The organism is Gordonia sp. DT218 (assembly GCF_049847105.1).
In the GTDB taxonomy this organism is placed as follows: domain Bacteria; phylum Actinomycetota; class Actinomycetes; order Mycobacteriales; family Mycobacteriaceae; genus Gordonia.
Genome location: NZ_JBNCNS010000006.1, coordinates 1 through 115,343, shown reverse-complemented (window position 1 = coordinate 115,343; position 115,343 = coordinate 1). Strand labels below are relative to the sequence as shown.

Annotated in this window: 102 protein-coding genes, 1 tRNA gene and 1 riboswitch (1 of these 104 running past the window's edge); of the genes, 43 read left to right on the top strand and 60 right to left on the bottom strand. The window is 67.3% G+C overall.

Annotated features, from left to right (window positions below):
* On the top strand, window positions 1-329 hold the 3' portion of the coding sequence (gene upp, locus ACPXCG_RS21075) for a uracil phosphoribosyltransferase (RefSeq protein WP_425794133.1). 301 nt of this gene lie to the left of the window's left edge; 329 of the gene's 630 nt are visible here — the last part of the coding sequence; its start codon lies beyond the left edge, outside the window; the stop codon is at window positions 327-329.
* A gap of 64 nt (window positions 330-393) precedes the next feature.
* On the opposite strand, the gene ACPXCG_RS21070 is transcribed toward upp, so the two are convergent.
* From ACPXCG_RS21070 to ACPXCG_RS21050, 5 genes are all read right to left on the bottom strand, one after another.
* Window positions 394-1,149 carry a CPBP family intramembrane glutamic endopeptidase gene (locus ACPXCG_RS21070; RefSeq protein ID WP_425794279.1) on the bottom strand — a complete coding sequence of 252 codons (756 nt, stop codon included), beginning with the start codon at window positions 1,147-1,149 and terminating at the stop codon, window positions 394-396.
* A gap of 248 nt (window positions 1,150-1,397) precedes the next feature.
* Window positions 1,398-2,018, bottom strand: coding sequence for a TetR family transcriptional regulator (locus ACPXCG_RS21065; RefSeq protein ID WP_425794132.1), 621 nt, complete (start codon window positions 2,016-2,018; stop codon window positions 1,398-1,400).
* Complete coding sequence (locus ACPXCG_RS21060; RefSeq protein ID WP_425794131.1) at window positions 2,015-2,881, bottom strand: ABC transporter ATP-binding protein; 867 nt, start codon at window positions 2,879-2,881, stop codon at window positions 2,015-2,017. Before ACPXCG_RS21060 ends, ACPXCG_RS21065 begins: the two co-directional genes overlap by 4 nt.
* A complete protein-coding gene (locus ACPXCG_RS21055; protein WP_425794130.1) occupies window positions 2,878-3,702 on the bottom strand; it encodes an ABC transporter ATP-binding protein in 825 nt (274 codons plus the stop codon). Before ACPXCG_RS21055 ends, ACPXCG_RS21060 begins: the two co-directional genes overlap by 4 nt.
* Complete coding sequence (locus tag ACPXCG_RS21050; RefSeq protein WP_425794129.1) at window positions 3,699-4,751, bottom strand: ABC transporter permease; 1,053 nt, start codon at window positions 4,749-4,751, stop codon at window positions 3,699-3,701. The genes ACPXCG_RS21055 and ACPXCG_RS21050 overlap by 4 nt, the downstream gene beginning before the upstream one ends.
* A 99-nt stretch (window positions 4,752-4,850) precedes the next feature.
* Here ACPXCG_RS21050 and ACPXCG_RS21045 point away from each other — a divergent pair, with 99 nt between their 5' ends.
* Window positions 4,851-5,816: an arsenic resistance protein gene (locus tag ACPXCG_RS21045; RefSeq protein ID WP_425794128.1), complete on the top strand. Its 966-nt coding sequence runs from the start codon at window positions 4,851-4,853 to the stop codon at window positions 5,814-5,816.
* Between the two features lie 8 nt (window positions 5,817-5,824).
* Here the strand turns inward: ACPXCG_RS21045 and ACPXCG_RS21040 are convergent, their stop codons facing one another.
* Window positions 5,825-6,559: a glucose 1-dehydrogenase gene (locus ACPXCG_RS21040; protein ID WP_425794127.1), complete on the bottom strand. Its 735-nt coding sequence runs from the start codon at window positions 6,557-6,559 to the stop codon at window positions 5,825-5,827.
* 127 nt (window positions 6,560-6,686) lie between these two features.
* Between ACPXCG_RS21040 and ACPXCG_RS21035 the strand changes: the two genes are divergently transcribed.
* Window positions 6,687-7,763: a diacylglycerol kinase gene (locus tag ACPXCG_RS21035; protein WP_425794126.1), complete on the top strand. Its 1,077-nt coding sequence runs from the start codon at window positions 6,687-6,689 to the stop codon at window positions 7,761-7,763.
* 30 nt (window positions 7,764-7,793) lie between these two features.
* On the opposite strand, the gene ACPXCG_RS21030 is transcribed toward ACPXCG_RS21035, so the two are convergent.
* Genes ACPXCG_RS21030 through ACPXCG_RS21020 form a run of 3 tightly spaced genes read right to left on the bottom strand, consistent with a single transcriptional unit; the run spans window position 7,794 to window position 11,775 of the window.
* Window positions 7,794-9,194, bottom strand: a complete 1,401-nt coding sequence (locus tag ACPXCG_RS21030) for a xylulokinase (protein WP_425794125.1) — start codon at window positions 9,192-9,194, stop codon at window positions 7,794-7,796.
* A complete protein-coding gene (locus tag ACPXCG_RS21025) occupies window positions 9,191-10,675 on the bottom strand; it encodes a mannitol dehydrogenase family protein (protein WP_425794124.1) in 1,485 nt (494 codons plus the stop codon). Before ACPXCG_RS21025 ends, ACPXCG_RS21030 begins: the two co-directional genes overlap by 4 nt.
* Window positions 10,672-11,775, bottom strand: coding sequence for an NAD(P)-dependent alcohol dehydrogenase (locus ACPXCG_RS21020; protein WP_425794123.1), 1,104 nt, complete (start codon window positions 11,773-11,775; stop codon window positions 10,672-10,674). The genes ACPXCG_RS21025 and ACPXCG_RS21020 overlap by 4 nt, the downstream gene beginning before the upstream one ends.
* A 77-nt stretch (window positions 11,776-11,852) precedes the next feature.
* On the opposite strand from ACPXCG_RS21020, the gene ACPXCG_RS21015 reads away from it, so the two are divergent.
* From ACPXCG_RS21015 to ACPXCG_RS20990, 6 genes are all read left to right on the top strand, one after another.
* Window positions 11,853-12,842, top strand: a complete 990-nt coding sequence (locus tag ACPXCG_RS21015) for a sugar-binding transcriptional regulator (protein WP_425794122.1) — start codon at window positions 11,853-11,855, stop codon at window positions 12,840-12,842.
* 89 nt (window positions 12,843-12,931) lie between these two features.
* Window positions 12,932-14,230 carry an ABC transporter substrate-binding protein gene (locus ACPXCG_RS21010; protein WP_425794277.1) on the top strand — a complete coding sequence of 433 codons (1,299 nt, stop codon included), beginning with the start codon at window positions 12,932-12,934 and terminating at the stop codon, window positions 14,228-14,230.
* 54 nt (window positions 14,231-14,284) lie between these two features.
* A complete protein-coding gene (locus ACPXCG_RS21005) occupies window positions 14,285-15,193 on the top strand; it encodes a carbohydrate ABC transporter permease (RefSeq protein ID WP_425794275.1) in 909 nt (302 codons plus the stop codon).
* The gene (locus tag ACPXCG_RS21000) at window positions 15,193-16,068 is read left to right on the top strand and encodes a carbohydrate ABC transporter permease (protein ID WP_425794121.1); all 876 of its coding nucleotides are present in this window, start codon (window positions 15,193-15,195) and stop codon (window positions 16,066-16,068) included. The genes ACPXCG_RS21005 and ACPXCG_RS21000 overlap by 1 nt, the downstream gene beginning before the upstream one ends.
* A gap of 36 nt (window positions 16,069-16,104) precedes the next feature.
* Window positions 16,105-17,208: an ABC transporter ATP-binding protein gene (locus ACPXCG_RS20995; RefSeq protein WP_425794120.1), complete on the top strand. Its 1,104-nt coding sequence runs from the start codon at window positions 16,105-16,107 to the stop codon at window positions 17,206-17,208.
* A gap of 66 nt (window positions 17,209-17,274) precedes the next feature.
* Window positions 17,275-18,999 (top strand): alpha/beta hydrolase, encoded by a 1,725-nt coding sequence (locus tag ACPXCG_RS20990; RefSeq protein WP_425794119.1) that lies wholly within the window; start codon window positions 17,275-17,277, stop codon window positions 18,997-18,999.
* Window positions 19,000-19,030: 31 nt separating this feature from the next.
* On the opposite strand, the gene ACPXCG_RS20985 is transcribed toward ACPXCG_RS20990, so the two are convergent.
* Window positions 19,031-19,498, bottom strand: coding sequence for a nuclear transport factor 2 family protein (locus tag ACPXCG_RS20985; protein ID WP_425794118.1), 468 nt, complete (start codon window positions 19,496-19,498; stop codon window positions 19,031-19,033).
* On the bottom strand, window positions 19,488-21,302 hold the full coding sequence (locus ACPXCG_RS20980; RefSeq protein ID WP_425794117.1) for an N-acyl-D-amino-acid deacylase family protein: 1,815 nt from the start codon (window positions 21,300-21,302) through the stop codon (window positions 19,488-19,490). Before ACPXCG_RS20980 ends, ACPXCG_RS20985 begins: the two co-directional genes overlap by 11 nt.
* A 160-nt stretch (window positions 21,303-21,462) precedes the next feature.
* Here ACPXCG_RS20980 and ACPXCG_RS20975 point away from each other — a divergent pair, with 160 nt between their 5' ends.
* Complete coding sequence (locus tag ACPXCG_RS20975; RefSeq protein WP_425794115.1) at window positions 21,463-22,401, top strand: helix-turn-helix domain-containing protein; 939 nt, start codon at window positions 21,463-21,465, stop codon at window positions 22,399-22,401.
* Window positions 22,398-22,961 carry a dihydrofolate reductase family protein gene (locus ACPXCG_RS20970; RefSeq protein ID WP_425794114.1) on the top strand — a complete coding sequence of 188 codons (564 nt, stop codon included), beginning with the start codon at window positions 22,398-22,400 and terminating at the stop codon, window positions 22,959-22,961. Before ACPXCG_RS20975 ends, ACPXCG_RS20970 begins: the two co-directional genes overlap by 4 nt.
* Before the next feature lie 156 nt (window positions 22,962-23,117).
* Here the strand turns inward: ACPXCG_RS20970 and ACPXCG_RS20965 are convergent, their stop codons facing one another.
* Complete coding sequence (locus ACPXCG_RS20965) at window positions 23,118-23,774, bottom strand: PaaI family thioesterase (protein ID WP_425794113.1); 657 nt, start codon at window positions 23,772-23,774, stop codon at window positions 23,118-23,120.
* A gap of 127 nt (window positions 23,775-23,901) precedes the next feature.
* Between ACPXCG_RS20965 and ACPXCG_RS20960 the strand changes: the two genes are divergently transcribed.
* Window positions 23,902-24,375, top strand: a complete 474-nt coding sequence (locus ACPXCG_RS20960) for a carboxymuconolactone decarboxylase family protein (RefSeq protein WP_425794112.1) — start codon at window positions 23,902-23,904, stop codon at window positions 24,373-24,375.
* Between the two features lie 43 nt (window positions 24,376-24,418).
* Window positions 24,419-25,246, top strand: coding sequence for a crotonase/enoyl-CoA hydratase family protein (locus tag ACPXCG_RS20955; protein WP_425794110.1), 828 nt, complete (start codon window positions 24,419-24,421; stop codon window positions 25,244-25,246).
* Between the two features lie 56 nt (window positions 25,247-25,302).
* Here the strand turns inward: ACPXCG_RS20955 and ACPXCG_RS20950 are convergent, their stop codons facing one another.
* Window positions 25,303-25,779 carry a nitroreductase family deazaflavin-dependent oxidoreductase gene (locus ACPXCG_RS20950; protein ID WP_425794109.1) on the bottom strand — a complete coding sequence of 159 codons (477 nt, stop codon included), beginning with the start codon at window positions 25,777-25,779 and terminating at the stop codon, window positions 25,303-25,305.
* A 127-nt stretch (window positions 25,780-25,906) separates the two neighbouring features.
* Here ACPXCG_RS20950 and ACPXCG_RS20945 point away from each other — a divergent pair, with 127 nt between their 5' ends.
* Both ACPXCG_RS20945 and ACPXCG_RS20940 read left to right on the top strand, forming a co-directional pair.
* Window positions 25,907-26,347, top strand: a complete 441-nt coding sequence (locus ACPXCG_RS20945; RefSeq protein WP_425794108.1) for a hypothetical protein — start codon at window positions 25,907-25,909, stop codon at window positions 26,345-26,347.
* A gap of 101 nt (window positions 26,348-26,448) precedes the next feature.
* Window positions 26,449-27,366 carry an N-acetylglucosamine kinase gene (locus tag ACPXCG_RS20940; protein ID WP_425794107.1) on the top strand — a complete coding sequence of 306 codons (918 nt, stop codon included), beginning with the start codon at window positions 26,449-26,451 and terminating at the stop codon, window positions 27,364-27,366.
* Window positions 27,367-27,397: 31 nt separating this feature from the next.
* Here ACPXCG_RS20940 and htpG read toward each other — a convergent pair whose 3' ends face one another.
* Window positions 27,398-29,389: a molecular chaperone HtpG gene (gene htpG, locus ACPXCG_RS20935; RefSeq protein WP_425794105.1), complete on the bottom strand. Its 1,992-nt coding sequence runs from the start codon at window positions 29,387-29,389 to the stop codon at window positions 27,398-27,400.
* Between the two features lie 132 nt (window positions 29,390-29,521).
* On the opposite strand from htpG, the gene ACPXCG_RS20930 reads away from it, so the two are divergent.
* Entirely contained in the window at window positions 29,522-30,277 is a 756-nt protein-coding gene (locus ACPXCG_RS20930) for a PIG-L family deacetylase (RefSeq protein WP_425794104.1), read from the top strand.
* Between the two features lie 17 nt (window positions 30,278-30,294).
* Here the strand turns inward: ACPXCG_RS20930 and recD are convergent, their stop codons facing one another.
* From recD to ACPXCG_RS20910, 4 genes are read right to left on the bottom strand one after another with little or no spacing between them, the layout of a single operon-like run.
* Window positions 30,295-32,226 (bottom strand): exodeoxyribonuclease V subunit alpha, encoded by a 1,932-nt coding sequence (gene recD / locus ACPXCG_RS20925; protein ID WP_425794103.1) that lies wholly within the window; start codon window positions 32,224-32,226, stop codon window positions 30,295-30,297.
* Window positions 32,223-35,564 carry a UvrD-helicase domain-containing protein gene (locus ACPXCG_RS20920; protein WP_425794102.1) on the bottom strand — a complete coding sequence of 1,114 codons (3,342 nt, stop codon included), beginning with the start codon at window positions 35,562-35,564 and terminating at the stop codon, window positions 32,223-32,225. The genes recD and ACPXCG_RS20920 overlap by 4 nt, the downstream gene beginning before the upstream one ends.
* On the bottom strand, window positions 35,561-38,989 hold the full coding sequence (recC, locus tag ACPXCG_RS20915; RefSeq protein ID WP_425794100.1) for an exodeoxyribonuclease V subunit gamma: 3,429 nt from the start codon (window positions 38,987-38,989) through the stop codon (window positions 35,561-35,563). The genes ACPXCG_RS20920 and recC overlap by 4 nt, the downstream gene beginning before the upstream one ends.
* A gap of 33 nt (window positions 38,990-39,022) precedes the next feature.
* Window positions 39,023-39,454: an acyl-CoA thioesterase gene (locus tag ACPXCG_RS20910; RefSeq protein ID WP_425794099.1), complete on the bottom strand. Its 432-nt coding sequence runs from the start codon at window positions 39,452-39,454 to the stop codon at window positions 39,023-39,025.
* A gap of 143 nt (window positions 39,455-39,597) precedes the next feature.
* Between ACPXCG_RS20910 and ACPXCG_RS20905 the strand changes: the two genes are divergently transcribed.
* Together ACPXCG_RS20905 and ACPXCG_RS20900 are read left to right on the top strand one after the other, a co-directional pair.
* Window positions 39,598-40,239: a GNAT family N-acetyltransferase gene (locus ACPXCG_RS20905; protein WP_425794098.1), complete on the top strand. Its 642-nt coding sequence runs from the start codon at window positions 39,598-39,600 to the stop codon at window positions 40,237-40,239.
* Between the two features lie 118 nt (window positions 40,240-40,357).
* A complete protein-coding gene (locus ACPXCG_RS20900; protein ID WP_425794096.1) occupies window positions 40,358-41,806 on the top strand; it encodes an NAD(P)/FAD-dependent oxidoreductase in 1,449 nt (482 codons plus the stop codon).
* A 22-nt stretch (window positions 41,807-41,828) separates the two neighbouring features.
* On the opposite strand, the gene ACPXCG_RS20895 is transcribed toward ACPXCG_RS20900, so the two are convergent.
* The 8 genes from ACPXCG_RS20895 to ACPXCG_RS20860 all read right to left on the bottom strand — a co-directional run bounded on the left by ACPXCG_RS20895 (window position 41,829) and on the right by ACPXCG_RS20860 (window position 48,223).
* On the bottom strand, window positions 41,829-42,533 hold the full coding sequence (locus ACPXCG_RS20895; protein ID WP_425794095.1) for an urease accessory protein UreD: 705 nt from the start codon (window positions 42,531-42,533) through the stop codon (window positions 41,829-41,831).
* Between the two features lie 7 nt (window positions 42,534-42,540).
* Window positions 42,541-43,227, bottom strand: coding sequence for an urease accessory protein UreG (gene ureG, locus ACPXCG_RS20890; protein ID WP_425794094.1), 687 nt, complete (start codon window positions 43,225-43,227; stop codon window positions 42,541-42,543).
* A 91-nt stretch (window positions 43,228-43,318) separates the two neighbouring features.
* Window positions 43,319-43,936 carry an urease accessory protein UreF gene (locus ACPXCG_RS20885; protein ID WP_425794273.1) on the bottom strand — a complete coding sequence of 206 codons (618 nt, stop codon included), beginning with the start codon at window positions 43,934-43,936 and terminating at the stop codon, window positions 43,319-43,321.
* Window positions 43,937-43,992: 56 nt separating this feature from the next.
* A complete protein-coding gene (locus ACPXCG_RS20880) occupies window positions 43,993-45,714 on the bottom strand; it encodes an urease subunit alpha (RefSeq protein WP_425794093.1) in 1,722 nt (573 codons plus the stop codon).
* Window positions 45,714-46,082: an urease subunit beta gene (locus ACPXCG_RS20875; protein WP_425794092.1), complete on the bottom strand. Its 369-nt coding sequence runs from the start codon at window positions 46,080-46,082 to the stop codon at window positions 45,714-45,716. Before ACPXCG_RS20875 ends, ACPXCG_RS20880 begins: the two co-directional genes overlap by 1 nt.
* An 18-nt stretch (window positions 46,083-46,100) precedes the next feature.
* Window positions 46,101-46,403, bottom strand: coding sequence for an urease subunit gamma (locus ACPXCG_RS20870; RefSeq protein WP_164309885.1), 303 nt, complete (start codon window positions 46,401-46,403; stop codon window positions 46,101-46,103).
* 120 nt (window positions 46,404-46,523) lie between these two features.
* Window positions 46,524-47,771, bottom strand: coding sequence for a DUF6986 family protein (locus tag ACPXCG_RS20865; RefSeq protein ID WP_425794091.1), 1,248 nt, complete (start codon window positions 47,769-47,771; stop codon window positions 46,524-46,526).
* Window positions 47,768-48,223: a PaaI family thioesterase gene (locus ACPXCG_RS20860; protein ID WP_425794090.1), complete on the bottom strand. Its 456-nt coding sequence runs from the start codon at window positions 48,221-48,223 to the stop codon at window positions 47,768-47,770. The genes ACPXCG_RS20865 and ACPXCG_RS20860 overlap by 4 nt, the downstream gene beginning before the upstream one ends.
* 315 nt (window positions 48,224-48,538) lie before the next feature.
* Here ACPXCG_RS20860 and ACPXCG_RS20855 point away from each other — a divergent pair, with 315 nt between their 5' ends.
* The 9 genes from ACPXCG_RS20855 (at window position 48,539) to ACPXCG_RS20815 (ending at window position 60,100) form a co-directional block, all read left to right on the top strand.
* Window positions 48,539-48,937: a BlaI/MecI/CopY family transcriptional regulator gene (locus ACPXCG_RS20855; protein ID WP_425794089.1), complete on the top strand. Its 399-nt coding sequence runs from the start codon at window positions 48,539-48,541 to the stop codon at window positions 48,935-48,937.
* 54 nt (window positions 48,938-48,991) lie between these two features.
* Window positions 48,992-49,942 (top strand): M56 family metallopeptidase, encoded by a 951-nt coding sequence (locus tag ACPXCG_RS20850; protein WP_425794088.1) that lies wholly within the window; start codon window positions 48,992-48,994, stop codon window positions 49,940-49,942.
* Between the two features lie 54 nt (window positions 49,943-49,996).
* The gene (gene gndA, locus ACPXCG_RS20845) at window positions 49,997-51,478 is read left to right on the top strand and encodes an NADP-dependent phosphogluconate dehydrogenase (protein WP_425794087.1); all 1,482 of its coding nucleotides are present in this window, start codon (window positions 49,997-49,999) and stop codon (window positions 51,476-51,478) included.
* 35 nt (window positions 51,479-51,513) lie between these two features.
* The gene (locus ACPXCG_RS20840; protein ID WP_425794086.1) at window positions 51,514-52,947 is read left to right on the top strand and encodes a GuaB1 family IMP dehydrogenase-related protein; all 1,434 of its coding nucleotides are present in this window, start codon (window positions 51,514-51,516) and stop codon (window positions 52,945-52,947) included.
* Between the two features lie 3 nt (window positions 52,948-52,950).
* Window positions 52,951-54,462 (top strand): hemolysin family protein, encoded by a 1,512-nt coding sequence (locus tag ACPXCG_RS20835; RefSeq protein WP_425794084.1) that lies wholly within the window; start codon window positions 52,951-52,953, stop codon window positions 54,460-54,462.
* Window positions 54,459-55,535, top strand: coding sequence for a hemolysin family protein (locus ACPXCG_RS20830; RefSeq protein WP_425794083.1), 1,077 nt, complete (start codon window positions 54,459-54,461; stop codon window positions 55,533-55,535). The genes ACPXCG_RS20835 and ACPXCG_RS20830 overlap by 4 nt, the downstream gene beginning before the upstream one ends.
* Window positions 55,536-55,539: 4 nt before the next feature.
* Complete coding sequence (locus tag ACPXCG_RS20825; RefSeq protein ID WP_425794082.1) at window positions 55,540-56,430, top strand: 3-methyladenine DNA glycosylase; 891 nt, start codon at window positions 55,540-55,542, stop codon at window positions 56,428-56,430.
* Window positions 56,431-56,542: 112 nt separating this feature from the next.
* Entirely contained in the window at window positions 56,543-58,756 is a 2,214-nt protein-coding gene (locus tag ACPXCG_RS20820; RefSeq protein ID WP_425794081.1) for a malate synthase G, read from the top strand.
* A 135-nt stretch (window positions 58,757-58,891) separates the two neighbouring features.
* Window positions 58,892-60,100, top strand: coding sequence for a hypothetical protein (locus ACPXCG_RS20815; RefSeq protein ID WP_425794271.1), 1,209 nt, complete (start codon window positions 58,892-58,894; stop codon window positions 60,098-60,100).
* 28 nt (window positions 60,101-60,128) lie between these two features.
* On the opposite strand, the gene gcvP is transcribed toward ACPXCG_RS20815, so the two are convergent.
* The 8 genes from gcvP to secA2 form a co-directional block, all read right to left on the bottom strand.
* Complete coding sequence (gene gcvP, locus ACPXCG_RS20810) at window positions 60,129-63,026, bottom strand: aminomethyl-transferring glycine dehydrogenase (RefSeq protein WP_425794080.1); 2,898 nt, start codon at window positions 63,024-63,026, stop codon at window positions 60,129-60,131.
* A 163-nt stretch (window positions 63,027-63,189) separates the two neighbouring features.
* Window positions 63,190-63,290: riboswitch (glycine riboswitch) on the bottom strand.
* 76 nt (window positions 63,291-63,366) lie between these two features.
* Complete coding sequence (locus ACPXCG_RS20805; RefSeq protein ID WP_425794079.1) at window positions 63,367-64,014, bottom strand: MerR family transcriptional regulator; 648 nt, start codon at window positions 64,012-64,014, stop codon at window positions 63,367-63,369.
* A 248-nt stretch (window positions 64,015-64,262) separates the two neighbouring features.
* Entirely contained in the window at window positions 64,263-64,769 is a 507-nt protein-coding gene (locus ACPXCG_RS20800) for a bifunctional nuclease family protein (protein WP_425794078.1), read from the bottom strand.
* 128 nt (window positions 64,770-64,897) lie between these two features.
* The gene (locus ACPXCG_RS20795) at window positions 64,898-65,584 is read right to left on the bottom strand and encodes a MerR family transcriptional regulator (RefSeq protein ID WP_164309900.1); all 687 of its coding nucleotides are present in this window, start codon (window positions 65,582-65,584) and stop codon (window positions 64,898-64,900) included.
* Window positions 65,585-65,627: 43 nt separating this feature from the next.
* The gene (garA, locus tag ACPXCG_RS20790) at window positions 65,628-66,083 is read right to left on the bottom strand and encodes a glycogen accumulation regulator GarA (protein WP_164309949.1); all 456 of its coding nucleotides are present in this window, start codon (window positions 66,081-66,083) and stop codon (window positions 65,628-65,630) included.
* A 349-nt stretch (window positions 66,084-66,432) separates the two neighbouring features.
* On the bottom strand, window positions 66,433-66,837 hold the full coding sequence (gene gcvH / locus ACPXCG_RS20785; RefSeq protein ID WP_425794076.1) for a glycine cleavage system protein GcvH: 405 nt from the start codon (window positions 66,835-66,837) through the stop codon (window positions 66,433-66,435).
* Window positions 66,838-66,942: 105 nt separating this feature from the next.
* On the bottom strand, window positions 66,943-67,539 hold the full coding sequence (locus tag ACPXCG_RS20780) for a CDP-alcohol phosphatidyltransferase family protein (RefSeq protein WP_425794269.1): 597 nt from the start codon (window positions 67,537-67,539) through the stop codon (window positions 66,943-66,945).
* 41 nt (window positions 67,540-67,580) lie between these two features.
* The gene (gene secA2 / locus ACPXCG_RS20775) at window positions 67,581-70,043 is read right to left on the bottom strand and encodes an accessory Sec system translocase SecA2 (RefSeq protein WP_425794075.1); all 2,463 of its coding nucleotides are present in this window, start codon (window positions 70,041-70,043) and stop codon (window positions 67,581-67,583) included.
* Between the two features lie 293 nt (window positions 70,044-70,336).
* Between secA2 and ACPXCG_RS20770 the strand changes: the two genes are divergently transcribed.
* From ACPXCG_RS20770 to ACPXCG_RS20750, 5 genes are all read left to right on the top strand, one after another.
* The gene (locus tag ACPXCG_RS20770) at window positions 70,337-70,891 is read left to right on the top strand and encodes an META domain-containing protein (RefSeq protein ID WP_425794074.1); all 555 of its coding nucleotides are present in this window, start codon (window positions 70,337-70,339) and stop codon (window positions 70,889-70,891) included.
* A 63-nt stretch (window positions 70,892-70,954) separates the two neighbouring features.
* The gene (locus ACPXCG_RS20765) at window positions 70,955-71,947 is read left to right on the top strand and encodes a malate dehydrogenase (RefSeq protein ID WP_425794073.1); all 993 of its coding nucleotides are present in this window, start codon (window positions 70,955-70,957) and stop codon (window positions 71,945-71,947) included.
* 89 nt (window positions 71,948-72,036) lie between these two features.
* Window positions 72,037-72,873: a polyphosphate kinase 2 gene (gene ppk2 / locus ACPXCG_RS20760; protein ID WP_425794072.1), complete on the top strand. Its 837-nt coding sequence runs from the start codon at window positions 72,037-72,039 to the stop codon at window positions 72,871-72,873.
* A gap of 27 nt (window positions 72,874-72,900) precedes the next feature.
* Window positions 72,901-74,226, top strand: a complete 1,326-nt coding sequence (locus tag ACPXCG_RS20755; protein ID WP_425794071.1) for a polysaccharide pyruvyl transferase family protein — start codon at window positions 72,901-72,903, stop codon at window positions 74,224-74,226.
* Window positions 74,227-74,238: 12 nt separating this feature from the next.
* Window positions 74,239-74,535 (top strand): DUF503 domain-containing protein, encoded by a 297-nt coding sequence (locus ACPXCG_RS20750; RefSeq protein ID WP_425794069.1) that lies wholly within the window; start codon window positions 74,239-74,241, stop codon window positions 74,533-74,535.
* A 9-nt stretch (window positions 74,536-74,544) separates the two neighbouring features.
* Here the strand turns inward: ACPXCG_RS20750 and ACPXCG_RS20745 are convergent, their stop codons facing one another.
* Both ACPXCG_RS20745 and ACPXCG_RS20740 read right to left on the bottom strand, forming a co-directional pair.
* The gene (locus ACPXCG_RS20745) at window positions 74,545-75,069 is read right to left on the bottom strand and encodes a mismatch-specific DNA-glycosylase (RefSeq protein WP_425794068.1); all 525 of its coding nucleotides are present in this window, start codon (window positions 75,067-75,069) and stop codon (window positions 74,545-74,547) included.
* 62 nt (window positions 75,070-75,131) lie between these two features.
* Window positions 75,132-75,497 (bottom strand): VOC family protein, encoded by a 366-nt coding sequence (locus ACPXCG_RS20740; RefSeq protein WP_425794067.1) that lies wholly within the window; start codon window positions 75,495-75,497, stop codon window positions 75,132-75,134.
* 68 nt (window positions 75,498-75,565) lie between these two features.
* Between ACPXCG_RS20740 and ACPXCG_RS20735 the strand changes: the two genes are divergently transcribed.
* The 3 genes from ACPXCG_RS20735 to ACPXCG_RS20725 all read left to right on the top strand — a co-directional run bounded on the left by ACPXCG_RS20735 (window position 75,566) and on the right by ACPXCG_RS20725 (window position 80,733).
* The gene (locus tag ACPXCG_RS20735) at window positions 75,566-78,715 is read left to right on the top strand and encodes a BTAD domain-containing putative transcriptional regulator (protein ID WP_425794066.1); all 3,150 of its coding nucleotides are present in this window, start codon (window positions 75,566-75,568) and stop codon (window positions 78,713-78,715) included.
* A gap of 158 nt (window positions 78,716-78,873) precedes the next feature.
* Window positions 78,874-80,307 (top strand): FAD-binding protein, encoded by a 1,434-nt coding sequence (locus ACPXCG_RS20730; protein ID WP_425794065.1) that lies wholly within the window; start codon window positions 78,874-78,876, stop codon window positions 80,305-80,307.
* 27 nt (window positions 80,308-80,334) lie between these two features.
* Window positions 80,335-80,733, top strand: coding sequence for a hypothetical protein (locus ACPXCG_RS20725; RefSeq protein WP_425794064.1), 399 nt, complete (start codon window positions 80,335-80,337; stop codon window positions 80,731-80,733).
* Here ACPXCG_RS20725 and ACPXCG_RS20720 read toward each other — a convergent pair.
* The gene (locus ACPXCG_RS20720) at window positions 80,730-80,867 is read right to left on the bottom strand and encodes a hypothetical protein (RefSeq protein WP_425794063.1); all 138 of its coding nucleotides are present in this window, start codon (window positions 80,865-80,867) and stop codon (window positions 80,730-80,732) included. The genes ACPXCG_RS20725 and ACPXCG_RS20720 overlap by 4 nt on opposite strands.
* Before the next feature lie 181 nt (window positions 80,868-81,048).
* Here ACPXCG_RS20720 and poxB point away from each other — a divergent pair, with 181 nt between their 5' ends.
* A complete protein-coding gene (gene poxB / locus ACPXCG_RS20715) occupies window positions 81,049-82,785 on the top strand; it encodes a ubiquinone-dependent pyruvate dehydrogenase (protein ID WP_425794062.1) in 1,737 nt (578 codons plus the stop codon).
* Window positions 82,786-82,804: 19 nt separating this feature from the next.
* Here poxB and ACPXCG_RS20710 read toward each other — a convergent pair whose 3' ends face one another.
* Window positions 82,805-83,869: a fatty acid desaturase family protein gene (locus ACPXCG_RS20710; protein ID WP_425794061.1), complete on the bottom strand. Its 1,065-nt coding sequence runs from the start codon at window positions 83,867-83,869 to the stop codon at window positions 82,805-82,807.
* Between the two features lie 195 nt (window positions 83,870-84,064).
* Between ACPXCG_RS20710 and ACPXCG_RS20705 the strand changes: the two genes are divergently transcribed.
* A complete protein-coding gene (locus ACPXCG_RS20705; protein ID WP_425794060.1) occupies window positions 84,065-84,904 on the top strand; it encodes an arylamine N-acetyltransferase family protein in 840 nt (279 codons plus the stop codon).
* Between the two features lie 16 nt (window positions 84,905-84,920).
* On the opposite strand, the gene ACPXCG_RS20700 is transcribed toward ACPXCG_RS20705, so the two are convergent.
* Entirely contained in the window at window positions 84,921-85,736 is an 816-nt protein-coding gene (locus ACPXCG_RS20700; protein WP_425794059.1) for a shikimate 5-dehydrogenase, read from the bottom strand.
* Window positions 85,737-85,771: 35 nt separating this feature from the next.
* On the opposite strand from ACPXCG_RS20700, the gene ACPXCG_RS20695 reads away from it, so the two are divergent.
* Both ACPXCG_RS20695 and ACPXCG_RS20690 read left to right on the top strand, forming a co-directional pair.
* The gene (locus ACPXCG_RS20695; RefSeq protein WP_425794057.1) at window positions 85,772-86,173 is read left to right on the top strand and encodes an SRPBCC family protein; all 402 of its coding nucleotides are present in this window, start codon (window positions 85,772-85,774) and stop codon (window positions 86,171-86,173) included.
* A gap of 122 nt (window positions 86,174-86,295) precedes the next feature.
* Window positions 86,296-87,681, top strand: coding sequence for a DUF4185 domain-containing protein (locus ACPXCG_RS20690; RefSeq protein ID WP_425794056.1), 1,386 nt, complete (start codon window positions 86,296-86,298; stop codon window positions 87,679-87,681).
* Window positions 87,682-87,694: 13 nt separating this feature from the next.
* On the opposite strand, the gene ACPXCG_RS20685 is transcribed toward ACPXCG_RS20690, so the two are convergent.
* Window positions 87,695-90,058, bottom strand: a complete 2,364-nt coding sequence (locus ACPXCG_RS20685; RefSeq protein ID WP_425794267.1) for a Tex family protein — start codon at window positions 90,056-90,058, stop codon at window positions 87,695-87,697.
* 168 nt (window positions 90,059-90,226) lie between these two features.
* Here ACPXCG_RS20685 and ACPXCG_RS20680 point away from each other — a divergent pair, with 168 nt between their 5' ends.
* Window positions 90,227-91,846, top strand: coding sequence for an FAD-dependent monooxygenase (locus tag ACPXCG_RS20680; protein WP_425794055.1), 1,620 nt, complete (start codon window positions 90,227-90,229; stop codon window positions 91,844-91,846).
* Window positions 91,847-91,858: 12 nt separating this feature from the next.
* Here the strand turns inward: ACPXCG_RS20680 and ACPXCG_RS20675 are convergent, their stop codons facing one another.
* Window positions 91,859-92,491, bottom strand: coding sequence for a hypothetical protein (locus ACPXCG_RS20675; RefSeq protein ID WP_425794054.1), 633 nt, complete (start codon window positions 92,489-92,491; stop codon window positions 91,859-91,861).
* 173 nt (window positions 92,492-92,664) lie between these two features.
* Here ACPXCG_RS20675 and ACPXCG_RS20670 point away from each other — a divergent pair, with 173 nt between their 5' ends.
* The gene (locus ACPXCG_RS20670; protein WP_425794053.1) at window positions 92,665-94,689 is read left to right on the top strand and encodes a DHA2 family efflux MFS transporter permease subunit; all 2,025 of its coding nucleotides are present in this window, start codon (window positions 92,665-92,667) and stop codon (window positions 94,687-94,689) included.
* 277 nt (window positions 94,690-94,966) lie between these two features.
* On the opposite strand, the gene ACPXCG_RS20665 is transcribed toward ACPXCG_RS20670, so the two are convergent.
* Complete coding sequence (locus tag ACPXCG_RS20665) at window positions 94,967-95,497, bottom strand: glucose-6-phosphate dehydrogenase (RefSeq protein ID WP_425794052.1); 531 nt, start codon at window positions 95,495-95,497, stop codon at window positions 94,967-94,969.
* A gap of 271 nt (window positions 95,498-95,768) precedes the next feature.
* Between ACPXCG_RS20665 and ACPXCG_RS20660 the strand changes: the two genes are divergently transcribed.
* Both ACPXCG_RS20660 and ACPXCG_RS20655 read left to right on the top strand, forming a co-directional pair.
* The gene (locus tag ACPXCG_RS20660; RefSeq protein ID WP_425794265.1) at window positions 95,769-96,338 is read left to right on the top strand and encodes a recombinase family protein; all 570 of its coding nucleotides are present in this window, start codon (window positions 95,769-95,771) and stop codon (window positions 96,336-96,338) included.
* Window positions 96,335-96,637 carry a hypothetical protein gene (locus ACPXCG_RS20655; protein WP_425794050.1) on the top strand — a complete coding sequence of 101 codons (303 nt, stop codon included), beginning with the start codon at window positions 96,335-96,337 and terminating at the stop codon, window positions 96,635-96,637. The genes ACPXCG_RS20660 and ACPXCG_RS20655 overlap by 4 nt, the downstream gene beginning before the upstream one ends.
* Before the next feature lie 91 nt (window positions 96,638-96,728).
* Here the strand turns inward: ACPXCG_RS20655 and ACPXCG_RS20650 are convergent.
* The 18 genes from ACPXCG_RS20650 to ACPXCG_RS20565 all read right to left on the bottom strand — a co-directional run bounded on the left by ACPXCG_RS20650 (window position 96,729) and on the right by ACPXCG_RS20565 (window position 115,115).
* A tRNA-Pro gene (locus tag ACPXCG_RS20650) sits at window positions 96,729-96,802 on the bottom strand.
* A gap of 92 nt (window positions 96,803-96,894) precedes the next feature.
* Window positions 96,895-97,161, bottom strand: coding sequence for a GlsB/YeaQ/YmgE family stress response membrane protein (locus ACPXCG_RS20645; protein ID WP_425794049.1), 267 nt, complete (start codon window positions 97,159-97,161; stop codon window positions 96,895-96,897).
* A 78-nt stretch (window positions 97,162-97,239) separates the two neighbouring features.
* Window positions 97,240-98,685 (bottom strand): ribosome biogenesis GTPase Der, encoded by a 1,446-nt coding sequence (der, locus tag ACPXCG_RS20640; protein WP_425794047.1) that lies wholly within the window; start codon window positions 98,683-98,685, stop codon window positions 97,240-97,242.
* On the bottom strand, window positions 98,682-99,380 hold the full coding sequence (gene cmk / locus ACPXCG_RS20635) for a (d)CMP kinase (protein WP_425794046.1): 699 nt from the start codon (window positions 99,378-99,380) through the stop codon (window positions 98,682-98,684). The genes der and cmk overlap by 4 nt, the downstream gene beginning before the upstream one ends.
* Window positions 99,377-100,378 carry a pseudouridine synthase gene (locus tag ACPXCG_RS20630; RefSeq protein ID WP_425794045.1) on the bottom strand — a complete coding sequence of 334 codons (1,002 nt, stop codon included), beginning with the start codon at window positions 100,376-100,378 and terminating at the stop codon, window positions 99,377-99,379. The genes cmk and ACPXCG_RS20630 overlap by 4 nt, the downstream gene beginning before the upstream one ends.
* A 4-nt stretch (window positions 100,379-100,382) precedes the next feature.
* Window positions 100,383-101,168 carry an SMC-Scp complex subunit ScpB gene (gene scpB, locus ACPXCG_RS20625; protein WP_425794044.1) on the bottom strand — a complete coding sequence of 262 codons (786 nt, stop codon included), beginning with the start codon at window positions 101,166-101,168 and terminating at the stop codon, window positions 100,383-100,385.
* Window positions 101,165-102,025 carry a segregation and condensation protein A gene (locus tag ACPXCG_RS20620; RefSeq protein ID WP_425794263.1) on the bottom strand — a complete coding sequence of 287 codons (861 nt, stop codon included), beginning with the start codon at window positions 102,023-102,025 and terminating at the stop codon, window positions 101,165-101,167. The genes scpB and ACPXCG_RS20620 overlap by 4 nt, the downstream gene beginning before the upstream one ends.
* An 89-nt stretch (window positions 102,026-102,114) precedes the next feature.
* The gene (locus ACPXCG_RS20615) at window positions 102,115-103,056 is read right to left on the bottom strand and encodes a ParA family protein (RefSeq protein ID WP_425794043.1); all 942 of its coding nucleotides are present in this window, start codon (window positions 103,054-103,056) and stop codon (window positions 102,115-102,117) included.
* Window positions 103,057-103,172: 116 nt separating this feature from the next.
* Window positions 103,173-104,114: a site-specific tyrosine recombinase XerD gene (xerD, locus tag ACPXCG_RS20610; protein WP_425794042.1), complete on the bottom strand. Its 942-nt coding sequence runs from the start codon at window positions 104,112-104,114 to the stop codon at window positions 103,173-103,175.
* Window positions 104,111-104,761, bottom strand: a complete 651-nt coding sequence (locus ACPXCG_RS20605) for an NUDIX domain-containing protein (RefSeq protein WP_425794261.1) — start codon at window positions 104,759-104,761, stop codon at window positions 104,111-104,113. Before ACPXCG_RS20605 ends, xerD begins: the two co-directional genes overlap by 4 nt.
* Before the next feature lie 17 nt (window positions 104,762-104,778).
* The gene (locus ACPXCG_RS20600; protein WP_425794041.1) at window positions 104,779-106,524 is read right to left on the bottom strand and encodes a CTP synthase; all 1,746 of its coding nucleotides are present in this window, start codon (window positions 106,522-106,524) and stop codon (window positions 104,779-104,781) included.
* Between the two features lie 116 nt (window positions 106,525-106,640).
* Window positions 106,641-107,576, bottom strand: a complete 936-nt coding sequence (locus ACPXCG_RS20595) for a copper transporter (RefSeq protein ID WP_425794039.1) — start codon at window positions 107,574-107,576, stop codon at window positions 106,641-106,643.
* Window positions 107,577-107,579: 3 nt separating this feature from the next.
* The gene (gene steA / locus ACPXCG_RS20590) at window positions 107,580-108,767 is read right to left on the bottom strand and encodes a putative cytokinetic ring protein SteA (RefSeq protein ID WP_425794038.1); all 1,188 of its coding nucleotides are present in this window, start codon (window positions 108,765-108,767) and stop codon (window positions 107,580-107,582) included.
* Between the two features lie 95 nt (window positions 108,768-108,862).
* A complete protein-coding gene (gene recN / locus ACPXCG_RS20585) occupies window positions 108,863-110,647 on the bottom strand; it encodes a DNA repair protein RecN (RefSeq protein ID WP_425794037.1) in 1,785 nt (594 codons plus the stop codon).
* Between the two features lie 2 nt (window positions 110,648-110,649).
* On the bottom strand, window positions 110,650-111,660 hold the full coding sequence (locus tag ACPXCG_RS20580) for an NAD kinase (protein WP_425794036.1): 1,011 nt from the start codon (window positions 111,658-111,660) through the stop codon (window positions 110,650-110,652).
* A gap of 17 nt (window positions 111,661-111,677) precedes the next feature.
* Window positions 111,678-112,634, bottom strand: a complete 957-nt coding sequence (locus tag ACPXCG_RS20575) for a TlyA family RNA methyltransferase (RefSeq protein WP_425794035.1) — start codon at window positions 112,632-112,634, stop codon at window positions 111,678-111,680.
* Between the two features lie 14 nt (window positions 112,635-112,648).
* Window positions 112,649-112,996 carry a hypothetical protein gene (locus ACPXCG_RS20570; RefSeq protein ID WP_425794033.1) on the bottom strand — a complete coding sequence of 116 codons (348 nt, stop codon included), beginning with the start codon at window positions 112,994-112,996 and terminating at the stop codon, window positions 112,649-112,651.
* A 13-nt stretch (window positions 112,997-113,009) separates the two neighbouring features.
* Window positions 113,010-115,115: an HAD-IIA family hydrolase gene (locus ACPXCG_RS20565; protein WP_425794031.1), complete on the bottom strand. Its 2,106-nt coding sequence runs from the start codon at window positions 115,113-115,115 to the stop codon at window positions 113,010-113,012.
* Between the last annotated feature and the right edge of the window lie 228 nt (window positions 115,116-115,343).

The window sequence follows — 115,343 nt, the reverse complement described above, 5'->3', positions numbered from 1 at the left end:
GGCTCTACCGGGACCCGAAGACGCGGGTTGCCGTCGAGTACTACTTCAAGATGCCCGGCGAACTCACCGAACGTGACGTGGTGGTCGCCGATCCCATGCTGGCCACGGGACACTCGGCGGTCGCCGCGGTGGATCGGATCAAGGAGTACGCACCGCGATCGATCAAATTCGTGTGTCTGTTGACCTGTCCGGAGGGCATCGCCGCGCTGCACGCCGCTCATCCCGATGTCCCGGTCTTCACGGCCGCCGTCGACCGCGGACTCGACGACAACGGCTACATCGTGCCGGGCATCGGCGATGCCGGTGACCGGATCTTCGGTACGACGTGACGAATGCTTCAACGGGTGCCGACGGACGCGGCCACCGGGTCGACTGGAAAGCTCTTGTGGTGACTCAGGACGGCAGATGCCAGGCGACCGCCGCACCCACCGCGCCGATCGCATTGAGGGCCCAGTGCAGCGCGATCGGGGCCAACAGACTGTTCGCGCGATAGCGCAGCCAACCCAGCACCAACCCGGCCAGAGAGGTCGCCACGACAGCACCGAGAATACCGGCGATCTGACCGAGCGTGCCCGAGCCGAGAACTCCGCTGAGACCTGCGTTTCCCGACGTCAACCCGAGCGACGAACTGATGTGCCAGAACCCGAAAGCGATGGCACCGAGTCCCAGCGTCGCGCGCACCCCGAACAGGCGACCGAGCGATCCCTGGAGGACACCTCGGAACAACAACTCCTCGGGTAACACCGTTTGCAGCGGGATCACCACGAGCGCCGCCAGTGCCGCCTCCGAAGCGCTGTCGTAACGATCGGACAAGAAGAACTGCCGGGTGGCCGGGATCGCCACGGCCACCGTCACGACGGCGAACACGACCACCACTGCGGCCACCGCGTAGGGAACCCCGGCCCGCAGTTCCGAACGACTCAGACCCATCTCACGCCACTGGAGGCCGGCCACGCGGGTGCCGGTGACGAGCAGCACGGCCGCCACCGGCACCGCGAGCATTCCGGTCCATCGCCCGGTGAAATGCGCGACGACATTGGTGGCCACGAGGAATCCGACAACCGCGACCAGCATCCACACCGAACGTGTGTGGGACACCGTGACATCGGGATGCGGCGAGCCGTCTGACGAGCGTTCCGGTGTTGTCATCCGCTGCTCGACCGCCCGCCGTCCGACCATCGTCGACCACGGCACGCCGATACCGACATCTGCAGCAATCGGGCCATCGCGCATCCTCGTGTGGGTTCACTGTTCTGCCTGAAGGTACCCGGAATCGTCGGCGCCCCGGACAGCTCACCCGCGGGATGGGCGTCGCGGCACACATCGAGTCCGGTCACCTCCACCATCTGCTCACCTGTGGATCCCCCGCCGGATTCTGGCAGTCACATTCGTCCTGTTCATCGTCGACGAGCGGCCGGAGCCCCGAGCGGACCGGTGAGATAGCCCTGCACCACCGGGCCGATGAGTGCGGCGAGTTCGTCGGCGGTCGCATCCCGGATCGAGGGCACCTTGACGATGTATCGCATCAGCGCGAGGCCGAAGATCTGCGTGGCAACCAAGCCGTACCGAAGTTCGGGGTCGTCGTCGGCGACGATCCGGCTCAGCGCGGACCGCACCACACCGAGTTGCAATTCGCGCATCCCGTCGGCGATCTCATCGTGGGTGGTCGCCACCTTCATCAACGCGATCACGCGTGCACGCGCCTCCGGATGCCCCTCCCAGAAGCCGACGAGCCGTCGGACGAACTCGATCCCCGGCGTGTCCACGGCGTCGACGCCGGCGAACACGGCCTCCACGTCGATCTCGGGCCGTAACGCTTCGACCAGGAGCGCATCCTTCGTCCCGAAATAGTGGTGGATGAGGGCCGGGTCGACACCGGCCCGCTTGCCGATGGCACGCATCGTGGTTCGCTCGAAGCCGTTGGCCGAGAAGAGCTCACGTGCAGACACCACGATGGCCGCCCGATTGTCACCCGCCTCGTCGACGAGTCGCGGACGGCCACGACCGCGACCGCTCACCGGTCGGCCCCGCGGGCCAGAACCAGCATCCGCTCCTCGATCGTCGCACGTACCGGTTCCAGTCGGGCGTCGACGCCTGCCGAGGACAGCACATTCGAGAGCAGCCGCTCGTCCGGGTCCGGCACCCGGATCGCGCGCCCGGACAGGATCACCGGGATGCCGGCGTCGTTCAGGACCGCGAACGCGTGAGCCCAGTCGTCGGTCTGCACCGCGACTGCACGGGTACCTCCGATGATGTCGTCCTCACTTCCCTCCGCGACCAACTGTCCACCGGCCATGAGCAGCAGCCGATCACACTGCTGGGCCTCCTCCATGTAGTGGGTGGTCACCAGTACCCCGACACCGCTGTCCGCCTGTGCACGGATCGTGTCCCACAGCCCGGCCCGGGACAACGCGTCGACTCCCGAGGTCGGTTCGTCGAGCACCAGCACGGTCGGATCGTGGGCCAGCGCGACGATGAACGCCGTCTGTCGCTGGGCTCCGAGCGCGAGGTCGCCGACCAACGTGTCACCCACGTCCCCGAGTTGGTCCGGTACTGGCGGAACCGGCACCCCATAGGAGCCGGCGCTGAACGACAAGTTCTCCTGCACGGTGAGATCGCGGTACAGACCGAGGTTCTGGGGTACGTACCCGAGGCGTGCGCGGCGCGCACGGTCAGGCATGCCGCCGAGCAACTCGACCGACCCCTCCGAGGCCCCGAGCAACCCGAGAAGCATTCGGATCAGCGTGGTCTTCCCTGCTCCGTTCGCACCGAGAAGGCCCACCACCTCACCCGGTCCCACCGTCATCGACACGTCGTCCACCGCGGTGAAGTCACCGAATCTCCTTGTGACGGATCGCGCGCGCAGGACGTCGGCACTCATGAGGCGTGCCCCTCCTGACGACGCTTCAACGACAGCGCGATCACGATGTCCTCGAGATCGGGCGACACGGTCACGGTGTCGGCTCCCGCCGGTCGATCCGGCCAGTACTCGTGCCGCTCCCGACCCCGGCGCCATGACCACTCCGGCCGGACCGGGTCGGCGGTCCTGGTGATGGTGCCGGTGAACCCCGCCCGCACGTCGTCGTAGGAGCCGTGGACCAGGGCGCGCCCGTCGTCGAGGACCACGAGGTCGCCGGCGCGCTCCGCCTCATCGAGATACGTCGTCGACATCAGCACGGCAGCGCCGTCCGCGGCCGCCTCGGACACCATGCGCCACAGATCGATCCGGCTCACCGGATCCACGCCCGTACTCGGTTCGTCCAGGAGCAACAGCTCTGGCCGGTGCAACATCGCCATCGCTGCGCCCAACTTGCGCCGCATACCGCCGGACAATGCGGACGCCAGACGGTCGGCCGCAACGCCCAGGCCCGATCGTTCGATCAGTTCCTCCCGCCGTCGTTTCAGCGTGTCGCCGCCGAGCCCGTAGATGCCACCGACGAAATCGAGGTTCTGCCGGACCGTGAGGGCTGCCCAGCTGCCCGGCCCCGCCGAGAGGAACCCCATCCCGTGCTTGTCGGGTGCGTGCACGGTTCCGGCATCCGGTGCGATCTCGCCCGCGAACACCCGCAGCAGCGTCGATTTCCCCGCACCGTCACCGCCGACGAGCGCCACCACCTGACCTGCCGGAACATCGACGGTCACACTATCGAGGGCCGTTCGGTCGCCGAATCGAACCGTGACGGAACGCGCTGAGGCGATCATGCCGCGCGGGCTCTCGAGGCATGCGACTTCGACGCATCAGGCGCGAGATCACGACGGAATCGCAGGGTTGCGCCCGTGAAGACGACGATCGCCATCACCGTCAACACCACGAGCGGCAACCACAACGATGTGATCGGCGCATCTCGCAGCATCACGCCCTGCGAGATCATCGTGAAGTAGGTCAGCGGGAGCAGGTACCCGATCCACCGAACGCCCGCGGCCATGGCGTCGAGTGGAAAGATCATCCCGGACAGCAGGATCTGCGGCAGCAGGAAGAAGAACGCCGTCTGGATCGCCTGCCCGGTGGTCTGCGAGATCGTTGAGATGAGCACCCCCAACCCGAGTACGACGAACAAGAAGATGGCCGCCCCGAGCGCGAACACGAACACGTTCCCGTTGAACGGCACACCGAACAACAGCATGCCCAGGACCGTCACCACGATCATGTCCAGCGCCGCGAGCAGGAAGTACGGCACGATCTTGCCGAGGATCACCTGACTTGGCCGGATGGGCATGACCGCCAGTTGTTCCAGGGTGCCGGCCTCGCGTTCCCGGACGAGGCCGATGCTGGTGACGATCGTGCCGATGAACGTCAGGATCAGGCCGATGATCGCGGGCACCATCACCCACGACGTCTTGAGGTCGGGATTGAACAACACCTGCGTGTCGACCCGCTCGCCCAACTTGTTGAGGATCGACACCGTTGACTGCGCCGCGAACAGATTCGACCCGTCCACCAGAGCCGTGACCTGCGTACCCGGATCCGACCCGGTGACCAGTGCGACGTCGACCTTGTTCTCCCGCAACAGATCCTGCGCCTGGTCACGTCCGTCATCGGGAGCGGTGACGGTGACGTCGAAATAGGAGGGCAGTGCCGACGCCACCTGTTGCGCGGACGGCCCGGTCACCGCGGTCGGCACCGACGAGACGTAGAAGTTCGCGGCGTATCCGAAGATCACCAACAGCAGCAGCGGCAACACGACAAGCATTGCCAGGGTGCGACGATCCCGTCGCAGTTCGCGGAATTCCTTGAGAATCATGGCGCGCATATCGAATGCTAGGCATGATCGACACCCGAGGTCAACAAGTGATGAATTAATTCTGACCCTCGTCGATCACGTGCCGGCGCCGTGACAGACAATGGTCGGATGTCCGAGCACGGCACCGTCACGCGCATGATGGAACGGCGCCAGGTGCCGATCTATGTCGGCGGGATGGGCATCGGAGCACTCGTCGGACTCGCCGCACCCGCTCTCTCGGCCGTGCTGGACCACACGATCAACCCGGCGATCGCCGCGCTGCTGTACGTGACGTTTCTTCAAGTGCCGGTCGCGAATGTGGGCGCCGCGCTCCGGGACACGCGGTTCATGGCGGTGCTGCTCGGGGTGAACTTCATCGTGGTCCCGGCGGTCGTTGCCGTGCTCTACCCACTGTTACCCGGGGATCCGGCCATCCGGGTCGGAGTCCTGCTCGTCCTGCTGTGCCCGTGCGTCGACTACGTGATCGTGTTCAGCGGGCTCGCCGGCGGGGACAATCTCCGACTACTTGCCGCGACGCCGGTGTTGCTGATCCTCCAGATGGCGCTGCTACCACTGTTTCTCACGGCATTCATGGGCGGTGAGGTGACCGACCTGGTGGACGTGTCGCCGTTCGTCACGGCCTTCGTCGTGCTGATCGTCATCCCACTGGCGCTGGCCTGGGGCACCCAGGTGGCCGCGGCGCGATCGGCACCGGCACAACGGTTCCGGGACGGTCTCGGCATCACGATGGTGCCCCTGATGACCATCGTCCTCGCAGTCGTGGTTGCTTCCCAGATCCACACCCTCGACGGCCACGGACATGACGTGGCCGGCCTGATCCCCGTCTATGCGATGTTCTTGGTGGCGATGACCATCCTCGGACTGATGATCTCCCGGCTCGCACGGATGAACCTGCGGGGGCAACGGGCCATCGCATTCTCCGGGGCCACCCGCAACTCCCTCGTCGTGCTGCCACTCGCCCTGTCGCTGCCGCCGGGCTTCGAGGTCGCCGCCTCGGCAGTGGTCACCCAGACACTCGTCGAGGTCCTCGGAATGGTCGCGCTCGTGGCAGTCATCCCGAGGATCACTCGGTGAGGTGAACGTCAGTTGTGCGGCACGTCTGCGGTCAGCCCACCGTCCATCACGAACTCGGCGCCGGTCGCATAGGACGACTCGTCGCTCGCCAGGAAGATGATGAAGGTCGACACCTCACTGGATTCGGCGGGCCGGCCCAACGGGGTCTTGATGATGTCCTCCGGCAGCCCTTCGGTCATCGGCGTGCGGATCAGTCCCGGATGGATCGAGTTGACGCGGATGTTGTGCGGCGCCAGTTCGAGTGCGGCCGACTTCGCGAGTCCGCGGACGCCCCACTTGGAGGCCACGTAACCGTGCGCCCACGGGCTGCCGCGCAGCCCTTCGACCGATGACACGTTGATGATGGACCCGCCACCCGCGGCGATCATCGGCTCGACCGCCACCTGCATGCCGAGGAAGGTTCCCGTCAGGTTGACGTCGATGATCTGCTTCCACTTGTCGAGACGGAACTTCTCCAGCGAACTCCCGTTCACGATGCCGGCGTTGTTCACGAGGACATTGAGCTTGCCGAAGTCGTCGACCGCCGTCGTGACTGCTGCCGCCCAGTCGTCCGGCGACGTCACATCCAGGTGTACGTACCGCGCAGCATCGCCGAGTTTGTCGGCGAGCGCCTTGCCCTCATCGTCGAGAATGTCGCCGATGACCACCTTGGCGCCCTCGTCGACGAGCATGCGCGCGTGCGACGCCCCCATTCCTCGTGAACCACCGCTGATCAGCGCGACCTTGTCATCTACACGTCCCATGGCGAGCCAGGTTACCTGGCCAAGCGTCAAATGAGAACAGGTTCTACCGACTCGTCGGCCGACGTGATCTACTGAGATGGACAGTAGTCCGGACAATTGTTCACCTGACCAGGACAAGGAGCATTCCATGCCGATCCGCGTGGCTCACGTAGGAACCGGAAATGTCGGCCGTCTGGCCCTTCGCCAGCTGATCGACGACCCTCGATTCGACCTCGTGGGGCTGGCCGTGTCGTCACCGGAGAAGGTCGGCAAAGATGCCGCCGAGCTGGCCGGGCTGGACCACGCGCCGACGGGCGTGGTCGCCACCGACGATCTGGACGCGATCATCGCTGCCGAACCCGACTGCGCGGTCTACTGCGCGATGGGCGACACACGTCCGGTCGAGTCACTCGACGACTGCGTGCGACTGCTGTCGGCAGGCATCGATGTGGTGGGGTCGGCGCCGGGGACCCTGCAATTCCCCTGGGGCGCGATGCCTTCCAAGGCCATCGCCAAGGTCGAGTCGGCTGCCGAGTCGAACAGATCGAGCATCTTCATCACCGGCGTCGACCCTGGATTCGCGAACGATCTGATCCCCCTGGCCTTCGCCGGGACGTGCCAGCACATCGAGCAGGTTCGGTGCATGGAGATCGCCGACTACGCGACCTACGACGGCGCGACGGTGATGTTCGACGTCATGGGGTTCGGCAAACCGATGGACGAGACGCCGATGCTGTTCCTCCCCGGTGTGCTCGGATTGGCCTGGGGCACCACGATTCGCCAGCTCGCTGCCGGACTGGGCGTGGAGCTCGACGAGATCGTCGAGCGATACGAAGACCTCCCCGCCCCAGACGATTTCGATATCGCATCCGGACACATCGCCGCCGGGACGCGCGCCGCTGTCCGCTTCGAGATCATCGGGATGGTCGCGGGCAAGCCGTTCATCGTCATCGAGCACGTGACCCGTCTGCGTGACGATGTGGGTGACGACTGGGCGCGCCCGGCCCAGCCGGGCGGCTGCTATCGGGTCGAGATCGTCGGCGAGCCCTCGTATCGGGTCGACATCTGTCCGACCAGCCAGCACGGAGACCACAACCACGCGGCGATCGTCGCCGCGGCGGGGCGCATCGTCAACGCCATCCCCAACGTCGTCGACGGCCCACCGGGAATCCGCACCACGCTCGACCTGCCGCTGGTGACCGCCGCGGGCACCGTCGCGTCCTGAACGATCTACCCGCCCGCGGCCGGATTCACCTCACCGGCTGAGGACCAATCCGGTCGCGGACAGGTAGCGGCGGTAGACGTCGGCGCCGAGACCCGAGTCGGTGGGCGTGCCATGGTGGTGCTCGGCCGCGAGATCCCAGGTGGGCAGTTGCCCGGTGAGCGCCCAGGCAGCCTGCCGCGCCGCGCCGCGTGCAACGTATTCGCCTGCCGCGGGCACCGTCACCGCACGGCCGAAGAGTCCAGGTGCCACCGCGAGCACCGCGGCCGAACGGGTGCCTCCGCCGACCATCACGATCCGGTCGATCCCGATCCCCTGCTCTCCTATCAGTTCGAGGCAATAGGCGAGGGAACACAGGAGGCCTTCCACGGAAGCGCGCGCAACGTTGGCGGGAGTCCAGTTGTCGCCGGTGATCCCGACTATCGACCCCGTGGCGTCCGGGATGTTGGGTGAGCGCTCTCCGGACAGGTAAGGCACCATGACCAGGCCACCCGCGCCGGGTTCCGCGGTGAGCGCCAGCCGGCCGAACTCGTCGAGATCGACCCCGAGCATCCCCGCAGTAGACGCCAGCACGGGCGCCCCGTTGAGCGTGCACACCAGAGGTAGTTGTCTGCCGGTGGCGTCTGCGAAGCCGGCGACGAGCCCGGACCCGTCGCGCGGGGGCGTATCGGTGATGGCACTCACCACACCTGAAGTCCCCAGGGACACAATGCAATCACCGAGTCCGGCGGCCAGTCCCAGTGCCGCGGAGGCGTTGTCCCCGGCGCCGACGCCGAGCAGGCACCCACTGCTGGTGCGCCCCGCCGAAGCATCTGGCTCCAAGACGGTCGGCAGCACCGGCCGCCGACCACGGAAGGCCAATTCGAGGAGGTCCGGCTGATACGACCCGCCGGCCGCCGCGAAGTATCCCGTACCGGAGGCGTCGCTGCGATCGGTCGTCAGAGTGCCGATCTCGTCGGCGCCGCGCAGCCGCCAGGTCAGCCAGTCGTGCGGTAGGCAGACGGCGGCGGTCGTATCCGCGACGTCGGGCTCGTGATCGGCCACCCACCGCAGCTTGGCCGCGGTGATGGCAGCGACCGGGACCACACCGACCCGCGCAGCCCACTCGTCGGCGCCGAGCTCGTCGACCAGGGCGGCGGCGCAAGCGGCCGACCGGGTGTCGTTCCACAGCAGCGCATCCCGGATCACCTGGCCGTTCCGGTCGAGACAGATCAGGCCGTGTTGTTGTCCGGAAACCGACACCGCGTCGACATCGTCGAGCCCACCCGCTCCTCGGATCGCATCCTCGAGTGCGGTCCACCAGTACTCGGGGTTCACCTCGGTACCCGCGGGATGTGCGGCCTTGCCCTCGCGGACGATCATTCCGGTGTCGGCGTCGCACACCACGACCTTGCACGATTGGGTCGACGAATCGACCCCCGCCACCAGGGTCATGCGAGCAACTCCTCCAGCGTCGCGCGCGCCCCACGCGATCGCAGCGACGCCAGCGCTGCCAGATACGGTTTCGTGAATCGCTCGTCGTCGGCAAGGTCGCCGAACAGCGCCGCCTCGGCGACGAACGCCAGCGGCTCGGTGCGCGATTGGCGCGCCAGCGGGACGAGTCGGTCGGCCAGAGGATCGACCACATCGATCGCCTGCCCGTGCTCGTCGGTGCCCTCCGCGTACCGGGTCCAGCCGGCCACCACCGCGGCGGCCAGCGTGACGTCACCACCGGCGGCCAGTCGCTCACGGATGACCGGTACCAACCATTTGGGGATCCGGTCGGACGAGTCCTGGCAGAGTCGTGCGATCGTGTCGGCAATCGCGGGATTCGAGAACCGCGTGATCAGGGTCTCCGTGTAGTCGTCGAGATCGACACCGGGAACCGGCCGCAGGGTGGGCCTGCCCTCCTCGGACATGTAGCGACGCAACAACGTCGCGATCAGCGGGTCCGACGTGGCGTCGTGGACGTATCGGTAACCGAGCAGATACCCGAAGTAGCAGAGCGCCTGATGACTGGCGTTGAGCAGCCGGAGTTTCATCAGCTCGTAGGGCGTGACGTCGTCGACCACCTGCACCCCGACATCCTCCAAACGGGGCCGCCCCATCGAGAAGTCGTCCTCGAGCACCCACTGGGTGAACGGTTCGGCGACCACCGGCCAGCGGTCGTCGATCCCGCTACGGGACACCACCTCGGCACGCAGGTCCCGCGGAGTCGCCGGCGTGATGCGGTCAACCATGGAATTCGGGAAACGGGTGCGCTCGGCCATCCAGCCCGCGAGCTCTGGATCCTTGAGACGCGCGAAGGCGAGAAAAGTCGACTTCGCCACCTCGCCATTGCCCTGGATGTTGTCGCACGACATGACGGTGAACGACGGGATGCCGCGCGCACGCCGCCGCCGCAACGCCTCGGTCACCAACCCGAAAACCGTACGCGGAATGGCATTCTCGCCGAGGTCGGCGACGATCTCCGGATTCTCCGTGTCGAACTCGCCGGTCGACGGGGAGAAATTGTAGCCACCTTCGGTCACCGTCAGCGAGACGATCTCGGTATCGGGCGAGGCGAGCCGCTCGATGACGCGGTCCGGATCGTCGGGTGCGAAGAGGTAGTCACCGAGCGATCCGATCACCGACGTCTCGACGTTGCCGTCCGGGTGTTTGAGCGTCAGGCTGTATAGGCCGTCCTGCGGGACCAGCGCGTCACGCATCGCCGCGTCGGCCGGCCGGACACCGACACCACAGATCCCCCAGGCGAGGGCATCCTCATCGCCAGTGGCGAGCAGACGGTCGAGGTACATGGCCTGATGCGCCCGATGAAATCCACCCACCCCGAAATGCACCACGCCCGTACGCAACCGTGTCCGGTCGTAATGCGGTGTGGGCGTCCCGACGACGGTCGGCAGCTGCGATTGACTCAACTCAACAGACCCGCTCACGTGACACGTCCCTTCATGGTGTCGGATGCCGGCCGGTTCGCCGACGACGATACGGACCGGGACATGCCCGGGTAGATGACCGCCTTGATACTGCCGGGAGTGCGGTCGGCGTCGAGGGCGGCACGTGTGTCGTCGAGACCGAACCTGCCGGTGACCATCGCGTCGAGGTCCACACCTCCCGAGGTGATCAGCGAGATCGCGGTGGGCCAGGTGTTCGCATAGCGGAACACTCCGGTGAGTACGATCTCGCGATTCTGGATGACCGTGACAGGCAGCGTCATCGCATCCGCCCCCATCCCGACCAATACCGCCCGGCCGGCGGGTAACAGCGCCGAGATCCCCGCCACCACGGCGGCCTCGACACCGCTGGCGTCGATGAACGCGTCGACCGGCGACACGGGCGCGCCGGGCTCGATGATGTCGGTCGCCCCGAACAGGCCGGCCGCATCACGCCGGTCAGGGTCGGGCTCACTGATGACGATCCTGGTCACTCCCGCCGCGCGGCAGACCTGCGCACACATCAGACCGATCGGTCCGGCACCGGCGATCAGCACCGAATCACCCATCCCGACAGCTGCTTTACGGATGGCCGCGATCCCCACCGACAGCGGTTCACACAGAGCGGCGGCATCGTCGCTGACCGTGTCGGGCACATCGTGAGCAAAGGAAGCACCGATGGTGACGTATTCACAGAGTGCACCGTCGACGGGCGGGGTCGCGAAGAACCGCATGTGGGGACACAGGTTGTAGAGGCCACGCCGTGACTCGGAGCTCGTGGGGTCCGGCGTCTGCGGCTCGATCGAGACCCGCCGGCCGATCCGGGACCGCGCGACTCCGGGTCCCACCGCGACGATCTTCCCGGCCGCCTCGTGCCCCAGGATCAGCGGTGCCTCGACAACATGCGTCCCGATGCGTCCATGGCGCACGTAGTGGGCGTCGGACCCGCAGACCCCCACGGCACTGACCCGGATCAGCACTTCTGCAGGCCCGGGACTGGGGACGGGCCGCTCCTCGACGGTCATCTCGCCGCCCGGATACAGAACACTCGCGCGCATCGTGCTGATCACCAGATCACTGTCGGCATCGGTTGTTGCGTCCATCACACGAACGATGTTAGCGTACTGAGCATATTTCCGGCCAGTGAGCAGATGCTCACACGCGACCGTGAGGCATCTTGATGGCGACTCCCGCGAAGACCACCCCCGATGCAGGGCACGACCTGCGTCTTCTGGTGCGTGCGGCCACCATGTATCACCTCGAGGGCCTCACTCAGGCCGAGATCGCCACCCGGCTGGGCGTCTCTCGCCCGACCGCCGGTCGCCTCGTCGCCCGAGCGCGGGCGCAGGGTCTGGTCCAGGTCACGGTGACCGCTCCCGCACATCTCAGTGCATCGATCCACACCGATGTGGAACGCACTGTCGAGGAGGCGTTCGGACTCGACGAGGTCCTCGTCATCGATGAACGTGCCGACGGGACGACGTCGGGCAACGCGGCACTCGGTCGAGCCGGTGCCTCGGTGCTCGGCAGGCGCGTCCAGGCGACCGATGTCCTCGGCTTCACCTGGGGTCCCGAGCAGGTTGCGGTCGCCGACGCGATGCAAGCCAACTCGTCGTGCCGCCAGGTGGTTCAGATGGACGGATCGATGACCTCAGTCGAATACCACACCGGTGTGGACCATGCCCTGGCGCGCCTCTCCGATCGCCTGCACGCGCAGCCGATGCGACTCGTCGCACCGCTCTACGCCGACCCCGACACGGTCTCTGCACTGCAGCGGGATTCGATCCTCTCGCAGTCGTTGTCGGCGGCACGATCGGCGAATGTGATGCTCTTCGGGGTGGGTTCGGTCTCCACCTCCACGACCCTGTTCGAGGGCGCGTTCATCGACGCGATCGTGCTCGACGAACTCGAGGAACTCGGCGCGGTCGGCGAGATCGGTGGTCGGTTCTACGACGCGTACGGGGTGGCGGTGGCCTCGACACTCGTCGACCGGACTGTCTCGGTCCCCCTCGACTCCGTGCGCGCCTGCCCCACATCCATCCTCGTCTCCGGTGGCGAGCACCGACGCGACTCCATCCTCGGTGCACTCCGCGGTGGCTACGCGACGATTCTCGTCACCGACCTCTCGACCGCCGAATGGCTTGTCGCCCAGAAGAAAGGTGATCTCTGATGGCCGAAGATCCGATGCCTCCCTGGCGCATCGGCCGCGTCACGCGCCGTGCCCGGACATACGCGGTGTGTATCGCCGCCGCCCTCGCTATGGTGACGACGGCGTGCTCCGGGGCCGGCTCGCTGACCGACGGCGGCAGCGACGCGCTCACCATCGCCATGGTCTCGAATTCGCAGATGCAGGACGCCGTCAAGCTGTCCAGTCAGTTCGAGCAGGAGAATCCGGGCATCAAGCTCAAGTTCGTCACGCTGTCGGAGAACGAGGCACGCGCCAAGATCACGGCATCGGTGTCCACCGGGGGCGGCGAGTTCGACGTGGTGATGATCAGCAACTACGAGACACCGATGTGGGCGGAGAACGGGTGGCTGGTCAACCTCACCCCGTACATGGACGCCGATCCGTCGTACGCCGCGGACGACTTCGTCCCGACGCTCAAGACCGCACTCTCATACCAGGGTTCGATGTATTCCGCCCCGTTCTACGGGGAGTCCTCGTTCCTCATGTACAACAAGAAGATGTTCGCCGACGCGGGGGTGTCCCTGCCGGCGAAGCCCACCTGGCCACAGGTCGCCGACGCCGCGGCCAAGCTCACCAAGGGTGATGTCTCGGGGATCTGCCTGCGCGGCAAGCCCGGCTGGGGCGAGCTGCTGGCTCCGTTGAACACGGTCATCAACGCGTTCGGCGGCCGCTGGTACGACGAGAACTGGAACGCTCAGCTGACAAGCCCGGAAGTCGAAGCGGCAGTGAAGTTCTACGTCGACACCGTCCGGAAGTCGGGCGAGCCCGGCGCTGCGTCGTCGGGCTTCCAGGAGTGCGGCAATCTGCTGTCCCAGGGCCAGACGGCGATGTGGTACGACGCCACCTCGGCGGTCTCGGTGCTCGAGAGCCCGGACACGTCGACGATCGCCGGGAACGTGGGATACCTGCCTGCACCGTCGATGGCCAAGTCTGACAACGGATGGCTCTACACCTGGTCGCTGGGCATCCCGACCAGCAGCAAGAAGCGCGACGACGCATGGAAGTTCATCGACTGGATGACAAACCGCGCCTACATCCAGCACGTCGCCGACACCCTCGGCGCCAGTCACATCCCGCCCGGGAGCCGGATGTCGACCTACCAGCTCCCGGCCTACCAGGCCATCTCCAAGCCGTTCGCGGACGCGACATTGTCGGCGATGACCACGGCCGATCAGCTCAAGCCGACGTTGAAGCCGGTCCCGTACACCGGAATCCAGTTCCTTTCGATCCCGGAGTTCCAGGATCTCGGAACCCGTGTAAGCCAACAGATCTCGGCGGCGATCGCGGGACAGATCAGTGTCGACAAGGCACTCGAACAGAGTCAGAAGTATGCCGAGACGGTCGGCAAGACCTATCAGAAGGAGAGGTGAGACGTGGCCACCGCACTCGCCCAACCCGGGGCTGATCCACAACCACGGTCCGATCTGCCGACGAGATCACGGCGAGACCACATCTCGCGCGCCGAGGGATGGCGTCGACGGGGGCCGTTGCTGCCGGCACTGATCTTCATGCTCGTGGTGACGCAGATCCCCTTCCTCTTCACCCTATTCTATTCGACGCAGTCCTGGAACCTGGTGCGTCCGGGCTCACGGAGTTTCGTCGGGCTCGACAACTACGTGGAGGTCTTCACCGATGCGCAGTTCTGGCGGGTCACCCTCAACACGATCCTGCTGATCGTGGGCACGGTGATCGCGTCGGTGATCCTGGGTCTGATCTTCGCGCTGCTCCTCGACCGTAAGTTCCTGGGCCGCGGGATCGTTCGGACGCTGCTGATCACCCCGTTCCTGGTCACGCCGGTCGCCGCGGCCTTGCTGTGGAAGACCAGTCTGCTCTCCCCCACCAACGGTCTGGTCAACTGGGCGTTGAGCCCGTTCGGTGTCCACACCGACTGGCTCAGCCAGTACCCGCTGATGAGCGTGATCGCCGAGTTGGTCTGGCAGTGGACACCGTTCATGATGCTGCTGATCCTCGCCGGCCTGCAATCGATGCCGAACGACATCAGCGAGGCGGCCAAGGTCGACGGCGCGACGAGCTTCCGGCTGTTCCGCGAGCTGACGCTCCCCCATCTGCGTCGGTTCATCGAGCTCGGCGCGGTGCTGGGTGCCATCTACCTGGTGAACACGTTCGATGCGGTGTACATGATGACCTCCGGCGGCCCCGGCGTCTCGAGCGCCAACCTGCCGTTCTACATCTATCAACGCGCCTTCCTCGGCTTCGACATCGGGCAGGCGGCCGCGATGGGCGTGGTCACCGTGATCGGCACGATCGTCGTCGCGTCGCTGGCGCTTCGCCTGATCTTCAAGAGCTTCACCGGGAACGAGGAGGCAGCCTGATGAGTACCGCAACCCCGTCTCGCGCGTCGTCGACGACCATCGACGGCGTGGAGATCGCCCGCAGGCGGAATCCACGCGGGCTCCTGCTCACGGTCTTCACCTGGATCCTGGCGCTGGGGTTCTTCTTCCCGGTGCTCTGGATGGTGTTGACGGCGTTCAAGAAAGAGAGCGACGCGGCCACCAACCCGCCGACCTTCATCTTCACCCCGACGCTCGAACAGTTCAGAGAGGTGTTCGACGCCGGCATCGGGACCCCATTGATGAACTCGTTGTTCGCGACCATCGTCTCGACGATCCTCGTTCTGGCGCTGGGTGTTCCGGCCGCCTTCGCGCTGTCACTGCGGCCGGTACGCAAAACCCAGGACGCGCTGTTCTTCTTCATCAGCACCAAGATGCTGCCCATCGTCGCGGCGATCATCCCGCTGTATGTGATCGTCGGACGCATCGGCATGCTCGACAACATCTGGACACTGATCATCCTGTACACCGCGATGAATCTGCCGATCGCCGTCTGGATGATGCGTTCGTTCTTCCTCGAGGTCCCCAGCGAACTGCTCGAAGCGGCCAGCATCGACGGTGCCGGCCTGTGGACATCGGTGCGCGAGGTGATCCTCCCGCTCATCTCACCCGGCATCGCGGCGACCGCATTGATCTGCGTGATCTTCTCGTGGAACGAATTCTTCTTCGCCGTCAACATGACCGCGGTGAACGCCCAGACGATGCCGGTGTTCCTCACCGGGTTCATGTCCGGGCAGGGCCTGTACTGGGCGCAACTGTCGGCCGCATCGGTCCTCGCCGCGCTCCCGGTGGTGATCTGCGGCTGGATCGCCCAGAACAAACTCGTCCGCGGCCTCTCGTTCGGCGCGATCAAGTAACCCCTACCCACTCCCCCCGAAACCAGGAGACCCACCATGGCTTCCATCAGCTACGACGACGCGTGCTGCGTCTACCCCGGCGCCGACAAACTCGCCGTCGACCGCCTCAACCTCGACATCGCCGACGGCGAGTTCGTCGTCCTCGTCGGCCCGTCGGGCTCCGGCAAATCGACCGCGCTTCGGATGCTCGCCGGACTCGAGGAGATCGACTCCGGCGCCATCCGCATCGGCGGACAGAACATGGTCGGCGTCGCACCCAAGGACCGCGACATCGCCATGGTCTTCCAGAACTACGCGCTCTACCCCAACAAAACCGTCGGGGAGAACATGGGATTCGCACTCAAGATGCGCGGCATCCCCACCGACGAACGCAAGAAGAAGGTCGCCGAAGCCGCGAAACTCCTCGACCTCACCGACTACCTGGACCGCAAACCGGCCAAACTGTCGGGCGGGCAACGCCAACGCGTCGCGATGGGCCGCGCCATCGTCCGTGAACCGCAGGTCTTCTGCATGGACGAGCCGCTGTCCAACCTCGACGCCAAACTCCGAGTACAGACCCGCACCCAGATCGCCGCGCTGCAACGACGTCTCGCCACCACCACCGTCTACGTCACCCACGACCAGGTCGAGGCCATGACCATGGGCGATCGGGTCGCCGTCCTGCGCGATGGTGCGCTACAGCAGTTCGCCACCCCGGCCGATCTCTACGACCGTCCGGTCAATGCCTTCGTCGCCGGTTTCATCGGTTCCCCCGCCATGAACCTGTTCACGGCACCGGTCACCGACGGCTCCGTCACGATCGCCGGCGCGACCGTCGACCTCGACAACGAGGCGCAGGGGTTGCTGCGCAAGTCCGGACTGGCGAAAGTCATCGTCGGAATCCGTCCCGAGCATCTGGCGATCGGCGGCGACCGCGGCATCAACGCGGACGTGGCACTCCTGGAGGAACTCGGGAGCGAGAGCTACCTCTATGCCAAGGTCGACGACCCGTCGATCGCCACTCTCGAGGGCGACCCCGTCACCCTCGTCGCGAGATCACCCCACCGTGCCCCGGCGAAGCTCGGCGATGCGGTGCGCCTGTACCAGTCCGATCACGCCGTGCACCTTTTCGATCCGGAAACGGGGAATCGCCTGAGCTGAGGTGGGTCCCGCGCACGGTCTGCGCTGATACTGTTACTGCTCCGACGACCTGCAGGAGCACATCCGGTGACACTCGAGCGCGAGACGACGACGGACGCGGACTCCGGACAGGACCAGCCCGCCGAAACCATCCCCGAACCCGCCCCGGCCCGTGGATGGTGGCGCAGGCACCTCGAACGCTACGCGTTCACCGGGATGGTAGTGGCGCTCGCCTTCGTCTGGTTGTCGATGACGCCGTCGCTGTTGCCACGCGGCGCCCTGTTCCAGGGACTGGTGAGCGGCGCGTCAGCGGCAGTGGGTTACTGCATCGGGGTGTTCCTCGCGTGGCTGGTGCGCTTCATGATCTCGCGCGACGAGCCGTGGCGGAGCGCGAGCCGCCGATCGTGGCTCATCCTGGCCGGCGTGGCGATCGTCGGGACGGTGCTGATGCTCGTCTGGTTCTCCCAGTGGCAGTCCGACATCCGCGATCTGATGGGGGTCGGGCAGCTGACCTGGACGGCGTTCCCGACGATCGCCGTCCTCGCCGTGATCGTCTTCGTCGTGCTGATGTCCCTCGGACAGGCCTTCGCCTTCGCCGTCGGATGGTCGGTCCGACAGCTCAATCGCATTGCTCCCCCACGTATCTCGGCGGTGATCGGGGCAGGCCTGGTGGTCGTCCTGACCGTCTTCGTCCTCAACGGCGTGGTCGCGAAGTACTCGATGCAGTGGCTCAACGCGAGTTTCGCCGCAGCGAACGAGGAGACGAAGGCCGACAACTCCCCGCCGACCTCCGCACTGCGCTCCGGTGGCCCGGGCTCCCTGGTCACCTGGGATTCGTTGGGCCGCGAGGGTCGTGTGTTCGTCTCCCGGGGACCGGATGTGGGCGCACTGACGCAATTCAACGGCTCTCCGGCAACCGAACCCATCCGGGTGTATGCGGGCCTGGAGTCCGGCGACAGCATCCGGGAGAACGCCGAATTGGCGGCCGACGAGCTGGTGCGCACCGGCGGCCTGCAACGCAAGATCATCGCAGTCGGCTCGACGACCGGCAGCGGATGGGTGAACAAGGCCACCGTGGACTCGCTCGAGTACATGTACAACGGCGACACCGCGACCGTGAGCATGCAGTACTCGTATCTACCGAGCTGGCTTTCGTTCCTCGTCGACAAGGAACGGGCCCGACAGGCCGGTCGTGCGCTGTTCGAGGCGGTGTCCGAACGAGTCAGTGCCATCCCGGAGGCCGACCGACCCAAGCTGGTGGTGTTCGGTGAGAGTCTCGGCTCGTTTGCCGGTGAAGCCGCATTCGGCAGCATCCCGGCGCTCGCGGCCCGCACGGACGGTGCGCTGTTCAGCGGTCCGACATTCAACAACACCCTGTGGAAGGACACCACCGCCGATCGCGATGCCGGGTCGCCGCAATGGCAACCGGTCTACGACAACGGTTCCCAGGTACGCTTCATCGCCGACCAGCAGGATCTGAGTCGTCCCGACGCGCCATGGAAACCGTCCCGGATCGTCTACCTGCAGCACGCCAGCGATCCGATCACCTGGTGGAATCCCGACCTGATCCTCAACGAGCCGGACTGGCTCGCCGAGCCGCGGGGTCGCGACGTCCTGTCGTCGACGCGATGGGTACCGTTCGTGAGCTTCCTTCAGGTGTCGGCGGACATGGCCGTGGCGGTCAACGTCCCCGACGGGCACGGCCACGACTACATGTCGGCGATCCCCTACGCATGGGCGGCGATGCTGGAACCGCCGGGATGGACTGACGTCAAGACCGAGGCCTTGCTGCCGCGTCTGAACCGCGACTGACCGCAGCGCTTTCGACCGCCGATCCGGAGCGTCAGATCAGACCCGTGGCGTCGAACACCCAGCTCGTGTCCGCCTTCGCCAGATCGTCCATCCACGTCGCCGGGGCCGAATTGATCAAGGTGGCGGCGTCCCAGTAGTCCTTCCACAACGTCACCTTGCCGTCGACCACCCGGTGCACGGTGACGAACGGGAGAACGGCGACCTCACCGCTCGCCCATTCCCAGCGTTCGGAATGCTCGTAAATCACGTCGTCGCCGTCTGCAACCAGCACTCCGTCATGATTGGTGTACGCCGCCAGCGGCCCGAAACCGACCTTGATCCGCTTGACGATGTCGTCGGGTCCACGGGCCGCCAATGTCGGACCGTACGGCATGTCGACGTAGATGCACTCGTCGGCGAGGAAGGGCATGACCGCATCCCAATCCCGTTGCGCGAGAGCAGACCAGAGGCCGCGGACGATGGCTGCCGAGTCGCGCTCGGTGACGGCCTCAGCGGACATCGGCGAGCCCCGAACCGGTTGCGGGCACGGTCGGCATCGGCTGATCGGGCACCGCGGGCGCGCGCAGCCCGTGTCGGAGGAACTGTCCGGTCCTCGAAGCGCCGACGATGTCGGTCGGGACGCCGTGGTCGACGACCTTGCGACCGCTGACGAAAACGGCGACGACGGTGTCGTCGTTGCGGTTCACCATGCGCGAGAGCCCTCCGTAGGCCTCCACCGGCGCCTCTGCGTACTCGTCGAGTGACTCGTCGAGACGCTCTGGATCCACGATCATCAGATCCGCACGGTCGCCCGGACGCAGATGACCCGCGTCGATCCCATACCAATCGGCGAGTTCGCCGGTCATCCGGTGCACCGCGGCGGCGGTGTCGAGGAAGGGTTCACCGGCCAGCTCCGCAGAGCGGACGTGCCTCAGCAGCCGCAGGCCGAAGTTGTAGAACGCCATGTTCCGTAGGTGGGCACCGGCATCGGAGAATCCGAGCTGAATGCCCGGTTCACGTGCCATCTGCTTCAGCACCTCGGGACGGTGATTGGAGATCGTCGTCCGCCACCGCAGGTCTGTGCCGTGTTCGAGAACGAGGTCCAAGAACGCGTCCACCGGGTGCAGACCGCCCCGGTCGAGTCCGACCTGCCCGAACGACTTCCCGATCACCGAATCGTCCGGACAGTCGACGATCTGGGCGTCGAAGAAGTCCCGATGCCATACGCGCACACCGTATTTGGATTCGTAGTCTTTTCGGAACCGCCGCCGGTACTCCTCGTCGCGCAGCAGTTCGTCGCGGGCCATCTCCTCCTTGAGGTGCAGCGCGGCCGCGCCCGAACCGAACTCCTCGAAGATCACCAGATCGATCCCGTCGGCGTAGACCTCGAACGGGACCGGCAGATGCTGCCAGCGGAAGTCACCGCCGAGCCGGTTGACCAGTGCGGCCAGCGGACCCATGATCTTGATCGCATACGGATTGGCCTTGATGTCGGCGGCCGACAGCAGGCTGGTCTTGAGATGCGGACGACCGATGCCGAGTGAGGTGAACGCCTGTGACCCGACATTCATCGGATTCGCTATGTCGGGTCCGGCCTGCAGGATGCGGCCGGACCTCCGCAACAGCGCCTTCAGCCTGCGGAGTTCGCGTGGCTTGGCATAGGTCGACGGCAACGTACGCGAACGGCAGGTCTCGCCATCGAGCTTGTCGAAAAGGAGCTGTTGTGAGGACATCCCGACGAACCCGACCTCGAGTGCGTCGGCGAGCCATCGTTCCATCTGCGCCTGCTCGGAGCCGGTCGGCCGCGTCGATTTCTGGGTTGCCCGGTCGAGTCCCATGACCGCCGAGCGCATATCCGAGTGGCCGATGAATGCCGCGACGTTCGGGCCGAGCGCCCGGGATTCGAGGGCGTCGATGTATTCCTTGGGGCCTGACCACGTCTTGTGCCGATCGACTGTGCCGATCACGTGCTCCCGGGGGATCGCCTCCACCCGACCGAACAGGTCGCCGGCATCCGTCCCGTCGACATGGATCGTCGACAACGAGCAAGATCCGAGCAACACCGTCGTGACCCCGTGCCGCAGCGATTCCGAGAGTGACGGTTCGGCAAGGACCTCCACGTCGTAGTGGGTGTGGATGTCCACCATGCCCGGCATCACCCACATCCCGTCGGCATCGATCACCTCGGGGCACCCGGCGGCTTCGATCGGATCCACGGAGACGACGGCCACGTGACCGTCCCGGATTCCGAGTGTGCGGATCGCCGCGGGCGCGCCGGTGCCGTCGAACCAGAGGCCATTGCGAATGATTGTGTCGTAGGTCACTCGACCATTAGAGACAGGGTCCGGAATCGATGTCAACGACCGAGTAGACAAATTCTCATTTCTGTACACACGACCAACTCCCTTCCTCACACGATCGCCGGTGGCAGGCTGAGCAAGAACGGTCGGGCGCGACGACCGGCAGGCGACGGATACTGATCACATGACCGACACGGGCCGCGACCGGATCCGCGAGCTGCTCGATGCCGTACTCGCCGACGATCACCACACCCTCGACGACATGGCGACGGGCGCACACGCGTCTGCGTTCCACTTCAGTCGCCAGCTCGCGCGCCACACCGGTGAATCGCCCGTGGCCCTCCGCCGTCGCGTGATGCTCGAGCGCGCGGCATGGCATCTCCAGCGCGGCGAATCCGTCACCGACACCGCGTTCGCGTCGGGGTACGAGTCGGTCGAGGGCTTCGCACGTGCCTTCACCCGTGCCTTCGGCCACCCGCCGAGCCGTTCGGGATCACGTACCGAGCACGGCCATTGGCTGCCGTCGCCCAACGGCATTCATTTCCATTCCCCGACCGTCCTCTATGTCGACAGCGGTGGCGCGTCGGAGGAGTCCGCGGGCGACGTGGTGGCATTGATGGTGCGACACGACCTCGACGACATCGCTGCCTTGCTCGCCGCGGGAAAGGATATCGACGACGAGTCCTATGTGACCGTTCGGCTGCCGGGACACCGTGTGCTGCCGTGGGCCGGTCCCGACGAGACGATCGCCGACGTCCTCACCCACCTCGTCGTCGACAAGGCCCCGTGGATGGCCAGCATCGACGGCACCGACGAGTCCGATCTCGATGGTCCACACGGCGTGCCGGCACTGATCGAGATGCACGAGGAGATCGCACCGCGCTGGCTCGCGTTGACCCGCGACATCGAGAGACGTGGCGCGTGGCCCGACCGGATCGTCGACGCGATCTGCGATCCGCCGGAATCCTTTCTGCTGTCGCAGGTCTGGTCGCATGTGCTGACCTTCTCCGCGCATCGCCGTCAGCTGGTCCGGTGGATGCTCGCCGACGCCGGGATCGACGTGCACCGACTCGACCCCGACCCCATCATGTGGCATCGACATCAATCCGGAGGGTTCACATGAACACCACACCCAGATTCCGCTACTACACCGCGACCACCCTCGACGGCTATCTCGCCGACGAGAACGACTCCCTCGATTGGCTTCTCACACAGCCGATCGACGACGACGGCGCGATGAATTACGGAGCCTTCATCTCAGATGTCGGCTGCTTGGTGATGGGAGCGACCACCTACCGATGGCTACTCGATCACGAGGTGGTCGACGGGAAGCCCTGGCCCTACGACATGCCGTGCTTCGTGTTCACCCATCGCGAGCTCACCCCCGTCGCCGAATCGATCCGGATCGTCTCCGGCACACCGGAAGAACATCGTTCGACGCTCGTCGAGGCGGCGGCCGGAAAGGACATCTGGGTCGTCGGGGGTGGCGATCTGGCCGCACAGTTCGCCGATGCGGGGTTGCTCGACGAGGTCATGCTGTCCATCGCCCCGGTCACCCTCGGCGCCGGGCGCCCCCTGTTCCCGCGCCGGTTCGACCTGGAACTGCTCGAGGTGGAACGGAATCGAGCGTTCGTCTGCGCGCGCTATGGCGTTGTGGGACCGCGTAAGCCGCCGGAACAGTGACAGCGTCGCTGTGCGCGCGCGTGGGTTCAGTGGTCTCGATACGTCCCTCGCCTGGCGGCTCGGGACTACTCGACCAGCAATAGAGGAAAGCCGGGGAATACTCGACCAGTAAAGACGCCGCTCGGAACTACTCCGCCAGCGGTAGGACTCGCGCTGTCACGCGTCGCCGACGCCCAACTGCTTGCTCGCGTCGAGACCGCGAGCCCATCGCGGCATGATGAAGATCCCCTCCGCCTCGGCACACAGACCGTCGGCGGTCGAGATCGTCCCGCTGGCAAATGATTTGTGCCCCTCGGTGCGGTCCAGCCGGCCCTCGACGCGGATCGGACCGAGAGCGGTCCCCTGCCGGTATCGGATCGTGAGCGTCCCGGTCATCCCGGGCGACCCGCCGTTCACAGCCGCATTTCCCAGGACCTGATCGAGGATGAGACCGATGACACCACCGTGCACCAGCCCGGGCGGACCCTCGTATTGCGGCCCGAGATCGAACTCGGCCCAGACGTGGTCGGTCTCGGCGTGCAACTCGACCGGAGGAGCAACGGGATTGCGGATGCCCTCGACCGCATTTCCCCAGTTCCGCAGCCGCCCATCGGAGTTGAAGCGCAAACCGAAGGACGAGCCGATCCGGCTGCGCTCCAGGATCTCTGTGGCCGCCTCGATGTGCCGTCGCGCTTCGGCCAGTTCGTTTGTGCCCACGTCGGTCACCACCGTGGCCGTGACGAGGCCACGCACGCTGTCGCCGATCTCCCTCGCCTGCTCGATCTGCCGCGTCAGTTCCTCGGCCGGGATCTCCTCGGTGATGTACCCGCTCATCGCTCACCTCACACTGTCGAAACGGCCCGAACGCCCACGCTATCCCACCGAAGAATCATGTGGCCGTTCCGGCGACGAACATCGCGAACAAACGAGAACACGTTCTCGTTCTTGCTAGGCTTGCGCAATGGCACGAATCGGCGGCTTCGCGGACGACGACATCGTAGGGTGGCTCGGGCTGTCACCGACGCTCGGGGGCGCCCTCGGCAACTACGCCGACGCCGTCTACACCAAGAGCCGCCTCGGCCCCCGCACGCGCGAACTGGCCCGGATGGTGATCGCAGGTCACAACGAGTGTGCCGTCTGCCGCAACACGCGGGCGCAGGCCAGCGGCCTCGACGAGGAGTTCTACCTCCACGTCGACGACTGGGCCACCTGGCCCGGCTACGCCGACGGTGAACGCGTCGCCGCGGAGTTCGCCCATCGATTCGCCACCGATCACATCGGTTTGCGTGAGGACGACGAGTTCTGGGAGAGATGTCGAGCCGTCCTGTCCGACGAACTCGTCGTCGACCTGGCCCTGTCGTGCGCGTTGTGGCTGGGGCAGGGCCGCGCCCTTCGCGTCCTCGACGTGGGCCAGGCCTGCCGCTTGTCGATCTGAACCGCCCCGCCCACCGGGCGGTCCGCCCGGTAGCCTCACCACCATGAGCGATCAACAGTGGAATGCGTTCGAGGTCTCGATTTCCGACTTCGTCGCCGAGGTGACCCTCACCGGCCCGGGCAAGGGCAACGCGATGGGACCCGACTTCTGGCGCGAACTCCCCGAGATCTGTGCACAGCTCGACCGTGACGACGATGTGCGCGCGATCGTGTTGACCGGTTCCGGATCTCACTTCTCCTACGGGCTCGACCTGCCGGCGATGGCAGGCGACCTCGGGACCGTCCTGGCCGAAGGCGCGAAGGCGCGGCCACGTACCGAATTCCACGACATGGTGCGCCGCATGCAGGGCGCCGTCTCGGCGGTGGCCGACTGCCGCAAACCCGTCGTCGCGGCCGTATCCGGTTGGTGCATCGGTGGCGGCGTCGACCTGATCAGCGCCGCCGACATCCGTTTTGCCGCCGCCGACGCCAAGTTCAGCGTGCGCGAGGTCAAGGTGGCGATGGTCGCGGACGTCGGCAGCTTTGCCCGCCTGCCCCAGATCATCGGCGACGGCCACCTGCGTGAACTCGCGCTGACCGGCAAGGACATCGACGCCGATCGCGCTCTGCGGATCGGGCTGGTCAACGATGTCCTGCCGGATCGTGACGGCATGCTGGCCGCGGCTCGGGCCACCGCCGTCGAGATCGCCGCGAACCCGCCGTTGGTGGTGCAGGGCGTGAAGTCGGTGCTCGATCACAGTCGGCGGGCGGCCGTCGACGACAGTCTGCGCTACGTCGCGGCGTGGAACTCCGCGTTCCTACCCAGCGATGACCTCACCGAAGCCATCAGTGCCGTGTTCGAGAAGCGTGCGCCGGAGTTCCGCGGGGCCTGATCGGAACCGTCGTCCGCTCGGGCCTCGACTCGCGCGGACCGTTCCCTGGTCCCTACTCAGACCAGGGCGATCGGCTCGAGCAGGAAGACCGGGATCTGACGTTCGGTCCGCGAGACATAGAGGTCGAAGTTCGGCCACACCTCGACCATCCTCGCCCACGCCTCACCGCGTTCGTCACCGTCGAGTTCCCGGAACGTGACGGTCTCGTACTCCCCGTGGTGGCCGACCTCGGCCGTGTCGGCGGCACGGAGATTGAAGACCCACTGCGGCATGCGCGGACCGCCGAAGTACGACCCGGCGATCAGCCAGCCCTTCTCCGTCGGTACCGCGAGAAGGCGGGTAGATCGCACGACACCACTGCGTCGTCCGGCAACCCGCAGCGTGATGTTGGGCAACCCACCGATGTCCAGCAGCCCGTACTTCTGGCCCGTGATCCGCTGTACCGCACTGTCGACGACGACGATCTGTGGCAGCAGTCGTGGCATCCAGCTGATCGAACCGATCTTGATCGCCAGTGGCGTGAGGGCGCCCATTCCCCAAGTGTGACATCCCTTGGCCTCGCGTTCACCTCGGCGTGCGGGCCGGCCGTCGTATCCACAGGCCGAGAACCCCTGTGGATGGCCGAACTCACATCCGAGCCATCGGGGGAATGATCGCGACATGACACACGACAAGTCTCCGAGACCCGACGCCGGTACCGCCCACGACCCCATCCACTCGGCCGTGGATCTCCACCGACGATGGCGCCTGCTGATGGAGCCCCTCGGGTTCTCCGAGATCCTGCTCTGGTTCACCTTCGTCGACGCCGACCACCTACAGACCCCCGCGCTCAATCAACTACCGATTCCCGCGCGCCCCGATCCGTCCATCTCGGACCTCCTGATGTGCCGCCTCGGCGAGGCCGTCGCACAGCTCCCCGATCTGTCGGTCGCGCTGCTTCTGACGCGCCCCGGCAACGACGGTGTGACCGACGACGACATGGGCTGGGCCCGGATCCTGACCGCGGATGCCGCCCGTCACGGCGTGATCCTGCATCCGATCCACCGTGCGAACGATGTGGAGCTGATCGCGCTAACAGTTCCCACCGACGCGGCTGCCTGACGCCGGCCCACACCGTTGGAACCGGGTGGGTGGCCGGGTAGCTTGGCCCATGGGCGCCGGTGACAACGTGCCGGCGAGAAGCCACGGGAGATCGGACGGTCATGGCGCAACGCATCCTGCTCGACGGCGGTCAGACCGGGACGCGGGTGCGGATCGTCGGTCCGTCGTCGAGCAGCGACCACCGGACCCGACCCATCCGTACCGACCGCCCGGTGGTCCCGCAGATCGCCCGCGCGGCAAGCGAAGTCATCGCCGAAGCCGGCACCTCGGTCGACGAACTCGCGGCAGGCGTCTCGGGTCTCACCCCGGATGCGACCCGCCCGGAAGAGCTTCGGGAAGCGGTCCTTGATCTGGGTATCCGTTCGGTCGCGCTGACCCATGACTCGGTGTCGGCGTATCTCGCGGCCAATCGTCTCGCGTTCGGTGCCGTCACGGCGGTCGGCACCGGGGTCGTCACGCTGGGGGTGGGCACCGCGGGGACCGCGCGGGTGGACGGCTGGGGGCATCTGGTCGGCGACGCCGGCAGCGCCTATTGGATCGGGCGGGCGGGCCTCGAGGCCGCGCTGCGCTCGTTCGACGGCCGGGGTCCCGACACCGAACTCGAGTCGGCGGCGCTCGACCGGTTCGGACCCCTACCCGAGCTCTACATGGTGCTGCAGGGTGATCCCGGCCGCGTGAGCCGCACCGCCGGATTCGCGAGAGCGGTCGACGATGCGGCACGCGCGGGCGACCGGGTCGCGATCGAGATCAACGACCGGGCCGCCACCGAACTCGCCGCGTCGGTCGCGGCGGCACTGCGCCGCAGTGGACACCGGCCCGACGACGCCGCCCGGGTCAGCTGGATGGGCGAGGTGCTCACCCACAACGAGCGCATCCGGGAACGGTTCGTCGATGTGCTCGGCGCAGCAGCGCCCGGTGCCACCGTCGAGGCCCCCCACGGCGAGCCACTCGACGGCGTCGGACTGTTGCTCGATCTACCGTCGGAACACCCGCTGGCGGACCTGGTTCACCGCGCGTGACCGCGCCGCTCATGCCGGCCGATCCGAGCGCTCAGGAGTCGGAGCCGAGAGAATCGGTGAGCGTGCCGGCCAACAACTTGGCGAACTCGGCCGGATCGCCGAGCTCACCGCCCTCTGCGATCACCGCCATCCCGTAGATCAACTTCGCGGTCGCAGTGAGGGACGCGTGATCGTCGGAAGCCCGGAAGGCGTCGTTCAGACCGGCGATCAGCGGGTGGTCGGCGTTGATCTCGAGCGCACGCTTCGTCTTGGGCAACTCCTGTCCCGACGCCCGGTAGAGCTTCTCCAACTGCGGTGACATCGAGAACGTGTCGCCGACCAGGCACGCCGCCGACTCGGTGAGTCGCGACGACAGGCGCGCCTCGTTGACATCGTCGGTGAGGGTCTGCGCGAGCCAGTCCAGCAGGCCGGTGAACTCCTCGGTCCGCTTCTCCTTGTCCGCCTTGGCCTTTTCCGAGTCGGCGTCGTCGCCGGCCGACTCCGCGTCCACACCGTCGAGGTCGACTGCTCCCTTGGCGATCGAGGTGAACGATTTGCCCTCGAACTCCAGTCCGCTGCTCACCCACATCTCGTCCACCGGGTCGGTCAGCAGGAGAACCTCGACCTCCTTCGCACGGAAGGCCTCGATGTGGGGTGAGTTCTCGATCTGCTGACGGGTCTCGCCGGTCATGTAGTAGATGGTGTCCTGGCCGCTGCGCATCCGCGCGACATAGTCGGCCAGTGTGGTGAGTTCGTCGGCGGAGTCGGTCGACTCGAACGACGATGCCTTCAGCACGGCATCGCGATTGTCGATGTCGTTGACCAGACCTTCTTTCCAGACCCGGCCGAAGTTCTGCCAGAACGTCCGGTAGTCGTCCGGCCGCGAAGTGCGCATGTCTGCGACCGTCGTGATCACCCGCTTGGTGAGGCGACGCCGGATGGCCCGGATCTGGCGGTCCTGCTGCAGGATCTCGCGGGAGACGTTCAGCGACAGATCGGCCGCGTCGACGACACCCTTCACGAAACGCAGATACTCCGGGATGAGCTCTTCGCAGTCGTCCATGATGAAGACGCGCTTGACATAGAGCTGGACGCCCGAGTTGCGTTCACGCATGAACAGGTCGAACGGCGCCTGCGTCGGGATGAACAGCAGCGCTTGGTATTCGAAGGTGCCCTCTGCCTTGAGAGTGATGACCTCGAGCGGCTCGTCCCACGCGTGACTGACATGGCGGTAGAACTCGTGGTATTCGTCCTCGGTCACCTCGTCGGCGGACTTCGCCCACAACGCCTTCTGCGAGTTGATCGTCTCGCTGACGATCTCCGTTGTCGGCTCGGCCGCGGCGGCGTCGGTCTCCGTGTCGTCGGTCTCGGGTGCCGGGACGGCCTTCTCGACATCCATCCGGATCGGCCACGCGATGAAGTCCGAGTAGCGCTTCACCAGCGCACGCAGCTTGGTGGGGTCGGTGTAGTCGTACAGGTGATCGTCGGTGTCGACCGGCTTGAGTGCGAGCGTCACGGACGTCCCCTGGGGTGCGTCGGTCACCTCGTCGAGCGTGTATGTGCCGTCACCGGTCGATTCCCATCGCGTGCCGGTCTCGTCCCCGGCATGGCGGGTGACGAGGGTGACCCGGTCGGCGACCATGAAGGTCGAGTAGAAACCGATACCGAACTGTCCGATCAGCTCCTCGGACGCCGCCGCGTCCTTGACCTCCGCGAGTTTGCGCCGAAGCTCGGCAGTCCCGGATCGTGCGAGGGTGCCGATGAGGCCGATGACGTCGTCGCGGATCATGCCGATGCCGTTGTCGCGAACCGTCAGGGTGCGCGCATCCCGATCGGTGTCCAGTTGGATGTGCAGGTCTGAGGTGTCCACCTCGAGACTCTTGTCCTGGAGCGATTCCAGCCGCACCTTGTCGAGGGCATCGGATGCGTTGGAGATCAGCTCACGCAGGAAGCTGTCCTTGTTCGAGTAGACCGAATGGACCATGAGATCCAGCAACTGCCGGGTCTCGGCCTGGAACTCGCGAACCTCTGTTTGACCACTCACGATAACCTCCGCGTCAGAGTCATTGCCGGAGACGCATATTACCGATCCACCGATTGGCTACTCTGAAGTGGGTCGGCTTGTTCACCCGCCGTCCGCACACCGCCGAAAGTACCGCCACAGGAAGACAGGTGCATGTCTCCTCCTCGTCTGTTGTTCGTGCATGCGCACCCCGACGACGAATCGCTGTGGACCGGCGGCGCCATCGCCCGCCATATCGCCCGTGGCGGTGACGCCGACCTGGTCACGTGCACCTGGGCGGAGGGCACCGGGCGACATGCGGAACTGGTGGACGCGGTACGAGCACTCGGGCTGCCCCGGCCGCCGATCATGCTCGGCTATGCCGACGATCGCGTGCCGGAGTCGGCGCCGGAGGCGATGCGCTTCTGCTCCGCACCCCTCGACGACCCGGTCCGCATGCTGGTGGCTCACATCAGGCGGCTGCGCCCGGACGCGATCGTCACCTACGACGCCGTCGGCATCTACGGCCACCCCGACCACGTTCATGCTCATCGGCTGGCCACGGTGGCGGCCGACGCCGCCGCGTCCGGCGGGCTGTACCGATCGACCGGCGAGGCCTGGCAGGTCCGGTCGATGTACTTCATCACGATCGCCCAGTGGATGGTCGACGACGTGCAGCACGATCTGTTCGCGGACCTCCCGCCCGAATATTTACCGGGAACTCCCGAGGGCGATGTCGACCTGGTGCTCGACGTCGCGCAATGGCGCGACCGCAAGGCCGATGCGATCTTCTGTCACCGAACCGAACTCGATCGCAGCCGGACCATGAGGGCCCTGATGGGCCTGCCGCCCGAACGGCGCAGTCGCCTGCTGGGGACCGAGTGCTTCCTCCGTCGTGATCTCGTACCCGGCGGCGTCGACCTCGGCTGATCGTTGCCGACCTCCGATCAGGTCCCCTCGGGCGGCTCCGCCACGCGGATCGGCGACCGAAGCCCGCTGGCGCGCTGGACACGACGCGCAACAGCGGCGGCCAGCACCTCCGGCGAGCCGACGATCCGCACCCGTCGCCGGGCGCGGGTGACGGCGGTGTAGAGCAACTCACGGGTGAGCAGTTCCGACCCCTCCGGCGGCAGGATCACGGTCACGCCGTCGAACTGACTGCCCTGGCTCCGGTGGATCGTCATCGCATACATCGGGATCGCGTCGGCGAGTTGGGTGGGGTGGAGTTCGAAGAGGTGTTCACCGCGCCGGAACACGACCTGCAGCCCGTCCCCCTCGGGATCGACGGTGTCCGATGCGCGGCCGGTGCGGACGACCACACCGCAGTCACCGTTGAACGTCCCGGTCTGCCGATCGTTTGCGGTGACGAGGAGCGGTTGACCGGCATGGCGCGACGTCGAGTCGACAAACAGCTGCGGTGGATGGTCCGGGAGTTCCGCCAGCCATTCGACGACGCGGCGCGACCATCCCTGAACGCCCCAGACGCCCTCCCGGTGGGCGCAGAGAACGCGGTGACCGTCGAGCGCGTCGAGCGCCCCGGCGGCATCTCCCGCCTGCGCTGCCGCGCGAAGCGCGGTTCCCCAGGTCACGACGTCGGCACACACGTCGTCGAGGTCATCGGCGGCCACCAGCGTCACATCGGTCACCGATGGATCGCCGACCAGGTCGAGCACGGAATCGGCATCCCCGCGGTTGATGGCCGCGGCCACCCGGGCGATGCCGCCCCCGAAGCGATGTCCCCGGCGCAGCGTGACGACACCGCGTTCGACACGATCGCGGTCGGCGACGGTCGACATGACGTCGTCGAGCAGACCGGACGGGATCGGGGTGGGTGGCGTCGCATCCTCGCCGTCGACGAGATCGGCGAGGACCGCGCCCGCCTCGACCGATGCGAGTTGATGCGGGTCGCCGACCAGTATCACCCGGGCATCGGGTCGCACCGCGTCGAGGAGTTTGCTCATCGCCGTCATCGACAGCATCGACGTCTCGTCCACGACGACGACGTCGTGCGGAAGTTTGTTCCCTCTGCCGAATCGGGGTGCCGAACCCGGCCGCCAGCCCAGCAGCGAATGGACCGTGACTGCACGCACCGACCGCGGTGCGGCGTCGTCGGCCGACACCGCTGCCTGCAACTGCGCCGCCGCACGACCCGTCGGCGCACACAGTCCGATGCGGGCACCGCCCCCGGCGAGACGGTCGAGGACCGCCAGGATCCGGGCTACCGTGTACGTCTTGCCCGTTCCCGGTCCGCCCGCGACAACCAAAGTCCAACTGACCGCCGCCATCTGCGCGGCGATGCGCTGCAGATCCGCGTCTCCGGGGCCCGCCGGGCCGAACACGGCGTCGACCGCCGACGCCACCTCGGCGACGTCCACACCGGGCCGCGACGAGCGCCGCTCACCCAACACCGATCGGATCAGTTCTTCCTGACGAAAGTACTTCCGCAAGTACAGCAACGGTCCGTCGTCGGAGCCGGCGAGAACCAGCGGCCGCAATGGCCCCGTTGCGCCTCCGCGGACCAGGACGCTGTCCGCCAGCGCCTGTTCCAGCTCGTCGGACGACGGCATCATCCCGGAGATCGCGGCGTCGTCGGCGACGAGCTCCGGGATCCGCGCGATGGCCAGGCAGGTCGACCCCTGACGCACCGCCCGCACGGCCAGCGCCGCCCCGATCTGCGCGGTCTCGCTCACCTGTCCCCCACTGAGCTGCACGAGGCGCCGGGTCACGTGGACGTCCGCCGCGTCTAGCAGCCCCAGTACGTTCAGGGAGCCCAGGGCGCCGTCGTGGGAGACGACCGCGCGGGGATCGAATTCCGCACGGACCGGCCACGAACCGTCCGCCTCCGATCCACCGGCGCCGCCCTGCCGCGTTGTGGTCATGGGGTCCCTTTCCCGAGCAGATCCGAGAGCTCCTCGACCAGCCCGGCGGGGACCTGCCATTCGAAAACACCGCAGCCGGGCGGGGTATCGGGACCGACCATCCCGCGGACGAAGTGGTATTGCACGGGACCGAGATGTTCCGTCGCCTCGTACCCGGGCAGCCGCCACCGCAGATATCGATGCAGCGCAACCGAATACAACAGGGCCTGAAGAGGATAATTGGCACTGATCATCTCAGCTGCCATCGACTCGCGGCCGAAGTCCTCGGCGGTCAGGTCGCCCGGTCGCAGTCGATTGGTCTTGTAGTCGACCACCACGAATCGGTTGTCGGGGGTACGCAGCACCGAGTCGATGCTCCCGGTGAGGAAACCGCGAACGCGTTGGGGTGGCAGCTCGCGCAGGCGTGCACCGAAGTCGACGAGCGGATCGTCGGCGGCGAGATGACGATCCATGAGATCGGCGATCGAACCCATCGTGACCGCTGCCGGGGGTGTCGCGTTCGGCGGTCCGGCGGCGAGCGGGAATTCGAAGTCCAACTCGGCGAGTCGGCTTCCCGGGCGGACCTGCCACAGATCACCGAACCCCAACGGAGTGGTGAGCACGCCCACCAGCGCCGTCGTCAGGCGGTCGGCATCGACGTCCACCATCCGCCCTTCGATCGCGGTGGCGCAGAGCTCACGCACGTGCTCGGTGATGTCGGCGGAATCGGTGTCCACGTATTCGAGCACCTCGTGCACGAGGGTGCCGAACGCCGCGCCGAAGGGCATGCCGTTCATCAGCGACGGTGTGCCGTCGATCGGCGCCGTCGCGTCCGCGGCGTCATCCACCTCCTCGACGGGCTCGTCGACGATCAGACCGTCCGCCGCCTCGCTCCCGGATGCGAGCAGCGGCTGGTGGGCATGATGACCGGCCGCCGCGACGATCGCCGAATACGATGTGCGGCGCCAACTCTGGTCGATGACACGGTCGAACTGTGCGACGGACAATCCAACCCGCGCACGAGCGGGTGAGCGCTGTGCGGCGGAGTCGGCGCCGTCCCGCCCGGCGACCTCCACGCGGATCGGCCCGTCGGTGCTGCCGTAGCCGGTGAGCACACGACCACATGTGTCGTCGTCGGGGACGTCGAAACTCTCCGGCACGGCTGTTGTCCCCGGCTTCCGGCCGAACAGGAGTCGATGCAGAGCGGAGTTCTTGGTGTAGTACGCGGGTGCCCACCAGATCACCACCTGAGACTGGGCCCGGGTGAGCGCAACGTACAGAAGACGCAACTCTTCGCCGGCCGCCTCGCTCTCGTGTCGCCGCCACCGCGCCTGATATCCGGGCGCCTCCTTGCCGCCGACATCGAGGATGCGATCGCCGGAATCGTCATGGTAGGTGAAGGTCGCACGGTTCGAGTTGCGCGTGCCGTCCCACGCGAACGGCACGTACACGATCGGGAACTGCAATCCCTTGCTCCGGTGCACGGTCATGATCTGCACCGCCTGGGTGTCGCGGTCGAGCCGTCGGGTCTGGTCCTCGTGTCGTTGCCACCGGGTGGTGTCCGCGATGCGATCCGCGAGCCATTCGATCAGCGCGCTCAATCCGCAGTCGCTCTCCATCACCTCGGTGTTGCACAAGGAGGCCACCTGGACGAGGTCGGTCAGCGCACGTTCGCCGTCCGGGGTGGCGAGGACCCGTTCGGCCACCGCCATGCGACTCATCAGCCGTTGCGACATCGCGGCGAATCCCCCCTCGTCGAACACCCGGCCGAACGAGTGGAGGGTCTCGGCCAATGCTGCGATGCCGGAACCGTCGTCGGCGGCGAGGTCTGCCGGGGCGCGACCGATCAGCGGGCTCAGCGCGGCGAGCCGGACGAGATCTGCACGGGCGGGTTGTTCTACCGCCCGGATCACCGCGAGCCAGTGCCGCGCGGCCGCGGTGTGGAAGACACTGGTCCCCGACCCGATCACCGCCGCCACCCCATGACCCTGCAGGTGCCGCTGTAGAGGCTGGATCGTTTTGTTCAGGGTCACGAGCACCGCGACGTCGCCGGGCTCGACCGGGCGCACCACACCGCCGACCTCGATGGTCGTGCCCGACGCCAGCAGCCCCGCGATGTCCGCGGCGACGTCGACGATCACCCGGTCGCGCACCACGCCGACCGCCGCGAACCCGCTGCGACCGGTGACCGGAAATGCCTTGCGCGGAAACGCCCGCAGCCGGACCGGCGGTACTCCATCGATCCGACTGCCGGTGCGATCGGCACTCACCGGGCGCACCACGATCTCGTCGTGTCCGAGCTCGGCACCGCCGTACAGGCTGCCGAGGGCGTCGACCAGATCGCCGTCGGAGCGGCGGTTCACGTCGAGCGCGCGAAGAGTGCCGGCCGATCGGACCGCCTGCAGATAGCTCAGGATCTCGGCGCCGCGGAATCCGTAGATCGACTGCTTCGGATCGCCCACCAGCACCAGCGTCCGATGACCGTGGAAACAACGCCGGACGATTTCCCACTGCTGCGGGTCCGTGTCCTGGAACTCGTCGACCAGCACGGCGTCGAAGACCGCCCGAATCCGTTCACAGGCGGCCGGTCCCACCACCGGATCCGTGACGATCCGGAACAGGATCATCTGGAGATCGTCATAAGTACGTAGGCGCGATAACCGCTTACGGTCTTCGATGATCTGCCGGACCCGGGTCGCGAATCGCACGCGGCGGGCCGCGACGGTCGCGTCGTCACCGGTCATGGCATCGAGGTCATCGGCCGTCGGGGCGAGCGCGGCCGCCGGCTGGCGAACCGCGTCCCGTGCGATGGACGTCGCGTCGGCCAGCGAGATCTCCGGGCGGTCCGCCCCCGCATAGCCGCGGAGGTAGGTGTCGAGGGCCGCCTCGTCCACGAGATCGTCGACGTTCTCGACGATCTCGTGGACGAGGTCGCGTTCGCCGAGGAAACCGAGGGCGTCGAGCATGCGGTTGCAGAAGGTGTGGGTGGTCGCGATGGTGGAGGCGTCGAAGTCCGACAGCGCCCGGGCGAGACGCTCGCGACGCAGCGTCACCTCGTCGTCGGTGCCGCCACCCAGGTGACGGACAAGCGGGTCGTCATCGATGCGACACCGATCCGGATCACCCAGTGCCGCTACGAGTTCGGACACCCGATCGCGCATCCGCTCGCGCAGCTCCGCGGTTGCCGCCCGGCTGAAGGTGACGAGCAGCAACTTGTCGATCGGGACGCCCTCGGCGATGAACCGTGCACCCAGTCCGACGATCGCGTAGGTCTTCCCGGTGCCGGCGCTCGCCTCCAGAACCGTGGTACCGGTCGGCAGCGCCGCGGTCACGTCGAATGCTGTCGGTGCGTCGGTCATGTCATCGTCTCGTGGTCCATGAGGGGCTCCCACACCAGTCGGGCGAGTCCGGCGAACAACGGGTCGCCCACGTCACCCGGTAGCTCGAGACCGCAGAAACGGCGATCGTCGGGCATGGGCTCGTCGATCAGGGCATCGAAGCCGACGGCAGAGGTGACATCACCCGTGTATGCCAGCCGCAGGTAGCGGTCCCGTCCGGCGCCGAAGTCGCCCTCGAAGGCCTTGCGGGCGGCCGGCAGTGCCCGGTCGACGCGTCCGGTGCGACGGTGATGGTCGGCGAAGTCCGCGGCCGGATCCAGCGGTAGCGGCAACACGCGACGCAGTCCTGCGTCTCGCAGCGCGATCAAGTCGGCGAGGATGGCGAGCGGGTCGTCGGGGACGGCGAACAACGATCGGGCGACGCCACCCGAACGGCCGGTCCGGCGTGCCACCACCAGGGCCGCATGCATCTGGGTGGCGGACCCGTCGCCGTGGGCGACCGCCGCGAGGGCGAGGAGCCGTACCCAGGCGCCGAGCCGTTGCTTGGCCCGGAGTTTCGAATAGGTCGCGGTGACGGTGGTGCCGGCGAAGATGTCGCCGATGGTGCCGTGCAGGCGACGACCATCCGGCAGGGGTACCACCACGTCGGTTGTCTGCGACGAACCGGATCTCGCCGCCGACGCCGCCGCGAACACGTCCTCGACATCCGCGGAGATGACCTTGAGCTCTCGGGTCCCGAATGCGAACGGCGGCAACGTACCCCGCCGGAGCTCGGCGGCCTGGCAGCGGGCGAGATCGCTCCCGGCCAGCATCCGGGACAGGAACCGGTCTCCTATCCCCCATCGGTCCAGGGCCCCGAGCTCGACATCGAGCTGATCGGAGTGCGGACGTTCCTCGTCGGGCACACGCGCGCCGAGTCGCTGACGGACAAAGCCTTCGACCGGGTTGGTCAGGAAGGACACCAATGCGTCGAGGGCGACGTCGTCGGGCTCCTCCGACGGCAGCGCGATACCCGAGATCAGCTGGGCGCTCACCGGCTCCGCGCCGAGGGCGCGCGCACCATCGAGGAGGGCTCGATCGTAGGAGAACGGCCCGTCCACACCGGTGATCGCACCCGGGACGAAATTGCGTTCGTCGAATCCGTGCAGTGTGTGCACGCGGGTGCAGGCGGGCCCGTCTCCGCGTGCGGAGCCAGAGGTGAGGGTGCGCACCGTGTCGATGAGCTCACTGACCACGACGGCGGGCGGAACCCGTTGTCCGGAAACGGGATCCGCACCGGTATAGAAGAGCAACAGGTTCTCCTGCGCAGCACAGATGGCGTCCAGGAACAGCTGCCGGTCCTCGTCGCGCGGATTCCGCTCGCCCACCAGGGGCGATCGGCCCAGGATGTTGTCCCCGTCGGTGCGTCGAGTCCGCGGGAACGCCTCGGCGTCGACACCGAGCAAGACGATCACCCGGTGCGGGACCGACCGCATCGGCACCATCGAGCAGACGGTGAGCTCGCCGGTACGGAAATTGGCGCGCGTGGGCGTGGCGGCCACCAGGCCGGTCATCAGATCGCGGACGTCACCGAGGCGCAGCGGCGTCGGCGCGGGCTCCCGACCGTCGCGCGGGTCGTCGAAGGCGGCCGTGATCGACCGGATCGCCTGCGCACGTTGCCATTCTTCGTCGAATGCGGTCGCGACAAGGGTGTCGGCGATACCGATCAGGATCTCGGTCCACCGTCCCGGGTGGTGGATTCCGGTCAGATCGCCCAAGGTCGTCGACAACCGGGTGATGAACTCCGCGAAGCGACCGGAGAGATCGATCTCGGTGCTTTCCACCCCGGCGAGCGGAAGGGCGGTGTCGAGCCACTCGCCGTCGGCCTCCTCGGCGACCGCACCGAGCAGGATGCGGTCCAGTCCGGCCTCGAACGTCCCCTGCCCGAAGCCCGACAAACCGAATCGCGACCGTTGGGAGTCGTCGATCGCCCAGCGGACATTGCTGCCCACGAGCCACTCCCGGATGATCTCGAGATCGTCATCCGAGAGCGCGAACCGTTCCCGGACAGGTGGCCGGCCGAGCAGATCGAGCACGGCGCCCACCGAGACGCGCCCGGCGGCGAGCTCGACCACCGCAGCCACCACGTCGAGGACCGGGTTCGTGTGCCGCAGACCGCGGTCGGCGAGCCGCACCCGCAGCTCGAAGGCGGGGTGCCCCAGACCGGGCTGGCCGAAGGCACCGCGGATGATCGGCGCGAAGCGCTCCACGTCCGGGCACATGATCAGCACGTCGCGGGGCGCGAGCGTCGGATCGTCGGCGAAGAGGTGCAGCAGCCGATCCCGCAGGACTTCGACCTGACGTTCCGGTCCGTGACAGGAATGGATCTCCACCGAACTGTCGGCGGGCACGATCGCGGCGTCGAGCCGGTCGTCGCGGATACCGGCCTGGAGTGCCGTCAAGACCGTGTCCGCCCCGATGTCGGCGACCGGCGGATGGTGCAGAACACGACCGGCCACCGGCGCGACCCGGCGCTGCAATTCCTGGATGTCGCGCGACAGGCTGGCGAGCAACGGGTGCGCGAGTACCGGCGGCCGGTGATCGGCACGTCGAAGGACCGTCGAGGGCGTGGCCGCGCCCTCGACCGCCGCCCACAGTGCGGGGCCCGGGTGCGGCACGAACAGGTGGACGTCGCGGTGGACGCCCAGCGCGTCGAGCACCATCAGGAGAGATTCGGTCACCCGGGTCGGTCCGAACACCGACACGCGTTCCGGGAGATCCGTTGCATCCGCGTGCTCGCGCAGCACCGCACAGACCTCTGTCAGCGATTCCGACGGATGGGGCTCGCCGACCTCTGCCCGCACCGCCCGCCAGAAATCGGGCTGCCAGGCGAGATCTGCCGGTATTTGCGCCCCCACCCCGTCGGTGTCGTCGCCCGCAGCCCAGGCGGCCGCCATCGCCGGACGCTGCCGCCCGTAGTCGTCGAACAGCTGCGCGATCTGCCGGGCCGTCGCGAACCGCCGTCCGCGCCGATGCTCGTCGGCCTCGGCACGGCCGTCGGCGCCGACATGCCGCGCGAGCACCGCGAGACGCGGATCGTCGATCATCTCGTCGAGCACCCGCAGAACCGGCCACGTCAGGGCTGCCGGACGCCATCGATCACCAGCAGTCGACCGCCCCCGCCTGCGGTCCCTCGCCTGCGCGATGCCGGCCCGGGCCAGCGCGTCGCCGACGGCCCGGTCGGTCAACATCGCCGGCGACGAGAAGTCGATGTTGGCCGCCACGCCGTCGCCGCGTCCCGAGGTCCCCAGTCTTGTGGCGAGGTGCTGCTGCAGCCACCGTTCCACCCCTTGCGCGGGCACCGACACGATCTCGGCGGCCATCGGGTCCGCCAGCGGAGTACCCAACAGATCGGCGAGCGCATCGGCGAGCGCGTCGGTGCGTTCGGCGCGGTGCAGGTGGAACATCGGGTCGCCCTCCAGCCTCCGGACGGGTCGCGGTCAGGAGCGGACGGGCAGCCCGGCTCCGACGACGAGTTGCGATTCGAGGATCGAGCGCACCGCGTCGGGGACCGGTGTGGGCCGCTCGGTCGCGGGGTCGACCGACACCATCGTGGTCTCCGCGACTGCGCAGGTCGTCCCGGCCGGATCGACCAGTGTCAGCGACAGCGTGAACGACGTCGTCCCGATGCGGCTCACACACGCGCGGACGGTCACCGGGTCGAGTGAGTACTCGAGGACCGCGGTGAACACGATGTCCTGCCGCGCAACGAGGAGCGAGAAATCCTTCGGCCGCTCCGGCAGCCAGGTTGCGAAGGACCGCACCCGGCTCTCCTCGAAGATCCGGGCGAACTGCACATTGTTGATGTGGTTGTTGATGTCCATGTCGCCGAAGCGCAGCTGGATGGGGACTTCGAGATAGTCGTCGGCCACGATCGCAAACCCTAACGGGTGCCACCGACGCTGCGACCGATGGACAGACGTTTCGCCGGGCGAACACGCCCGTGCTCTGCGCCCATCGCGGCGCGGCGGGACCGTACACTCACCGATGGGCAAACGCAGGCGAGGGGGAGATCGTGATCCTGGAGACGGTTCGGCTACGGCTGCGTCCGGTCGCGATGCACGATGTCGATGCCCTGGTGGAGCTGGACAGCGACCCGGCAGTGATGCGCTACGTCAGCGGGGGTCTGCCCACACCGCGCGAGGTGGTCGAGGAGTGGGTTCTGCCCCGCGCCCAGGCCGAACACCGCGCCCACCGGACCGGGATCTGGACGGCGGTCGACCGGACCACGTCGGCCTTTCAGGGCTGGTTCGCACTCCGCACTCCGCGTCACAGCAATCAATCCGAGGTCGAACTGAGCTACCGTCTGCGTCGCGACGCCTGGGGTCGGGGGCTGGCGACCGAGGCCGCGCACGCACTGGTCACCATGTCGTTCCAGGAGATCGCCGCCGAGCGGGTCTTCGCCAGCACGATGGCGATGAACACCGCGTCGCGGCGCGTCATGGAGAAGGTGGGTATGCGCCTGTCCGCCATCCGGATGTCCGAGGACGGGGTGATGTTCCCGACGAGCGGCGGCGAGGTCGAGTACGAACTCCTGCGCAGTCATTGGGAAACGCTGACGATGCGCTGGTCAGAGCCCACCCACCGCTCGTGGTCGCCGACGGTGCCCGCGGGGTGGACGCACCGTCACGCCGGGGTCCGCGACCTGACGGCCTGACGACGTCGCCCGGTCGCGACGCGCCCCGGGGTCCTCGTCGCGACCCGGCACGGAAGATTGACTACCGTTGTAGGTGCGCGGCAGCAGCCGACCTCCCAGCGACAGGAGATGTTCTCTGATGAGCAGCCCCACTCCGACCTCGGCGCGACCCCACGTGGTCATCGTCGGCTCCGGCTTCGGCGGACTCTTCGCGGCCCAACGTCTGGCGAAGTCCGATGTCGACGTCACCCTGATCGCCCGGACCACGCATCACCTGTTCCAGCCGATGCTTTACCAGGTGGCGACCGGGATCGTGTCCGAAGGCGAGATCGCCCCGGCGACCCGCGTGATCCTGCGCAAGCAGAAGAACAGCAAGGTGTTGCTCGGCGATGTCTACGACATCAACCTCGAGGCGAAGACGGTGACCTCCCGGCTGCTGGAGCGGATCACGGTGACGCCGTTCGACAGCATCATCATCGCGGCCGGCGCCGACCAGTCCTACTTCGGCAACGATCATTTCGCCGAGTACGCGCCCGGCATGAAGACGATCGATCATGCCCTCGAATTGCGCGGTCGCATCCTGGGCGCGTTCGAGCAGGCCGAGCTGTCCGACGATCCCGAGGAACGGGCCCGCCTGCTCACGTTCGTCGTCGTCGGTGCAGGTCCTACCGGTGTGGAACTCGCCGGTCAGATCTCCGAAATGAGTGACAAGACCCTCAAGGGCACCTTCCGCAACATCGATCCCACCGAGGCACGGGTGATCCTCCTCGACGCGGCGCCGGCCGTGCTACCGCCGTTCGGCGAGAAGCTCGGCAAGAAGGCGGCCCGCCGACTGGAGGGGATGGGGGTCGAGATCCAGCTCAACGCGATGGTCGTCGACGTCGACTACGACGGTCTGGTCGTCAAGGACAAGGACGGCAGCACGCGTCGGATCGAATCCCAATGCAAGGTGTGGTCGGCCGGGGTGCAGGCGAGTCCGCTCGGCAAGCAGCTCGCCGAGCAGTCCGGGGTCGAACTCGACCGTGCGGGCCGGGTGAAGGTGCTGTCGGACCTCTCGATCCCCGGATATCCGTACGTATTCGTCGTCGGCGACATGATGGCCGTCGACGGTGTTCCCGGCGTCGCACAGGGCGCCATCCAGGGCGGACGATATGCGGCGGACGCCATCACGGCGGGACTGCGTGGGCAGACGCAGGAACAACGCAAGCCCTTCGGCTACTACGACAAGGGCTCGATGGCGACGGTGTCTCGCTTCAGCGCGGTGATGCAGGTGCCGATCCCGGGTACCAAGAAGATGTTCGAGACCGAGGGCTATTTCGCCTGGCTCGGCTGGCTCGCACTGCACCTCGTCTATCTGGTCGGTTTCCGCAACCGGCTGAACACCCTCATCAACTGGTTCTTCGCGTTCAGCACGCGGGGTCGGGCGCAGCTCGCGGTGACCGAACAACAGGTCTATGCGCGCACCGCGCTCGGCGCGTTGTCCGAGCTGGAGAAGAAGTCGATACCCGAGGTCGAGGCCGAGTCCGCAGATGTGGCCGCGGCCAAGGACTCCGAATCCACCACCGATCCCAAGGCCGAGGCCAGCTGACCACGATGCTCGGGTGGCCTGCTCAGAGGGCCACCGGGGCGAGGTCGAGCTCGTCGCACGACGTCCGCGCCCGGGTTGTGGTCGGTGCCAGCGCGGTGGTGAGTGTCGCACCGTTCACGCCGGGTGGTCGCGCGAGTTCGAGCCGCGCCGCATATGCGTCCGGGGACACGTCGGCCGGGCGCGTGTCCGGGTAGCGGAAGACGCTGCTCACAGCTCGATGACCGATACCCCCGAGCGCCAGCCGATGTCGCAGGACCGGCCCGCCCCCGATGTCCACGCGCAGCGATCCCTCCCAGCGCGCCCGGGCGATGTGCTCGGGCAGCTCGGTGACACGACCGAGTTGCGCGTGCTCGGCGATGATCACCGTGGCGTCCGGGTGCGCGACGACACTGGTCGAAGTTCGGTGATGCGCGCCGCCGGCGACCACGATCGGCTCCGGATCCAGGTGCAGGCGGCCCCCGTCGGCGACCTGGATGAACCATTCCGAACTCGAATCGATACGTTCGGCCGACGGTAGCGCGATGGTCGCCGCGACCGTTCGCAGGTGCAGTACCGCACCGGCCTCGACGGTCACGCGGACCGCGATCGTGTCCCCACCGAGCGGCGTGGCCGCGGTGCTGATCAGGTGCGCCGACTCGGGTCCGGTCCGACGCAGCGCAAGACCACCCGTCGCCGCCACCCGGGGTGAGCGACCGCATCGGGCCACGATCTCGATCTCCGTGTGCACCCCCGGGTCAGCCGGTCACGACGATCTCGGCGAGCTGCTCGCGAACCCACGCCAGGACGTCGGTCGCCGCCGGATCGTCGGTGAGCGAGATCATCGCGGTCGGCCGGCTCTCGCGAACCCGCTCGGCGTCGGTCCGCATCACCTCGAGGTCCGCGTGGACCTGATCGGCCAGATCGGTCTTGTTGATCACCAGCAGGTCGGAGAACGTGACGCCCGGGCCCCCCTTGCGCGGGACCTTGTCGCCGCCGGCGACGTCGATCACGAAGATCTGTACGTCGATCAGTCCGGTGGAGAACGTGGCCGTCAGGTTGTCGCCGCCCGACTCGACCAGGATCAGGTCCAACGGCGGGTTTGCTGCGACGAGATCGTCGATCGCGTCGAGGTTGGCGGTGATGTCGTCGCGGATCGCGGTGTGCGGGCATCCGCCGGTCTGCACTGCGGTGATCCGCTCGTCGGGGAGGACCGCGTTGCGCCGCAAGAAGTCGGCGTCCTCGGTCGTGTAGATGTCGTTCGTCAGGACGGCGACCGACAGCTCCTCCCGCAGTTGCCTGCACAACGCGGCGACGAGGGCGGTCTTTCCCGAGCCGACCGGACCGCCCACTCCGACGCGCAGTGCCTCGCCGGGTTCGCGATGACGACGCGGACGGGCGTGGTCGTGTCCGTGTGGTTCTCCGTCGATCAAATGCGGTGGCATGACTTCCTCTCGGTGGTGGTCGGTCTCGGTGTCCGGGGTCTGGTCCGGGACTGGTGATCGGTGCGGGCGTCGCGAAGTCCGGTTGGGGCCCTCACGACATGAACAGGGGCATGTCGCGCCGCTCGTGACGTTCGGCGAACACATCGAGCGTCGGGTCGGAGAGGTCGGCGAGTTCGACGGCCGCCGCGGCCGCGACCCGCTCGCATTCGGCGCCCAGATCGGCGATGACCACCGCCACGTCGGCCGGGTCGAGCGCCAGCAGTCGCTGTCCCGCGGTCGCCGAGCCGCTCATCGTCGTGTACGCGAGGATCAGCGCGGTGTGGAAGCCGGACAGGCGCGACACCCGGCCGATGGCGCCGCAGATCACCGGGAGATGGCTCTGCGGCGCATGGGCGCTCCAGTCCTCCTTCGGCCACATGCGACGTGCCAGCCGCAGCATTCCCCTGCCCTGCGCCAACGAGGCGCGGCGCGCAGCGGCCGACGGTGTCCGGGCGTCCGTTTCCCGTTCCGCCGCAGCCACATCGAGCGTGCCATCGGTCACCGCGGCAGCGATCGAGGCGGCCACCAGACCACTCGTCGTGACGCGCCGCCGGAGGAACCGCGCGAGGCTCTCCGCATCCACGACGACCCGATCGGCAACGGCCTGCTCGACCCCACCGGAATGCACGTGACCGCCGACCGGCAGCCGCGAATCGGCCAACGTCAGCATCATCGCCAGCTGGGAACGGGATCCGGATGACACGGGTATCAAATCGTCGTCGCCGTTCAGAACAGGAAGTATCGCTGTGCCATGGGCAATTCGGCTACCGGCCCGGAATCCCACACCTCGCCGTCGACGCGCACGGTGAACGTGTCCGGTTCCACCGAGATCTGCGGCATGGCCGAGTTGTTGGGCATGTCGGCCTTCCCGATGTGACGAGTGTCCCGGACCGCGACGAGCCTGCGATCGAGGCCGAGTGTCTCCTCGATCCCAGCGTCGAGCCCGCCCTGCGCGACGAAGCTGACCGAGGTGGCCGCCGCGGTTTTGGGAGCCGCCCCGAACATGGGTCGCGGCAACACCGGCTGGGGGGTCGGGATGCTCGCGTTGGCGTCACCCATGGCCGCCCAGGCGATCGCGCCGCCCTTGATCACGAGGTCCGGCCGCACACCGAAGAACGCCGGGTTCCAGAGCACGAGGTCGGCGAGCTTCCCGGTCTCCACCGATCCGAGCTCGTCGTCGAAGCCGTGGGCGATCGCCGGACAGATCGTGTACTTCGCGATGTATCTCCGTACCCGGTTGTTGTCCGCCGCACCGTCTCCCGGCAGCGATCCGCGTTTAGACTTGAGCACGTGCGCGGTCTGCCAGGTACGCAGCACCACCTCGCCGATCCGGCCCATCGCCTGGGAATCCGATCCGATCATCGAGATCGCCCCGAGGTCGTGCAGCAGGTCCTCGGCCGCGATCGTCGACGGCCGGATCCGGCTCTCGGCGAACGCGAGATCCTCGGGCACCGTCGGATTGAGGTGATGACAGACCATCAACATGTCGAGATGCTCGTCGAGGGTGTTGACGGTGTGCGGTCGGGTCGGATTGGTCGAACTCGGCAACACGTTCGGATACGCTGCGACCGTGATGATGTCGGGTGCGTGACCACCACCGGCGCCCTCGGTGTGGTACGCGTGGATGCTGCGTCCGGCGATCGCCCCGATCGTCTCTTCGACGAATCCGGCCTCGTTCAGCGTGTCCGAATGCAGCGCCACCTGCACGCCGGTCTCGTCGGCCACCCGCAGACAGGCGTCGATCGCGGCGGGGGTGCTCCCCCAGTCCTCGTGCAGCTTGAAACCGGAGGCACCCGCACGGATCTGCTCGTGCATGGCATCGGCACTGACGGTGTTGCCCTTGCCCAGCAGGGCGATGTTCATCGGCCAGTGGTCGGTGGCCGCGAGGATCGACTTCAGATGCCACGCACCCGGTGTCACCGTGGTGGCCTTGCTTCCTTCGGCCGGGCCGGTACCGCCGCCGATCAGGGTCGTGATGCCGTTGCCCAGTGCCTCGTCCATGATCTGCGGACAGATGAAGTGGACATGGCAGTCGATCCCGCCCGCTGTCAGGATCTTCCCGTTGCCCGCGATGATCTCGGTGGACGGCCCGATCACGAGGTCCGGGTGGACCCCGTCCATCGTGTCGGGGTTGCCCGCCTTTCCCATCGCGGTGATCCGGCCATCGCGAATACCCAGGTCGGCCTTGATGATCCCCCAATGATCGACTATCACGACACCGGTGATCACGGTGTCCGGCGCGCCCTGCACGCGGGTGGCCCGGCTCTGCCCCATCGATTCCCGGATCACCTTGCCGCCACCGAAGACGGCCTCGTCGCCTGCCCGTCCGGGCCCACCGGACCGGTCCTCGGTGACCTCGATGAACAGGTCGGTGTCCGCCAACCGGATCCGGTCGCCTGCGGTGGGCCCGAAGAGTTGTGCGTAACGGTTGCGGCCGAGCGTCGCCATCAGTCGTCCCCCTCGTGACGTTCGCCGGTATTCTCCTGCGGCCCCAACGATCCGGGTGCGTCCAGGGAGATGCCGTGGACCTCGCGGGTGCCGCCCAGTGGCACCAGCGCGACGGTCATCTCGATCCCCGGTTCGAACCGCACCGCGGTGCCGGCCGGGATGTCGAGCCGGCGCCCCCGGGCGGCGGCGCGGTCGAAGTCCAGCGCCGGGTTGGCCTGCGGAAAGTGCACGTGACTCCCGACCTGCACGGGCCGGTCGCCGGAGTTGACGACGGCCAGCGTCAGGACGTCGGCACCTTCGTTCAGCTCGATGGTGCCGTCCACGGTGATCACCTCGCCGGGCACAACGGATGACTGCGTGTGCGACATCGTGGTCCTCTCGCGCGGCTAATCGATGGGGTCGTGCACGGTGACCAACTTGGTCCCGTCGGGAAACGTGGCCTCGACCTGCACGTCGTGGAGCATCTCCGGGATGCCGTCCATCACGTCCGCACGTCCGAGCACCTCCCGGCCCGACGACATCAGCTCGGCGACCGAGCGGCCATCGCGGGCACCCTCGAGGACATGGTCGGTGATGATCGCCACCGCTTCGGGATGATTGAGCTTCAATCCACGGCCCTGCCGTCGACGTGCCAGCTCGGCGGCATATGAGATGAGCAACCGCTCCTGCTCATGTGGCGACAGACGCAACGGACCCTCTCCTGGCGAGACGAATACAGCCGGGACAGCGCACAGTTCGTGCGCCGGGCCGGGTAGCTGACATCCTGCCACGCCGCGGATCGCTCGGCGCGCCGAGCGACTATGGCCTCGTCACGACGGCAGCGCGCCACCACCGGCGCGCAGGGCGGCCAATCGTTGCGCCGTGCACGACGGAGCGATCTCGGTGACCTCGTCGGCGGTGAACGCCCCGGCCGCCGTGCCGCGCTGCAGGACCGACGCCAGCGACAGAGCCGTCGCGGGTTCGTCCACCACGTCGCCGGACCGACTGTCGAAATAGGACTCTAGGCGCCGGGCAGCAGTGGGCATCGCGGACCGGAAGAAGCCGATGACCGCCAGCCAGCGGGTGACGAGGTGCCCTGGGTGCATGTCCCACCCTTGATAGAACCCCCGTTCCACCGAACGCAGCACGAGGGCGTGGTGGCGCCGCAGCGCCGATTGGATCTGGTCGGGCGTGCCCACCGGGATCACCTGGGTCGAGCCGTCACTGATCCACACGCCGGTCTGTGCGGTGGCGGCCTGCATAACCGCCTTGGCATGGTCGGCTACCGGATGTGCCAGCGATTGCTGCGCCGACACGATGCCGCACGCCGCGCTGTAGTCGTAGGTCCCGTAGTGCAGTCCGGTGAGCCGGGGCATCCCCCGATGAATCGCTCCGGCCAAGGTCGCGCGACCGTCGGGTCCGAGCACCGCCTGGGGGATCTCGATCTGCAGCTCGAATCTCAGCATCCCCTCGGCGAGACCGTGGGCGCGCTCGAAGGCCTCGCACAGCACGTTGACCGCGTCGACCTGTCGAACGTCACGCAGCTTGGGGACCGTGAAGACGAATCCGTCCGGGACCCCGCCGGCACTGTCCAGGACGAGTTCCAACGTGCGCAGTCCGCGGCGACGTTCACGATCGCCGAGACCCTTCGCGCGGATGCCGGCACTGCGCGGGGCATGTGGTCTCATCTGCGTCCATCCGGCGAGGATCGCACCGGCACGTCGTGCATCCGCGTCCTCGACCGCGTCGTCGCGCCACCCGTAACCGTCCTCGAGGTCGATCCGAAGATCCTCGACGGGATTGTCCTGCAGACGTTTTCGTGCGAGGTCGGCGACCACCACGTCACCGGAGGCCAGCTCGATCACGACGTCGCGGGCGGCTTCGGCGATCTCGCCGGCCCGCTCACCCCACGACGCCGGGGTGTCGAAGTCGGTATCGGCAGCGCTCACATAGACGGTGTGCGCCGGTTGTCCCGTCGGACGGTCACCGGGATACCGCGCCGCCAGGTCGTCGTCGACCGGGCGCAGGATCTCCTCCAGACGGGCCCGTACCTCCGCCGGCAGTTCTCGGTCGGTCATGCGCCCGCCGGGATGACCGGGACCTCGACACCCTCCGGCAGTTCGATGTTCTGCAGCCGTACCTGCGAGGACGCGACGAGACGACCCTGGTCGTCGGTCATGGTGACCCGCCAGAGCTGTTGGCGACGTCCACGGTGGATCGGCGACGATTCGACGGTGATCGTCCCGGCGCTCACCGACTTGATGAAGTCGGTGTTGTTGTTCACACCCACCGCGGTGCCGCCGATACCGGTGACCTGCAGCCAGGTGAAGGCGCTGACGCTCGCGACGCTCTCGGCCACCGCGCAGTAGACGCCGCCGTGCACGATCCCGAACGGTTGGTGATGCTTGTCGCCGAGCTCCAGCACCGCGACGACACGGTCCCGCCCCACCTCCTGGAGACGAAGGCCCAGTGAGGTGTCGAAACCGCGGCCGAAGGTGTCCTTGATCAACTGTTCGTTCTCAACGCTCATACCCAAAGATTGGCACGAGATATCGGTGCGGGCGCGGGAAGGTCCCCTGATGCGAACCGCCGCAGGACTCGGTCGAACAGCTCACGAACGGCGGGCCCCGAGGAACCGATAGGCCCCACGCTGCGTTACAGCGTGGGGCCTACCGCGGCGTGGACCGGGGGTCTCTGCAGCCCTCAGGACTCTCGCCGGTCCGACGTGAGACTCAATGTAGGGTAGCCTTACCAATGTTGTCAAGTGGGTGCGCGAAACGGGTGTGACCAGGCATGGACACACGGGTGACGTCCCATGTGGGCGGACAGGAGAAGCGGAAGTAAAATGAGAAGAATGAACGGACTGGGCGACCTCGAGCGCGCCGTCATGGACACCCTGTGGGCGAGCCCGACCCCCCAGACCGTGCGGCAGGTGCACGAGACGCTGTCCCGGGACCGCTCGCTGGCCTACACGACGGTGATGACGGTGCTCCAGCGTCTGGCCAAGAAGAATCTCGTCACGCAGATCCGTGACGATCGGGCGCACAAGTACCAGCCCACGCATCCGCGGGAGGATCTGGTGGCGAGCCTCATGGTCGACGCGTTGTCGGAGGCCGAAGCGCCCGGATCACGGCATGCCGCTCTCGTCTCCTTCGTCGGCCGGGTCGGTGCCGACGAGGCCGCCGCCCTGCGACATGCACTCGATGAGCTCGAAGCCGTCCGGGGAACCGGGGAAACAGGATAGATTCGGCCCAGACGCCAGCAGCGACTCCACACAGCCCACGCAAGGACAGTTCCGATGACTGCGCTCTTCTTCGGCATCCTGACCCTGGTGCTCGTCGGCCCCGCGGCAGAAGCTCTGTCCCGCGCGTCCTGGCCGGTCAAGGCACCTCGGGCAGCGATGACACTGTGGCAGGCGATAGCTCTGGCCGGCGTGCTTTCCGCCTTCAGTTGCGGGCTGGCGATCGCCGCGAACCTGTTGACCCCGGGAGCCGACGGCGCCCCGACCACGAACCCCTTCGACGAGATCGACCGACTCGGCCTGCCGTTGTGGCTGACCCTTGTGGGGGTCTTCGCCCTGACGCTGATGGTCGGCGCACGACTCATGTACACGGTGATCCGCGTAGGTGTGCGCACTCGGGCCCGTCGCTACGCCCATCGCCAGTTGATCGACATCCTGGACCGGTGTGATCGCAGCGACGCCTCGCATCCGCTGTTCGCGAGCGACGTCCGAATGATCGATGTCGAGCAGCCCCTCGCCTACTGCCTGCCCGGTCTCCGGCAGCGCGTCGTGGTCAGCGAAGGTGTCGTTGCGCGACTCTCCCGCGCCGAACTGACCGCCGTTCTGACACATGAGCGTGCCCACCTACGCGCCCGCCACGACCTCGTCCTCGAAGCGTTCATCGCCGTGCACGAGGCCTTCCCCCGCGTCGTCCGCAGCAGTTCCGCACTCGGTGCGGTCGAACTGCTGGTCGAGGCGCTCGCCGACGACCAGGCCGTCCGCGCCACCGCGCCCACCACCCTCGGCCGTGCGCTCGTCGCCTGCGCAGATGCGGTGGCACCGCGCGGCGCGATGGCGGTAGGCGGGCCCACCACACTGGCGCGGATCCGCCGACTCCGTGACGAACGGCCGACCCGACTGCTCGCGCTGTCCGCCTACTCCGCGGCCGCGGCGATCCTGGTGGTCCCGACTCTGGCGGTGGCGATCCCGTGGCTCACCGAACTCAGCCGACTGATCTCGGCCACGTGAGTCACCCCACCCTCCCGCTCGTGGTGCGACCGTGGAGGCAATAGGCTTGAGGCCATGACAACTGCCGCGCAATCCAACCGGCCCGCCGGCTCCGATTCCACCGACTCGGCCAAGGCCCAGATCGGTGTCACCGGTCTCGCCGTCATGGGTTCCAACATCGCCCGCAACTTCGCACACCACGGCCACACGGTCGCCCTGCACAACCGCAGCATCGCCAAGACCGACGCCCTGATCTCCGAACACGGCTCCGAGGGAACGTTCATCCGGACCGAGACGATGGAAGAGTTCGTCGCGGCGCTCGAGCGTCCGCGCCGGGTGCTGATCATGGTGAAGGCCGGTGACCCCACCGATGCCGTCATCGAGGAGCTCGCCGGCCTCATGGAAAAGGGCGACATCATCATCGACGGTGGCAACTCGCTCTACACCGACACCATCCGCCGCGAGGCGGCGATGTCCGAGCGCGGACTCAATTTCGTCGGCGCCGGGATCTCCGGTGGCGAGGAGGGCGCACTCAACGGCCCGTCGATCATGCCGGGTGGTCCGGTGGAGTCCTACAAGTCGGTGGGCCCGATGCTCGAGTCGATTTCCGCGCAGGTCGACGGCGAGCCGTGCTGCACCCACATCGGCCCGGACGGCAGCGGCCATTTCGTCAAGATGGTCCACAACGGCATCGAATACGCGGACATGCAGCTCATCGGTGAGGCCTACGACCTCATGCGCAAGGCACTCGACATGCCGGTCTCCGATATCGCCGACGTGTTCCGCGAATGGAACTCCGGCGACCTCGACAGCTACCTGGTCGAGATCACCGCGGAGGTGCTCTCACAGACCGACGCGGAGACCGGCAAGCCACTCGTCGACGTCATCGTCGATGCCGCCGGCCAGAAGGGCACCGGCCGCTGGACCGTCAAGTCGGCTCTCGACCTGGGCATCCCGACCACGGGTATCGCCGAGGCCGTGTTCGCCCGCGCGCTGTCGAGCGCCACCGACCAGCGCAAGCAGGCACAGGGGCTGGAATCGGGCACCCTGGCCGCGACGCCCACCGACACCGCGACCTTCATCGACGACATCAACAAGGCGCTCTATGCCTCCAAGGTCGTCGCGTACGCGCAAGGCTTCGACCAGATCGCCGCGGGCAGCGCCGAGTACGGCTGGAATGTCCATCCGGGTGACCTCGCCACCATCTGGCGCGGCGGTTGCATCATCCGCGCCAAGTTCCTCAACCGGATCCGCGACGCATACGCCGAGAATCCGGATCTGCCGAGCCTGCTGCTGGCCCCGTACTTCCGGAATGCGGTCGAGAACGCGGTGGACAGCTGGCGACGGGTCGTCTCGACGGCCACCCTGATGGGCATCCCGGTGCCCGCGTTCGCCTCCTCGCTGTCGTACTACGACGCGTTGCGCGCCGAGCGGCTGCCGGCCGCTCTGACACAGGGACTGCGCGACTTCTTCGGGGCGCACACCTACCAGCGCATCGACAAGCCGGGCACCTTCCACACACTGTGGAGCGGTGACCGGTCCGAAGTGACCGAATAGAATCGGCCGGGGGCGAGAGGAGTCCGCAACCAACCGTGCGATTTGTCGAGGGCCATCGGCCCACCCACGACCTGACCTACGACGACCTGTTCATCGTCCCGAATCGGTCCGATGTCGCTTCGCGATTCGACGTCGACATCTCGACCGTCGACGGCAGTGGCACGACGATCCCGATCGTGGTCGCCAACATGACCGCCGTCGCCGGGAAACGGATGGCCGAGACCGTGGCCCGACGCGGCGGACTGGTGGTGCTGCCCCAGGATCTCCCGATCCCGGTGGTCGCCGAGTCCATCGCCTACGTCAAGTCCCGGCACCTCGTCGCCGACACACCCGTCACGCTGACCGCCGACGACTCGGTGTCCGATGCCCTGGCCCTCATCCCCAAGCGCGCACACGGGGCGGCGGTCGTCATCGAGGACGGCCGTCCCATCGGCGTCGTCACCGAGAAGCGCTGTCGCGACGTCGATCGCTTCGCACGGGTGCGCGAGGTGCTCGATCCCGACATCGTCACGCTGCCGGTGGACACCGCATCCCGTGATGTCTTCGACCGGCTCGACGACCAGCACCTCGGTCTCGCCGTCCTCGTCGACGACGAGGGTCGGCTGGCCGGTGTGCTGTCGCGGGTCGGTGCGCTCCGGCACGGGGTGTACCAGCCGAATGTCGATGCGAACGGGCGCCTCCGGATCGCGGCGGCGGTCGGTATCAACGGCGACGTGGTCGGCAAGGCCAAGGCGCTGGCGGCGGCCGGTGCCGACCTGCTCGTGATCGACACCGCGCACGGACATCAGGAGAAGATGCTCACCGCCCTGGAGGCGGTGGCCACGGCGGATCCCGGAGTGCCGATCGCCGCGGGCAACGTCGTGTCGGCCCAAGGCGCCACGGATCTGATCGAGGCAGGCGCCTCGATCATCAAGGTCGGCGTCGGACCGGGCGCGATGTGCACCACCAGGATGATGACCGGCGTCGGTCGTCCCCAGTTCTCGGCAGTCGCCGAATGTGCCGAGATCGCCACCCGTCACGGTGCCCACGTCTGGGCCGACGGCGGGGTCCGCCACCCGCGTGACGTCGCGCTGGCACTGGCCGCCGGGGCGTCCAACGTGATGATCGGGTCATGGTTCGCCGGAACCTACGAGTCACCGGGCGATCTGCAGGAGGATGCCGTCGGGCCGTACAAAGTCAGTTTCGGGATGGCCTCCAAACGGGCCGTCGCGGCCCGATCGGCCAAGGACGGCGCCTACGACCGGGCGCGCAAGTCGCTGTTCGAGGAAGGCATCTCGAGCTCCCGGATCCGGCTCGATCCCGAGCGGCCCAGCGTCGAGGACCTGATCGACAACATCTGTTCGGGAGTGCGCAGCACCGCGACCTACACGGGTGCCCGGACGCTCGCCGAACTACACGAGAAGGTGGTGCTCGGGATCCAGTCCGCCGCCGGATTCGCCGAGGGGCGCCCGCTTCCCGGCGGGTGGTGAGGGGTGGAGACAGCCCTCCTCATCGCCGGTCTCGTCGGCTTCGTCGCGCTGACGCTCGGCACCGCGCTGTTCGTCGCCGCGGAGTTCTCGCTGACCGCGCTCGAACGATCTACCATCTCCGATGACGTCGCCACCAACGGCGACCGTCGATCCCGCCTGGTCCAGCGGGCGCACGCCACCTTGTCGTTCCAGCTGTCCGGTGCGCAGCTCGGCATCACCATCACCACGCTGATCACTGGTTACATCGCCGAGCCGGTGCTGGCGCGCATCTTCACGCCGGCACTCACCTCGGCGGGCGCGAGCGACTCGCTCGCGTCGGGAATCTCGCTGGCGCTCGCTCTGATCATCGCCACCTCGCTCTCGATGGTGCTGGGCGAACTGATCCCGAAGAACCTGGCCATCGCCAGGTCGCTGGCCGTCGCCCGCGCGACGTCGGGACCGATGACCGTGTTCTCCGCGACCTTCCGATGGGCGATCAACGGCCTGAATGGCTCGGCGAACTGGATCGTCCGCCGACTCGGCATCGAACCCGCCGAGGAGTTGCGGTCGGCCCGGTCGCCCCAGGAACTCGTGTCGCTCGTTCGCAACTCGGCCCGCCAGGGGTCGATCGACGAGGACACCGCGGCGCTCGTCGACCGCTCCCTTAAGTTCGGTGAGCTCAGCGCCGAGGATCTGATGACCCCCCGGGTGACGGTCGACTGCCTCGACCGCGACGACAACATCCGCGACCTGGTGATGGCGTCGTCGCGCACGGGTCACTCCCGCTTTCCGGTCGTGATCGACGGTGATCTCGACGATCTCGTGGGTGTCGTGCACATCAAGCAGGCCTTCACCGTCGCGCCCGAACACGCCGCCGACACCACGGTCGCGTCCATCGCCCGACCGGTCCCCCGCGTCCCCACCAGCCTCGACGGCGACGCCCTGATGGAACGCATCCGCGCCGACGGCATGGAGCTGTGCGTGGTGATCGACGAGTACGGCGGTACCGCAGGCATCGTCACCACCGAGGATCTGATCGAGGAGATCCTCGGCGATGTGACCGACGAGCACGACCATGAGCGCGCCGACGTCGCCGTCGACGGCGACGGTTTTCTGTGCTCGGGACTGCTCCGCACCGACGAACTGACCGACGCCACCGGTTACCGCGCGCCGGAAGGGTCCTACGACACGCTCGGCGGCCTGGTGATGTTCTGCCTCGGACGGATACCCGAGGTCGGCGACGCGGTCGAGTTGCCGAGTCGATCTGCCGGCGGAGACGACGTCGAGGACGACGACGAGGACGAGGCGCTGCCGGGCACCGAGATCACGTGGCGTGCGACCGTGACGCAGATGGACGGTCGCCGTATCGATGTCGTCTCGCTGCGACCCATCCGCGACGACATCCGGCCCGACAGCGCCCGACTCGACAGCGCCCCATCCGACCGCACCACCTCCCCCGACACCGCTTCCCGCGACGGCACCCCTCCCGACGACACCCCGCTCAGCCGCGACGGAACGGATCGGGGCACGGAGTGAACGACTTCTGGGCCGTCCTCCTCACGGTCGTGCTGCTCGGCGGCAACGCGTTCTTCGTCGGTGCCGAGTTCTCGCTCATCTCCGCGCGCCGCGATCGCCTCGAAGCGCTCGAGGAAAGCGGCAAGAAGCGTGCCCGGACGGTGATCCGGGCCGGCGAACGCCTGTCGTTGATGCTGGCCGGTGCACAGCTGGGCATCACGATCTGCTCGATCCTGCTCGGTCGCGTCGGTGAGCCTGCGGTCGCACATCTGATCGAGAAGCCGCTGCATCTGGCCCACGTGCCGGAAACCCTGCTGCACCCGATCTCGTTCGCCGTCGCCTTGTCGCTCGTGGTGGTCCTGCACATCCTCATCGGTGAGATGGTGCCCAAGAACATCGCGCTGGCCGGCCCGGAGCGCTCCGCCATGCTCCTGGTGCCCGCGCATCTCGCGTTCATCCGCATGGCGCGCCCCCTGATCGCGTTCTACAACTGGCTGGCGAACTCGTCGCTGCGCCTGATGCGCGTGCAGCCCAAGGACGAGCTCGACTCGGCGGTCTCCACCGGGGAACTCGCACAGATGCTCGGTGAGTCGAAACAGGAAGGCCTCATCGACGCCGAAGAACACGAACGTCTGACCCGAGCGCTGCAGTCGGTGAGTCGCACCGTGAGCGAGGTGATGATCCCCCTCGACCAGATGCACAGTGTCGGCGTGGAGGTCGACGCCGAGACCGGCGGCACCGGCCCGACACTCGGGGCGGTCGAGCACGCGGTCGGCGACACCGGGTTCTCGCGCTTCCCGGTACGCGGTCCCGACGGGACGTTCACCGGCTATCTCCACCTCAAGGACGTGCTCGACGAGATCCTCGACGAGCGGATCGGTCCGGACACCATCATCGGCATCGACAAGATCCGTCCGCTGCCGGTGATCGCGTCGACCACACCCCTCGACGAGGCGACCGCGGCACTGCGACGCACCAGCGCCCACATCGGTGCGGTGGTCGACGACTCCGGACGGACGGTCGGCATCGTCGCCCTCGCCGACCTCGTCGAGGAGTTCGTCGGCAATGTCCGCGACGAGACCCATCGGGTGTGATCCGGTGACATCGACGGAGATACGCCGCTCGACCGGCCGACGTCTGCAGTCGGCACAGTGGCGAGCCCTCCGCGACGATCACCGCGGACGGGTCGACGACCTGATCGGGCCGTATCTGCGGGCCCGCAAGAACGGCGCGAAGCATCCCGTCATCGACTTCCTCTTCACCTATTACTCGTCTCGTCCCGCGCACGTGACGAGATGGCATCCGGGATTCGGCGTGCTCCTCGAGGAGGCCGACGACTACCTGGTCCTTCGCGGGTATCAGCGCCTCGACGACACGGTGACCGTGGATCCTGGATTTCTCCGCAGCCGCGCAGGTGCCGTGGGTGCCACCGCCGCACTCCTGCGCGCGACCGCGTCCCGCCCCGCACGCCTCGGCTGCTTCGGCCTGCACGAATGGGCGATGGTCTACCGGACCACCGAGAAGCGCCACGACGCGCCGCTGCGTCTCGGACGGGCCGGGACCGATGCGGTCGTCGAGGAGATGCCGTTGCGCTGTACGCATTTCGATGCGTTCCGGTTCTTCACGCCGAAGGCACGGCCCCGAAACGAGGCCGAACTGACCCGGGACCGACAGATCCGCGACGAGCAGCCCGGATGTCTGCACACCACGATGGACCTCTATCGGGCGTGTTTCACGCTCGCGCCGCTGATCGACTCCGACCTCACCCTCGCGTGCTTCGGGTCCGCCTTGCGCGCACGGGAGCTCGACATGCGGGCGAGCCCCTACGACCTCACCGCGCTCGGTTACGATCCGGTGCCCGTCGAGACCGCGGCCGGCCGAGCGCAGTATGTGCGAGAACAGTCCACCATCGCCGAGGACGGCAGCGTGTTACGGGCGGCGCTGTCACAACGCCTCAGCGATCTACTCGCACTTTCGAACCGACTGTGAGCTGCGTCAACTGACCTTCTCGCCCGCCTCGGACCTGCCCGGATACCCGGTGTCGAGGCAGATTACCGACGAGTAGCATGGACGTGTCGATTCACCGCTGAGAAAGGCTGTCATGTCTGACCGGATCAACGTCAACGGGCTGCAGGTCGCTTCCGTCCTGTACGACTTCATCAACAACGAGGCGTTGGCCGGCACCGGTGTAGACCCCGACGCCTTCTGGACGGGTGCGGCCTCGGTGATCACCGACCTGGCGCCCCGCAACCGTGAACTGCTGTCCGTCCGCGACGATCTGCAGGCGAAGATCGACCAGTGGCACCGCGACCATCCCGCGACCGCCGGCGACCTGGACTTCGACGCGTACAAGGGCTTCCTCACCGAGATCGGCTACCTGGTCGATCCGCCTGCCGACTTCCAGATCGGCAGCGAGAACGTCGACCGCGAGATCGCCGAGACGGCGGGCCCGCAGCTGGTGGTCCCGATCCTCAACGCGCGCTTCGCACTCAACGCCTCCAACGCCCGGTGGGGCTCGCTCTACGACGCCCTGTACGGCACCGATGCCATCCCGGAGACCGACGGCGCCGAGAAGGGCTCGTCGTACAACAGGGTGCGCGGCGACAAGGTCATCGCGTACGCGAAGGACTTCCTGGACAACGCCGTCCCCCTCGAGCAGTGCAGCTACACGGATGTGACGAAGTTCGCCGTGGCGGACCAGGCCCTGCAAGTGACCCTGGCCGACGGCACCACCTCGACTCTCGCCGATCCGTCGGCGTTCGCCGGCTACCGGGGCGAGGCCGCCGCCCCGACGTCGATCCTGTTGCGCAACAACGGCCTCTACCTCGACATCGAGATCGACCCGTCGTCGCCCATCGGCCAGACAGACCCGGCCGGGGTCAAGGACGTCGTCGTCGAGTCCGCGATCACCACCATCATGGACTTCGAGGACTCGGTTGCTGCGGTCGACGCCGACGACAAGGTACTCGGCTACCGGAACTGGCTGGGACTCAACAAGGGTGACCTGGCCGAGGAGGTCGCCAAGGGCGGGAAGACCTTCACCCGCGTCCTCAACGGCAACCGCGAGTACATCGCACCCGACGGTTCCGATTTCGACCTGCACGGCCGCTCGTTGCTCTTCGTCCGCAACGTCGGGCACCTGATGACCAATAGCGCGATCCTCGACGCCGACGGCAACGAGGTCCCCGAAGGCATCCTCGACGGTTTGTTCACCTCGCTGATCGGCATCCACGGGATGAACGGCGCCGGGAGCAAAGCGAGCGGGCCGGGTGTCGCGGCCGAGGGCCTGCAGAACTCGCGGACCGGATCGATCTACATCGTCAAGCCGAAGATGCACGGACCCGATGAGGTCGCGTTCACCGTCGAACTGTTCGACCGTGTGGAGAAGGTTCTCGGCCTGCCGGAGAACACTCTCAAGGTCGGCATCATGGACGAGGAGCGCCGCACCACCGTGAACCTCAAGGCCTGCATCAAGGCCGCCGAGGATCGCGTGGTCTTCATCAACACCGGCTTCCTCGACCGCACCGGCGACGAGATCCACACCTCCATGGAAGCCGGCGCGATGATTCGCAAGGGCGACATGAAGCAGCAGAAGTGGATCAAGGCGTACGAGGACTTCAATGTCGATACCGGATTGCACGCCGGGCTGCAGCACAAGGCGCAGATCGGCAAGGGTATGTGGGCGATGCCGGATCTGATGCACGACATGCTCGAGCAGAAGATCGGTCACCCGAAGGCAGGCGCCACCACCGCATGGGTGCCCTCGCCCACCGCAGCGACCCTGCATGCGCTGCACTATCACCTCGTCGATGTCTTCGAGCGGCAGGACGAGATCGCCAAGCGCGATCCGGCGTCGGTCGACGACATCCTCACAATCCCGCTCGCGCCGAAGACCGACTGGTCGGCCGAGGAGAAGAAGGAAGAACTCGACAACAACTGCCAGTCCATCCTCGGCTACGTGGTCCGCTGGATCGATCAGGGCGTCGGCTGCTCCAAGGTGCCCGACATCCACGACATCGCGCTGATGGAGGACCGTGCCACCCTGCGGATCTCCAGCCAGCTGCTGGCCAACTGGCTGCATCACGGCATCGTGAGCGAATCCGACATCGTGGCCTCGCTCGAGCGGATGGCACCGGTGGTCGACCGACAGAACGCCGGCGACACCACATATCGCCCGATGGCACCCGATTTCGACTCCAACATCGCCTTCCAGGCGGCCAAGGAGCTCATCCTCGAAGGTGCGAAGCAACCGAGCGGCTACACCGAGCCGATCCTGCATCGCAAGCGGCGCGAGTTCAAGGCCGCCAACGCCTGACGGGCAGGCTGCCGAGCGTTCGCACGGCACCCGCCATGGTGCGGGCACCGCGATCTCCGCTATCGTCGTCCGATGTCACCCCGGTCAGACGGGACCGGGGTGGACGTCGGCCCGACGAGCGGAAGGCAGGGGGGCTTGGCACACCATCGAAGTACTGACGGTCGCACGGGGGTACGCGGTCGCGGTGTCAGTCGTGGCCTCGTCGGTTCCCTGCTGTCCATCATCCTGGTCGCCGCTCTGGTCCTGCTCTGGGCGCAACTCGGTGATCGGATAGATCGCCAAGGCGATCAGGCGGCGGCGAACTGCGTCGAGGGTACGACCAAGGTCCCGGTGATTACGGATCCCGACATCGCCGGTCCACTCAAGACCCTCGCGCAGGACTACGCCAAGACCCGACCGGTGGTGCGCGATCACTGCGTGACCATCGAGGTCCGACCGGCCGATGCCAAGGTCACCCTCGACGGGCTGGCAGGCACGTGGGACCCCGCCTCGCTCGGCGCCTATCCGGCTGCCTGGGTTCCGCAATCGTCGATCTGGACCGCGGACCTGTCCGCCGCCAAGCCCGATGCGATCGACGGCAAACCCACGTCGTTGGTGTCGTCGCCCGTCGTGCTCGCCACCGCGCCACAGCTGGCCAAGGCCTTCGATGACAACCTCGACTGGCAGCAACTGCCCACCCTGCAGAAACGCAGCAGCAGTCTCGGCGACTACGGACTGGGCAGCTGGGGGTCGATTCGCCTCGCGATGCCCACCGGCGCGCAATCCGACGCCACCGCGCTATCGGCCCAGGCAGTCGCGATGCAGGTGACCCGGACCACCGGTGCGCTCACCGAGCAGGACGCGAGCTCGCCGCGCGTGGCATCGAGTGTCGACGCGATGTTGACGGGAGCCCCGCAGTCGCCGGACGGCTCGGCCGCCGGCGCGGCCCGCTCGATCGCCGACGCCGATGACCCGGCGACCTCTCCGATCCACGCGGTACCGATCACCGAGCAGTCGCTGTTCCAGCTCACCCGCTCGGACACCTCGGCGCGGCTCTCCGAAGTGGTGCCAGGCGGACCGACCCCGATCGCCGACTACCCGATCGTCCGGATGGCGGGTTCACAGGTCGCACCCGAGCAGACCGATGCGGTGTCCGAGTTCTTCGAGTTCGTCAGCAAGCCGGACCAGCTCGGCAAACTCACCGCACTCGGATTCCGCGGCGACGCCGCCATGCCGGAGCCGAACGCGACAGTGACGTTCCCGATCACCGACAATCCGATGCCGAACCCCGAGGACGCGGCGACGGTGACCATCAATCGCCTCGTCTACGGGCCCGACAGCGGTCCCACGACCGGCGGGAACTGACCCGCAGGTCACCCCCCGGGGGTGTCCTTCAGCTGCTGAACGCCTCGATCGGCGGGCAGCTGCACACCAGGTTCCGGTCGCCGAAGGCGTTGTCGATCCGGCGCACCGCCGGCCACACCTTGGCCCGTCCGCCGGCCGACGGGAGGCCGAGCGGATAGACCGCGAGTTCCCGCGAGTAGGCATGATCCCACTCCCCGACCAGCGCTTCGGCGGTGTGCGGGGCTCCCCGCAACGGGTTGTCGTCGACGGACCATTCACCCGAGCCCACCCGGTCGATCTCGGCGCGAATGGCGATCATCGCCTCACAGAAGGCGTCGAGTTCATCGAGGTTCTCACTCTCGGTCGGCTCGACCATCAGCGTCCCGGCGACCGGGAAGCTCATCGTCGGGGCGTGGAAACCGTAGTCGGCCAGTCGCTTTGCCACGTCGTCGACAGTCACGCCGGTCGCCTTGGTCAGCGGCCGCAGATCCAGGATGCACTCGTGCGCGACGAATCCCTCACCGTCGGTTCGCGCTGCTTCGCTGCCGCGGCCCGTGTAGAGCACGGGGTAGTACTCGCGCAGCCGGCGGGCGATGTAGTTGGCCGACGCGATCGCGGTCAGCGTCGCGCGGCGCAATCCGTCCGCGCCCATCATCGCGATGTAGGCGTAGGTGATCGGCAGGATCGACGCCGAACCGTACGGCGCGGCCGAGATCGTGCCCTCCGACGACAGTTCGTCGGCGAGCGGGTGACCCGGCAGGAAGGGCGCGAGATGCGCGCGGACGGCGACCGGCCCGACCCCCGGCCCGCCCCCACCGTGCGGGATGCAGAACGTCTTGTGCAGGTTCAGGTGGCTGACGTCACCGCCGAACCGGCCGGGACGGGCTACGCCGACAAGCGCATTGAGGTTGGCGCCGTCGACGTAGACCTGGCCGCCTGCGTCATGCACGGCCGCGCAGATCTCCTCGATGTCGTGCTCGAAGACACCATGAGTGGACGGATACGTGATCATGATGGCTGCCAGCGCATCGCGATGATTCTCGATCTTGACACGCAGATCGTCGACGTCGACGTCACCGTTCTCACGGCACCCGACAACCACCACGCGCATCCCCGCCATCACCGCCGATGCGGCGTTGGTGCCGTGTGCGCTCGACGGGATCAGACAAACGTCGCGGTCCTCGTCGCCGCGGCCGCGGTGGTACCGCCGGATCGCCAGCAGGCCCGCGTATTCGCCCTGTGAGCCGGCGTTGGGCTGCAGGCTGATCCGGTCGTAGCCGGTGATCGTGACCAGCCAGTCCTCCAGCGTCGAGATGAGTTCACGGATCCCGGTGGTGTCGGACACGGGCGCGAACGGGTGTAGGCGTGCGAACCCGGGCCAGGTGACCGGTTCCATCTCTGCGGTCGCGTTGAGCTTCATCGTGCACGAGCCGAGCGGGATCATGCTCCGATCGAGTGCGATGTCCTTGTCGGACAGCGCACGCAGGTACCTCAGCATCGACGTCTCGGTGCGGTACCGGTTGAAAGCCGGGTGCGTGAGGAAGTCGCTCTGCCGCGTCTCGACGGGCTGCGCGAACGTATGACGCCGTACCCCTTCGGCGCTGAACGCACGCAACACGGCGGTCAGATCGGCGTCGGTGGTGGTCTCGTCGCAGGCGATGCCGACCGAGTCGGCGTCGATCCGCCGCAGGTTGATGTTGCCGTCGCGTTTGGCGTTCGCGACGATCGCGTCGGCCTGACCGGGTGCGCGCACCACGATCGTGTCGAAGAACGAGGAGTGCGCAATCGAGAAGCCGGCAACCGTCAGGCTGTCGGCCAGGAACACCGCGGCGTCGTGCACCCGCCGGGCGATCGCGCGCAGACCGTCGGCGCCGTGATACGAGGCGTACATGGCGGCCATGACGGCGAGCAGCACCTGGGCGGTGCAGATGTTGCTGGTGGCCTTCTCCCGGCGGATGTGCTGCTCACGCGTCTGCAGTGAGAGTCGGTAGGCGAGGTTGCCGTCGGCGTCCTTGGAGACGCCGACGAGCCGGCCCGGCAACTGTCGCGCATGGGCGGAGTGGACCGCCAGGTAGCCGGCGTGCGGACCTCCGAATCCCATGGGCACACCGAACCGTTGAGTCGTGCCGAAGCACACGTCGGCGCCCTGCTCACCCGGAGGCGTGATCAGGGTGAGCGCCAGCAGATCCGCCCCGACCGAGACCAATCCGCCGCGATCGTGCGCGGCCGCGATGATCGGCGCGAGGTCGAGGACACGACCGGATGCGCCCGGAACCTGGAGCACGACACCGAAGAAGTCACCGTCGGGCAAGCCGCATCCGGGCAGCGACGGATGCAACGACGCCTCGACCAACTCGATACCGAGCGGCTCGGCCCGCGTGTCGAGCAGGGCGCGTGTCTGGGGGAACAGATCGGCGTCGACCACCAGGCGCGCCGGGCGGGACTTGCCGGCGCGACGCATCAGGGTCATCGCCTCGGCGGCGGCGGTCGCCTCGTCGAGCATCGACGCGTTGGCGACCTCCATCGCGGTGAGGTCGGCGACCATGGTCTGAAAATTCAGCAGGGCCTCGAGACGTCCCTGGCTGATCTCCGGCTGGTAAGGCGTGTAGGCGGTGTACCAGGCCGGGTTCTCCAGCACGTTCCGCAGGATGACCGGCGGGGTGAAGGTGTCGTGGTAGCCGAGCCCGATCATCGACCGCGCGACGACGTTGCGGGACGCGAGCTCGGCGAGGCGGTCGTGCACGTCGTGTTCACCGATGGCCGGTGGCAATGCGTCTAGACCGTTCGCACCCGGGTCGTCGGCGATCACGGACGGGACCACCCGCTCGGCGAGTTCGTCGAGCGAGGACACCCCGATCTCGGCGAGGATGCGGTCGGTCTCGGCGGGATCGGGACCGACATGGCGGTCGATGAAGGTCACCGGATCGGATGCGGAAGTGGCGGGCATGACAGGTCAACCTCTCGGCGGTCTGCGGCCCTCCCCCTCTGTCATATCCGGGATCCGCAGCACGGATGCCAGACGCCTGAGAGATTCGGCCGTTCCGGGACACCGGAGCGGCCTTTCACCGTGGGCGGGCCCGGGTCTCCCCGGGTCACTTTCCAGAGACGCCGTCTACACCACGGTCCTGGGTGCCTGAGAGTTTGACGAGGAGGTGTTGCTCCTTCGGCGGCCACCCCAACCCGATCGGTGGCGCTCTCCCGTGACGTAGCGACGCCCACCCAGTATACGGGTGGGCGACTGCTCTGCAGTTCAACCCCGCAGTGGGGCGGCCGGGACCGGCCGACGGTCAGCCGGTGCGGCGGGTCCGGTTCTTACGCCGCGCCGCGAGTTCGTCCTCCGGGGCGGTCTCGGTCACACCGCCATCGGCGCGTTCACCTGGGAAATCGGCGATGGTGCCGGACAATTCGCGCATCGCCCCGCTGACCGCGATCCCGAAGACACCCTGACCGCCCTGCAGCAGATCCACGACCTCCTCGGCAGAGGTGCACTCGTAGACGGTCGTGCCGTCGGAGAAGAGGGTGATCCGGGCGAGATCCTCGACGCCGCGCTTCCGGAGATGATCGACGGCGACGCGGATGTTCTGCAGTGAGATCCCGGTGTCGAGGAGACGCTTGACGATCTTCAGGACCAGGATGTCCTTGAACGAGTACAGTCGCTGGCTACCCGAACCGGCAGCGCCCCGAATCGACGGCACCACGAGCGAGGTGCGGGCCCAGTAGTCGAGCTGCCGATACGTGATACCGGCGATCTGGCACGCACTCGGCACCCGGTAGCCGACCAACTCGTCCGGCACTGTGTCGTTCGGGAAGAGGCCCGGAGCGATGTCTTCCAGGCTGCCCTGGGTCGCAGTTGGGGTACGGGCGCTCTCCGCGGCACCGTCTGGTGCCGCATCCGTCGGTGACGTCACTCCGTCGTCGAACGGCTTATCGCCCACTGCAGACTCCCTCGCAACGTCTGGACCGACTCGACAGGCACCGAACCTCGAAGAGCGGCCTCGAGGACTGCTTCAACAGTACGCGCCTGAAGGACGATCATCCTCCGTCCCCGCCGAAAACGGGCGACGTGTGAACGGTAGGTCGGGCGGGAGTCGCAAATCAACGCGACGCGCGGTGCAACCTCAACCTCAACTTGAGATCGAGCAAACGGTGACCGCGCAGTGTCCGTTCCGTGATCAAACGGGGCTCAGGTTCCGCCGCTCGCCTTGAAGTCATCCGGTGAGACGTTGTCGAGAAATTCCTTGAACTTCTCCACCTCGTCCTCTTTCGCATCGCCCGGTTCGCCGTCCGAGCCGTCCTCGTCCGGGATCAGCAACCCGGCCTCGGTCAGCACGTCCTCGTCGGCGACGATCGGCACTCCGGCCCGCATCGCCACGGCGATGGAATCCGACGGACGCGCCGACACCCTCAGGTCGTCCGCGAAGACCATCTCCGCGTAGAAGGTGCCCTCCTGCATGTCGACGATGCGAACCTCTTTGAGGGTTCGGCCGAATTCGCTGATCAGGTTGACGATCAGATCGTGTGTGAGCGGCCTCGGCGGTTCGATGCCCTTCTGCTGCAAGGCGATCGACGCCGCTTCACTCTGCCCGATCCAGATCGGCAGGTAGCGTTCGCCCTCGACCTCGCGCAGCAGCAGTACCGGCTGGCTCTGTGGCGGCTCGACCCGAATGCCCACGACTCGCATTTCGCCCATCTAGCACCCGCTTCCTCGTGATCGCCAGGACACTACTCGACGGCCCCGTTCGCCACGTCCCGGCGCCGTATGTCGATGTCAACGACGCTACACCGCGTCGCGCCGCCGCGACGGCAGTCGCGGACCGATCAGTCCAGCACGCCCCGCACCGCGGCCTTGACCAACTGGGTGTGCAGAGTCACCGACAACGCCGCGATCTCGCGGGCCAACTCCTCGGCCCGATCCCGGGCACCCGTGCCCTTGCCCTTGGCGATCGGATTCGCGATCTGCGCAACCAATCCGGCCTCACGATCGGCGGAGACCTTGAAGGCTCGCAGGTGACGGGTCTCCACGCCGTAATTCGCCAACGCGGCGGCGGCCTCCACCAGACGAACCGCATCCTCGTCGAAGAATCCCGCCGGCCCAGGTGTCAACAGCCCGTTGCGCAGCAACTCCGTCACGAACGCCGAGTCGACCCCGGTTCGTTCGATCAGCGTCTCCCGCGAGACCCGGCCGCCGCGCGAACCGAAATCGGTCGCCGGGGCGACCGCATTGCGGGCGGCGGACAACAACCGGGTACCCCCGGCACCTGCGCCTCCCTCACCACGATCGATCGCCTCGAGTTGCTCCTTGATCACCTTGAGCGGCAGATAGCGGTCACGCTGGGCGGTCAGGACAAACCGGAGCCGCTCACAGTCGTTCGTGCTGAACCGGCGATAGCCCGACGGCGCGCGTTCGGGCGTGATCAAGCCCTCGGACTCCAGGAATCGGATCTTCGAGATCGTCACGTCCGGGAAATCCTCACGCAGCAGCGCCAGGACAGAGCCGATCGACATCGACCCTTCTCCGTGCTGACCCGCCGACGACGCGGTCACGAGGTCAGGCGCCCGCTTGGCCGTCGCGCGGGCCGCTGAGGAAGACCAGGCGGAACTTGCCGATCTGCACCTCGTCCCCATTGCTCAGCTGCGCGGTGTCGACGGGTTCCCGGTTCACGTAGGTGCCGTTCAGGCTGCCCACGTCCACCACCTGGAATTCGTTGTCGCCCAGGCGGAATTCCGCGTGGCGGCGACTGACGGTCACGTCATCGAGGAAGATGTCGCTGTCCGGATGCCGACCCGCCGACGTGGTCGCCTGGTCGAGCAGGAATCGCGAGCCCGCGTTGGGACCACGCTTGACGACAAGCAGCGCCGTGCCGGGCGAGAGCCTCTCCACCCCGGTGTCGGCAGGTTCACTCGAGGCGGTCGCTCCGGAATCGAGTTCGGAGATGAACTCCTCCCGGAAAACCGAGGTGGTTTCCACCGGTGCCTCAAGATCCTTGTCGTTTTCGCTCACCACTTCTCCTTCGTCTGTCTCGGTGCCCGTAGGCGTCGTCGCGCCCACACCTACCGGCCCCGAACGGCCGCGCGAATCGCGCCACCGGGCTTTCGATGTCGATGCATCTTTCTTCTGCCTTCGAACGTCCGGCTCGCCGCGTTCATCGGCACTCGAACCGGTTCTGCTGCAGTAAACCGTACCGTGTTGCGGCCGCCACACGGGCGGTCGAGTCGACCAGGACACCGCCGATCATAGTCGCAGCGCCCCGATCCACCGGGCGCTTACGATCCGTGTTGTCGGCTTGTCGTGTTCGATCGGCCTCATCGGAGAATGCCTTTCGCAGTTCACGGCACCTCGCGTCCCGCGACGGTCAGCTCTCGGTGACGGCGCGGTAGCCGTCGGCGTCCAGGGTCTCCGCCAGTGCCGTGTCGAGGGCCGCCTCGTCGACGAGCGTGATCTCGACGAGCCAGCCCGACCCGTACGGATCGGAGTTCACCAGTTCGGGGGTGGTCTCCAACTCGGCATTCACGGCGGACACCGTTCCGTCGAGCGGTCCGTAGATGTCCGACACGCTCTTGGTGGACTCCACCTCGGCGAACGACTCGCCCTTCTCGACGGCGTCGTCGGCGCCGGGCAGCTGGACGAACACCACGTCGCCGAGCGCATCCTGCGCGAAGTCGGTGATCCCGACCCGCACCGTCGTGGGCCCGGTCCGCTCCACCCATTCGTGCTCGGCCGTGTAGCGCAGGGCAGGCGGCACATTGGTCTCGCTCACTGTCGCACCTTTCTTGTCGGAGGCGGCAAAAACATCGAACTACTTCAAACGGAGGACATTAGGGCATCGGCGGCCACTGCGTGGGCCGGGTGAGCGGATGTCCGCTCACCCGGTGCGGGGCATCCGGCGGACGACCAGCACCGTCTGATAGGCGTACAGCAGAAACGACCACAGATAGAGGCCGACGCCCCAGATCATGAACGCCCAACCGATGGGATAGCAGATCGTCCCGATGACCGAATCCAACTGCCCGGCGAGCAGCCAGGGGAACGCACTCATCAGAGCGAAGGTGGCCGCCTTCCCGATGTAGAGGACCGGCAGCGCGAGCAGCCCTCGCGACCTCAGCAACGGCGCCGTCGCGAACAGCGCGACGTCCCGGGCGATGACGACCCCGATCAGCCACCACGGCAGGAACTCGCGCAGGCCGAACGCGATCGGGATGATCACGATGTAGAGCCGGTCGGCGGCCGGATCGAGCAGCGCCCCGATCCGCGACGACTGGTTGAGCCACCGGGCGAGCTTGCCGTCGGCCCAATCGGAGAACCCCGAGAACATCAGGACGGCGAATGCCCATCCGTCGGCCTTCTCGAACAGCAACAACCACACGAACACCGGGATCAGCGCCAACCTCAGCACGCTCAAGGCGTTCGGGACGGTCACCACCCGGTCCGACCCGTCGGACAGTTCCTCCGGCGGGTCCACCGGGTCGCGCTCCTCCGGCACCTCCGAGCGCTCGCCGGAGATCACCGGAAGATGCCGATGATGCCCTGGAGGGCTTTCGCTCCGCCCGACGAGAACAGGTTGTCGTGGACCATGTATGTCCAGGTCGTGGTCGAGCGATGCAGATCCGCGGTCCCGAGATCGACGCCCTCGTTGGTGATCGTCGCCTCCCGGAACGTCTTGCGGGCGTTCTCGACCGCCTCGCCGGGCAGCGTCGAGAACGCGTCGAGGATCAGCTTGTGGAACTCGTCGAGGGGGCTCTCCTTGCCCAATGAGCGGAGATGGATACTCGCCCGCACGTCGGACACGAACGCGAGATGATCGGCCCACGCCCGGTCCAGGTGGAAGAGCATGATCTCACGCGCCACCAGGACGAGGACCTCCTTGTCAACCGGGTCGGTGACCGGAGCCGGTGTCGTGGCGTCCTCGGTCTCCGTGGCAGTGGAACCATCGGCCGCGCCGGCTTCGGTGGTTTCGGTGGTTTCGGTGGTTTCGGTGTCTTCGGAGCCCGCCGGGTCGGCTTTCGTATCCTCTGCGTCGTCCGTTGCCCCCGCCGCGGTCCCGGTCAGCTCCGCGTAACGCGCGGGTTCTTCCGCGGCCAGCTCGTCGAGGGCCACTTCGCCGGTCAGGAGCGCCATCCGTCGCTTGACGACGATGTCGCGCTGCTGGTTCACCAACGTGTTGTAGCGCCACGTGTTGGCATGCAGTTCCAGCATCACGCCCTCGGCGATACGCTGCGCCTGCTCGATCAGATCGATGCCCTTGGCCCCCATCGAGCCGTCCTCGGCCTGCGACACCGGATCTCGCTTGAAGGCGAGATTCTTGGTGACCACCGGATCCTCGAGGCTGGAGAAGAACACCGAACGACCCGGATCGCCCTGGCGGCCCGCGCGGCCACGCAGCTGGTTGTCGAGACGTTCGGTTTCGTGTCGTCCGGTGCCGACCACGCAGAGACCGCCCAACGCCACGACGTCGTCTCTCGCCGACTCGTCGTCGGCCGACCCGCCGAGGCGGATGTCGGTACCGCGCCCGGCCATCTGGGTCGAGACCGTCACCGCGTCCCGGGCCCCGGCCTCGGCGATGATCTTCGCCTCCTCGGCGTCGTTCTTGGCGTTCAGCACCACCGACGAGACACCGGCCTTGTCGAGGAAGTACGCGAGCTCCTCGGATTCCGCGACGTCGTGGGTGCCGATGAGAATCGGCTGCCCGGTCTCATGGACCTCTTTGACGTACGCGACGATCGCCTCGACCTTGTTGGCCTTGATGTCGTAGACACGGTCGGCCTCGTCGATGCGGACGTTCGGGGTGTTCGGTGGGATCTGCGACACCAACAGGTCGTAGAACTGACGGAACTGTTCACCCGCGGCGAGCGCCGTACCGGTCATGCCGCAGACCCTGGGATACCTGCCGATGAGCGCCTGCACAGTCATCGTGTCGATCACCTCACCCGAATCCGTCTGGCTGAGGCCTTCCTTGATCTCGACTGCGGCCTGGACACCGTCCGGCCACCGCTGCAACTGTGCCACGCGCCCACGCGAAGCGTTGATCAGATGCACGCCGCCGTCCCGGACGATGTAGTGGATGTCGCGCTCGAGCAGGTACTGCGCATGCATGGCCACATTGACGTGGACGAGCGTGCTGCCGACATGATCCTCGTCGTACAGGTTGATGCCGCCGAGTTCTTCCTCGACGAACTCCGCACCGTCGTCGGTGAGGGTGACGTTGCGTCCCTCGGTGTCGATCTCGTAATGCTTGTTCTTCATCCGGGCCACCACGTCGTGGATCGCCTGATCGGGTACCTCGGCCTCGGTGGAACCGGCGAGCACCAGGGGCACCAATGCCTCGTCGACGAGCACCGAGTCGGCCTCGTCGATGATCGCCACATCGGGAGTCGGCGACACCAGATCGTCCTCGGAAAGCGCCAACTGATCGCGGAGCACGTCGAATCCGATCTCGTTGACCGAACCGTAGGTGACGTCGGCGGCATACGCGGCCTTGCGCTCGTCCCGGCTCGAGTTCTCCGACACTGGCTTCGCGACGATGCCGAAGGCGGTGAACAGCGGGCCCATCCACTCCGCGTCGCGGGTGGCGAGATAGTCGTTGACCGAGATCACGTGGACGCGGTGCCCCTGCAGGACGTGCCCGATCGCGCCGATCGCACCCGCGAGGGTCTTGCCCTCACCGGTGGCCATCTCGACGATGTCGCCCTCGAGCAGACGAAGCGCACCCTGCAACTGGACGTCGAACGGTCGCATGCCGAGCGTCCGGTCCGCGGCTTCGCGGGCGAGCGCCAGGAAGCGCGCGCGATCGTCACCATTCATTCCGATGTCGAGCTTCTCCGCCTCGTCGGCGAACGCGTCGTCGTCGAGTCCGTCCGCCCACGCGCTGTGTGCGTCCGCATCCTTGATCAACGAGACGGACTTCGACTGATTACGTGACGACTGGGAGCCCAGGAGTCGCCACATGCTGTTCGTCAGCTTTCCCACCGAAACACTTCTCCTGACTCGCGCCTGTCGGGCATGCATGTGTACTGGTCGTGGCACCAATTCTCGCAGCACCGACGTCGGACTCCGGTCGTGCCGAAACGACCACGGTGCCCCGAGGTCGCCGTCCACGGTACGCGTCGCCGATCGTGCCACTGTGTCGAACCGCCGTGCCGAACCACCTGCGTTGCGCGACGACGGCGCCGCGACCATCGGCACATCCCCCGAGTCGTGTTCCGCCCGTTCCGTCACTCGGCTACGTTTGGATCAAGGACCCCGTCCCAGGAGAAGTGGCCATGAATCAGATCGATCATCCCACCCCACGACGCGAGCCGGACCCCGGAGTCCGTGGTTCGGCGCAACCTCGCCCGATCCGTCCCCGCCGGTCCGTGATGCTGCTGCTCACCACCGTGCTGCTGACGTCGATGCTCTCCATATTCGGGATCGGCTCCGCGGCAGCCGCCCCCGCACCTGCACCGATGCCCCGCCCGCTCCCCGAATCCCTGCCCGGCATGCTCGTCGGCAAGTCGTACTCATCGGTCGCGGTCCTCGGCGGCGTCATACCGGGTGGTGGCCCGATGACCGTCCATTTCCAACGACCGGATCGGATAGCGCTGAGCGCCGGCTGCAACCGACACCTGGGAACCGCGAACATATCGAGTGACCACGTGCGGATTCACACCCTCGTCTCGACGCGGATGGCCTGCCCGGGACCACGCGCGGGTGCCGATCAATGGCTCGCCACCTTCACATCGGTGCCGCTGACCTGGCGAGCGTTCGGCCCGGTGCTCGTCCTCTCGAGCCCGCGGCAGACGGTGGCCCTCGTCGAGCAGTCCGCGCTGCCCCGTTGAGCCCGTCCTCAGGCTGATCCCTCCCCCACGCCCCCTACATGCCGCCGACACGCGAAGGTGCTCATGCCATCGACCCCTCCCGCCGTGGTGACCGTCACCGGCGCCGCGGGAAACATCGGTTACGCCGCGCTGTTCCGGATCGCCGCGGGCGCCATGCTCGGCCACCATCAACCGGTCCGGCTCCGATTGCTCGAACTACCACAGTCGTTGCCTGTCGCGGTCGGTACCGCGATGGAACTCGACGACGGCGCCTTCGAGCTGCTGAACTCGGTGGACATCTTCGACGATGCGCGGGCCGCCTTCGACGGCGCCGACCACGCGCTGCTGATCGGTGCCCGCCCTCGCGGCAAGGGTATGGAACGGGCCGACCTGCTGGCGGCCAACGCCGCGATCTTCGCCGAGCAGGGTGCACTGCTGAACGACGTTGCCGCCGATGATCTCCGGGTCATCGTCGTGGGTAACCCGGCCAACACCAACGCCGCGATCGCCTCCGCGCACGCGCCCGACATTCCCTCCGAGAGGTTCACCGCCCTCACCCGCCTCGACCACAACCGTGCCATCGCCCAGCTGTCCCATCACACAACCTGCCCGGTTCGCGAGATCGGCCGGGTCTCGGTGTGGGGCAATCACTCGGCATCGCAATATCCCGACATCTTCCATGCTCGCGTCGGTGATCGCAGTGGTGCCGAGATCGCCGCCGACCGCACCTGGCTCGTCGACGATTTCATCCCGACCGTGGCGAGACGCGGAACGGCGATCATCGACACCAGGGGCGCCTCGTCGGCGGCGTCCGCCGCCAACGCCGCCATCGACCACGTGCACGACTGGGTGTTCGGTACCCCCGACGGCGACTGGACGTCGGCGGCGCTCCCCTCACCCGGCGTTTACGGCGTACCACCGGGACTCGTCTGTTCGTTTCCCGTCAGGTCGGTCGACGGGCGCTGGGAGATCGTCGAAGGTCTCGACATCAATGACTTCTCCAGGGCCCGGATCGACGCCTCGGTGGCCGAGCTCGCCGACGAGATCGCCGCAGTCGGAGATCTGTTACCCGCCTGAACGGATTCGCATACGCCCGGAGGCGCACCCTACCCACGGGTCGGTTGGTCTGCGGCACAACGCCGCCGAACCACGGTTAAGCTCCATCCATGGCGAAGAAGGCGAAAGAACACGAACGACCCGCGAAGATCCCCAACAAGGTCTACGAAGCCGAACTCTTCCGCCTGCAGACCGAGCTGGTCACGCTCCAGGAATGGGTTCGGAGCACCGGCGCCCGCGTCGTGGTGATCTTCGAGGGTCGCGACGCCGCGGGCAAGGGCGGCACCATCAAACGGATCACCGAGTACCTCAGCCCTCGGGTCAGCCGTGTGGCCGCATTGCCTGCGCCCACCGATCGCGAACGCGGGCAGTGGTACTACCAGCGCTATGTCGCGCAACTGCCCGCGCCTGGAGAGATCGTGCTCTTCGACCGTTCGTGGTACAACAGGGCCGGCGTGGAGAAGGTGATGGGGTTCTGCACCCCGGCCGAGCACACCCGATTCCTCCGCCAGACACCGATCTTCGAACAGATGCTGATCGACGACGGGATCCTGTTGCGCAAGTACTGGTTCTCGGTCTCCGACGATGAGCAGCTCAAGCGATTCCGTTCGCGTCTGAACGACCCTGTCCGCCAATGGAAACTCAGTCCGATGGACCTCGAGGCGGTCTACCGCTGGGAGGATTACTCGCGGGCCAAGGACGAGATGATGGTGCACACCGACACCGCGCTGAGCCCGTGGTACGTCGTCGAGTCCGACGTCAAGAAGCACGCTCGCCTCAACATGATCTCGCACCTGCTGTCCACCATCGACTACGAGGACGTTCCCCTGCACAAGGTCGAGCTCCCCAAGAAGCCCATCGACTCCGGCAACTATCGCCGCCCGCCGCGGTCGCTGTCCAAATACGTCCCGGACCACGTCGCCGCGCTGCTGGGCGGCGATCACTGACGTACGCCGGCCGCACGGACGAGGTCGGTGAGTAACATCCCCTGGGTGCAGATGCCCGGTCTTCCCTCGGCCCTCCGCGCTCGCTTCCGAAGCGAAGCACGCGACGAGGACGGCGACGACGACGAGATCATCTATCTCATCGCGCCGTCCGGACACCCGAATTACGGCGACGAGCTGATCGCACTCGCATGGTTGCGGTATCTGGCCCGGACGCGCCCGCACGCCCTGGTCGTCCTCGACTGCCACAGTCCGGGGCAGACCTCGCTGCTGCTCCGGGGCGTCCATCCCGGGGTGGTCTTCGTGGACACCCTGTGGCAGTTGGCGGCATACGCCGCCGACACCACGCGCACCGAGGGACCTGACCCCACCACACCGTGGACATGGGTGGCCCAGGCCGCCACGACATTCGGGCCGGCCCCTCGCCTCGCCGAAGGGGTCGACGTGTTCCGCCGGGCGTCGTCGGTCCACCTCCTGGGCGGGGGCTACGTCAATCAGGTCTGGCCGCACCATGTCTCGCTGGTCGCCGCCATCGCAGAACTCACCAGGGTCACGGGCGTCCCCGCGTACGCCACGGGGCAGGGGCTCATACCCCTGCTCGACGAGCCGGCGTGGTCGGTGCTGACCGATGCAGCACACGTGTTCACGGTGTTCGACGTCCGCGACGAGGCGTCGGCGCAGGCAATGTCAAGGATCGGGGCCCGGCGCCACACCGGCGACGACGCCTGGCTCGCCGTCGGCGAGGGCGGTGGCATCGACATGGTCTCCGAAGCCGAGGACACGACCCGCCCACCCCGGCGTCCGGACGGTGTGACGCTGTGTCTGCAATCCGATCTCACCGACGAGTTCGTTGCGTTCGGGTCCACCGGTATCGACGCCCTGACCCGATTCATCCGTGCCACCCTCGACGCCTGGCAGGTCCCGGCCGAGGCCATCACCGTGGTAGAGGGCATTCCCGGTGGCGATCTGGAGGTCCCGACGAGACTCGGCGACCGACTCGACGGCGCCACCACGGTGCCGTTCATCGACGTGTGGCGCAAGGGTCTGACGGTCGGGCGGGGCGATACGTGGATCAGCACCAGATTCCACCCCCATCTGGTTGCGGCCGCCGCAGGCGATCCGGGCGTCGCGGTGGTCACGCGCCCCGATTACTACGCGACCAAACATGAATCGCTGGTGGCAGTGGGTTCGCGTTGGACCATCGTCAACCAGGCGGAGACGATCCCCGACCGTCCGGCCGCCGGCGGGTTCCCCGAGGACGCTCGAGACCGGGCAGTTGCATTGAAAAAAGCTCTGGCACAGAGGATCTATCCGAGTCGTGGTCGCCGGTCGGGAGATGTTCGTCCCCGTCGGTAGTATGGTCCGACAATGTGGATCGGTTTTGCGGAGTTCGATTACCTCCTCGGTGATGTGCACTCGCTGAAGCACAAGCGGTCCATCGTGCGCCCGATCGTCGCCGAGATCCGCAGGCGGTTCTCGGTCTCGACAGCGGAGGTGGGACATCTCGACGCCCACCGTCGCGCGGTGATCGGCGTGGCGGTGGTGGCGCCGGACCGCACACATGTGATGGACGTCCTCGATGAGGTCGAACGCTGCGCCGCGGGCCGACCCGAGGTGGAGTTGTTGTCGGTCCGCCGGCGCGTCATCGCATCCACCGATGTCTGAGTACCGCCGTCAGTTGAGCACGCCGGCTTCCCGGGCGGCACGCGCGTAGGCCTTCGCCAGCGATTCGACGGTCTCGTGGGCGTTCAACCCGCTGGGGTTGGGCACCACCCACACGGCCGCACCATCCCACGTCTCCGCCTGGCGCCCGGCGACCGCACGACGCAGACCGAATGCCGACCGATACGCGGTGATCCCCGCGACCGCCACGACGGGCGGCGCCACTCTGCGCACGGTGGCGCGCAGGCGCAGTCCACCGGCTCGCAGTTCGTCGATGGACAACTCCGCGGCCGTCGCGGTCGCCCGATCCACCACGTTGGTGATCCCGATACCTCTGCTGCACAGCAGGTCCCGGTCGTCATCGGACATACCGGCCGACGCATCGATCAGCCGATCGACGATGCCCGCGCGGTAGAGCGCCGGATAGAACCGGTTACCCGGCCGGGCGAAGTGTGCCCCCACCGCCGCCGTCCACAGTCCCGGGTTGATGCCGACGAACAGCATCCGACATTCCTCGCCGATCAGATCGGGAACCATCACCCCACGACAGGCGAGCAACTCCTCCCGGGTGAAACCCGTGTGGACCGTTGCCTCTCAAATCAGGATTCGGGCGCGGCACGTGCACCGGACACGCAGAACTGGTTGCCGTCCGGGTCGGCGAGGGTCACCCACTCGAGGCCGGGCATCGCGTGATCGGCGATCTTCGTTGCGCCGGAGGCGACCAATCGATCCACCTCGGCTCGGAGGTCGTCGGTGGACATGTCGAGGTGGAGCCGATTCTTGCCCGGCGTGGGGTCATCGACCTTCTGGAACCCCAGCAGCGGCTTGCCGACGCCCATGGAGACCACGACGAAGTAGCCCTCGTTCTCGGCGTGGATCGAACCGCCGATCTGCTCGGACCACCAGTTCGCCAGCGGAACCGGATCGGTCGTGTCGACGGTGATCATTTCCAGGGAGACGGCCACGTCACCAGGCTAGCCCGCACCCTCTCGATCCGGGGCGGCATGCCGTGATCCGGTTTACACTCTCGCTGATGGCCCGGCTCACGTATTCGGTACTGGGCGGCCTCGGCGCGCAGATCGATTCCGAGACCGTCGAACTCGGCACGCGCAAGCAGCGGGCGGTGCTGGCGCAGCTGGTTCTCGCCGACGGCGACCCGGTCAGCACGGATCGTCTCATCGACGGCATCTGGGGCTCGGCGGCTCCGGACCGTGCGGAAGTCTCTGTGCAGGCGTACATCTCCGGGTTGCGCAAGGCTCTCGAGCCGAACCGGAAACCGCGTACCCCGTCGATGGTGCTGGTGACCCGCGGCCCGGGATACGCCCTGGTTGCCGAGACCGATGACGTCGACATCCGACAACTCGTCGGCCGGATCGCCCGAGCACACGCCCTCCATCGCGGGGCCGAATCCGCGGCGGCGGCGGAAGTCCTGCGGACGGCGCTCGCCCAGTACCGTCCGCTGCTGCCGGAGTTCGAGGGATTCCCCTTTCGCGATGACGCGGCCGTCCATCTCGACCGCACGATCGGCGAGGCACAGAAATTCTCCTACGACGTCCGGCTCTCGCTCGGTGAGAATCGGTCACTCGTCACCGAACTCGAGCAGGCGGTCCTGCGCTCACCCCTCGATGAGGGTTTGTGGGTGCTGCTGGCCACTGCGCACTACCGGCTCGGCCGTCAATCCGAGGCCCTGGCGGCGCTCGCCGATGCACGCCGCATCCTCGCCGATGAGGTCGGTGTGGACCCCGGCCCCCGACTGCGAGCTCTCGAACGCGACATCCTCGATCACGCCCCGTCACTGGACCCACCCATCACGCTGCCCACGTCCGCCGCCCCGCCGGCCCCGGAGCAGAGTGCCGCTCCGGCCCAGCAGCGCGACACTCCCCTTCCCGAACCCCTGATCGGACGGATCGACGAACTGGCGGTACTCCATCGTGCGGTCCTCGGGTCACTGCACGGGCCGGGCGGAATCGTCGTGGTGGAAGGCGAGCCGGGCGCGGGCAAGACCGCGCTGCTCGACGCCGCCGCCCGGCGGGCGGCCGCGGCCGCCGACCTCACCGTGCTCTGGGGACGTTGCATCGAGGACGGCGCGGCACCGTCGATGTGGCCCTGGGTCCAGGTCCTCGGTGCCGTACTACCCGAACTCGACGACGGGCAGCGCGCGGAACTGCTCGACAGTGACCTCGGCCGAATGGTCACCCAGGGTGCGACCGTGATACCCCCACCACGCGAGATGCCTGACGCAACAGCCAGGTTCCGCTTCTACGATGAGGCCGCCGACCTGCTCGAGGGGGTCGCGCGATCACACCTGTTGATCATCGTCCTCGACGACCTCCAGTGGGCTGACAGCGCATCGCTCGAGCTCTTCGGCCACATGGCTGCCCGGCGTGCGCCCGGTGTGACCTTCTTCGCGTCGGTGCGTTCCGTACCCCGGCGCGCCGCGGTCACCAACGCCCTCGCCACGCTCGCCCGGCTCCCTGAACACCGCAGGATCGAGGTCGGACCGCTCTCCACCGACGACATCTCGGAGATGGTGCGCCGAGAGACCCGGGAATGGCCGGCGGCGGGCACGGTGGTCTCGATCGCGACACGGAGCGGTGGCAACGCCTTCTTCGTTCGGGAGCTCTCGCGTATCCTCGCCGATCGCGGGACCATCGGCGACGGTGCCGTCCCTGCCGGGGTTCGAGATGTCGTCCGAGAGCGTCTGCGGACGTTGCCCGCGTCCACCACCGACCTCCTGGAAGTGGCCGCCGTGATCGGTCGGCGAGTGGACATCGCGCTTCTCGCCGCAGCCGCCGACCGGACCGTGGACGTGACGCTGGAGGCGCTCGACCCAGCGGTCGTCGCCGGTGTGGTCGACGTCGACCCGGCCGATCCGTTCGTCGTGATCTTCGACCATGATCTGATCCGCGAGACGATCGCCGATGACATCCCGACCACCCGGGCATACCGGCTCCATCTGTCGGTCGCCGACCAACTCGACACCGGTGGTCAGGCGGCCCGTCTCGCCGGCCATCTGTGGGCGGCCGGGCCACTCGCCGATCGTGTCCGAACTGCTCGAGCCCTGCTCGTTTCCGCTCGAATTGCACTGCGCAGCTTCAGTTTCGACACTGCCGAGCAGCAGCTTTCCGACGCTGCGGAACTCGCCCGGGTGGCCGGTGAGCACGATCTGGAACTCGACGCCATCACCACCCTGCTCGCCACCGACGTCGCCCGCAACGGCTACTTCGCCGCGGATGCCGAACTGCTCGCCCGGGCACGGGAGCTCGGTGAGGCGGCCGGAAACGCCGCGCTCCTCACCCATCTCGACTACGCGCGCTTCGCCGCCCACGCGCAGCTCGCCGACACCCGTAAGGCGCGCCGAGTCGCCGACGACCTGCACACCCGGGCCAGGAGGTCCGATGATCAGATCGTCCGGCACCTCGGTATGCAGGCCGCGGGCATCGATCTCTTCGACCGCGGGAACATCGGTGAATCGTTTCGGATACTCGAGGCATACGCACCGATCGACACACATGTCGACGGTCTGCAGAGCGACCAGATGATGATCGCCCGCGGCTTCCGCGCACTCTCCACGACGCTGCACATCGACGCGCGCACCGGACGCCTCGTGTTCGAGGAGATCGACACCGTTCCCGACGAACCGACGACTTATCTCGGGACCGCGATCTTCGCGGTGACGGCCGCTGCTCTCGCCGGTGACGTCGACTGGGCGCGCGACGCCGGTGAGCGACTGCTCTCCGCGCCGACCCACAGCGCGCTCGAGTACCTGCGGCACGGTGGCGAGCGACTGTATTGGTGGTCGCGCGCCCTCGGCGACGATCCCGGCGACGCGCTCGATCGCATCGAACGGCTGGCGCCGACTGCGCGCGGGCAGCGTACGGGACTCGGGCTCTGGTTCGCCCTGCACGCGGAGGCACTGGTCGCGGCAGGCCGGCTGGACGGTGTCCCGGTTCTGCTCGAACAGGCCGAGAACTTCGCCCGGACCACGGGGCAGCGCTATCCGGACGCGCATCGGCTTCTGGTATGCGCCGAGTATCAGCACGCCGCCGATCACCCGGCCACCACGGTCCAGGACATGCTCCGTGAGGCACGCCGAGTCGCCACGACTCAGGAGGCGACCGCCCTGATCACCCGGATCGACGCCTTCGCCACCGACCACGGCTACACCTCGACCCGTCGCTGAGCTGTACTGAAACAGCCTGACCAGCGCGTCACTGCCTCTCTGCCGGTATCCAAGCCGGTTCCAAGTGACCTTCAAGCGCCGGGGACGAGAGTTCTTCACATCCGGTACGCCGGACCCCGACCGCGCCGGCGACGCCGGCACACAGTGAGGAACCATCCATGACGATCCAGACCACCTCCCCGCACCCGACCGACGATTCCGGCCTGACCGTTCGCGCCCGCACCTCGGTGCTCGCCGACCTGGCCGACCGCATCTCCGGCGCCGTGCACGGCCCCGATGATCCCGGCTACGATGCGGCCCGCAGCGGGTTCAACCTCCTGTCGGATCACCGACCCGCGGTGATCGCCGTGCCGGCCAACCGCTTCGACGTCGCCGAAGCGGTGCGCTTCGCTGCCGCGGAGGGACTGCGGGTCGCGATCCAGGCGACGGGTCACGGCCCCGGACCGTCGGCCGATGGTGCACTGCTGATCAACACCTCGGAGATGACCGATGTGAGCATTGATCCCATCGCGCGGACCGCCACGGCCGGTGCCGGGGCGAAATGGGCCCCCGTGCTCGAGCAGGCACAGTGTCACGGCCTCGCCCCGCTTCTCGGGTCGACCACCGACGTCGGGGTGGTCGGCTACACCCTCGGAGGCGGATTCGGCTGGCTCGGACGCAAATACGGTTTGGCCTCGGATGCCGTGCGATCGTTCGACCTGGTGACCCCCGACGGCAATCCCCTGCGGGTCAGCGCCACCAGTCATCCCGACATCTTCTGGGCACTCAAGGGAGGTGGCGCCGGCAGTATCGGCGTGGTCACCGATGTGGTGATCGACCTGTTCCCGGTCACGACGGTCTACGCCGGCAATCTTTTCTACCCCGCCGAGGATGCCTCGGAGATCATGCGGAGATTCTCCGCGTGGGCACCCGATCAGTCCGAGGATCTGACCTCGGCGGTGACCCTGATGAACTTCCCGCCGCTCGACATCGTGCCGGAACCCTTCCGCGGCAAGAGTTTCACAATGATCCGCGGTTGCTGGGCAGGCGACCTGGAGATCGGTAGGGCGGTGATCGACGAATGGCGGAACTGGAAGACACCCGAGGTGGACATGTGGGGCGAGATGCCGTTCGCTGCTGCAGACGCGATCAGCATGGACCCGACCGATCCGGTACCCGCGATGGTGACGACCGAGTGGATGGACGAACTGACCGGCGAGGCCGTCGACATCATCGCGTCCCGGGTGCTCCCGAGTCCCGGGGCGATGCCGCTGATCCTGTTCGCCGAGATCCGCCACGCCGGTGGCGCCGTGTCACGTGGGGCCGCGTCCTCGCCGAACGACCGAGGACGGGACGGCACCTTCCTGCTGGAGGTCGCCTCGATCGTGCCCGACCCGCAGCTCGCACTGGCCGTCGAATCCGCGTTACGCCTGACCCGGGACTCGCTGTCTCCGTTCGTGACCGGTGCGGCCTACCTGAATTTCCTGGAGGGCGACGAGAAGTCGGAGCGTTCGGCGAGCGCGTTCAGCGACGCGAATCGGCGCCGGCTGGCCGCGATCAAGGCAGCGCTCGACCCGGAGAATCGGTTCTGCCACGGTGTCACCCTCGTCTGACGGCGTGCACTGTGGCTTGATGGAGTCATGACCTCGGCAACCCCTCGGATCCCGGTGATCATCGTCGATGCGGCCAACGTGGTCGGATCGGTCCCCGACGGCTGGTGGCGGGACCGGCGCGGAGCGACCGAACGGCTCCGGGACCGGCTGTCGGGGCTCGGGGCCGCCGGGATGACCGACGTCGACGGCCCGGTCGAGGTGGTGATGATCGTGGAAGGGCAGGCGCGACAGGTGGCGTCGTCGGCCACGGTGACCACGATCTCGGCGGCCGGCTCCGGCGACGACCGCATCGTCGAATTCGTCGCCGATCATCCGGATCGGCGACGGATCGTGGTGACCGCCGATCGTGAGCTCCGCCGGCGGGTGCAAGCTCTCGGCGCCGAAATACTGGGCCCATCTGCGCTGTCGACGGAGGGGACCCGCTAAGTCGCGGATCTCGGGTCGCGCACCGGGGAGGTGCCCGGGCCCTTCGTGGCGAGGCGTCGCTTCAGCCGGTCGAGACCGGAGACGCGGACCCGTCCGGTGACGCGGATCTTGCCCGTCACCCTGAATGTGCCCACCTGCCATCACCTCGATCCGGCATCGTCGAGCCGACACCTATCACTGACCACCCAGGATAGTCACGTCATGTGACCGGCGCCCCCGATTTGCTCGGGTAGCATCGGGACCGAGGGGGCCGTGACGGGGGTGAGGGAGAGGACGACCTAATCGTCGTCGAGCTCCCTGCCGAAAGGACACACCATGGCGACAACCTTGGCGGACAACATCATCGAGTCGCTGAAGAACTCCGGGGTCAGCCGCGTATACGGCATTCCGGGCGATTCGCTCAACGGGTTCACCGACGCCCTGCGCCGTGACGGCACCATTTCCTGGCAGCACGCGCGTCACGAGGAGGGCGCGGCCTTCGCGGCAGCCGCGGATGCGGCCCTGACCGGCGATCTGGCGGTCTGTGCGGGCAGTTGCGGGCCGGGCAATCTACATCTCATCAACGGGTTGTTCGACGCGCATCGCAGTCGGGTGCCGGTACTGGCCATCGCGGCACACATCCCGGCACCCGAAATCGGCAGCACATATTTCCAGGAGACCCATCCGGAGCGGCTGTTCGTCGAGTGCAGCGCATTCTGCGAGATGGTCAGCACTCCCGAGCAATTGCCGCGCCTGCTCGACATCGCGATACGCACGGCCGTCGAGACCAGCGATGTCGCCGTGCTGGTGATCCCCGGCGAGATCTTCTTGACAAAAGGCGCGAATCGCCGTGCGGGAGCACCGATCCGCCGAGTCGACCGCGTCGTCGCCCCCACCGACGACGGGTTGGCCGCTGCCGCAGACATTCTCAACAAGGCGCAAGCCGTGACCATCCTCGCCGGAGCGGGTGTCGCCGGTGCGCACGACGAGGTGGTCGAGCTGGCGGGAGCGTTGCAGGCGCCGGTCGTCCACGCACTGCGCGGTAAGGAGTTCATCGAGTACGACAATCCGTACGACGTCGGGATGACCGGACTGCTGGGCTTCTCCTCCGGCTATCGGGCCATCGAGAAATGTGACGCCCTGCTGATGTTGGGGACCGATTTCCCCTACCAGCAGTTCTATCCGTCCAAGGCCACCATCATCCAGGTCGACATCCGGGGCGAGCAGATCGGTCGACGCACCCCGGTCGACCTCGGACTTGTGGGCAGCGTCGCCGACACCGTCCCACGGCTGGCGCCCTTGATCGACCGTAACCGTAGTTCCGAGCACCTCCGATCGGCGCGCCGGCACTACGTGAAGGCTCGCGAGAGCCTCGACGAACTCGCCGACAACGACCGCAACCGGCAGCCGATCCATCCGCAGTACTTGGCCCGGCTGATCAGTGACCTGGCGAGCGACGACGCGGTCTTCATCCCCGACGTCGGGTCACCGGTGGTGTGGGCCGCGCGATACCTGAGGATGAACGGGCGACGCCGGCTCATCGGCTCGTTCTCGCACGGCAGCATGGCCAATGCGGTGTCGCAGGCGGTCGGCGCGCAGTCGGCGTACCCGGGTCGACAGATCATCGCGCTGGCCGGCGACGGCGGACTCACGATGTTGCTCGGTGAGCTGCTCACGATCACGCAGAACAAGCTGCCCGTGAAGATCGTGGTGTTCAACAACTCGTCACTGAACTTTGTCGAGGTGGAGATGAAGGCCGCCGGTTTCGTGAACTACGGGACACAGCTTGACAATCCGGACTTCGCCGAACTCGCCTCCGCGGTGGGCATCTTCGGGCGCCGGGTCGAACAGCCGGATGATCTGAGCGGTGCCGTCCGAGCATTCCTCGAGCACGACGGGCCGGCTCTGCTGGACGTCGTGACCGCCCGGCAGGAACTCTCGATCCCGCCGACGGTGACCGCCGCGCAGGCCAAGGGGTTCACCCTCTATGCTTTGCGCACCGTGATGTCCGGTCGCGGCGATGAACTCGTCGACCTGGCGGAGACCAACCTGTTCCGGCGACTGTTCGACTGAGGACCGCCGATCGCGGAGATCAGCGGTACGTCTGGACGAGCGGACATTTGAACGGGTCACGCTCACCGAGACCGGCCTGGTTCAGATAGCGGATCACGATCGCGTAGGAACCCACGAGTGACGTCTCCGTGTAGGTCACCCCGTGGCGCGCGCAGTGGGCGCGGACCAGCGGCTGCACCTTGGCCAGGTTCGGCCGCGGCATACTCGGGAACAGGTGGTGCTCGATCTGGTAGTTGAGTCCGCCCATCATGAAATCGGTGAATCGGCCACCCCGGATGTTGCGCGACATCAGGACCTGGCGGCGCAGGAAATCCACCCGCATATCCTTGGGCACCAACGGCATCCCCTTGTGGTTGGGTGCGAAGGAGCCGCCGAGCAGCAGGCCGAACAGGGCCAGATGGACGACGATGAACGCGGCGGCGATCGGCAACGGCATCAGCACCAGCGGCAAGACCATCCCGAACAACAGCCGGCCCACGATCAAGGCGAGTTCCAGCGCGCGATGTGCCACGGGCGCCCGGCCGATCAGCCCTTGAATACTGGAGATGTGCAGCGCGACACCCTCCAGTGTCACCAGCGGGAAGAAGAGCCATCCCTGGTGCCGGGTAAACCAGCCGGAGATGCCGGTGCGGTTCTCCGCGTCCGCCGGCACGAACGCGATCGCCCCGGATGCGATGTCGGGATCGACGCCGATCTGATTGGGCGCCTTGTGATGTCGATTGTGCTTGCCCCGCCACCAGTGCAGCGACAACCCGGCGAACGCACCTGCGACGATCCGGGCGGTCCACTCGTTGGCCGCCGCCGATGCGAACATCTGGCGATGCGCTCCGTCGTGACCGAGGAAGCCGAACTGCGTGCTGATCACGGCCAGCGCCGCTGCGAGCGCGAGCTGCCACCACGAATCCCCGATCATGACAACGCCCGCCCAGACCGCGACGAATGCGGCGATCGTGGCGGCGATCCGGATCACGTAATAGGTGCGCCGACGTTCGAGGAGTCCGGTGTCACGAACCTCGGCCACCAGGTCCGAGTACGAACTGACAAACCGGTTGCGGGCAAGGGTGGAACCGTTCGAGTCCGACACGATGCGCCTCGTTGCTTTCTGCTCGGAGCCTTGGCGCCACGGAGGGTCGGTCCGTGAAGGGGCGCGCTACGAGAGTCACGACCAGCTAAAAGCAATGCATCACGTCGGCACTCACAAGTGTGCCAGACGACCAGACCCCACGTCGCCCGGCGATGTCGGCAACTCGTCACGAGCGCGTGATGCGACGATGGCGCCATGAGCATTTCCGTCGCGGTCGATGTCGATGCCTATCTTCGGCGCATCGGGTATTCCGGTGACCGGACTGCCTCACTTCCGACGTTGTCGGGTCTGGTGGCAGCACACATTCGTCGAATCCCGTTCGAGAACCTCGATCCGCTGACCGGGACCGCAGTCGATCGGCTCGACGCCGAGAGCCTTCAGGACAAGCTCGTCCGCCGGCGCCGAGGCGGGTTCTGTTATGAGCACAACGGCCTGCTCCGGCACGTTCTCGACGCACTCGGCTATCGGGTCGATCCGCTGGCGGGGCGTGTCGTATGGATGAAGGAGCCGGGTCCGCTGCCCGCCGAGACGCATCAACTCCTCGTCGTCGAGACCCCCGACGACCCGCAGCGGTACCTCGTGGACGTCGGCTTCGGGGGCCAGACACCCACCGCTCCTTTGCGGTTCACGTTGGATGAACGTCAGGACACCGATCTCGAGCCGTTCCGGATCAGCGCCGGACCCGACGACCGGTTCCGCACGATGGAATCGATGGTCGGCGGCCACTGGCGGCCGCTGTACTTGTTCGATCCGCGCCCACGGCCCGAGATCGACAGCGTGGTCGGCAGCTGGTTCGCGTCCACCCACCCGGGCTCGCACTTCCGCACCGGGTTGACCGCGTGCATGATCGTCGACGACGCGCGATGGAATCTTCGCGGTCGCAACCTCGCGATCCATCGTCCCGACGGCTCGGGTGAGAAGCGCGCGCTCGCGACCACCCACGACGTGCTCGACCTGCTAGTCGACACCTTTGGCATCGATATCACCGGGATCGCGGGCCTCGAGGCCCGCGTCGCAGCGGTACTCGACACGTGACGAGCATCATCCCGCCTCACTCTGCCCGGGAGAACTCCGACGCTCGCACGACCTGTTCCCGGGTGATCGTGACCCCCGTGTAGCGCTCGAACTGTCGCGCGGCCTGGAGAGCGATCACCTCCGCTCCAGTGATGACTCGCTTGCCCTCTCCGCGGGCCGTGCGGATCAGAGGGGTGTCTGCCGGGAAGGCGACGACGTCGAACACCACGTCGGCGGCCGCGATCTGCTCGCGGCCGAACGACAGGGCTTCCCCGTCCGCTCCGTGCATTCCCAGCGGTGTCACATTCACCAGCACAGTGGTTCCCGACGAGGGTTCGTCCGCCGTGTGGACATAGCCGTACTTCTCGGCCAGCGCCGCGCCGGCGCGCCCATTGCGAGCGATCACCGTGACATCGTCGAATCCGGCTCCTCGAAACGCCGCCACCACAGCCTTGGCCATGCCACCGGACCCGCGGACGGCCACCGTCGCGCCCGGGTCGAGGCCGTGTTCGGCGATGAGCGTCGCGACCGCTTCGTAGTCGGTGTTCGAGGCGGTGAGCGTGCCGTCGTCGTTGACGATGGTGTTGACCGATTCGATCGCCGACGCGGATTCCTCCAGCACATCGACCAGCGGGATGACGGCCTCCTTGAAGGGCATCGACACCGAACAGCCGCGAATGCCGAGAGCACGGACACCCCGCAAGGCCCCCTCGATGTCGTCCGTGGTGAACGCCTTGTAGATGTAGTTGAGCCCGAGTTCGTCGTAGAGGTGGTTGTGAAATCGCGTGCCGATGTTCGACGGGCGGCCGGCGAGTGAGATGCACACCGTCATGTCCTTGTTCAGGATGGGCATGAATCACACACTAATCCGGCGTTACGCTCTCGCCCATGAGCGAGATGCAGAGCCGGCACATGTCCGTCGTCATACCGGCGCCGGCAGCGGAGGTCTACGCGTTCGCGGCCGATCCGGCGAATCTCCCCACGTGGGCGGCGGGCCTGGCCGCAGGCGTCCGTCGCGAGGGCGATGCGCTGGTCGCCGCATCGCCGATGGGCGAGGTCATTGTGCGGTTCGCCCCGCCGAATCAGTACGGGATCCTCGATCACGACGTGACCCTCCCCGATGGCACGGTGGTCGCCAACCCGTTGCGGGTCACCGGTCATCCGGACGGCTCCGAGGTGGTCTTCACCGTCCGGCAGCGCGACCTGACCGAGGACGAGTTCACGGCCGACTGCATGGCCGTCGAGCGAGATCTCGTCGCCCTCCGCGCAGCCGTGACCGGTCTCGTCTGATCCCGACCGCCGCTGCGAGACGATATCCGATCGTGACCGGCTCGTGGCGTGATCCTGAGTCACGTGCGTCACAATTACCTCATCAGTCACATTGGTGACATCCATCGCTCCTGGAGGTAGACGTGCGGCGACGCCTCACGCAGAGTGTTCGGATTGTGCTCGTCGGTGCCCTGGCCGCCTCGGCATCGATACTGGCGATGACCCATGGCGCCGGCGCCGCCGACGCGGCTCCTTGCGGCAACGGTGGGTTCGGGTCGAGTCTTCTCGGCAACGGTTCGCTGGGCTCGAGTGGTTCCCTCGGGTCCAGCGGTTCCCTCGGGTCGAGTGGATCGAGCGGGTCGTCGGGCAGTTCGAATATTCCGAACATCGGCCCACAAGGCCCCCTGATCCCGTTCATCGGATCCAGCAGCCGCACGATCGGCTGGGTGACCGGACCGCTCAGCAGTAACCGCACGTTCAGTCGTTTCGGGATCAGCGGCACCGACCTCGGTATCAGCTGGGACAACGGACGTGGACAGACACTGATGGCGTTCGGCGACACGTTCGGGAACTGCAATGTCTCCGGTCAGCAGTGGCGCCACAACGTGCTCCTTCGCACCGACGACAATCAGCTCACCGACGGGATCCGCGTCCCGAACGGGGTGGCCGGGGATGCGTCCTCGGGGTCGGTCATCGCGCCCGGGCAGCCGAACTTCGCGCAGCAGCTCATCCCGGCGCTCGGGATCAGCAATGTCGAGGTGACCACCATCCCGACCGCCGCGATCGCACTGCCGCATGCCGGTGGGTTCCGCCAGTACATCAACTACATGTCGGTCCGCTCCTGGGGAACCGCCGGAAACTGGGTCACCAACTTCTCCGCGGTCGCCTACTCGGATGACAACGGACAGACCTGGACGACCGATCAGAGCACGATCCTGGTCAATGCGCCGGTCTCGCTCGCGCTGCCCGGAAATCTCGCCCCGGTCGAGTACAACAACGGCAAGTTCCAGCAGGGCGCGTACGTCCGCGGCCGGCCGGATTCGGTCGACGAGAACGGGTACGTCTACCAGTTCGGCACGCCCAACGGCAGATTCGGCGCCGCCTTCCTCGCCAGGTTCAAACCCGAGGACATCCTCGCCGTCGATCGATACCAGTACTGGGCCGGCGCGACCCGCAAGTGGGTCGACGACATCGCCCAGATCCCCGACGACGGATCGGCGATCGTCGTACCCGCCCCCGTGACGGAATTGTCGGTGGCCTGGAGCCCGTACCTGAAGAAGTACGTGATGCTCGACGGCCAGAACGACATCCGTCTCCGTACCGCCGACCATCCCGAGGGCCCGTGGAGCGCACCGCGCACCCTCGTCCCCACGGGCGCCGTGGTGCTGTACGGCCCGATGATGCTGCCCGACTCCCCTGCGCTACAGGGTAATTCCCCAGACCTGTACTTCAACGCATCGCGCTGGAGCGACTACAACGTGATGCTCCTGAAGACAAACCTCAGTCGAGTGCCCGGCGTGCGTCCCTGAAGCAGGTGTTCGGCTAGCGACCGAATCCGGCTTCGCGCAGCGCCTGGGCCATCGACCCGCTCGGCCGCTCACGCTGTCCTCGACCGGAGTTGTCGCGACGGCCGTTCTTCTGTGCCCGGTTCCCGCGCGGACCGCCGGGCTGTCCTGCGCGGTCGGGATTCCGATCACCTCCGCCCGACTTTGCCTGCTGAGCACGTCCGCTCCCGCGGGCCTCGTCGTCGAGCCGCAGACTCAGACCGATACGTTGGCGATCCACGTCGACCTCGATGACCTTGACCCGCACCACCTGCCCGGAGCGGACCACCTCGTGCGGATCCGACACGAACCGATCCGACATCGCGGAGACATGAACCAGACCATCCTGATGGACACCGACGTCGACAAAGGCGCCGAACGCCGCGACGTTGGTGACCACACCTTCCAGCACCATCCCCGGTTCGAGGTGTGCGACCTTCTCCACGCCCGCGGCGAACGTCGCGGTGGCAAACGCGGGACGCGGATCACGCCCCGGCTTCTCGAGTTCGGCGAGGATGTCCGTCACGGTCGGGAGACCGAAGCGCTCGTCGGCGAAATCGGCCGGCCGTAGACCGCGTAGTGCGCGTTCGTCACCGATGAGTTCGGCAATCGCCAGGCCGGACCGATCCAGGATGCGCCGGACCACCGGGTACGACTCGGGGTGCACCCCCGACGAGTCCAGCGGATCGTCGCCGCCCCGGATCCGTAGGAAGCCCGCACATTGTTCGAATGCCTTCGGGCCCAAGCGCGATACGTCGAGCAATCCGGCTCGGCTGCGGAACGGCCCGATGCTGTCGCGGTGGGCGACGATCGCCGTGGCCAGTGTCGGGGTGACACCCGACACGCGGGACAGCAGGGGCACCGAGGCCGTGTTCAGGTCGACACCCACGGCGTTCACGGCGTCTTCCACGACGGCGTCGAGACTGCGGGCAAGGGTGCCCGGGGTGACGTCGTGCTGATACTGACCGACACCGATCGACTTGGGGTCGATCTTCACCAACTCCGCGAGCGGGTCCTGCAGGCGACGCGCGATGGACACCGCGCCGCGCAGCGACACGTCGAGCTGAGGCAGCTCGTGCGACGCGTACTCCGACGCGGAGTACACCGACGCACCGGCCTCGCTGACGATCGCCTTGGCCGGCGCCTGCGCGCCCGCCTTCCGGATGTCGTCTATCAGTTCGGTTGCCAGCGCATCGGTTTCACGCGAGGCCGTGCCGTTGCCGATCGCCACCAGCTCCACCCCGTGCCGCGCGACGAGTGCGGCGAGGGTGGCCTTGGACTGATCCCACTGCTTCTGCGGCTGATGGGGATAGATGGCACAGGTGTCGAGAACCTTCCCGGTACCGTCGACCACCGCCACCTTGACCCCGGTACGGAAGCCCGGATCCAAGCCGAGCGTCGGCCGGGTACCCGCGGGCGCGGCCAGCAGAAGATCCTTCAGATTGGTGGCGAACACCGTCACGGCGTCGGCCTCGGCACGCTGGCGCAGCCGGACCCTCGCCTCGATGGACGCGGACACCATCAGCTTGGTGCGCCACGCCCACCGCGCGGTACCCACCAGCCACGGCGTCGCCGGTCCCGGATTCGACCCGTCGATACCCAGGGTCGCCGCGACCATAGCCTGGTAGCCGTCGTCCTCACCGCCGTCGAGGGTCAGCGTCAGCGCATCCTCCTTCTCGCCACGGAGTACCGCGAGCACCCGGTGCGACGGCATCGACTCCAGCGGCTCGGCGAAATCGAAGTAGTCCCGGAACTTCTGGGCCGCGGGCGAGGTCGAGGCGGCCTCGGACCGCGCGGCGGTGTGCATGGAGCCGTCGGCCCAGAACCGCTCACGGATCGCACCCACCAGCTCGGCGTCTTCGGATGCGCGCTCGACCAGGATCTGTCGGGCGCCGTCGAGCGCAGCGGTCGCGTCGGCGACCCCCTCGCCCACGAACGCCGCCGCCGCCTCGTCGGGGACGTTGGACGGATCCGCCAGCAGCCGATCGGCGAGGGGCTCGAGGCCCGCTTCGCGCGCGATCTGTGCCTTTGTCCGTCGTTTCGGCTTGTACGGGAGGTAGATGTCCTCAACCCGAGCCTTGGTCTCGGCGGCCAACAGCGCGGATCGGAGTTCGTCGGTGAGCTTGCCCTGCTCGTCGATGGACGCGAGAACGGCGTCGCGTCGCTCGTCGAGTTCGCGCAGGTACCGCAGGCGCTCGTCGAGCGTCCGCAGCTGGGCGTCGTCGAGACTCCCGGTGACCTCCTTGCGATAGCGGGCGATGAACGGGACGGTCGAGCCGTCGTCGAGCAGCCGCACCGCGGCGGCGACCTGCCCCTCCCCGACCGACAATTCCTCGGCGAGGCGTGTGTTCACGGACTTCACAGCTGAGCTCGAATTCACTCGCAGGACCCTACCGAAGTCTTCGGACAACAACCCGCAGGCTCCACGGGGTGTGAGCCGAGTCGACCCCAGATGGGACAAACCGCCCGCGGACAGGTGCCGCGGGGCGATAATCGGTCTGCCGCTTCGATCCCCCGGAGGTCAGGACAGATGGACGACGCCGACGTTCTCATCGCAGGCGCGGGACCGATCGGCCTGACGGCCGCGATCGAGTTGCGTAGACGTGGGATACGGGTTCGCATCGTCGACCCACTGCTGGAACCACCGCAGTACGCGAAGGCCGTGGGGGTGCAGGCCCGCACGCTCGAGGTGTTCGAGGGCATCGGCGTTCTCCGGGAGATCCTCGACGCCGGCGTCGAGATGCGCGGACAGATCGTCTTCGTCAACGGCACCGAGGTGATGCGGGTCGACCTCACGCTGCCTGCCGACGTGCCGTTCCGGTTCCACTCGATCCCGCAGTACGAGACCGAGCGAGTCCTCCGAGCGCGGCTGACCGCACTCGACACGCGGATCGAACGTGGGCTCCGCCTCACCGGCTTCGAGCAGGACCCCGACGGGGTCACGGCGACGCTGACCGGACCCGGCGGCGACGAGACCACGCGGGCCTCCTACCTCATCGGAGCCGACGGGGCGCACAGCATCGTGCGCAAGACCCTCGGTCTCACCTTCGATGGGGCGGCGTTCGACGAGCAGTACATGCTGGGAGACGTGGTGGTGGACTGGTCGCAGCCGCGCGGGTACAGCGTCCGGTCCATGCACCAGACCGATGGCGTCACCGACGATCTGCTCGTCTGTATCCCCCTCCCGGGCCGCGGACGGTATCGCCTGTCGATGCTGGTCCCCGATGAATTGTCGACCGGCCCCTCGTCGTCGGCAGACGGTGTGGCGCACGGGTTCGAGGGCACTCGTACACCGGAGTTGTCGCACATCCAGGCCGTCGTCGACCGCCTCTCGCCCGAACCTGCGACGGTATCCGACCTCCGATGGTCCTCGGTCTTCCGGATCAGCCACCGGATCGTCGATGCCTACTCCCGGGGAAGGGCGTTCGTCGCCGGCGATGCCGCGCACATCCACCCGCCCACCGGTGCCCAGGGGATGAACACCGGAATCCAGGACGCCCACAACCTCGCCTGGAAGCTCGCACTGGCGATCGATGGTGTCGCGGCCGACGGGCTCCTGGACAGCTATGACGCAGAACGCCGGCCGATCGGCGAGGAAGTGGTGGGCCGGACGGTCCGCAGCGCGCGTGAGGGCATCGGCACCGATTCTTCGGATCCCGGCTACGTCATGCGTCGTGAGGCGCAGTTGCTCCTGAGCTATGCGGACAGCCCGATCGTCGCGGTCGCGGTGGCCGATGCCACCGGGCCGCAACCCGGCGAACGCGCGCCGGATGCGGCCGGGCTCGCGCGCGAGGTGGTCAACTTCCCGATCCGCCTCTACTCGCTCCTCGGCCGACTGGACCACACCGCGATCCTCTACGCGGGAGACACCGCCGGTCCCGCCGACGTAGCGGTGTTCGAGACATTGGCCGCCGACGCCACCGGCGCGACCCGCGGGCACCTCGATGTGTACCTGGTGGCTTCCCCCGAGGCCCAGGTGGCCAGTACGGAACTGCCTCTCATCCGGGACGTCGACGGGCGGTTCGCCGCGGCCTACCGGCCCGACGGCGACACCGTGTTCATCGTCCGCCCCGACGGATACCTCGGCTATCGCGGTCCGGTGAGTGACTGTACGTCGATGACCAAACACCTCGGTCGCACGTTCGGCTGATCGACCGTCGGGTCAGCTGACGGCGATGGCCCCGCCGGTCGGCCGAGACGACGTCGACGAACCTCCGCCGATGTCACGCCCGATCCACACGCCCGGGGTGAGCTGTCGGTACTCGTGGATGCTGATCGGGACACCCGCGAAATCCCGGGAGAAGTCCGCGGTCCAGACCGGTTTGCGGTCCAGCCGTGAGAGACCCGAGGTGAGCGGGCCGCCGGCGTCGCGTCCCCAGATGTAGTTCTTGTACACCCACGGCTTGCCACCGGGTCCGGTCGTGAAGGTCAGGGAGTCACCGAGCGTGCTCTGCGCAGTGGTCATGGTGCGGGCGACGCCATACGGCAGGAGCCGTCCGCCGGCCTGGAAAGCGGGCAGGAGCGCGATCGCCTTCCGCCCGGTCGGCACATCGCCGACCTTCGCCGAGGCGAACAGATCGAGGATCTGCCGACTCGTGCACCGATGTTGCAGTGCATCGACTGTTGCCTGGGGATCGTCTTTCTCGACGACACATCGCCCGTCCGGTGCGGTCCGGTTGGGTGTCAATGGATTCGATGGAGCGGCGGAGGCGGGGGCGGCGGAGGCGGGGGCGAAAGCGGAGCCGAGCAGGGCGGCGAGCACGCTCGCGGCCACGACTCCCCGAAGTCGGGTCATGATCACCCCTGCAGTGAACCCGGCTCCCGATCCGATCGCAAACCTGCTCCGAGTCGACGGTCCCCGACCGACACTCTTCACCACGAGGCTCGGCGACGGCCAGAAATCCCACATCCACCGTGTGTTCTTGCGACACTGGGACGGTCAACCTGCCGACGACGCGAGGACTGCCGATGACGAATGGACCTGCGGCGACCACCGGGCCCGGCGAGGCTCCTGCCGGCGAGCTCGATCAACGCAAGATCTGGTCGATCTTCGGCGGACTGATGCTGGCGATGTTGTTGGCAGCACTCGATCAGACGATCGTGGCGACAGCGCTCCCGACGATCGTCAACGATCTCGGTGGTGCCGAACATCTGACCTGGGTCGTCACCGCATACATGTTGGCGACCACGGCCACCACGCCGCTCTGGGGAAAGCTCGGCGACCTCTACGGCCGCAAGTATCTTTTCATCGGCTGCGTGGTGATCTTCCTCGTCGGCTCGGCGCTCTGTGGCACCGCGATGTCGATGGGCGAACTGATCGGTTACCGAGCACTCCAGGGTGTCGGGGCCGGCGGCCTGATGGTGTTGGCGCAGGCGATCATCGGCGACGTCGTCCCACCGCGTGAACGCGGCCGTTATCAGGGTTTCTTCGGCGCGGTCTTCGGCGTCGCCAGCGTCGCCGGACCACTGCTCGGCGGCTTCTTCGTCGACAACCTCAGCTGGCGCTGGGTGTTCTACATCAACCTGCCCATCGGCATCGTCGCCTTGATCGCGGTGATCTTGGTACTGCCGTCCACGGTGGCCAACGCCAAACCCAAGATCGACTACCTCGGGATCTTCCTGCTGGCGCTGATCGCGACGTGCATCGTGCTCGCCACGAGCTTCGGTTCACTGTGGGGCTGGGGATCCCCCAAGATCATCGGTCTGGTCATCCTCGCGATCCTCGCGATCATCGCCTTCGTCGTCGTCGAGAAGCGCGCGCCCGAACCTGTTCTGCCCGTTCGGCTGCTCACGAACCGTGTCTTCGCCATCGCGTCCTCGATCGGCTTCGTCGTCGGGTTCGCCATGTTCGGTGCGATCACCTTCCTCCCGCTGTTCCTACAGACGGTGCAGGGCGCGTCGGCCACCTCGTCCGGCCTTCGGATGGTCCCGATGATGATCGGTCTCTTGCTGACCTCGATCGCCAGCGGTCAACTCATCAGCCGCAACGGCAGATACAAGATCTATCCGATCATCGGCACCGCCGTCTTCACCGTCGGGCTGTATCTGCTGTCGACGATGGACGAGACCACCTCAGACGTGATGACCAGCGTCTATCTGTTCGTCCTTGGTGTCGGTCTCGGTCTGGTCATGCAGGTTCTGGTACTCGCGGTGCAGAACGCGGTGGAATACCGGGATCTGGGGACCGGTACCAGCGGCGCCACCTTCTTCCGCACCATCGGCGCGTCGGTCGGTGTGGCGGTCTTCGGCGCCGTCTTCAACAGTCAATTGGACTCGCACCTGACCAGTGGCCCACCGCCGGGCGCGAGAGGCCCCTGTTCGGCCGAGGTCCTCGAGGCGTCGTCGCTGAGCCTGCCGTCGTGCCCGCCGGACGTCCAGTCCTGGTTCCTCGGCGGATTCACCGATGCGTTCCAGGTCGTGTTCCTGGTCGCGATCCCGGTCGGCATCATCGCCTTCGCACTGGCATGGCTGCTCCCCGAAGTCGAGTTGCGCAAGGTCACCCGCACGCCCGATCCCGGCGAGTCGTTCGGGATACCCACCGAACGGACATCGCTGGAAGAACTGCGATTGCAGGTCTGGCGCACCCTCGCCCGCGAGGATCGCCTGCACATCTGGGAACTCGTGGTGGAAACCGCCGACAGTTCGCTGTCCCGCGGCGAGGCCTGGATGGTAAGTCGGGTCGCCGAGGAGACGTCCCGCGACATGTACGCGATGGCCTCGGTGTCGGAGACACCGTTCTCGAGCGTCGAGGAGACGGCTCGCTCACTGGCACGCCGTGGCATGGTCACCATCGACCGCGATCTGGTCAGCATCACCCCGGAAGGCTCCGCCGAGGCCGATCGACTACTCGAAGCACAGCGCGAGCAGCTGAGGACATTCGTCGCCGACTATCCGGGCAGCAATGACGCCGACGTCGATCAGATGCTCGACGAGATCGCCCGCCGACTGCACGGAGAGGTTCCGGACAGGGGGCTGGTCGCCCACCGCGACTGACCGCGGGACCAGTGCTCGAATGCGAACGGCGCGGTCGTGGTAGCCGACGGATACCGGGCTCGATGCGGGACTCCCGTCGATCGGCCGAACGAATGTCGAACGCGTGTCAGACAACTCGGCTTCGATCATCAGCCCGCCCGGCGTCACGATCCGGGTGATGCTGTCGACCTTCGCGCCCTCCGGTCCCACTCCGTCGACCTTGCCGGCCGCGGCAACCACCGTCGCCGGCATCGCGACCAACGGCGTCGTGAGGTCGCGTCGGTCACCGGGGACCCGGCTACCCTTCTCGCCATCGACGGGCGGTCGGGTGGGACAGATCCAGGTGCAGCGCCTGATGCGCATCGAGTAGGTGCCGCAGCCCGGTGTCCAGCGGCCAGGGATAGGTGAGTTCGTGACCGAACCGGTCGTCGACCGCCGCCACCGACCTCTGCTCCAGCGACGCCGCATCGACGCGCCCGACGATGGACTCGAAGAGCTCGATCGGCGTGGCGAGGTAGTACCGGGGCGTCTGCACCCCCGGAGCGCTCATGCCCGCGGCGTACACCAGTCCGTGTGAGGTGATCACGAGGCGATCCGACGCGATCGCGACCTCGCCGACGATCTCGGTCCGCCCCCACTCCATCGCGGCGTTGCGGGCCTCCTCCACTCGTCGCCGGGTGTCGTCGGTCAGCAACCGCTCGACGTCCTGATGATCCATGCTCGCGGCAGACTTGTACTCCGGGCCGAAGTGTCGTCGCAAGATCTCATCGACGAAATCCGACAACGGATCGCTCGCCGCATGCCCCTCGGTCGCCTGCTCCTCGCTCATGGACGCACCTCCGTCCGAATCACGCGCTTACCGTTCGACGCGCCTCCGACCCTACCGCGCGCTGGACTCACCGCACCGAAATCTCATATCACCCATGTCTCAAATCACCGTCGTCGCATAACTCGAAACACATATATTCCACTTATCCTGCACTGGTCATGGTGGTCGAACACAGAACTCTCACAATCACGTCGTGGCGCAACGCCGTTTTGCGACATTATGAGATACGGTATTCGCCATGCAGCCGGCCACCGCGAGCAGATACGTGGGCATGACTCTCGGCTACGCCCGCGCGGGCGCCGGAAGCCAGACGCTCGAAGACCAGATCGACGCCCTGACCGCCGACGGGATCGAACCCGGCCGGATCTACAGCGACGGGTTCGTCTCGGTCTCCACGCAACCACGCCCCGGATTGACTGCCCTGCTGGATTACGCACGTCCCGGCGACACCGCCGTAGTCGTCGGACTGGATCGACTCGGCCGCACCACCCCGGAGGTCCTGGCGACCGCTCGCGACCTCGCCACTCGGCAGATCGGACTGCGGTCACTACGCGAGGGCATCGACTCCGACGACCCCACCGGTGCAATGATCGTCGGGGTTCTCGCTTCCCTGGCCGAACTCGAGGAAGAACTCGGACAGGCACGGCGAAAGGCGACCGCCGGGAGCGGGCCGAACAGCGTGTCGTCCGTCGGCCGGCCGCGGGCACTCGACGACGATCAGGTCGCCGTCGCCCAACAGATGCGCGCCGATGGCCAGCGCGTGCCGACAATCGCCTCCGCCCTGGGAGTCAGCCGCGCGACACTTTACCGCTCGCTAGCCGAAAGGCGCTCGGTCCGTTGACAACCACCACGCCAGGACCACATGGGCTGGACATCGTGACGCCCGGTGGCGTCGTCACCCGGCTGCCCACGTCGTTCCCGATCGTCGACCCCGAACTCGACGGCCACCTCGACCCGGACCTGTTTCAGCAAGGATTCGACGACGCCAACGCCCGACTCTGCGCCTTCCCGCGGGCGTGGGCACGACATCTCGCGGACTCGACGATGGCGACTCCCCCGGAACCCGAGGACGAGGAACCGAGCTACACCCGCGGCTACCGCGCTGCCCTGTATGGCTATCTCCGTCACTCGAGCGACTGAGCACTCCGACCCGACTCCCGGCCGGCGACGACGCACTGCCTCTGGCAACGAAAAAGTCCCGAAAACCCATTGGGTTCCCGGGACCATTCGGTCGGGCTGACAGGATTTGAACCTGCGACCACTTGACCCCCAGTCAAGTGCGCTACCAAACTGCGCCACAGCCCGTTGCCCCGCAAGCGGGGCGTTGATGAGCGTAGCCGACGAGCCTCGGTTCGATCCAATCGCCTGGTCAGGCACCGGGCCCGGCGGCCGAGTGCTCAGTTCGCCGGCGAACGCTTCTTGTACCAGATCCAACCGCCGGTCACGAGGAGCGCACCGACGATGGACCCGATGATGCCGCTGGCGCGGAAATTGATCCCGTCACCCGAGAGCAGGCTGATCAACAGCCCACCGACGAAGGAGCCGACAAGGCCGGCGACGATCGCCAGACCCCAGTCGATACTCCACATGTTCTTGCCGCCGATGATCAGCTGTGCAAGAGCGCCGATGACCATTCCGAACACGATGATTCCCAAGATGAGCACGAGTGGAAGTATCGCACGACCGATCTCAGGGGACGGACACACGGTCGCCCGCGCGTCCCGGATTCGCTGCGATCGACGTCAGCGCTTGCGGCGCTGCTCCCGCTTGTCGCGGACGCGCACATTCACTCGCACCGGCGACCCGTCGAAGTTGAACTCCTCACGCAGCCGGCGTTCGATGAATCGGCGGTATCCGGCCTCCAGGAAGCCCGTCGTGAACAGGACGAACGTCGGCGGTCTCGTGGCGGCCTGGGTGGCGAACATGACGCGCGGCTGACGACCACCACGAAGTGGTGGCGGTGTGGCGGCAATGACCTCTTTGAGCCAGTTGTTGAGGCGGCCGGTGCCGACGCGTTTGTCCCACGACTCCAGCGCACCCTCGATTGCGGGCACCAGCTTCTGCACCGACCGACCGGTACTCGCCGAGATGTTGACCCGACGCGCCCAGGGCACCCGCGCGAGATCACGGTCGATCTCCTTGTCGAGCTGATAACGACGATCCTCGTCGACCAGGTCCCACTTGTTGAAGGCGATCACCAGTGCGCGGCCGCTCTCGATGATCATGGACAACACGCGGAGATCCTGTTCGGTGACCGGCTCGGACGAGTCGATGAGCAGGATCGCGACCTCGGCGGCATCGAGCGCGGCGCGCGTACGCAGCGACGCGTAATACTCGTGCCCGCTCGCCGTCCGCACCTTGCGGCGCAGACCGGCCGTGTCGACGAACTGCCATGTGGTGCCATCGATCTCGATGAGCTCGTCGACCGGGTCCACGGTGGTACCGGCAACATTGTCGACCACCGACCGATGCGTACCGGCCAGCTTGTTCAGCAGGGAGCTCTTCCCGACGTTGGGTTTGCCCACCAGCGCGACGCGACGCGGGCCGCCGAGTGACGGCGCCTCACGAGGCGTCTCCGGGAGCACGTCGAGAATCACGTCGAGCAGGTCGCCGGCACCGCGGCCATGCGCGGCCGAGACCGGATACGGCTCACCGAGTCCCAGCGACCACAGGGTGGCCGTCTCGGCCTCCGCACGCTCACTGTCGACCTTGTTGGCGGCCAGGATGACCGGCGTCTTGGAGCGACGCAGCACCCGGGCGACGGCCTCGTCGGTGGTGGTGGACCCGACTGTCGCATCGACCACCAGGACGATGGCGTCGGCAGTGCGCATGGCTTGTTCGGCCTGCGCGGCCACGGCCTGCTGCAAGCCCTTCGCGTCCGGTTCCCATCCGCCGGTGTCGACGACGCTGAACCGGCGACCAGACCAGCTCGCAGAGTACGAAACACGGTCGCGGGTGACGCCGGGGATGTCCTCGACCACGGCTTCGCGGCGCCCGAGAATTCGGTTGACGAGCGTCGACTTCCCGACGTTCGGCCGGCCCACGATGGCGAGCACCGGCATCGGGGTGCCGTCGATGGGCTCTCCATCGACGTCGAAATCGGCCAACTGCCAATCGGCTTCGTCCGACCACGTACCGTCACCCGGCAGGGCGAGTTCGTCCCCGCCGGTGATGTTCTGCTCGCTCACGACTGCACTCCGATCCGGTCGCGGACCAGGGCGCCGAGGGTCTCGACGACCTGGTCGCGGGTCAGGTCACTGGTGTCGACGATCACCGCGTCGTCGGCGGGTCGCAGTGGCGACACCGCCCGCGTCGAGTCGAGATGGTCACGTCGATTGACGCCGGCCAGCACGTCGCCGAGGCCGCTCGGGCGCCCCGCCGCGACGTTCTGCTGATGCCGACGCGCCGCCCGCGCCTCGGGTGTCGCGGTGAGGAACACCTTGAGGTCGGCGTCCGGGAACACCACGGTCCCGATATCGCGACCCTCCACCACGACAAACGAGCCCTGCGCCGCACGACGCTGGACCGCAACGAGTTTGGTGCGCACCGACGGCACCGCCGAGACCGCCGAGACCGCATCGGTCACCGCATCGGTCCGGATCTCGGCGGAGACGTCGACGCCGTCGAGGCGGGTCGTCGAGCCGCCCGCGAGCACGTCCAGACCGATGTCGGCCTTGGTCACCACTGCGCCGATCGCGTCTGTGTCGTCGAGCGCGACACCGGCGTTCAGCACGGCGAGGGTCGCCGCCCGGTACATGGCTCCGGTGTCCAGGAAGCGGGCCCCGACGCGGTCGGCGAGAATCCGCGACACCGTCGACTTTCCGGTGCCGGCGGGACCGTCGATGGCGATGACATGCGTGCCGACGGCATCGTCGTGGCTCACAGCCCCACCGCCTTGTACAACGCGCCGATCTCGTTGTTACCCAGTACGCGCAGGCTTCCGGGACGCTGCTCACCGAGGGAGACCGCGCCGATGTTGGTGCGCACCAGGCTGGTCACCGGGAAGCCGACCTCTTCCATCATGCGCCGGACGATCCGGTTGCGGCCTTCGTGCAACGTGATGCGCACCAGCGACTGGCCCTCGTGAACACCGACCACGGTGAACCCGTCGACGGCCACCGGCCCGTCCTCGAGTTCGATCCCGTCCTTGAGGGTGCGACCGACCGAGCGCGGCACCTCACCGCGGAGTTCGGCCATGTAGGTCTTCGGCACCTCGAACGAGGGATGCATCAGCCGGTGGGCGAGCTCACCGTCGTTGGTCAGCAGCAGCAATCCCTCGGTGTCGGCGTCGAGCCTGCCCACGTGGAAGAGTCGCTGCCCGGCCATCACACGCTCGGCGACGATGTCGCCGATGCACGGCCGGCCCTGGTCATCGGCCATCGTGGACTGCCAGCCCTTGGGTTTGTTGAGGGCGAGATACTGCCGGGTCTCGTCGATGACGACCCGCGCACCGTCTACTCGGATCACCGCGGTGTCGGGGTTGATGCGCATGCCCTGCTCGGTGACGATCTGCCCGTCGACGTCGACGCGACCGGCGGCGATGAGCTCCTCGGCACCACGACGCGATGCCACACCGGCCGAGGCGAGCACCTTCTGCAACCGCACGCCGTCCTCGACGTAGGTGGCGCCGGTTGCACCCGGACCCTGGGCCGGGGTCTGGTGACGAGCCGGTTTCGCGTTGTTCAGACGCACCTTGCCCGACGTCACGTTCGGCTTCGATGAGCCTTTGCGATGAGTCTTCTTGGACGACCGGCCATCGCTCACGGCACTTGCGCCACCGTGACCTTTGTTGCCCGTCTTGGGTGTGTTCTTGCCTGTCTTCTGGGCGCGCGACGTCTTCTTGCGCGGGCCCGGTGTGCCGTCTCGGCTAGCGGATGCCATGTCATCAGTCCTGGTCGTCGGGTTCCGGGACGGACGTCGATGAGTCCTGTGCGTCCGTTCCGGGTGAATCGTTCTCTGTCGAGTCTGACCGGTGACCACCGAGTTTGGCGAATCGCGGGTCTGCCGAGATCTCCTCGTCGAGGTCGTCGATCACGTCGACGTCGGGCAACAACGGCGCCAGATCGGGCAATTCGGTCAGGGATGCGAGGCCGAGGCGCTCGAGGAACATCTCCGTGGTGGCGTAGGTGATGGCCGAGGTCTGGGGCTCGGTGCCGACCTCGTTGATCAGGCCGCGGGCCACCAGGGTGCGGATCACGCCGTCGACGTTGACGCCGCGGATGGCACTGACGCGTGCACGGGTGACCGGTTGACGGTAGGCGATCACCGCCAGCGTCTCCAGCGCCGCCCGGGTCAGCTTCGACCGGGCACCGTCGAGCAACAGGCGCTCGACGTAGGGGGCGAACTCCGCCCGCGTGTAGAACCGCCAGCCGTCGCCGGCGTACCGAAGGTCGATACCGCTGCCGGACTCGGTGAGTTCCGCCGCCATCCGCGTCAGCATCGTGCGCACCCGCAGCCGATCCTGATCGACCGCGATGGCCAGTTCGTCCGTGGTCGCCGGCGTGTCGACCACCAGCAGGACCGCCTCGAGCGCCGACCGCAACCGGCCGTCGTCGAGGACGATCTCCTCCTCCACCTCGAGGGCGGTCTGCTCGGCGTCGAGAGTCGTCGGCCCAGCCGTCGGCCCTGGGAGTCCCGTGGGTTCTGCCGCGAGATCCGGCTCGTCGGTCATCCGTAGTCCTCCGCCCTGTCGATGTTGACATCGTCCACGTCTCGGTCTCCCGTCCAGTTCACCCGCAACTCCCCCAATGCCTCGGGCTGTTCGAAGGTGACGGCCTGCTCGCGGAAGAGCTCCAGCAGTCCGAGGAACCGACCGATGACCTCGAGGCCGGTCTCACATTCGGCGACGAGTTCACCGAAGCTCAGCCAGTCACCGGGTCGCATGGCAAGCATCGCGGCGAGGCGACGGGCCTGCTCGGGGACCGAGACCTCCGAAGCATGCAGGTGGTCCAGGCCGACGGTCGGTGTCGGCCGCGGAGTCATCGCCGTCGCTGCCACCTGGGCGAATCCTCGGGCATCGACTCCCAGGGTCACCTCGGGCAGAAGATCCTCGAATTGCTGTTCCAGCGAGACAGCTCGCGGATAGCGCTGCAGTGCAGCCGCTTCCAACTCCCCGAACAACGCGGCCACCTGTTTGTAGGCTCGGTACTGGAGCAGCCGCGCGAACAACAGGTCCCTCGCCTCGAGCAGCGCCAGATCCTCGGGGTCGTCGACGTCCCCCGACGGCAGCAGCCGCGCGGCCTTCAGGTCGAGCAGCGTCGCCGCGACGACGAGGAATTCGGTGGTCTGCTCCAGGCCCATCTCGGGCCCGAGGTCACGTGTGTACGCGATGAAGTCATCGGTCACCTCGTGCAGCGCGACCTCGGTCACATCGAGGCGATGCTGGCTGATGAGGTTCAGTAGCAGGTCGAACGGACCCTCGAAGTTCCGCAGCCGGACCTGGAAACCCGTCGGCTTCTCGTCGGTCGCCGCCGGCGTGTCCGGCACCGATTGGGCCGTGTCACCACCGGCGACCACCGACTCGGCCAGTCCGCTGTCTGCCAGTGACCTGGCTCCCAATGCCCTGTCGGCCAGTGCCCTGTCGGCCAATGCGTTGTCGGACACCGGGTCGCCGTCGGTCATGCTTGACGGGAGTCGCGCGCGATCACCTCGCGCGCCAGAGCCCGGTAGGCCTTGGCCCCCGCCGACTTCGGTGCCCACGACGTGATCGGTTCGCCCGCGACACTCGTCTCGGGGAAGCGCACCGTCCGGCTGATCACGGTGTCGTAGACGGCGTCGCCGAACACCTCGACCACGCGGGACATGACCTCCCGCGAATGCAATGTGCGTGCGTCGAACATGGTGACCAGGATCCCGCCCAGATTCAGACGCGGGTTGAGACGGTCACGGACCTTGTCGATGGTGTCTGTGAGCAGAGCCAGCCCGCGCAGACTGAAGTATTCGCATTCCATCGGGATGACGACGGTGTCCGAGCAGGCGAGCGCGTTCACGGTGAGCAAGCCCAGTGACGGCTGGCAGTCGATCAACACGAAGTCGTAGCGATCGAGCACCGGGTGGAGCGCGCGGGCCAGCGATTGCTCGCGGCCGACCTCGGTGACCAGCTGGATCTCGGCGGCCGACAGGTCGATGTTGCTGGGTAGCAGATCGAGGCCGTCGACCCTGGTGCGCATCAACACGTCGTCGGTGGCTGCCTGCGGCGGCACCAGCAGGTTGTAGACGGTCTGGTCGAGATCGTGATGTGGAACGCCCAGACCCGCCGACAACGCACCCTGTGGATCCAGATCCACGAGCAGCACTCGCCTGCCGTATTCGGCCAGCGCCGCACCGAGGTTGATCGTCGACGTGGTCTTGCCCACGCCACCCTTCTGGTTGCACACGGCCACCACGGTGGCCGGGCCGTGCCGGTCCAGCGGGACCGGTTCGGGGATGTCGCGATAGGGCCTGCCGGTCGGACCTATCTCGGTTTCGTGCTCGGTCTCCTCGTCGGCGTCGTGCGACGGCGCGACAGAGATCCGGTACTGGTCTTCGGCAGCGGACCGCGGGGCCCCCGGGGTGCTCACGTGTCCGCCGCTCCCATCTCTCGTCTCGACCTCGAACAGGACCCAGCCTAGTGGGTCACCTGGCCGATTCGGCGGAGCATCGCCGACAACCGACCCGGGACCGTTTCCGTGAGTGCTCACCGCGCCCGTGGATGGGCCGTGGCGTAGACCTCGCGCATGGTGTTCACCGTCACCAGGGTGTAGACCTGCGTGGTGGTCACCGATGCGTGGCCGAGTAGTTCCTGCACGACGCGAACGTCGGCACCGCCGTCGAGCAGATGTGTGGCAAAGCTGTGCCGCAAGGTGTGCGGCGACACCGACTTGTCGAGGCCGGCCCGCGCAGCGGCATCCGCCAACACCTGCCACGCACTCTGCCGGGACAGTCGGCCACCGCGCGCGTTGAGGAACAGCGCCGGGTTCGCCCGGCTCGCGAGGGCCGGTCGACCGCGCACGAGGTAGGCCTCCAATGCGTCGATCGCCGGTCCCCCGACCGGGACGACGCGTTCCTTCCCGCCCTTGCCGCACAGTCGAACCGCGCGCGTGGTCGCGTCGATGTCGTCCACGTCGAGGGCGATCGCCTCGGAGATCCGCGCGCCGCAGCTGTAAAGCAGTTCGAGCAGGCCGCGGTCCCGCAGTGCCCGGGGATGATCTGCTGCCCCCGCCGATTCGAGAATGGCGAGAACCTCGTCGACCGGCAACGATTTCGGGAGACGACGGGCCGGACGCGGCGGGCGGACGGCGTGGGCGACGTCGGCCGCGACGACGCCTTCGGCCGCCGCGAACTTGTGGAAGCCCCGAACGGCGACGAGTGTCCGCGCGATCGAGCTGTCGGCCAGTGGCGCCGACCCGGTGTCGGGGTCACCACGGCGAAGCTGCACGAGGAACTCCCGGACGTCGTTCTCGGTCACCTCGGCGAGTGCACCGATCCCCCGTGATTGCAGGTAGTGCGCATATCGTCCGAGGTCCCGCCGGTACGAGCTGACGGTGTTCACGGCGGCGCCGCGCTCGACGGTGAGGTGATCGAGGTAACGGGTCACGTGCTCCGCCGCGCTGTCGGCCGATACCGCGGGACCCGTCATCGCCGGTCCCGGCGCTCGCGCAGCGCCGCTGGTTCGTCGGTCCAGGGTGCGGTCACCGCCCGCAGCGGCATCCCCCGCGCATCGGCCGCCGCCAGCGCGAGGATGCCGGACACACTCGTCGCGTTGACGATCTCGCCGGAGAGGGTTCGAGCGACCGCGTCCTCGAGCGCCACCCACTCGACGGACATGTCGGCCTCCTCGTCGTGCCGTTCGGCGGCATCGAGGCCGCGGAGGTCTTCCGCGAGGTACAGCCGAAGGGCCTCGTCGGTGAAGCCCGGCGACAGGTCGAGATCGACCAGCACCTGCCAGCGCTCGGCGGCGAGATCGACCTCCTCGGCGAGCTCACGCTTCGCTGCCGCGAGCGGGGTCTCTCCGGGATCTCCATCGAGCAGGCCGGCCGGCAACTCGAGTAACCGCCGGCCGATCGGATGCCGATACTGCCGGACCATCGCGATCCGCCCCCGCTCGTCACGGGCGACCACCGCGACAGCGCCGAAATGTTCGACGACCTCACGTTCGGCGACGCGCCCGCCGGGCATCTCGACCTCGTCGACCCGCAAGGTGAGGATCGCACCGTCGTACACGGTGCGGGTCCCCTGGACGGTGAATGCGTGCTGCGTGCCGGCTGCCTCGTCACATGCCCGCACGTCGGGATCGGGCCCGCTCAAGCGCCGCGTTCCTCGGCGCCGTCCGCATCCTCGACCGCTGCTGTGACGGGACGCTCGTAGTCCCCGATGTCCACCGGGAGGCGTTCGGCCGCCTTGTATTTCAGCGCCGCATCGATGAACGAGCGGAACAGCGGGTGTGGTCGGGTCGGTCGGCTCTTCAGTTCCGGATGCGCCTGGGTGGCGACCAGGAACGGATGCACCGACGTCGGGTACTCCACGAACTCCACGAGATGACCGTCGGGCGAGGTGCCCGAGAACACCAGCCCGGAGGCAGCGATCTTGTCCCGGTACCCGTTGTTGACCTCGAAGCGGTGTCGGTGTCGCTCGGAGACATGGGTCGTCCCGTACGCCTCTGCGACCACGCTGTCCGGTTCGAGAGTGGCGGGGTACGCACCGAGCCGCATGGTTCCGCCCAGATCGGCCTCGCCGGCCACCGCGTCGGCCTGGTCGGCCATCGTCGAGATGACGGGGTAGGGCGTGTCCGGATCGAACTCGGTCGAACTCGCATCGTCGAGACCGGCGGCGCGAGCCGCCTCGATCACCACGCACTGCAATCCGAGGCAGAGGCCCAGCAACGGGATCCCGCGTTTACGGGCATAGCCGATCGCGCCGACCTTGCCCTCGATACCGCGGATCCCGAAACCACCGGGAATGAGCACCGCATGCACGTCGCCGAGCGCGGCTTGGGCGCCCTCGAGGGTGGCACAGTCGTCGGACGGGACCCATTTGATCTCGGTACGCGCCCGCCACGCGAAGCCACCGGCGCGGATCGCCTCGGTGACCGACAGATATGCGTCGGGGAGGTCGACGTACTTCCCGACCAGCGCGACGGTCACCGTCTCCCGCGGATCGTGGACTCGCTTGAGGAGCTCACCCCATTCGGTCCAGTCCACATCTCGGAACGGCAGGCCCAGCTTGCGCACCACGTAGGCATCGAGCTGCTCGCGGTGCAGAACCTTCGGGATGTCGTAGATCGATGGCGCGTCCGGCGTGGAGATGACCCCCTCGAGCTCGACGTCACACATGAGGGCGATCTTCTTCTTGAGGCCTTCGGGAACCTCACGATCGCATCGGAGGATGAGCGCGTCGGGCTGGATACCGACATTGCGCAGCGCGGCCACCGAGTGCTGAGTCGGCTTGGTCTTGAGTTCGCCGGAGGGGGCGAGATACGGAACCAGCGAGACGTGCAGGAAGAACACGTTGTCGCGGCCGACGTCGTGGCGGATCTGTCGTGCCGCTTCGATGAACGGCTGCGACTCGATGTCGCCGACGGTGCCGCCGATCTCGGTGATCACCACATCGGGTGCCTCACCGTCTTCGCCAGGCTCGCGCATCGCGAGGACTCGGGACTTGAGTTCGTCGGTGATGTGCGGGATCACCTGGACCGTCTCACCCAGATACTCGCCGCGGCGTTCCTTGGCGATCACCGTCGAATAGACCTGCCCGGTGGTCACATTGGCGGACTGCGAGAGGTTGCGGTCCAGGAAGCGCTCGTAATGCCCGACATCGAGGTCGGTTTCGGCGCCGTCCTCGGTGACGAACACCTCACCGTGCTGGAAGGGGTTCATGGTGCCGGGGTCGACATTGAGATAGGGATCGAGCTTCTGCATCGTGACGCGGAGGCCACGAGAGGTCAGAAGTTGTCCCAGGCTCGATGCTGTCAATCCCTTTCCAAGGGACGACGCAACACCGCCCGTCACAAAGATGTGTTTGGTGTCATGCACGTGGCGAAGTGGTCGCAATGCGTCTCCCGTCGGCCGATCCAGGCCAGAAAAACCCTGATTACCTACGGGACTCCAGGGTAACACCTCTGTGCCGGTTCGACGGACGCCACACCGTGGACGGCGCCCGGGTCGCGTCAGGCGGCCGGGCCCGACTCGGCACCGACGGTGATCGCCTTGGCGCCGGGCCCCGTGCCGTAGGCACCCGTACGACCGTCTGCCTCGTCCGCCAAGGCCAGCACGGCCGTGATCCGGCCGGTCTGCTGGTCGACGTTGTCGACCGTGGACACCGCGTTGCCGAGGCCGGGGTCCGAACGCACCACGGCGATCGGCGACCCGCCCGTCGCCGAACCGGTGCGGCCCACCAGAGCGCCGCCCTGACCGCGGGCCGACATCGAGCCGGCGAGTCGCGCCGTCAACTGGCCCTGCGCGCCGGCGTCGGCGCCCAGCGGATCGCCCGTCACGACCACGACGAGGTCGGCCGGCGAGACCGCACCGTCGGCGTAGTCGATGAATCCGCCTTCCCGCAGGGCCTGCAATCCCAGCCGGGTGTCGCCGGCCGACGCTGCCGACTGACCGTCCCGGTGGAGGGTCAGCGCACCGATCAGGTCACCGACCCGACCGCCAGAATCCGTGAGCTCGGTGCGCAGCGTTGCGCCCGGCGGGATCGTCTGGTCGACGATAGTGCGTACCTGTTCCGCGTTCTGGTCGCGTACCAGCGAGTCGGTCAGGGCGATCTGCCCGGCGAAGCGGCCACCCGCCGACGCGATGGACTCCTTGACGGCGTCCACATCCGCGTCCGCTGCGCTCGGAGCGCTGACGACCAGCACCGACTGCCCCTTCAAGGTGCCGGCGATCAGACGCGCTCCGACCGCGGCGTCAAAACTATTGGCCGCGTTGACCTGCTCGTTGAGCTGGTCACGCTGCTTCTCGAGATCGCCGATCCGGTCCCGCGACGTCCCGGTGACCGAGTTGACCCGATCCCCGATGAAGCCGGATCCGAGGAACAGACCGACCGCGAGCGCGAGGAAGACCGCGACGAGCGAGATCGCGTGCTGCCTGAGAGAGATCATCGATCACCTGTTCCAGACGTCTCGCGCCCACTCGACGGCATGGTGATACTGCGCGACGGCCCAATCACTCACCTCGGGCCCCATGTTCGACAGCATGATCGCGGCGATGACCGCGATCAGCGCGGCCAGGACCACACAGGCGATCGCAGCACCCGAGACCCGGCTCCGATACAGCGTGGCGACCGCCTTGGCATCCACCAGCTTCGGGCCCACCTTGAGACGGGTCAGGAAGGTCGACGGATTGCTCTCGCGCCGTGAGCGATCGAAGAAGTCATCGAGTGTCCCGCCGTAACCGACCGTCACGATGAGGTCCGCGCCGTGGTAATCGGCGAGTAACAGGGCGAGGTCGGCCGCGGCTCCCGCCGCCGGGAACGTCGTCGCCCCGATCCCCAGATCCTGAATCCGGGCCAAGCCCTGGGCGTGGCCGTCGGTGTCGGCCGGAAGTACCAGCTGTGCACCGCATTTGAGGGTCGCCGCCTTCATGTCGTCGGGATCGCCGACGATCACCGCAGGCTTGTACCCGGCTTTCAGCAAGGTGTCCGCGCCGGCCCCTACGCCGATGAGGACCGGCGAGTACTCCTTGATGAAGGGCTTCAGCGCCCGCAGGTCCGTGCCCCGATCCGCCCCGTCGGCGACGATCACCACGTGCCGCGCCGCGAGATCTGCGTCGATGTCGGGCACCCCGACTCCGTCGATCAGCAGCGGCGACTCGCTTCGGATGAACTCGATCGTGTTGCCCGAGAATGCTTCCAGGTGATCGACCAGCCCTGTCTTCGCCTCGATCATCAGGTCCGCGATGTCACGTTCCTCGAGTTGCTGCCCCAACGCGAGACGTCGTTCCCCGACGTACAGACGATCGTTGTCGATGCGGAGCTTGGCCCCGTCCTTGACCCGCTTGAAGACCTCGTCACCCACGTCGTCGAGCAGGATGATGCCCGATGCGACGAGCACCTCCGGACCGAGATTCGGATACCGGCCGGAGATCGACCGGGACGAATTGACCACTGCGACGACGTTGGCCTGTACCAGGGCGTCGGCGGTCATCCGGTCCAGGTCCACCTCGTCGAGAATGGCGATGTCGCCGGGGCCGATCCGATCGAGCAATCGGCGAGTGTTCTTGTCGATCCTGGCTATTCCGGAGACACCAGGGAGTTCATCGGCCGTACGGGCAAGCAGGGCAGGCATCTTCATGACGCCCATGATCACCATGCGGCCGCGACAGCACGGGGAGGCGCGCCGTAACAACTGCAACTTTTGTCACATGAGTAACACGCAGAAGGCGAGACCTAAGCGTCGTCGCGGGCCTGCTTCTCGCCTTCTGCGGTGGCCAGGAGTTCCTCCGCGTGCGCTCGCCCGGTGTCCGAGTCACCGAGTCCCGCAAGCATCCGTGCGAGTTCGGCAACGCGTTCGTCACGGTCGAGCGCGCGCACGGTGCTCGTGTGCTGTCGACGACCACGTCCGCCACCCGAGTTCTTTCCGATCACCAGGTGGTTGTCGGCGAACGCCGCCACCTGGGGCAGGTGCGTCACGACGATCACCTGATGAGCACGGGCCAGGCCGGCCAGCCGGCGTCCGATCTCGACGGCGGCACGTCCGCCCACGCCGGCATCGACCTCATCGAAGACCATGATCGATCCGCTGGTCGGTTCGGCGAGGACCACCTCGAGCGCGAGCATCACCCGCGACAGTTCACCGCCCGATGCCGACCGGGCGATGGGCAGCGGTGTGGCACCTTTGTGCGCCAGCAGCGCGAACTCGACCCGGTCGGCGCCGGCGCTGCCCGCGTGCGCCCGGTGCCCGTCGAGCTCGATCGCCAGCCGATCGTCGTCGGCGGCAGGCTCGACGGCGACGTCGACCGCGAGCGAGGTGTCCCCCATCGCCAGTCCGCCGAGTTCCGCGGACACCTTCGACGCCATCGATTTCGCCGCCGTCTTCCGACGGCGATGAAGGGTGGCGGCGGTGTCCTGCACCTTCTCCCGCGCTGCTGCGGCGGCGTTTTCGAGCTCGGTGATGGATTGTTGAGGGTCGTCGATCTCGATCAGCCGACTCTCGGCTGAGGTCCGCCACGCGATCACCCCGTCGATGTCGGGGGCGTACTTCCGTACCAGCGCCTTCAACTCCGCCTGGCGGGTGAGCAGTTTGTCCAGTTCGTCGGCGTCGGCCGGGAGACCTGCCAGGAAGGAGGTCAGCTCCTCCCCCACGTCGGTGATCACGGTCAGTGCCTCGGACACCCGCGGCAGCAGATCGCGCAGCGAGTCGTCGGCGGCCGTCTCGAGGATGGTCCGCACCTGCCCGAGTCCCTCGACGACCGATCCGGCGTCACCCGCGACGATCTCGCGCGACTCGGCGCCTGCGGCGCGGATCGTCTCCAGATCGGAGAGCCGACGGATCGTCGCAGCCAACTCGACGTCCTCGCCGGGCCGGGGGTCGACGGCCGCGATCTCGTCCACGCCGAAGCGCAGGCGATCGACCTCCTGCGCCAGCTCACGATGATTGGTCCGGCGGGCGTCGAGTTCGTCGAGCACCTCGATCCAGGAGTCGCGCGCACCGCGGTAGGCGTCGGCCGGCCCGGCGACAGATGACCCGGCGAAGGTGTCGAGCGCGGCCCGCTGGTGTTCGGGCTTCAGCAGCCGGAGTTGATCGTTCTGACCATGGATGGCCAGCAGCTGGTTGGTGAGTCGGCCCATCACGCCGACGGGCACCGAGCGGCCCCCGAGATGTGCCCGGGACCGCCCGTCGGCGTTCACCGATCGCACGGCGATCACCGTGCCGTCCTCGTCGACGTCGGCGCCGGACGCCTCCAGGATCTCTTCGACGACCGGGTCACCGAGGTGCCCGGACGGCGACGAGCCTCCGTCGGTGAGACGGAATCGTCCTTCGACCGTCGCCTTGGTGTCGCCCGAGCGAACCCGGGTGGCATCCGCACGAGCACCCGAGAGCAGGTGCAGGCTCGTGACGATCATGGTCTTGCCCGCGCCGGTCTCACCGGTCAGCACAGTGAACCCGGGATGGAATTGAGCAGAGGCCTGCTCGATGACCCCCAGGCCTTCGATCGACAGTTCTTCCAGCACGTCTAGGTCTGCCTCCCCCGCCAGCCCGTCACCGGTAGATCGAATTTCGTCACCAATCTGTCGGTGAAGGGATCCGAGTCGATACGTACCCACAGCACCGATCGGTCGCTGCGGACCACTTCCACACGCGCCCCGGCCGGGACGTCGATGCGCCTTCGCCCGTCACACAGTGCCACAGCCGACCGGCCGCCCTTGTCGATCTCCACCGCGATACGTGACCGCGGGCTGGTGACCAGGGGACGCGCGAACAGCGCATGTGCGTTGCTGGGCACCACGAGCATGGCCTCCAGGTCCGGCCACATGACCGGCCCGCCTGCGGAGAACGCGTAGGCGGTCGACCCGGTCGGCGTGGACACCAGGACGCCGTCGGCACCGAATGCCGAGACCGGCCGGCCGTCGACCTCGGTGACGAGCTCGAGAACACCGTTGTTGGTCTTGTTCAGGATCGCGACCTCGTTCAGAGCCCAGCTGTGCACCGATGGGCGATCCGGCTGCGCCGGATCGATCACCGTGACGTCAAGGGTCATCCGCGGCTCGACGCGATAATCGCGATCGATCAACTGCTGCATGACCTCGTCGATGCGATTCGCCTCCGCCTCGGCCAGGAATCCGATGCGGCCCAGGTTGATGCCGAGGACCGGTACCTGCGCAGGATAGGCGAGTTCGGCGGCACGCAGGAAGGTTCCGTCGCCACCGAGGACGATCACCACCTCGCATCCCTCCGCGGACGCCGGTACCGCCGACGTGACCTCGACCGCGGCGCCGATGCGACGCAGATGCTCGGGGTCGACCGGGTGACTCTCGGGCGGGCTGTGCTCGGGGGCCACCTCGACGACATCGATCTGTGGTTCGCGGGCCTTGGTGTCGTGATCGACCACCCGCAGCCTCACCCCGGCGGGGGCGCAATGGCGCGCGATGGCGTCCATCGTCTGCGTGACGACTTCCCGCCCGGTATGGGCGACCACCAAGAATTCTCGATGACCCGCCCGATCGGCGGCCGCGTCGATGGCCACAATGGTCCCTTCGTGTGTCAGCGAGGCCCGTTCTCGACGGCCCGGGTGATCATCTCGATCAGCGCCGGATCGTCGGACGTCCCCGGGACGGGAGCGGAGCCTTCGGCCGCGCCACCCGTCGCGTCCGTTCGGTCTTCGAGCCTATCCGGCCACGCCGGCGCCGCGCCGGGCCGGGCGTTCACGACATCGTCGTCGACGGCATCGGTCTCGGGGGGCCGCGCATCGCCGACCTTGCGCAACCACAAGAAGTATTCGACGTTTCCCGATGGCCCGGGCAGCGGGCTGGCCACCACGCCGCGCGTCTCGAGATCGAACTGACGCGCTCGGCGCGCCACCGCCAGCACTGCATCGATCCGCTGGCCCGGATCTCGCACCACCCCGCCGGAACCGACACGGTCTTTGCCCACCTCGAACTGGGGTTTGACCATGGGCACGAGGTCGCCACCGGTCCTGGTGCACGCCGACAGGGCGGCCAGGACCAACGCCAACGAGATGAAGGACAGATCCGCGACCACCAGATCGACTGGTCCGCCGATCTCTTCGGGGGTGAGACGCCGTACATTCGTTCGGTCGTGCACAGCGACCCGCGGGTCGTTCTGGAGCCGCCAGACAAGCTGACCGTAACCGACATCCACCGCGACCACGGCGGCCACCTCGCGCCGCAACAGTACGTCTGTGAACCCGCCGGTCGACGCCCCCGCGTCCAGACAGCGGCGACCACCGACCATCAGTCCCTGCGGCTCGAACTCCTCGAGCGCACCGAGCAGCTTGTGCGCGCCGCGCGACGCCCAGTCGTCGGAGACCCTCTCCAGCACGACGATCGGGGTGTCGCGACCAACATTGGTAGCCGGTTTTGCCGCGACCACGCCGTTGATCTTGACCAGCCCGTCGGCGACCAACGACCGGGCATGCTCACGCGACCGGGCCAGGCCCCGACGGACGAGTTCGGCATCGAGGCGCGCTCGTGGGGCCACCCGTCAGCAGCCCGTCATCGAGGATCGACATCTTCGAGTGCCGTGGTCAACGCATCGTGCGCACGTTCGAGGAGTTCGGTCTGCCGGGCCAGGGCACCGAGATCGAAGGCGTCGCCTGCGGCCTGCCGTATCGAATCAACCTCGACGAGCAGCTGCGCGACCGTATCCGTGACCGTCCCGGGATCGACGGGCACGGGCGGTTCGCCTTCGGCGCCCTCCGACGCCGTCTGACCCCCGGCCGAGCGAGGCATCAGATGTGGTCCTGGTCGTGGGGGGCCGGGGACCGGTCCGGTCGACGACGAGCCGACCGGCGGGGGGCCGGTCGTCTGCTCGTCGCGTGCTGGTTGGCCCGGTTCGGTCATGGTGTGACCAACGCTAGCGCACTCGACCGACGCCGACGGACTCCAGGACCTCACGGACTTCGGTATCGGAACCGGACACCGACAGGTCGGCCGGATCAAGCGCACCTTCGTCGATGGCGAACCACACTGCCGAAGCGAGAGCCGGGAGCAGACTTTCCGTTTTGGCAGACCCGTCGCGGCGCACCGTGGCCGCCGGACCGTCGAGTTCGACGTGCCAGCCGTCGTGGGCGCCGGCCCGCACGGTGTCCGCGTCGTGGTAGAGACCCGTGAGATCCGAGATCACATAGGTGGGCCGCTGTTCGGGAGGCGCCACCAGCAGATCCGTCACCGAGCTCACCCCGGTCAGGACCAACACACTGTCGACACCCACCGAGTGCGCCCCTTCGATGTCAGTGTCGAGCCGATCGCCGACGACGAGTGGTCGCGAGGCACGACTGCGCGAGATGGCATCAGCCATCAACGGCGCCGCCGGTTTCCCTGCCACGAGTGGCTGCTGACCGGTGGCGTGGGCGACCGCGGCCACCATCGAGCCGTTCCCGACCAGCTTTCCGCGCTCGGACGGCAAGGTCGCGTCGGTGTTGCAGGCAATCCACAGCGCCCCGGCGTTGATGGCCAGTGCCGCCTCCGACAGCTGAGCCCAGCCGGTATCGGGTGAATGCCCCTGGATGACCGCAGCCGGCCGGTCGTCGGCGCTCCGCGTCACGCCGATACCCACCTCGCGAACCTCCTGGGCGAGGCCATCGGTCCCGATCACCAGCGCACGTGAACCCGGTTCGAGGTGTTCTGAGAGCAGCCGCGCAGCCGACTGGGCGCTGGTGACCACCTGTTCCTCGGTGGCTTCGAAACCGAGTTCCACGAGGTGCGCCACCACCTCCGATGGACGGCGACTCGCATTGTTGGTGACGAAATACCGCGCGGTCCCGACGGTCTCGAGAGTCTCGCGGGCACCCGGCAGGGCCCGATGCCCGGCGAACACGGTGCCGTCGAGATCAAGCAGCAGTGCGTCGTAGCGAGAAGCGAGCGATACGGGGTCGGACGTGACAGGCGCCGTCGTGTCGCCTCCACGTGTGCCAGCGGTCGGAGCCTGATGTGTCTGCTCCGAGGCGACAGCTGCCACCGCGACGCCGTCCACGGTGTCGTCGCGAGCCACGGTGTCCTCGCGAGCCACGGTGTCCCCCGGCGTTGGTACGTCGACCGCCGTCTCGTCGATGCCGCCGGTGTCGAAGGCGGCAGCCCGTGAGGTCGTGACGTCGGAGGTCCCCGCGTCGGTGATGTCGTTCATGACCGCGGCACCGACCGCCTCGTCGACCAAAACCTCGCCGGGCAGGGCCGCGTCGTCGACCGGAATCGAGTCCTCATCCGGCTCGTCCGAGCTCAGCTCCACGAGTCGCAGCTCGGCATCGGTGACGTCATCGACATCCGCCGATGCGGCGTTCATGAACCAGGTGATCGACTCGTCGGTTCGGCCGGCAGCGTGCAAAGCGGATGCGTACGCGTAGTACAGGCGGGCCGGTCCGGTACCCGAGCGCCCCGGGGACAGGTCCTCGGACTGCAAGGTGACCACAGCCTTGCCGGGTTCACCCAGATCGATTCGGGCGCCGGATTCGACGATTCGCATCTCCGTGGCCTCTTCTCCCGTGAGCGCTCGCCCGTCCTCGCTGCGGGCGATCTCCACCGCACGAGCAGGCCGTCCGAGACCACGCTCGGCGTCCGCGATCAGCGGGAGCAGAGCAGTGTTACCCGTGATCCGGCGAGCGGCACGCAGTTCCGACAGGGCTTCCTGCCACTCACCCGCGTTGTACGCGGCGATGCCCATGGTCTCCCGAACCAGACCCACCCGACCTGCCCGGCGCCGTGCTGCACGGGCATGTTCGAGCGCAAGCGAAGGATCCTCGTCGAGCAGCCGAGTCACCATCACAAGATGACGGGCCACATTCTCGGCATTCGCCTTGTCGAGGGTCAACAGATCCCGACGGACGTCAGTGTCCAGATCGGAGGCGGCAACGTCGACCGGCAGCGCCGGTTCGTCGGGCCGGCCTGCGGATCCGGTGCCCCTCGTGGGCCGATTGGGTCGCCCTGGACCCGCATCGCGTCGACGGGGACGGTCACGATCACTCATAGCAGCCAATCTATGCCTCGAAGCCAGAAGTACGGAATCGAATGGTCTCCCCGGACGGACGTCGGACCCGAGACAGAATATCGACGTCGTGCAGAAGACATGGCAACGGCCCCGTATCCGATTCTTTCGAATGAATACGAGGCCGTTGCTCGAGTTGTGTTCGGCGGTGTCCTACTCTCCCACACTGGTTAGGGTGCAGTACCATTGGCGCTGGAGGGCTTAGCTTCC

Excerpts from the sequence above, each read along its gene's own strand:
- ACPXCG_RS21070 (WP_425794279.1), bottom strand. The coding sequence starts at position 1,149 with ATGACAACACCGGAACGCTCGTCAGACGGCTCGCCGCATCCCGATGTC.
- ACPXCG_RS21060 (WP_425794131.1), bottom strand. The coding sequence starts at position 2,881 with ATGAGTGCCGACGTCCTGCGCGCGCGATCCGTCACAAGGAGATTCGGT.
- ACPXCG_RS21055 (WP_425794130.1), bottom strand. The coding sequence starts at position 3,702 with ATGATCGCCTCAGCGCGTTCCGTCACGGTTCGATTCGGCGACCGAACG.
- ACPXCG_RS21050 (WP_425794129.1), bottom strand. The coding sequence starts at position 4,751 with ATGCGCGCCATGATTCTCAAGGAATTCCGCGAACTGCGACGGGATCGT.
- ACPXCG_RS21045 (WP_425794128.1), top strand. The coding sequence starts at position 4,851 with ATGTCCGAGCACGGCACCGTCACGCGCATGATGGAACGGCGCCAGGTG.
- ACPXCG_RS21040 (WP_425794127.1), bottom strand. The coding sequence starts at position 6,559 with ATGGGACGTGTAGATGACAAGGTCGCGCTGATCAGCGGTGGTTCACGA.
- ACPXCG_RS21035 (WP_425794126.1), top strand. The coding sequence starts at position 6,687 with ATGCCGATCCGCGTGGCTCACGTAGGAACCGGAAATGTCGGCCGTCTG.
- ACPXCG_RS21030 (WP_425794125.1), bottom strand. The coding sequence starts at position 9,194 with ATGACCCTGGTGGCGGGGGTCGATTCGTCGACCCAATCGTGCAAGGTC.
- ACPXCG_RS21020 (WP_425794123.1), bottom strand. The coding sequence starts at position 11,775 with ATGGACGCAACAACCGATGCCGACAGTGATCTGGTGATCAGCACGATG.
- ACPXCG_RS21015 (WP_425794122.1), top strand. The coding sequence starts at position 11,853 with ATGGCGACTCCCGCGAAGACCACCCCCGATGCAGGGCACGACCTGCGT.
- ACPXCG_RS21010 (WP_425794277.1), top strand. The coding sequence starts at position 12,932 with ATGGTGACGACGGCGTGCTCCGGGGCCGGCTCGCTGACCGACGGCGGC.
- ACPXCG_RS21000 (WP_425794121.1), top strand. The coding sequence starts at position 15,193 with ATGAGTACCGCAACCCCGTCTCGCGCGTCGTCGACGACCATCGACGGC.
- ACPXCG_RS20995 (WP_425794120.1), top strand. The coding sequence starts at position 16,105 with ATGGCTTCCATCAGCTACGACGACGCGTGCTGCGTCTACCCCGGCGCC.
- ACPXCG_RS20985 (WP_425794118.1), bottom strand. The coding sequence starts at position 19,498 with ATGTCCGCTGAGGCCGTCACCGAGCGCGACTCGGCAGCCATCGTCCGC.
- ACPXCG_RS20975 (WP_425794115.1), top strand. The coding sequence starts at position 21,463 with ATGACCGACACGGGCCGCGACCGGATCCGCGAGCTGCTCGATGCCGTA.
- ACPXCG_RS20970 (WP_425794114.1), top strand. The coding sequence starts at position 22,398 with ATGAACACCACACCCAGATTCCGCTACTACACCGCGACCACCCTCGAC.
- ACPXCG_RS20965 (WP_425794113.1), bottom strand. The coding sequence starts at position 23,774 with ATGAGCGGGTACATCACCGAGGAGATCCCGGCCGAGGAACTGACGCGG.
- ACPXCG_RS20960 (WP_425794112.1), top strand. The coding sequence starts at position 23,902 with ATGGCACGAATCGGCGGCTTCGCGGACGACGACATCGTAGGGTGGCTC.
- ACPXCG_RS20955 (WP_425794110.1), top strand. The coding sequence starts at position 24,419 with ATGAGCGATCAACAGTGGAATGCGTTCGAGGTCTCGATTTCCGACTTC.
- ACPXCG_RS20950 (WP_425794109.1), bottom strand. The coding sequence starts at position 25,779 with ATGGGCGCCCTCACGCCACTGGCGATCAAGATCGGTTCGATCAGCTGG.
- ACPXCG_RS20945 (WP_425794108.1), top strand. The coding sequence starts at position 25,907 with ATGACACACGACAAGTCTCCGAGACCCGACGCCGGTACCGCCCACGAC.
- ACPXCG_RS20940 (WP_425794107.1), top strand. The coding sequence starts at position 26,449 with ATGGCGCAACGCATCCTGCTCGACGGCGGTCAGACCGGGACGCGGGTG.
- ACPXCG_RS20930 (WP_425794104.1), top strand. The coding sequence starts at position 29,522 with ATGTCTCCTCCTCGTCTGTTGTTCGTGCATGCGCACCCCGACGACGAA.
- recD (WP_425794103.1), bottom strand. The coding sequence starts at position 32,226 with ATGACCACAACGCGGCAGGGCGGCGCCGGTGGATCGGAGGCGGACGGT.
- ACPXCG_RS20920 (WP_425794102.1), bottom strand. The coding sequence starts at position 35,564 with ATGACCGACGCACCGACAGCATTCGACGTGACCGCGGCGCTGCCGACC.
- recC (WP_425794100.1), bottom strand. The coding sequence starts at position 38,989 with ATGTTCCACCTGCACCGCGCCGAACGCACCGACGCGCTCGCCGATGCG.
- ACPXCG_RS20900 (WP_425794096.1), top strand. The coding sequence starts at position 40,358 with ATGAGCAGCCCCACTCCGACCTCGGCGCGACCCCACGTGGTCATCGTC.
- ureG (WP_425794094.1), bottom strand. The coding sequence starts at position 43,227 with ATGCCACCGCATTTGATCGACGGAGAACCACACGGACACGACCACGCC.
- ACPXCG_RS20885 (WP_425794273.1), bottom strand. The coding sequence starts at position 43,936 with ATGCTGACGTTGGCCGATTCGCGGCTGCCGGTCGGCGGTCACGTGCAT.
- ACPXCG_RS20880 (WP_425794093.1), bottom strand. The coding sequence starts at position 45,714 with ATGGCGACGCTCGGCCGCAACCGTTACGCACAACTCTTCGGGCCCACC.
- ACPXCG_RS20875 (WP_425794092.1), bottom strand. The coding sequence starts at position 46,082 with ATGTCGCACACGCAGTCATCCGTTGTGCCCGGCGAGGTGATCACCGTG.
- ACPXCG_RS20865 (WP_425794091.1), bottom strand. The coding sequence starts at position 47,771 with ATGACCGACCGAGAACTGCCGGCGGAGGTACGGGCCCGTCTGGAGGAG.
- ACPXCG_RS20860 (WP_425794090.1), bottom strand. The coding sequence starts at position 48,223 with ATGAGCGTTGAGAACGAACAGTTGATCAAGGACACCTTCGGCCGCGGT.
- ACPXCG_RS20855 (WP_425794089.1), top strand. The coding sequence starts at position 48,539 with ATGAGAAGAATGAACGGACTGGGCGACCTCGAGCGCGCCGTCATGGAC.
- ACPXCG_RS20850 (WP_425794088.1), top strand. The coding sequence starts at position 48,992 with ATGACTGCGCTCTTCTTCGGCATCCTGACCCTGGTGCTCGTCGGCCCC.
- gndA (WP_425794087.1), top strand. The coding sequence starts at position 49,997 with ATGACAACTGCCGCGCAATCCAACCGGCCCGCCGGCTCCGATTCCACC.
- ACPXCG_RS20820 (WP_425794081.1), top strand. The coding sequence starts at position 56,543 with ATGTCTGACCGGATCAACGTCAACGGGCTGCAGGTCGCTTCCGTCCTG.
- gcvP (WP_425794080.1), bottom strand. The coding sequence starts at position 63,026 with ATGCCCGCCACTTCCGCATCCGATCCGGTGACCTTCATCGACCGCCAT.
- ACPXCG_RS20800 (WP_425794078.1), bottom strand. The coding sequence starts at position 64,769 with ATGGGCGAAATGCGAGTCGTGGGCATTCGGGTCGAGCCGCCACAGAGC.
- ACPXCG_RS20795 (WP_164309900.1), bottom strand. The coding sequence starts at position 65,584 with ATGTCGATCGGCTCTGTCCTGGCGCTGCTGCGTGAGGATTTCCCGGAC.
- ACPXCG_RS20770 (WP_425794074.1), top strand. The coding sequence starts at position 70,337 with ATGAATCAGATCGATCATCCCACCCCACGACGCGAGCCGGACCCCGGA.
- ACPXCG_RS20765 (WP_425794073.1), top strand. The coding sequence starts at position 70,955 with ATGCCATCGACCCCTCCCGCCGTGGTGACCGTCACCGGCGCCGCGGGA.
- ppk2 (WP_425794072.1), top strand. The coding sequence starts at position 72,037 with ATGGCGAAGAAGGCGAAAGAACACGAACGACCCGCGAAGATCCCCAAC.
- ACPXCG_RS20750 (WP_425794069.1), top strand. The coding sequence starts at position 74,239 with ATGTGGATCGGTTTTGCGGAGTTCGATTACCTCCTCGGTGATGTGCAC.
- ACPXCG_RS20745 (WP_425794068.1), bottom strand. The coding sequence starts at position 75,069 with ATGGTTCCCGATCTGATCGGCGAGGAATGTCGGATGCTGTTCGTCGGC.
- ACPXCG_RS20735 (WP_425794066.1), top strand. The coding sequence starts at position 75,566 with ATGGCCCGGCTCACGTATTCGGTACTGGGCGGCCTCGGCGCGCAGATC.
- ACPXCG_RS20730 (WP_425794065.1), top strand. The coding sequence starts at position 78,874 with ATGACGATCCAGACCACCTCCCCGCACCCGACCGACGATTCCGGCCTG.
- ACPXCG_RS20725 (WP_425794064.1), top strand. The coding sequence starts at position 80,335 with ATGACCTCGGCAACCCCTCGGATCCCGGTGATCATCGTCGATGCGGCC.
- poxB (WP_425794062.1), top strand. The coding sequence starts at position 81,049 with ATGGCGACAACCTTGGCGGACAACATCATCGAGTCGCTGAAGAACTCC.
- ACPXCG_RS20705 (WP_425794060.1), top strand. The coding sequence starts at position 84,065 with ATGAGCATTTCCGTCGCGGTCGATGTCGATGCCTATCTTCGGCGCATC.
- ACPXCG_RS20700 (WP_425794059.1), bottom strand. The coding sequence starts at position 85,736 with ATGCCCATCCTGAACAAGGACATGACGGTGTGCATCTCACTCGCCGGC.
- ACPXCG_RS20695 (WP_425794057.1), top strand. The coding sequence starts at position 85,772 with ATGAGCGAGATGCAGAGCCGGCACATGTCCGTCGTCATACCGGCGCCG.
- ACPXCG_RS20680 (WP_425794055.1), top strand. The coding sequence starts at position 90,227 with ATGGACGACGCCGACGTTCTCATCGCAGGCGCGGGACCGATCGGCCTG.
- ACPXCG_RS20675 (WP_425794054.1), bottom strand. The coding sequence starts at position 92,491 with ATGACCCGACTTCGGGGAGTCGTGGCCGCGAGCGTGCTCGCCGCCCTG.
- ACPXCG_RS20670 (WP_425794053.1), top strand. The coding sequence starts at position 92,665 with ATGACGAATGGACCTGCGGCGACCACCGGGCCCGGCGAGGCTCCTGCC.
- ACPXCG_RS20665 (WP_425794052.1), bottom strand. The coding sequence starts at position 95,497 with ATGAGCGAGGAGCAGGCGACCGAGGGGCATGCGGCGAGCGATCCGTTG.
- ACPXCG_RS20660 (WP_425794265.1), top strand. The coding sequence starts at position 95,769 with ATGACTCTCGGCTACGCCCGCGCGGGCGCCGGAAGCCAGACGCTCGAA.
- ACPXCG_RS20630 (WP_425794045.1), bottom strand. The coding sequence starts at position 100,378 with ATGGCATCCGCTAGCCGAGACGGCACACCGGGCCCGCGCAAGAAGACG.
- scpB (WP_425794044.1), bottom strand. The coding sequence starts at position 101,168 with ATGACCGACGAGCCGGATCTCGCGGCAGAACCCACGGGACTCCCAGGG.
- xerD (WP_425794042.1), bottom strand. The coding sequence starts at position 104,114 with ATGACGGGTCCCGCGGTATCGGCCGACAGCGCGGCGGAGCACGTGACC.
- ACPXCG_RS20595 (WP_425794039.1), bottom strand. The coding sequence starts at position 107,576 with ATGATCTCTCTCAGGCAGCACGCGATCTCGCTCGTCGCGGTCTTCCTC.
- steA (WP_425794038.1), bottom strand. The coding sequence starts at position 108,767 with ATGAAGATGCCTGCCCTGCTTGCCCGTACGGCCGATGAACTCCCTGGT.
- ACPXCG_RS20570 (WP_425794033.1), bottom strand. The coding sequence starts at position 112,996 with ATGACCGAACCGGGCCAACCAGCACGCGACGAGCAGACGACCGGCCCC.
- ACPXCG_RS20565 (WP_425794031.1), bottom strand. The coding sequence starts at position 115,115 with ATGAGTGATCGTGACCGTCCCCGTCGACGCGATGCGGGTCCAGGGCGA.